At 60.7% G+C, this 90,427-nt stretch carries 79 protein-coding genes and 1 tRNA gene (1 of these 80 running past the window's edge); 14 read left to right on the top strand and 66 right to left on the bottom strand.

Features of this window, described 5'->3' with window-relative positions; genetic code table 11:
• From KJB29_RS08200 to KJB29_RS08125, 16 genes are all read right to left on the bottom strand, one after another.
• The coding region (locus KJB29_RS08200) for a beta strand repeat-containing protein (RefSeq protein ID WP_215734181.1) at positions 1 to 4,696 on the bottom strand (4,696 nt) is incomplete at its 3' end.
• A gap of 104 nt (positions 4,697 to 4,800) precedes the next feature.
• Positions 4,801 to 5,793: a peptidylprolyl isomerase gene (locus KJB29_RS08195; protein ID WP_215734180.1), complete on the bottom strand. Its 993-nt coding sequence runs from the start codon at positions 5,791 to 5,793 to the stop codon at positions 4,801 to 4,803.
• 21 nt (positions 5,794 to 5,814) lie between these two features.
• Complete coding sequence (locus KJB29_RS08190; protein WP_004513961.1) at positions 5,815 to 7,317, bottom strand: S8 family peptidase; 1,503 nt, start codon at positions 7,315 to 7,317, stop codon at positions 5,815 to 5,817.
• A gap of 92 nt (positions 7,318 to 7,409) precedes the next feature.
• A complete protein-coding gene (locus tag KJB29_RS08185; protein ID WP_004513960.1) occupies positions 7,410 to 8,879 on the bottom strand; it encodes a hypothetical protein in 1,470 nt (489 codons plus the stop codon).
• 845 nt (positions 8,880 to 9,724) lie between these two features.
• Positions 9,725 to 10,825 (bottom strand): rod shape-determining protein RodA, encoded by a 1,101-nt coding sequence (gene rodA, locus KJB29_RS08180; RefSeq protein ID WP_004513959.1) that lies wholly within the window; start codon positions 10,823 to 10,825, stop codon positions 9,725 to 9,727.
• Positions 10,822 to 12,753: a penicillin-binding protein 2 gene (gene mrdA / locus KJB29_RS08175; RefSeq protein ID WP_215734179.1), complete on the bottom strand. Its 1,932-nt coding sequence runs from the start codon at positions 12,751 to 12,753 to the stop codon at positions 10,822 to 10,824. The genes rodA and mrdA overlap by 4 nt, the downstream gene beginning before the upstream one ends.
• Positions 12,750 to 13,235, bottom strand: coding sequence for a rod shape-determining protein MreD (gene mreD / locus KJB29_RS08170; RefSeq protein WP_215734178.1), 486 nt, complete (start codon positions 13,233 to 13,235; stop codon positions 12,750 to 12,752). The genes mrdA and mreD overlap by 4 nt, the downstream gene beginning before the upstream one ends.
• Positions 13,232 to 14,053: a rod shape-determining protein MreC gene (mreC, locus tag KJB29_RS08165; RefSeq protein WP_215734177.1), complete on the bottom strand. Its 822-nt coding sequence runs from the start codon at positions 14,051 to 14,053 to the stop codon at positions 13,232 to 13,234. Before mreC ends, mreD begins: the two co-directional genes overlap by 4 nt.
• A gap of 106 nt (positions 14,054 to 14,159) precedes the next feature.
• Positions 14,160 to 14,648: a dTDP-4-dehydrorhamnose 3,5-epimerase family protein gene (locus KJB29_RS08160; RefSeq protein ID WP_215734176.1), complete on the bottom strand. Its 489-nt coding sequence runs from the start codon at positions 14,646 to 14,648 to the stop codon at positions 14,160 to 14,162.
• Positions 14,632 to 15,540 carry a glucose-1-phosphate thymidylyltransferase RfbA gene (gene rfbA / locus KJB29_RS08155; protein WP_215734175.1) on the bottom strand — a complete coding sequence of 303 codons (909 nt, stop codon included), beginning with the start codon at positions 15,538 to 15,540 and terminating at the stop codon, positions 14,632 to 14,634. The genes KJB29_RS08160 and rfbA overlap by 17 nt, the downstream gene beginning before the upstream one ends.
• A gap of 109 nt (positions 15,541 to 15,649) precedes the next feature.
• A complete protein-coding gene (gene gmhB, locus KJB29_RS08150; RefSeq protein ID WP_215734187.1) occupies positions 15,650 to 16,219 on the bottom strand; it encodes a D-glycero-beta-D-manno-heptose 1,7-bisphosphate 7-phosphatase in 570 nt (189 codons plus the stop codon).
• Positions 16,212 to 17,684: a D-glycero-beta-D-manno-heptose-7-phosphate kinase gene (rfaE1, locus tag KJB29_RS08145; protein ID WP_215734174.1), complete on the bottom strand. Its 1,473-nt coding sequence runs from the start codon at positions 17,682 to 17,684 to the stop codon at positions 16,212 to 16,214. Before rfaE1 ends, gmhB begins: the two co-directional genes overlap by 8 nt.
• Before the next feature lie 39 nt (positions 17,685 to 17,723).
• Entirely contained in the window at positions 17,724 to 18,671 is a 948-nt protein-coding gene (locus KJB29_RS08140; protein ID WP_215734173.1) for a GSU2086 family protein, read from the bottom strand.
• Positions 18,668 to 19,237, bottom strand: a complete 570-nt coding sequence (locus tag KJB29_RS08135) for a D-sedoheptulose 7-phosphate isomerase (protein WP_215734172.1) — start codon at positions 19,235 to 19,237, stop codon at positions 18,668 to 18,670. Before KJB29_RS08135 ends, KJB29_RS08140 begins: the two co-directional genes overlap by 4 nt.
• A gap of 70 nt (positions 19,238 to 19,307) precedes the next feature.
• On the bottom strand, positions 19,308 to 20,402 hold the full coding sequence (locus KJB29_RS08130; RefSeq protein WP_246560895.1) for a glycosyltransferase family 2 protein: 1,095 nt from the start codon (positions 20,400 to 20,402) through the stop codon (positions 19,308 to 19,310).
• A 146-nt stretch (positions 20,403 to 20,548) separates the two neighbouring features.
• Positions 20,549 to 21,592, bottom strand: a complete 1,044-nt coding sequence (locus KJB29_RS08125) for a rod shape-determining protein (RefSeq protein ID WP_004513948.1) — start codon at positions 21,590 to 21,592, stop codon at positions 20,549 to 20,551.
• 201 nt (positions 21,593 to 21,793) lie between these two features.
• On the opposite strand from KJB29_RS08125, the gene KJB29_RS08120 reads away from it, so the two are divergent.
• Positions 21,794 to 23,380: a peptidylprolyl isomerase gene (locus KJB29_RS08120; RefSeq protein WP_215734171.1), complete on the top strand. Its 1,587-nt coding sequence runs from the start codon at positions 21,794 to 21,796 to the stop codon at positions 23,378 to 23,380.
• A gap of 40 nt (positions 23,381 to 23,420) precedes the next feature.
• Positions 23,421 to 24,311 (top strand): phosphoribosylaminoimidazolesuccinocarboxamide synthase, encoded by an 891-nt coding sequence (locus tag KJB29_RS08115; RefSeq protein ID WP_215734170.1) that lies wholly within the window; start codon positions 23,421 to 23,423, stop codon positions 24,309 to 24,311.
• Between the two features lie 72 nt (positions 24,312 to 24,383).
• On the opposite strand, the gene KJB29_RS08110 is transcribed toward KJB29_RS08115, so the two are convergent.
• The 18 genes from KJB29_RS08110 to KJB29_RS08025 all read right to left on the bottom strand — a co-directional run bounded on the left by KJB29_RS08110 (position 24,384) and on the right by KJB29_RS08025 (position 45,276).
• Positions 24,384 to 24,725 (bottom strand): YajD family HNH nuclease, encoded by a 342-nt coding sequence (locus KJB29_RS08110; RefSeq protein WP_215734169.1) that lies wholly within the window; start codon positions 24,723 to 24,725, stop codon positions 24,384 to 24,386.
• 62 nt (positions 24,726 to 24,787) lie between these two features.
• Positions 24,788 to 25,243 (bottom strand): hypothetical protein, encoded by a 456-nt coding sequence (locus KJB29_RS08105; RefSeq protein ID WP_215734168.1) that lies wholly within the window; start codon positions 25,241 to 25,243, stop codon positions 24,788 to 24,790.
• Between the two features lie 274 nt (positions 25,244 to 25,517).
• Positions 25,518 to 26,525, bottom strand: coding sequence for a GSU2403 family nucleotidyltransferase fold protein (locus KJB29_RS08100; RefSeq protein WP_215734167.1), 1,008 nt, complete (start codon positions 26,523 to 26,525; stop codon positions 25,518 to 25,520).
• Positions 26,526 to 26,876: 351 nt separating this feature from the next.
• A complete protein-coding gene (locus KJB29_RS08095) occupies positions 26,877 to 28,607 on the bottom strand; it encodes a NapC/NirT family cytochrome c (RefSeq protein WP_215734166.1) in 1,731 nt (576 codons plus the stop codon).
• Between the two features lie 37 nt (positions 28,608 to 28,644).
• Complete coding sequence (locus tag KJB29_RS08090; protein WP_215734165.1) at positions 28,645 to 29,346, bottom strand: cytochrome C; 702 nt, start codon at positions 29,344 to 29,346, stop codon at positions 28,645 to 28,647.
• Between the two features lie 15 nt (positions 29,347 to 29,361).
• The gene (locus KJB29_RS08085; protein WP_215734164.1) at positions 29,362 to 30,573 is read right to left on the bottom strand and encodes a hypothetical protein; all 1,212 of its coding nucleotides are present in this window, start codon (positions 30,571 to 30,573) and stop codon (positions 29,362 to 29,364) included.
• Positions 30,574 to 31,143: 570 nt separating this feature from the next.
• A complete protein-coding gene (locus KJB29_RS08080) occupies positions 31,144 to 33,339 on the bottom strand; it encodes an OmcA/MtrC family decaheme c-type cytochrome (protein ID WP_215734163.1) in 2,196 nt (731 codons plus the stop codon).
• Positions 33,340 to 33,363: 24 nt separating this feature from the next.
• Complete coding sequence (locus tag KJB29_RS08075) at positions 33,364 to 34,143, bottom strand: cytochrome C (protein WP_343213549.1); 780 nt, start codon at positions 34,141 to 34,143, stop codon at positions 33,364 to 33,366.
• A 15-nt stretch (positions 34,144 to 34,158) separates the two neighbouring features.
• Complete coding sequence (locus KJB29_RS08070) at positions 34,159 to 35,376, bottom strand: hypothetical protein (RefSeq protein ID WP_215734162.1); 1,218 nt, start codon at positions 35,374 to 35,376, stop codon at positions 34,159 to 34,161.
• Between the two features lie 348 nt (positions 35,377 to 35,724).
• The gene (locus KJB29_RS08065) at positions 35,725 to 36,177 is read right to left on the bottom strand and encodes a surface-adhesin E family protein (protein WP_215734161.1); all 453 of its coding nucleotides are present in this window, start codon (positions 36,175 to 36,177) and stop codon (positions 35,725 to 35,727) included.
• 90 nt (positions 36,178 to 36,267) lie between these two features.
• The gene (locus KJB29_RS08060) at positions 36,268 to 37,431 is read right to left on the bottom strand and encodes an MFS transporter (protein WP_215734160.1); all 1,164 of its coding nucleotides are present in this window, start codon (positions 37,429 to 37,431) and stop codon (positions 36,268 to 36,270) included.
• 135 nt (positions 37,432 to 37,566) lie between these two features.
• Positions 37,567 to 39,042 (bottom strand): AAA family ATPase, encoded by a 1,476-nt coding sequence (locus KJB29_RS19535; RefSeq protein ID WP_215734159.1) that lies wholly within the window; start codon positions 39,040 to 39,042, stop codon positions 37,567 to 37,569.
• 171 nt (positions 39,043 to 39,213) lie between these two features.
• Positions 39,214 to 41,121, bottom strand: coding sequence for an arginine decarboxylase (speA, locus tag KJB29_RS08050; protein WP_215734158.1), 1,908 nt, complete (start codon positions 41,119 to 41,121; stop codon positions 39,214 to 39,216).
• A gap of 290 nt (positions 41,122 to 41,411) precedes the next feature.
• Positions 41,412 to 42,566 (bottom strand): carboxynorspermidine decarboxylase, encoded by a 1,155-nt coding sequence (gene nspC, locus KJB29_RS08045; protein ID WP_215734184.1) that lies wholly within the window; start codon positions 42,564 to 42,566, stop codon positions 41,412 to 41,414.
• Positions 42,563 to 42,910, bottom strand: a complete 348-nt coding sequence (locus tag KJB29_RS08040; protein ID WP_215734157.1) for a HepT-like ribonuclease domain-containing protein — start codon at positions 42,908 to 42,910, stop codon at positions 42,563 to 42,565. The genes nspC and KJB29_RS08040 overlap by 4 nt, the downstream gene beginning before the upstream one ends.
• Positions 42,907 to 43,203: a nucleotidyltransferase family protein gene (locus KJB29_RS08035; RefSeq protein ID WP_215734156.1), complete on the bottom strand. Its 297-nt coding sequence runs from the start codon at positions 43,201 to 43,203 to the stop codon at positions 42,907 to 42,909. The genes KJB29_RS08040 and KJB29_RS08035 overlap by 4 nt, the downstream gene beginning before the upstream one ends.
• Before the next feature lie 143 nt (positions 43,204 to 43,346).
• On the bottom strand, positions 43,347 to 44,540 hold the full coding sequence (locus tag KJB29_RS08030; protein WP_215734155.1) for a saccharopine dehydrogenase family protein: 1,194 nt from the start codon (positions 44,538 to 44,540) through the stop codon (positions 43,347 to 43,349).
• Positions 44,541 to 44,730: 190 nt separating this feature from the next.
• Positions 44,731 to 45,276, bottom strand: a complete 546-nt coding sequence (locus KJB29_RS08025; protein WP_004513931.1) for a helix-turn-helix domain-containing protein — start codon at positions 45,274 to 45,276, stop codon at positions 44,731 to 44,733.
• Positions 45,277 to 45,566: 290 nt separating this feature from the next.
• Between KJB29_RS08025 and proC the strand changes: the two genes are divergently transcribed.
• Positions 45,567 to 46,379: a pyrroline-5-carboxylate reductase gene (gene proC, locus KJB29_RS08020; RefSeq protein ID WP_215734154.1), complete on the top strand. Its 813-nt coding sequence runs from the start codon at positions 45,567 to 45,569 to the stop codon at positions 46,377 to 46,379.
• Between the two features lie 297 nt (positions 46,380 to 46,676).
• Here proC and KJB29_RS08015 read toward each other — a convergent pair whose 3' ends face one another.
• The 9 genes from KJB29_RS08015 to KJB29_RS07975 all read right to left on the bottom strand — a co-directional run bounded on the left by KJB29_RS08015 (position 46,677) and on the right by KJB29_RS07975 (position 55,571).
• Entirely contained in the window at positions 46,677 to 47,471 is a 795-nt protein-coding gene (locus KJB29_RS08015; RefSeq protein WP_215734153.1) for a polysaccharide deacetylase family protein, read from the bottom strand.
• 97 nt (positions 47,472 to 47,568) lie between these two features.
• Positions 47,569 to 48,264: a YggS family pyridoxal phosphate-dependent enzyme gene (locus KJB29_RS08010; protein WP_215734152.1), complete on the bottom strand. Its 696-nt coding sequence runs from the start codon at positions 48,262 to 48,264 to the stop codon at positions 47,569 to 47,571.
• Positions 48,265 to 48,270: 6 nt separating this feature from the next.
• Positions 48,271 to 48,849 (bottom strand): Maf family nucleotide pyrophosphatase, encoded by a 579-nt coding sequence (locus KJB29_RS08005; RefSeq protein ID WP_215734151.1) that lies wholly within the window; start codon positions 48,847 to 48,849, stop codon positions 48,271 to 48,273.
• Positions 48,833 to 49,126, bottom strand: a complete 294-nt coding sequence (locus KJB29_RS08000; protein WP_004513041.1) for a hypothetical protein — start codon at positions 49,124 to 49,126, stop codon at positions 48,833 to 48,835. Before KJB29_RS08000 ends, KJB29_RS08005 begins: the two co-directional genes overlap by 17 nt.
• Positions 49,127 to 49,190: 64 nt before the next feature.
• A complete protein-coding gene (gene trmFO / locus KJB29_RS07995; RefSeq protein WP_215734150.1) occupies positions 49,191 to 50,495 on the bottom strand; it encodes a methylenetetrahydrofolate--tRNA-(uracil(54)-C(5))-methyltransferase (FADH(2)-oxidizing) TrmFO in 1,305 nt (434 codons plus the stop codon).
• The gene (locus KJB29_RS07990) at positions 50,492 to 50,899 is read right to left on the bottom strand and encodes a hypothetical protein (RefSeq protein WP_004513039.1); all 408 of its coding nucleotides are present in this window, start codon (positions 50,897 to 50,899) and stop codon (positions 50,492 to 50,494) included. Before KJB29_RS07990 ends, trmFO begins: the two co-directional genes overlap by 4 nt.
• A 219-nt stretch (positions 50,900 to 51,118) precedes the next feature.
• Entirely contained in the window at positions 51,119 to 53,395 is a 2,277-nt protein-coding gene (gene topA, locus KJB29_RS07985; protein WP_215734149.1) for a type I DNA topoisomerase, read from the bottom strand.
• 46 nt (positions 53,396 to 53,441) lie between these two features.
• Positions 53,442 to 54,518 (bottom strand): DNA-processing protein DprA, encoded by a 1,077-nt coding sequence (gene dprA, locus KJB29_RS07980; protein WP_215734148.1) that lies wholly within the window; start codon positions 54,516 to 54,518, stop codon positions 53,442 to 53,444.
• 51 nt (positions 54,519 to 54,569) lie between these two features.
• Complete coding sequence (locus tag KJB29_RS07975) at positions 54,570 to 55,571, bottom strand: LysM peptidoglycan-binding domain-containing protein (protein WP_215734147.1); 1,002 nt, start codon at positions 55,569 to 55,571, stop codon at positions 54,570 to 54,572.
• Positions 55,572 to 55,784: 213 nt separating this feature from the next.
• On the opposite strand from KJB29_RS07975, the gene KJB29_RS07970 reads away from it, so the two are divergent.
• The 8 genes from KJB29_RS07970 (at position 55,785) to KJB29_RS07935 (ending at position 65,112) form a co-directional block, all read left to right on the top strand.
• Positions 55,785 to 56,996 (top strand): peptidase U32 family protein, encoded by a 1,212-nt coding sequence (locus KJB29_RS07970; RefSeq protein ID WP_215734146.1) that lies wholly within the window; start codon positions 55,785 to 55,787, stop codon positions 56,994 to 56,996.
• A 26-nt stretch (positions 56,997 to 57,022) separates the two neighbouring features.
• Positions 57,023 to 58,687 (top strand): phospholipid carrier-dependent glycosyltransferase, encoded by a 1,665-nt coding sequence (locus tag KJB29_RS07965; protein WP_215734145.1) that lies wholly within the window; start codon positions 57,023 to 57,025, stop codon positions 58,685 to 58,687.
• 299 nt (positions 58,688 to 58,986) lie between these two features.
• Positions 58,987 to 60,150, top strand: coding sequence for a DegT/DnrJ/EryC1/StrS family aminotransferase (locus KJB29_RS07960; protein WP_215734144.1), 1,164 nt, complete (start codon positions 58,987 to 58,989; stop codon positions 60,148 to 60,150).
• 3 nt (positions 60,151 to 60,153) lie between these two features.
• Positions 60,154 to 61,095: a glycosyltransferase gene (locus KJB29_RS07955; protein ID WP_215734143.1), complete on the top strand. Its 942-nt coding sequence runs from the start codon at positions 60,154 to 60,156 to the stop codon at positions 61,093 to 61,095.
• Complete coding sequence (locus tag KJB29_RS07950; RefSeq protein ID WP_215734142.1) at positions 61,092 to 62,009, top strand: formyltransferase; 918 nt, start codon at positions 61,092 to 61,094, stop codon at positions 62,007 to 62,009. The genes KJB29_RS07955 and KJB29_RS07950 overlap by 4 nt, the downstream gene beginning before the upstream one ends.
• Before the next feature lie 52 nt (positions 62,010 to 62,061).
• The gene (locus KJB29_RS07945) at positions 62,062 to 63,102 is read left to right on the top strand and encodes a bifunctional UDP-4-keto-pentose/UDP-xylose synthase (protein ID WP_215734141.1); all 1,041 of its coding nucleotides are present in this window, start codon (positions 62,062 to 62,064) and stop codon (positions 63,100 to 63,102) included.
• 138 nt (positions 63,103 to 63,240) lie between these two features.
• Positions 63,241 to 64,167 (top strand): 4-deoxy-4-formamido-L-arabinose-phosphoundecaprenol deformylase, encoded by a 927-nt coding sequence (locus KJB29_RS07940; protein WP_215734140.1) that lies wholly within the window; start codon positions 63,241 to 63,243, stop codon positions 64,165 to 64,167.
• A 120-nt stretch (positions 64,168 to 64,287) separates the two neighbouring features.
• Entirely contained in the window at positions 64,288 to 65,112 is an 825-nt protein-coding gene (locus KJB29_RS07935; RefSeq protein ID WP_215734139.1) for an RMD1 family protein, read from the top strand.
• Here KJB29_RS07935 and KJB29_RS07930 read toward each other — a convergent pair.
• The 4 genes from KJB29_RS07930 to KJB29_RS07915 form a co-directional block, all read right to left on the bottom strand.
• Positions 65,109 to 65,291: a hypothetical protein gene (locus KJB29_RS07930; RefSeq protein WP_215734138.1), complete on the bottom strand. Its 183-nt coding sequence runs from the start codon at positions 65,289 to 65,291 to the stop codon at positions 65,109 to 65,111. The two genes, KJB29_RS07935 and KJB29_RS07930, sit on opposite strands and share 4 nt — an antisense overlap.
• Positions 65,292 to 65,358: 67 nt before the next feature.
• Positions 65,359 to 66,900: a Ppx/GppA phosphatase family protein gene (locus KJB29_RS07925; protein ID WP_215734137.1), complete on the bottom strand. Its 1,542-nt coding sequence runs from the start codon at positions 66,898 to 66,900 to the stop codon at positions 65,359 to 65,361.
• Positions 66,897 to 67,787 carry a CHAD domain-containing protein gene (locus KJB29_RS07920; RefSeq protein ID WP_215734136.1) on the bottom strand — a complete coding sequence of 297 codons (891 nt, stop codon included), beginning with the start codon at positions 67,785 to 67,787 and terminating at the stop codon, positions 66,897 to 66,899. Before KJB29_RS07920 ends, KJB29_RS07925 begins: the two co-directional genes overlap by 4 nt.
• A 49-nt stretch (positions 67,788 to 67,836) precedes the next feature.
• A complete protein-coding gene (locus KJB29_RS07915) occupies positions 67,837 to 68,337 on the bottom strand; it encodes a SixA phosphatase family protein (protein WP_215734135.1) in 501 nt (166 codons plus the stop codon).
• Between the two features lie 228 nt (positions 68,338 to 68,565).
• On the opposite strand from KJB29_RS07915, the gene KJB29_RS07910 reads away from it, so the two are divergent.
• The 3 genes from KJB29_RS07910 (at position 68,566) to KJB29_RS07900 (ending at position 71,331) form a co-directional block, all read left to right on the top strand.
• The gene (locus KJB29_RS07910) at positions 68,566 to 68,889 is read left to right on the top strand and encodes a YcgN family cysteine cluster protein (protein WP_004513023.1); all 324 of its coding nucleotides are present in this window, start codon (positions 68,566 to 68,568) and stop codon (positions 68,887 to 68,889) included.
• A gap of 8 nt (positions 68,890 to 68,897) precedes the next feature.
• A complete protein-coding gene (locus KJB29_RS07905) occupies positions 68,898 to 70,088 on the top strand; it encodes a DUF6178 family protein (RefSeq protein WP_215734134.1) in 1,191 nt (396 codons plus the stop codon).
• 91 nt (positions 70,089 to 70,179) lie between these two features.
• A complete protein-coding gene (locus KJB29_RS07900; protein ID WP_246560879.1) occupies positions 70,180 to 71,331 on the top strand; it encodes a sensor histidine kinase in 1,152 nt (383 codons plus the stop codon).
• Here the strand turns inward: KJB29_RS07900 and mtaB are convergent.
• From mtaB to recJ, 19 genes are all read right to left on the bottom strand, one after another.
• On the bottom strand, positions 71,318 to 72,613 hold the full coding sequence (gene mtaB, locus KJB29_RS07895) for a tRNA (N(6)-L-threonylcarbamoyladenosine(37)-C(2))-methylthiotransferase MtaB (RefSeq protein ID WP_215734133.1): 1,296 nt from the start codon (positions 72,611 to 72,613) through the stop codon (positions 71,318 to 71,320). The two genes, KJB29_RS07900 and mtaB, sit on opposite strands and share 14 nt — an antisense overlap.
• A 25-nt stretch (positions 72,614 to 72,638) precedes the next feature.
• On the bottom strand, positions 72,639 to 73,745 hold the full coding sequence (gene mnmA / locus KJB29_RS07890) for a tRNA 2-thiouridine(34) synthase MnmA (protein WP_215734132.1): 1,107 nt from the start codon (positions 73,743 to 73,745) through the stop codon (positions 72,639 to 72,641).
• Positions 73,742 to 74,881 (bottom strand): cysteine desulfurase family protein, encoded by a 1,140-nt coding sequence (locus KJB29_RS07885; protein ID WP_215734182.1) that lies wholly within the window; start codon positions 74,879 to 74,881, stop codon positions 73,742 to 73,744. Before KJB29_RS07885 ends, mnmA begins: the two co-directional genes overlap by 4 nt.
• A 31-nt stretch (positions 74,882 to 74,912) precedes the next feature.
• The gene (locus KJB29_RS07880) at positions 74,913 to 75,341 is read right to left on the bottom strand and encodes an Rrf2 family transcriptional regulator (protein WP_004513017.1); all 429 of its coding nucleotides are present in this window, start codon (positions 75,339 to 75,341) and stop codon (positions 74,913 to 74,915) included.
• 237 nt (positions 75,342 to 75,578) lie between these two features.
• Positions 75,579 to 76,256: a serine O-acetyltransferase gene (cysE, locus tag KJB29_RS07875; RefSeq protein WP_215734131.1), complete on the bottom strand. Its 678-nt coding sequence runs from the start codon at positions 76,254 to 76,256 to the stop codon at positions 75,579 to 75,581.
• Between the two features lie 146 nt (positions 76,257 to 76,402).
• Positions 76,403 to 76,756 carry a hypothetical protein gene (locus tag KJB29_RS07870; RefSeq protein WP_215734130.1) on the bottom strand — a complete coding sequence of 118 codons (354 nt, stop codon included), beginning with the start codon at positions 76,754 to 76,756 and terminating at the stop codon, positions 76,403 to 76,405.
• Positions 76,757 to 76,819: 63 nt separating this feature from the next.
• Positions 76,820 to 76,907: transfer RNA gene (locus KJB29_RS07865), tRNA-Leu, on the bottom strand.
• A 9-nt stretch (positions 76,908 to 76,916) separates the two neighbouring features.
• Positions 76,917 to 77,204 carry an integration host factor subunit beta gene (locus KJB29_RS07860; RefSeq protein WP_004513014.1) on the bottom strand — a complete coding sequence of 96 codons (288 nt, stop codon included), beginning with the start codon at positions 77,202 to 77,204 and terminating at the stop codon, positions 76,917 to 76,919.
• A 125-nt stretch (positions 77,205 to 77,329) separates the two neighbouring features.
• Positions 77,330 to 79,090, bottom strand: a complete 1,761-nt coding sequence (locus KJB29_RS07855) for a 30S ribosomal protein S1 (protein WP_215734129.1) — start codon at positions 79,088 to 79,090, stop codon at positions 77,330 to 77,332.
• A gap of 68 nt (positions 79,091 to 79,158) precedes the next feature.
• Positions 79,159 to 80,007: a 4-hydroxy-3-methylbut-2-enyl diphosphate reductase gene (locus KJB29_RS07850; protein ID WP_004513012.1), complete on the bottom strand. Its 849-nt coding sequence runs from the start codon at positions 80,005 to 80,007 to the stop codon at positions 79,159 to 79,161.
• 39 nt (positions 80,008 to 80,046) lie between these two features.
• A complete protein-coding gene (cmk, locus tag KJB29_RS07845; protein ID WP_215734128.1) occupies positions 80,047 to 80,754 on the bottom strand; it encodes a (d)CMP kinase in 708 nt (235 codons plus the stop codon).
• Positions 80,751 to 82,040 carry a 3-phosphoshikimate 1-carboxyvinyltransferase gene (gene aroA / locus KJB29_RS07840; RefSeq protein WP_215734127.1) on the bottom strand — a complete coding sequence of 430 codons (1,290 nt, stop codon included), beginning with the start codon at positions 82,038 to 82,040 and terminating at the stop codon, positions 80,751 to 80,753. Before aroA ends, cmk begins: the two co-directional genes overlap by 4 nt.
• A 38-nt stretch (positions 82,041 to 82,078) precedes the next feature.
• A complete protein-coding gene (locus KJB29_RS07835) occupies positions 82,079 to 82,939 on the bottom strand; it encodes a prephenate dehydrogenase (RefSeq protein WP_215734126.1) in 861 nt (286 codons plus the stop codon).
• A 12-nt stretch (positions 82,940 to 82,951) separates the two neighbouring features.
• On the bottom strand, positions 82,952 to 84,019 hold the full coding sequence (gene pheA, locus KJB29_RS07830; RefSeq protein ID WP_215734125.1) for a prephenate dehydratase: 1,068 nt from the start codon (positions 84,017 to 84,019) through the stop codon (positions 82,952 to 82,954).
• Positions 84,020 to 84,124: 105 nt separating this feature from the next.
• On the bottom strand, positions 84,125 to 86,053 hold the full coding sequence (locus KJB29_RS07825) for a GspE/PulE family protein (RefSeq protein WP_215734124.1): 1,929 nt from the start codon (positions 86,051 to 86,053) through the stop codon (positions 84,125 to 84,127).
• Between the two features lie 18 nt (positions 86,054 to 86,071).
• Positions 86,072 to 87,661, bottom strand: coding sequence for a LysM peptidoglycan-binding domain-containing protein (locus KJB29_RS07820; protein WP_215734123.1), 1,590 nt, complete (start codon positions 87,659 to 87,661; stop codon positions 86,072 to 86,074).
• A gap of 142 nt (positions 87,662 to 87,803) precedes the next feature.
• Positions 87,804 to 89,285: a hypothetical protein gene (locus KJB29_RS07815; RefSeq protein ID WP_215734122.1), complete on the bottom strand. Its 1,482-nt coding sequence runs from the start codon at positions 89,283 to 89,285 to the stop codon at positions 87,804 to 87,806.
• A 116-nt stretch (positions 89,286 to 89,401) separates the two neighbouring features.
• Complete coding sequence (locus KJB29_RS07810; protein ID WP_215734121.1) at positions 89,402 to 90,301, bottom strand: cation diffusion facilitator family transporter; 900 nt, start codon at positions 90,299 to 90,301, stop codon at positions 89,402 to 89,404.
• Positions 90,295 to 90,427 carry the end of a single-stranded-DNA-specific exonuclease RecJ gene (recJ, locus tag KJB29_RS07805; protein ID WP_215734120.1) on the bottom strand. 1,604 nt of this gene lie beyond the right edge of the window, so the window shows 133 of its 1,737 coding nt (coding positions 1,605–1,737); the start codon falls outside the window, past its right edge; it ends in the stop codon at positions 90,295 to 90,297. Before recJ ends, KJB29_RS07810 begins: the two co-directional genes overlap by 7 nt.

The following is a 90,427-nucleotide window of genomic DNA, read 5'->3' as shown; positions in this document are numbered from 1 at the left end:
CGGTGTTCATGACCGTCCCGGCAGCCGGGGTGTAGCTGAAGCTGCCGGCAGTATTGGCTGTGGCGTTCAGTTGGGTGCTGCTGAGGGCGGTGCCGACGGGAACGGCAGTCGGCGTGGCCCAGGTGATGGTCGACGTCGCCTTGGCGATAACCAGGGTACCCGTGGCGCTACCGGTGTAGTTGGCGTCGTTGACGGTGGCGGTTACGCTGTAGCTTCCTGCCGCTGTCGGGCTGGTTACCGTGGTTTTACCGCTCTTATAGGTTAAGGATACTGCTACTCCGGCGGGGCTGGTTGTGGCGGTTGCGGCCTTGGTGGTGCCGTCGTAGGTGGCGCTGAGCCCTGAGAGAGTTATGGTGGCGCTGGCCTTGTTCACCGTCAGGCTGACGGTCTTGGTGGCCGTGGTGTACGTGGCGGTGTCGGTCGGCGTGAAGGTGACCAACAGGGTCTGGCTGCCGGCGTTAAGCACGGTGCCGGAGGCCGGGGTGTAGACGAAGGTACCCGCTACGTTGGCGGTAGCGTTCAGTTGGGTGGCGTCAAGGGCTGTGCCATAGGTGATCGCGGCAGGCGCTGCCCACGTGATGGTCGGTAACTGCTTGGCAACTACCGAGAGGCTCACGCTTGCCGTGGCGCTGGTGTAGTTCGTGCTGTCTGTCGGCGTAAAGGAGACGGACAGGGCCTGGGTCCCGACGGTGCTCATGACCGTCCCGGTGGCTGGGGTGTAGGTGAAAGTACCGGCAGTATTGGCTGTGGCGTTCAGTTGGGTGCTGCTGAGGGCAGTGCCGACGGGAACGGCGGTCGGCGTGGCCCAGGTGATGGTAGACGTCGCATTGGCAATAACCAGGGTACCCGTGGCACTGCCGGTGTAGTTGGCGTCGTTAACGGTGGCAACTACGGCGTAGGAACCGGCCGCGGTCGGTGCGGTGGTGCCGCCGGCGTAGGTAAAGGAGATGGTCAGCCCGTTCGGGTTGGTGGTAGCGGTAGCGGCCTTGGCGCTGCCGTCATAGGTGGCGGTGAGGTTGCCGAGGGTTACGGTGGCGCTGGCCTTATTGATGGTGAATGCCGTGGCGGAGGAGGAGGCGCCGTTGTAGTTGGCATCAGCCGCTACGGTGGCAGTTACGGTGTAGCTACCGGCATTGATCGGCTTGGTGGCGCTTGCGGGATAGGTGGTGGTTCCGGTCCCGGCGTAGCTATAGGTCACCGCGCCGGTCGAGCCGGTCACGGTGGCGGTGCCCGGACCCTGCGGGGTGCCGGTGTAGGTGAAGCTGGTGGCGCCGGTCACGGTTACGGTCGAAGCGCCTTTGCCGATGCCGATGTTCTGCTGTACCTGGGCTGCGGCGTTGTAGTTGGTGGTGCCCGCCTGGTTGGCGTCGATCACGCAGGTGCCGGCCCCGGTGAAGGTTACTACGCCGGAGGCGAGCGTGCAGCCGGTGCTGGCGGCATCAAGGGTGATGGCTGCGGCGAGCCCGGAGGTCGCGGTGGCTGCCGGGGTGTAGGTGCCACCTATCGCGGGACTCGCCGGAATGGTCGAGGTGAAGCTGACCGTCTGGCTGGCCTTGGCGATGGTGAGGGTACCCGTGGCGCCGCCGGTGTAGTTGGCGTCGTTAACGGTGGCAACTACGGCGTAGGAACCGGCTGCGGTCGGTGCGGTGGTGCCGCCGGCGTAGGTAAAGGAGATGGTCAGCCCGTTCGGGATGGTGGTAGCGGTAGCGGCCTTGGCAGTGCCGTCATAGGTGGCGGTAAGGTTGCCGAGGGTTACGGTGGCGCTGGCCTTGGTGATGGTGAATGCCGTGGCGGAGGAGGAGGCGCCGTTGTAGTTGGCATCAGCCGCTACGGTGGCGGTTACGGTGTAGCTACCGGCATTGGTCGGCTTGGTGGCGCTTGCGGGATAGGTGGTGGTTCCGGTCCCGGCGTAGCTGTAGGTCACCGCGCCGGTCGAGCCGGTCACGGTGGCAGTGCCCGGACCCTGCGGGGCGCCGGTGTAGGTGAAGCTGGTGGCGCCGGTCACGGTTACGGTCGAAGCGCCTTTGACGATGCCGATGCTCTGCTGTACCTGGGCTGCGGCGTTGTAGTTGGTGGTGCCTGCCTGGTTGGCGTCGATCACGCAGGTGCCAGCCCCGGTGAAGGTTACTACGCCGGAGGCGAGCGTGCAGCCGGTGCTGGCAGCATCAAGGGTGATGGCTACGGCGAGCCCGGAGGTCGCGGTGGCTGCCGGGGTGTAGGTGCCGCCTATCGCGGGACTCGCCGGAGTGGTCGAGGTGAAGCTGACCGTCTGGCTGGCCTTGTTCACCGTGAGGCTGACGGTCGCGGTAGCCGGGGTGTAGGTGGTCGTATCGGTCGGCGTGAAGGTGACCGACAGGGGCTGGGTGCCGGCGTTAAGTACAGTGCCGCCGGCCGGGGTGTAGGTGTAGGTGCCGGGGACACCGGCCGTGGCGTTCAGCTGCGCGGCGCTGAGCGCGGTCCCGTAGGTGATCGCCGCAGGCGCTGCCCACGTGATGGCCGGTACCTGTTTGGCAACTACCGAGAGGTTCACACTCGCTGAGGCGCCGTTGTAGTTTGTGGTGTCGGTAGGGGTGAAGGTGGCGGACAGCGTCTGGGCTCCAGCGGTGGTCAGTACCGTGCCAGAGACCGGGGTGTAGGCAAAGCTGCCGGCCGTGCTGGCCGTGGCGTTCAGTTGGGTCGAGGAAAGCGCCGTGCCGACGGGAACAGAGGCCGGCGTCGCCCACGTAATGGTCGGGGTGGCCTTGTTCACCGTGAGGGTGGTGGTCGCGGTGGCCGTGGTGTAGGTGGTCGTATCGGTTGGCGTGAAGGTGACCGACAGGGTCTGGCTCCCGGCGTTAAGGACGGCGCCGGAGGCCGGGGTGTAGACGTAGGTGCCGGGGACGTTGGCCGTGGCGTTCAATTGCGTCACGCCAAGCGCGGTCCCGTAGGTGATCGCGGCAGGCGCTGTCCACGTGATGACGGGGGTCTGCTTGGTTGTCGCGCTGACGGTTACCGTAAAGCTTTGTTGGGCGAAGAGATAGCCGTTATCCGTAACTTGAACGACAACATTCTGGGGGCCGACCTGCGTCGCATCCGGTGTCCAGGAAATAACACCAGTGGTCGGATTGATGGTCATCCCGCTGGGGGCAGTCTGCAATCCAAAGGTGAGCTTGTCACCCTGGCTAAGGTTCGGGTCGGTAGCGACCACGGTGTAAGGATAGGAAACCCCAACGTAAGCGCTCGTCACCGGAGAAGAGGTGATGGACGGCGCCCCGTTTACATAGGCAATGAAGAGCGTATAGCTCTGGGTCGCCCACAGTGACGGGACACCACTATCGCTCACCCGGACGGTTATCGTGTTATTGCCGGTCTGAGCCGATGTAGGAGTCCACGTGATGAGTCCACTTGTCGAATTGATCGTCATCCCGGTAGGGGCAACGTCAAGGGAGTAGCGTAGCGTGGTCCCCGGATCGGAATCGACGGCTGTCACCTGGTAACTGTATGCCTGGCCTTCAGTACCGTTCTTACTCGGGAAAGAAGTAATAGCGGGCGGATGATTACAGAGAGTCAGCTTGGCACTCACGCTCGTGGGGAATGTCTCGTCACTGACTATCTGGGACGTCATCGTGAAATCGGCGGCGGAGTTGACGGTATAGGTTCCCTGGACCGTCTGCTGCGCTGCACCGGCCGCCATCTGGAGAATCTTCCAATCGACGGAGCCGGTTGTCGCATTGTAGGCCCCGCCGTCGGTCGCTAACGAGAGAGAGATGTCGCGGGCCAGCTTCTCTCTGATGAGGGTGTTATCGGCAGGAGTGGCAAGGTTTCGTGTGTTGTCAAACGCATAGGTGTTCGTGAAGGTCTGACCATAGTTTACACAGGTGCTGGGCGTGGAGGCTTTTGAGAGATAGAGGGCCTTGGTCGGGTAAAAGTCGTCTGTAATCGTAAATGAAGTCGGTGTCTTGGGGTCTACGGTCAAGTCCCATTGGAAGGCGAACTGGGAGTCACCATTGGAGGGGAACGGTCCGGAAAAATTGTCGAGGTTGTATGGTGTGGCCCCGTTTGCCAGGGAGCCCAGGAACTGGGCGTTATCGATGCCGACGCGACTGGGAGGCACTGTTGCACGTTCAACAAAAGTCGCCCCGTTACCGACCGTGTCGGTGGTGTTAGTAAAACTGGACTGATACGCCTTGCCGTTGACAATTGAGGCATTCTCGAAATTATAGGCGCCAGTCTTGAGATCGTAATCCGAATAGCTGAAAAGATGGAGGTCAAGAGGAGCCGCCGTGAGGTTGGTAACGACCACCTTCTTGTTAAGCGTCGAGCGACCAGTGGTTCCGCCAATCAGCTCATAGGTAACGGCAATCGAGAACCTTCCGGCTTTTTCGGTAAACGTCAGGGTTACTGAGGAAGCGGTCTGGTTGCTGGCAGCAACAGTGAAAGGAGCAGTGGCATCAAGAGCGTCTCCACTCACGCTGACCTCGGGCGATGTCGTCCCGATCCTGTAGTAGAACGCCTGCTGACTTATCCGTTCAACGTTGTCTAATAGCCAGGAATAAACGCCGGGACTAGTTCCGGGCATTGCGGAGTCATTAATCGTTACCGTTGAATTCCCACTGGCAAGGTTCCAGTCAGCAGCATAGGCTGATGAGGTGAGCGCCGTTACCAGCAGGAGGCAGAGTGTCACGAATACCCATTTGATTTTTCGAGCAATGTCCATGACCGAGTACCTTCTTCCTTTCAATTCCTAATAAAAGCTTGAACAAGAATACGACTATAGACGACTGACTTTGTTTAGTGCCGTACTGCGTTCCGCACACCTTTTCAATCGAGCAGAACCTCGATGGTTGCTTTCTTCCGCAACTCCAGCGTGTGTGCATTCAAACGTTTTTCATCGTCGAAACCTTGCAGGTAGCGGGAAATGAACTCTCGAACTTCCGAGTACGGCCGTACCGTCACCGGCTTTTTATCCAAAACTTCCATAATGTGGAAACCAAATTTAGTCCTGACCGGTTCGCTCACCTCATTGAGCTTGAGTGAAAAGGCGACCTTATCGAACTCAGCGGGCATGGTTCCTCGCGAAACATAGCCCAGATCCCCACCGGACGAAGCGGTGGAACACGCCGATACCTCCTTGGCAACTGCGGCAAAGTCCTTATCCCTGACAACCCGACTACGGATTTCACCGGCCTTCTTTTCGGCCTTGGCAACAGCCTCAGCGGTGCTACCATCGGGCTCGATCAGAATATGTCTGACCTTGATCTGCTCCGGAACACTGAAGCTCTTCGGATTGTCGCAGTAGAACTTCTGGATCTCCTCATCGGGAACCGGAACGCCAATGACCTTCTTGCTCGTAAGATATTCGTCGTAGCGAATCCCGGCCCGAAGTTCAGCCACCAAGATGTCGAGGGTCTTCCCTCTGGCCTGGAGATTTTTGAGAAACGCCTCTTCGTCGGGAAACTTCCCTTTAACTTCCTGTAACCGCTTGCTCACCTTGGCGTCAAGGTCGGTAACTTGCTGCTGGTTGCTTGCCTGGCGAAGCAGTTCTGCATCAATGAGGGAATAGAGTGCTTTTTTCTTTTGGTAGTCGTTCATCTTTGCCGGATCACGCGCAAATCCGGAAGCTCTTCCCTTATTAGCCAATGCGGCAAGGTGCGACTGCAAAGCATCCTCGTAGATCGGAACCCCATTGACCCGGGCAACGACTTTCCCGGTTTTTTTTACATCATCCGCAGAGACTGATGTCTGAAGCAGATGAAGAGTGAACATCACTCCCAAAAGGAATAATCCAAATGTTAGCGAACGATTTAATCTCATTTTTCCTCTATGCGTCACCCGTTACCGGGCGAGTTTCGTGATGGTGATGTCAGCTGAGGAACCAATGTCACCGGACGGGGTAAAAACAAGCGTCGTTTGAGAGCCATCGAGAGTCACACTGGCATTCAGTTCCTCAAGAGGAGATGTGAAGCCGGTGGCAAAGACCCGCTCGAATTCCTTGCAGCTTCCAACGACAGACTTTACCGCCAGCCGCTCCAAGCCGTTATTCCTGACCTGCAACGAATAGCTCCCCTTGTCGAGGGTTATGGATTGTGTGCTGAGCTTCGGCATGCCTTTTTTCTTCTCGATATGTAACTTGTAGGTCTGGTCCGTAGACGCAGAAAGGTCAACCAACCCCCAGCCGAAGTACTTGTCACGCCCTGGATCCCCCAAATCCTTGGCGGTTGCGTCCAGCCTTGCCCGTACCTCGTCGGCACGACTGCCGTTACCGTTTGCGTCGGCAATGCCGCTGGAAAGAAGAACCGCAGCCGCTCCAGCAACATGGGGTGAGGCCTGGGAAGTGCCGCTCAGGAGTGCGTATCCACCACCGCTGACCGTGGATTTGATATAGGTGCCCGGCGCGGCCAGTTCCACTTTTGCACCATAACTGGATGCAGCGACAGTGTTAAAGACGGCACGCTGGTCATTCTGGTCAGTGGCCGCAACGGCAATGACGGAATCGAACGCCGCCGGAACGGAAATAGTTTCCCGGTTGTCGTTTCCTGTTGCCGCAACCAGAACGATGCCTGCCTGGTAGGCCCGGTCGCAGACATCCTTGAGAGGCTTGAAAATGTCGGGATAGATGGAATAGATGTCGCCGGAATACCCGATGCTGAGGTTGATCACATCCATCTTGTTGTCAATGGCCCACTCAATCCCGGCAACGACGGTATCCATGTCCCCCCCGGCGGTGGCACTGAAGACCTTTACCGCGTAGAGGGATGCTTCCGGCGCCACACCGACAACGCCGGTGCCGTTGTCCCGGGCCGCGATGATCCCCGCCACATGGGTTCCATGGCTCTGGGCATCGTCGTCAAAGGGATCTGCTGTATTGTTTACAAAATTGTATCCACCCCGATAGTTGTCCTTGAGGTCGGGATGGTTGTAGTCAATTCCGGAGTCAACAATGGCGACCTTGATTCCCGCCCCTTTATATCCACGGGAGGCGGCAACATTGGAGCCGATCCGCAGAACACCCCACGAATCCACATATTCGGGTGACGGGACACTGAGCGGCTCTGCCGGTCGAATCAGAGTAAATTTAATATTATCAACAACATAAGCAACCGAAGGGTCCTGCTTCAGACGCGCTATCTCTTCCTCGGGAAGTTCCGCGGAAATGGCACGGATGTGCTGGTGAGTCCGGTGGATTCGGCCTCTTGCGCCATACACCAGATTTTTTTCATGATCTTTTGGCGCGCGAGTGAATCCGACGATCACCTTCTTCGTGGCAGCAAACGAATCAAGTGGTAAGCAAAGCATCGCCCCCATAACAGCGACAAGAAGGGTGCGTAGTATGTTCATGGTGTACCTCTTAATCAATGGGAAGCAGCCGGTAAACAGGTAAAAAGTGGGATAGGGGAGAAACTCCCTCCCCTATCCCGGAACATCAAAAATTACCGCTTGGCCTTCTTGCCTGCGCCGGTAACGAGGGCGCTGGTAGGTCCGTAAAGGGTCTTCACGGTAACGGTGCTGCCTGCCTTGACGGCAGTGCTTGAACCGACAATCTTACCATTACCCCAGAACGAAACGGGGATCTGGCTGCCGTCCGCGGCGAAGAGGCCAAGGCCGGTGTTCACGTCGGTAGCAGGAGCATCACCGAAGCCGCTACCAGTGATGGTAACCGTGCCGCCGCTGACCGAAGCCGACTTGATGGTGAGGAGCGGAAGTACGGCAACGCGAGTCAGGTTGCTCTGCTTGTCGCCCTTGACCACGAGCAGGTCGTAGGTGCCGACCGGAAGAGCCGGGATGTTTACCTGAATCTCGCTCACGGTAATGGAGGTCGGCTGGACATTGACCGTGACCGAACCATTGGTAAGGGTAACGGATGAAGTGAAGTCTACGCCGTTGCTCTGGTTGGTGAAGCTGCCACCAGTGATGGTGAGTGCGTTAGACTGGTTGGCGATGAGGACCCTGGTGCTCAGGTCGGATACGAACGGTACAACCGCACCGGCCGGAGACGGATCGGTTGCATACTTCTTGAACGTACCGTGGCAGCCCCAGCAATCGAAGTCAGCGCCGATGTGGCCGTAACCGAGCGGCATGGCACCCGGGACGACGTTGGTTCCGAGCGTGGAGCCGTTAGGCCCGGCACCGGAGGGGTTCTCAATGTTGTGGAGCGACTTGATGCCATGGCAACGCTCGCAGGTCCGGATGTCAAGGAAGTTGACGTCGCCCGGCACACCGCCGTGGCACCAGGTGCAGTCACCGACCTGGATCGGCTGGCCGGTCGTGGAAGTCGGAGCACCGAGGCCGGTCCCGTGGTGGTTATCGGCGTTGCTCTTGATGTCCTTCGGTCCGACGGTGGGGGAGGCTACAGCAGCCTGGTGGCATGCCGCGCAACCGCCGTAGTTCTGCGGGGAGGTGGGGTTGTTGCCGCGCCACTTGGTTTCGGGAGTGACCGAAGATTTGGCGTAGGTCGGGATGGTATGGCCATCCAGCGGATTGTCAATGAAGCTGCCGTGGCAGAACTTGCAGTCCTGCTGCTGGGCTTGGGTTGTGATATGGTGCGGAGTCTTGGAGTGGCAGCGGAGGCAATCCCGGAAATCAGCAAAGGTGAATCCGCCCGCCCCGTCGGGGACCAGCTGGTGGCAGCCGGTAACCGGGTTGGCGGTCGGGTCGCCGTAGCAGCTCAGCTGCCGCGGCGGCAGTGTCAGGTTGTGGTGACGGGGAACCACGACCGTATCACTCACGTGACACGGGGCGGCCTGCAGACAGTCAGCACGGGTCAACGCCGAAAACGTCGTATCGTAGATGCCTCCATTCTGGTTAACCGGCGGCGGGGGTACCACAGCCCAGTTGACAGCGGCAAAACCAAGAATTGCCGTTACTGCGAGCCCAGCGCTCAACAAAATCTTCTTTTTCATCCCTTTCTGCTCCTTTCGCGTAATTAACTGCAGAGAATTTTCATTTACGACAACAGTTGAATCAAAAGACCTCCTGTCATCACCTCCTTCGCGTTAAGATTGTGAAAACCCTGCCTACACGATCAACCATCACATTTCATGAACCGGGAATGAAGTAGCGCCCTATCCTTCCAGCCAAAAAGCAAAAAACATCACTCAAATCTGCGAAGCATTCCCTGTTTTAGAATCGTTCATATTCTGCATCTGAATTGCTCGTCATATCCATCCTGAAGCACTAGATTTCGGAGGAAGTCATCCGAGCACTGAATAGCATGTCAATCCCTAAAAGTCCTCCCCACTGATTAACACTCACTAACCAAGTGAATTACTTTAACGTGCAGAAATGTTTTGTCAAGGCGGATTTTGTATACTGCATTCTATAGGCACCGCCACAATTATCAAATAAATTTTATTGCCCTTCAAGTTGGCATTTTGACACAGCAATGTGAGCCGCATTCGTAAGAGGGCAAAACTTCTTCATTTTTTCCACAACGCATTCATTGTCGTAACGCTCCCACCCACGCAACACTCGTTAAGCCACCGTCAAATAACCGGACATCCGGTGAAATAGCTTACCCCTTCGCCGGAGCACCACACGAAAGAACTGGAGGCTGCTCAAAAAAACCTTTGTAATCATGCGCTTTTCCTCTATCCAGCGGGCCCACTGGCAGTAGTCTTTTCAACAGACTACCAATTAAATTGCAACCTTCGGACCCAAACAGAAAACTGATCAAAGCGCCGTTCCCGACGGTCTCAGGAGATGCATTCATGCGAGGCTTGAGGGGCTGTCTACCGGGAGGAGAGTACTAGAACATGAACCTGCGCATGCTGATATTGAGCAGCACTCCCACACCAATCATGGAGGTGATCATTGAGGTGCCGCCATAGGAGAAAAGCGGGAGGGGAACGCCGACAACCGGGAATACCCCGATTACCATGCCGATATTGATGATGGTATGCCAGAAGAGCATGGCCGTCACCCCGACGGCCATAAGGCTGCCGAATCGGTCGTTACACCTGCCGGCAATGTGGAGTCCCCAGAAAATGAGGAACAGGTAGAGAAGCAGCAGCGTCAGACACCCGATGAACCCCCACTCCTCGCCGAAAACCGAGAATGCGAAATCGGTGTGCTGTTCGGGGAGGAAACGGAGCTGGGTCTGGGTCCCGTGGGTAAACCCCTTGCCGAATATCCCCCCTGAACCGACTGCAATCTTGCTTTGGATGATATGGTAGCCCGATCCGAGCGGATCGCGTTCCGGATTGAGGAAGTTGAGGATTCTGTTTTTCTGGTAATCACGTAGGTAATAGCGCCATCCCAGGTAAATCGCGGGGACGGTTGCCGCAAGGCAGGCGACGAGGGTTGCCAAGCGGACTCCTACATAGGCAATCATGGAACAGGCAATGAGAATTATGACAATGGCAGTGCCCAGGTCGGGCTGCTTCATGATGAGGATTGCCGGTCCCCCCACGAACAACAGGGGATAGACGAGATCCCGCACGGTTAACCCGTCGACGGCCGGGTACCGTGAAAGGAACCGTGCGAGGGTCATAATCATGACCACCTTCATCGGTTCGGATGGTTGGATGCTGAAAAATCCGAGGTGAAGCCAGCGAGTGGCCCCCATGGATGTCTTTCCCATCAGCAGGACGGCAACCAGCACAACGCAGAGTAACCCGTAAAACCAGTAGGTAACGTCCTCCAGCAGATGGTAGTCAACACTACAGGCAAGCACCACCAGGAACATGCCGGCAACGATCCAGTAGAACTGCTTGAGGTAATAGGGTGCCCCCACCAGGGTATAGGAAGCGGACGCACTGTAGATATTGACTATGCCCATGGCGCTGATGAGGAACACCAGCACCAGGAGAGTCCAGTCGAAATTGGTAAAAAGTCTGCGATCGATCATTGCTCTTGCTGTCCTTGCGACACACTGCCGCCTTGCTCGGATGCCGGTGGTTCCTGTCCTGCCTGCTCTCCCGTCTCGCTGGGAACATCTTTCCTGACGGGTTTCCTGATGGGTCCCTTTCCCTCGAAATAGGCCCGAAGGATGTTCCCCGCTATGGGAGCCGCTGCGGAGCCGCCGTGCTCGCCATGCTCAATCACCACGGCCACCGCCACTTCGGGTTTGTCGTAAGGGGCAAAGGCGACGAAGAGGGCATGGTCCCGGTATTGATAGGGGATCCCCCCTTTGTTGTCACGGAGCTTCACCACCTGCGACGTACCGGTCTTACCCGCGACCTGCACCTGGTAGAGCCGCGCCCTGGCACCGGTCCCCCCGGGATCGTTGACGACGGCGGAAAGCCCCTCCTTTACCAGTCTGAAACTCCTGGCACTGATTCGTGGCCTGGCAATGACCTCCGGCTTGAACTCCTGGAGAGCCCTGCCGTCCTGGTCGATGATGCGTTTGACAAGGTGAGGACGGTAGACAACACCGTCGGTGGCGACGGTAGCGATCATTGACGCAAGCTGGATAGGCGTCATGAGAACGTACCCCTGGCCGATTGCAGCGGGAAGCGTATCCCCCTGGAGCCATTTCTTCTTGTGGCGTTTCTCCTTCCACTCCGAGGTGGGGATAAGCCCACCCTTCTCGTTGTCCAGCCCGACCCCCATGGGGGAACCTATACCGAGCGCCCGGGCATAGGCTGCGATCTTGTTGATGCCGAGCCTTTCACCCAACTGGTAAAAATAGACATCGCACGACTCCTTGAGCGCGCGCCTCAGATTCACCGTGCCGTGACCTTTTCGCTCCCAGCAGCCGAACTTGCTCGCGCCGAGGGTGTAGGTGCCTCTACAGACGACCGAGGTTTTCTCGTCGATGAGCCCTTCCTCAAGTCCCGCAAGGGCGGTAATGATCTTGAAGGTGGAGCCGGGGGGATACTGCCCCTTGAGGGCCTTGTTCTCAAGGGGGTGGCGTTTGTCCTCCAGGTACTCTTTCCACTTCTCGGGGGGCATCCGGCCAGTAAAGAGGGCGGGATCGAAATCGGGATTACTGGCAAAGGCAAGAATATCCCCGGTGTTGACATCCATCACCACGGCCGCGCCCGCCTGCTCGCCGAAACTCTGCTCGGTCCTTTTCTGGAGTTCCGCGTCGATGGTCAGAACGAGGCTCGAACCGACCGTGGGGGGAGTCTCGGAGAGAGTCCGCAGAATTCGGCCCCGGGCATCCACCTCGATCTGCCGGCCGCCATCCTTGCCATGGAGAACCCGCTCCCAGCTGCGCTCAATGCCGCTCTTCCCGATGTAATCGCCCGAATTATAACCGGCATAGGCCTCGGACTTCAGCTCATCATCGGATACCTCGCCAAGATAACCAAGGAGGTGTGAAGCGAGCACTCCCGCCTCGTACTGGCGCACCGGCTTGATCTCGATCTCAAGCCCCGGAAGCCAGAGACGTTTCTCCTCCAAAAGCTCAAGCTGGTCCCGGGTAATCCCCGAAGCGAGGACGATAGGATGGTACCGGGCCCTGCCCTTGCCCTTTTCCCACTTCTCCAGAAGCTCGGCCCGGTCGATGTCGAGATATGCAGAGAGCTGGTCCAGGAGGGCATCCCTGTCCTTCACCTCCTGGGGGATAACGGCAACGCTGAACGAGGGGCGATTGCTGACGAGCACCGTGCCATTGCGATCAAAGATGGTTCCCCGGGACGCCGCCACGGGAACAAGGCGGAGCCGGTTGCTTTCGGACTTGTTCTGAAAATCCTCGGCCTTGACAATCTGGAGATACCAGAGCCGGGTCAGGAGCAGAAAGAAGAGTGCGGCCACGAAGCACGACAGAATGATTATCTGCCTTTGCTTCCGGGGATCATTGGGCTGCCGGATGTAGGCCTTCCCGTTCATCGGGCCTCCCCAATCCGCGCCAGGGGTGGAACGGTGAAGATAACGGAGGCGACCAGGGCATTGACAAGGGCTTGGGGGACGAGGCTTTCGAGGAGGGTTGCGTAAATCCCCTGGGCCGAGGAGAAGAGAAAGAGCAGAAGCAGGTTCAGGAGGCCATTGACGATGGTTGAGGAAAAGACCCCGAGGATCATGAGCGAGCGCCGGTCGGTAAAGAGGCGGTCAGCCACCATGGTGAGCCCCAGAAAAATGATCAGGTAGGAAAAACCGTTCAGTCCCAGATAGAGACCGCTGAAACTGTCATGGATGAGGCCGAGAATGTAGGCGAGCGCCCCCCAGGCGACACCCTCCCGAAGCCCCATGTAGACCACGAAAATAATCAGGAGGTTGGGCTTGAAGGGATCGGCAATATGCGCAGGAAAGAGGGTTACCTGCATGAGGAGCGCCGCGAAGACGAGGATGGCGTACCAGAGAATCTTGATCATGGCGCCTTCTGCAAGAGAACGAGAACTTCCTCAAGCCTTGCCATATTCACGGCTGGACGAACGCTTATGGTCTGGAAGATGCCGTATTCTCCCTTCCTCACCATGGTCACTTCGCCAATGACGAGCCCCTTGGGGAAGATCCCCCCGATGCCGGAGGTCACAACCATGTCGCCGACCTTCACATCTTCCTCCCGGAGGGAGAATTCGAGGGAACAGAGACCGCCCCCCTTCCCCTTGACCACACCCCTGGCCCGGGAACGCTGGACCACCGAGGCTATGCCGCTGGCAGTGTCGGTGAGGAGCAACACGCGGGAACTCCCCGCCGCCACCTTGATCACCTGGCCCACCACGCCGTTGGCGGCCACCACCGGCATCCCTTCCTGGAGGCCGTCCACCGCCCCCCGGTTGATGACCAGGGTCTTGAACCAGGGGGAGCTGTCTTCACCGATCACCATGGCGGCCACCGACGGCGCCCGCTGGATCGCCTTCAGGTCCAGGAGCTGCCTCAACCGCATGTTCTCGTGGATTGCCTCCCGGTCCTCGATCAGGCGGGAGTTGAGGGTCTTCACCGACTCGCGCAGTTGCTTGTTCTCTGCCCGGACGTCAACCAGGTCGATGTAGTCATTCCAGACGCCGGAAAAAAAACCGCTGACCCCGGCACCGACGTTGTGAACCGGCGCAAAGAGATCGATGACCATGCGTTCAAAGCCGCTTGCGTGCTCCCGATCCCGCAGGCTGAGGGAATAGAACGCAAGGGCCGCCAGCAGGGCCGCGCCGGTCAGAAGGTGAAACCGGTATTTCCTGATCAGTTCGAGCATGGAGCGATGTTCTGGCCTCGGGAACCGCAAACGGTCCGTTCGGCCGAAAGATTCGAGGGTAGATCGGCATATCGCCGATCAAGGGCAACGGCTGTGGCGTCCTGGATCAATCGAGCGTAAAGGGAGACCCCTCTACCTCTTCGTGCCGGATCTCGTCCACCGGCGATTTCTTCCCTTCGCCGGCATAGAGGCGGTTCGGCGCGTTGAAAACGATCCCGTTCTCACCGCCGATGTTCTTGTAGGCATGGACGACGCCGGGAGGGACAATCACGGCAAGGGGAGCATCGATGCCGGCGTAGATGGTCTGCCTGACCCCGAAGCTTGCAGATTCGGGCCGGGCATCCCAGAGATAGACCTTGAAGTTGGAGGGGCCGATGAAGCAGAACCAGTCGGTCTGGTCCACGTGCTCATGGGGCCCCCGGGCTACCCCCGGCTGGGTCATGGAGAGGTAGGCCATGGCCGGCATAATGGCCGGATCGGCCTCGTCGCTGCGGAACAGTTCGGCGAGCCATCCCCGTTCGTCGAGAAATTTCGACAAGGGGCGCACCACCACGTCGTGGATCTTCCCTTTCTTGAACTCAGGAAAGTTTTGCATCGTCATGCCCTCCGCACAGTTCGGTTTCGTTATGGACCCGCACCAGGTATTCCCGGTACGAGGAGTTGGGAGTGGCGGCAATCACCTCCGCCATCTTGCGGCAGTCGATGTACCCCATCCTCAGGGCTATCTCTTCGAGGCAAGCGATCTTGAGCCCCTGCCGGGCCTCCAGGGTGCCGATGAAGTGGGATGCCTCCAGGAGGCTCTGGTGGGTGCCGGTGTCAAGCCAGGCGATCCCCCGGCCGAGCCTTTCCACCATGAGTTCGCCCCGCCGCAGGTACTCCAGGTTCACGTCGGTGATTTCCAGCTCTCCCCGGGCGGAAGGGGCAAGATTGCGGGCGATCTCAGAAACCTTCCCGTCGTAGAGGTAGAGCCCTGGCACGGCGTAATTGCTCTTGGGGGCCGCAGGCTTTTCCTCGATGTCGATGGCCTTGCCGGAGCCGTCAAACTGCACCACCCCGTACCGTTCGGGGTCGTTCACGTAGTAGCCGAAGACAAGGGCGCCCCCGGCGAAATCGCGGATGGCCCGGTCGAGTCCCATCTTGCCGTAGAAGATGTTATCGCCGAGGATGAGGCAGACCGGATCGCCGGCGATGAACTCCTCCCCCACCAGAAATGCCTGGGCGATTCCCTTGGGTTCGGGCTGCACCTTGTAGGTGAGCCGGATCCCCCAGCGGGAGCCGTCGCCGAGGAGCGACTGGAAGCGGGGGGTGTCGTGGGGGGTGGAGATGATGAGGATGTCACTGATCCCCGCCATCATGAGGGTGGCCAGGGGATAGTAGATCATCGGCTTGTCGTAGACCGGCTGCAACTGCTTGCTGGCAACGAGAGTAAGGGGATAGAGGCGGCTGCCGGCGCCGCCGGCGAGGATGATACCCTTCTTGATGGCCATTACGAACTCCATACCGGGGATTGAATCAAAATGGTCCTTCTGACAAGCGGTTATAGCACAGCAGGGAAAAGAGCGTCAAACCGTAACTCCCCTCTTCTGGGGCTGTCCATCATCCTTGGGTTCTTGCCAGAATCACCCGGGCCGCGGCAAGGAGGTCGTCGCAGACCGTCACGTCAGAGGGGACCTGTCCAGCCTCCGAGGTACCGTAGCCGGTCCTGACCAGCAGGGGGCGACAGCCGGCGGCGATACCCGCTTCCACGTCGGCCGCCTTGTCGCCGACGATCCAGGAACGGGCAAGGTCTATGCCCAGGTCCTGCGCCGCGGCGAGGAGCATGCCGGGAAGGGGCTTACGGCAGGCGCATTCGGTGAGGTACGGGCCGATGCCGTGGCGGGGGTGGTGGGGACAGAGGTAGTAGGCGTCAATGGAGGCGCCGGCCCTTGCCAGCTCATTGTCCACGAAGCGGTGGAGACGATGGACCGCAGCCTCGTCGTAGTAGCCGCGGGCCACCCCCGACTGGTTGGTCACCACCACCACCAGAAATCCGGCCTCCTTCAATAGCCGGATCGCCTCAGGCGCCCCGGGGACGAACTCGAACTCCTCGGCCCGGTGGAGGTACTCTTTCTCCACGTTGATGGTGCCGTCCCGGTCGAGAAAGACGGCCGCGCATCCCTCACTCATCGCCATAGGCCCTCAGAATCTTATCGATGATGTTCGTGGTGGAGCGGCCATCCACGAAGGTCACGAGCTCGACCCTGCCGCCGTAGGACTCCACCACATCCTTCCCCACGACCCCTTCCGGCGTATAGTCTCCCCCCTTGACGAGGACCGCCGGCTTCAGGGTTTCGATGAGGCGCAGCGGGGTGTCCTCGTCGAAAATAACCACGTAGTCGATGCAGTCGAGGGCCGCCAGGATGTGGGCCCGCTCGGCCTCGTCGATGAGGGGACGCTTCTCCCCCTTGAGCCGGCGGACCGAGGCATCGCTGTTGAGCCCCAGCACCAGCACGTCGCCATAGCTTTTTGCCTTCTGGAGATACTTTACGTGCCCCACGTGGAGGAGGTCGAAGCAACCGTTGGTGAAGACGATCTTCTTCCCCCTCGCCTTTTCCGCTTCGATGATCCCGGCCAGGCCGTCCAGGTTCTTGATCTTGGCATCGCTGTCGGAGTGCTGAAACCCCATGGAGCCGATAACCTCGGCAGGCGACACCGTGGAGGTTCCCACCTTCCCCACCGCTATCCCCGCCGCCACATTGGCGAGCCCTGCCGCATCGGCGAATCCGGCCCCGCAGGCAAGGGCCAGCCCCAGTATTGCCAGCACCGTGTCGCCGGCGCCGGTCACGTCGAACACCTCCCGGGCGAAGGTGGGAATGTGGACCACGCCGCCGTCGCGCAGAAAGAGAGACATCCCCTCCTCGCTTCGGGTAATGACGAGGGCCGTGAGGTCGGCCGTTGCCAGAAGCCGCTCGCCGGCCCTGCAAAGGCTCGCCTCGTCGCGGATGGCGATCCCCGACGCTGCCTCGGCCTCCTTGCGGTTCGGGGTGAGGAGCGTGGCGCCCCGGTACTTGGTGTAATCGTTCCCCTTGGGATCCACCACCACCGGTATCTTCCGCTCCCGTGCAACGGCGATCACCGCGGCCAGAAGCGTCGGGGTGAGTACCCCCTTCAGGTAATCGGAGATGAGGATAACGTTGAACCGGCTTCCCTGCTCCCGGAGGAAACCAACGATCTTCTCCTCGTAACCGGCCCCGATGGGATCGCGGGACTCCCGGTCAATGCGGACGATCTGCTGGTTGGCCGCCACCACGCGGGTCTTGCGGCTCGTGGTCCGCTGCGGGTCCTCGAAGACCCCCGACACGTCGACCCCCTTGCCGGAGAAGGCATGGAGAAGGATCGTGCCGTTCTCGTCTCCCCCCACGACACTGGCGACGCTCACCCGGCACCCCAGGGCCACCAGGTTGTTGGCCACGTTGCCGGCGCCACCGATGCGGACCTCCTCCCGGGTCACGTCGAGCACCTGCACCGGGGCCTCGGGGGATATGCGCTCGGCCCTTCCCCAGAGGTACTCGTCAAGCATCAGGTCGCCGATGACAAGGGCGTTGATGTCCCGGGCATGGGCGAAGAGCGATTCGACGTTTTTGCGTTCCATGCGTCCTCTCTCCAAGGGCGCCCTCAGGGCGCCCCTCGTTCAGTTCAACCGGTCCAAGATCGCCGCGGCCAGAAGCGGAATCATGATCTCGTGGTGGCCGGTTACAGTGTAGCCGCGCCCCTTTCCCGACGTGGGACGCTTCACCACGTTCTGGAGGGGGCGGTAGTGCTGCTGCATGTCGAAGTTGGCGGTGGAGAAGTGATCCACGTGGTGCCCCAGGTTCTGGGCGATGGAGAGGGCCTTGAGAAAGACCTCGGGGAGCAGCACGGCGCTTCCCACGTTGAGGAAGACCCCGCCGTCGCCGAGATCGGCCACCACGGAGGTGAGAAGCCGGAAGTCCCGGAAGGTGGCCTCGCCAATGACCGCGCCGTCGGCGGCCGGATGCTGGTGGATGATGTCGGTGCCGAGGGCCACGTGGACCGTGACGGGTATATCCCGCTCCACGCAGGTGGCCAGGAGGCTCCACTCCCGGAAGGGGTTCCCGCTGTCGATGATGAAACGCCCCACCGACTCGCCGTATCCCATCCCCCGGGCGATTCCCTCCTTCAGTGCCCGGTTGATGTCACGGCCGGTCTCCTCGGCCATGCCGAAGGTGCCGCAGTGGAGAACCGCTCCCACGTCCTCACTGGTCTCGCCGATGAGGGAGAGTTCGTAATCATGAATGGAGCCGGCGCCGTTCAAGGCCACCGCCGTGATCGCCCCGGCCTCGATGAGCGTTTTCAGCACCGGCTGCAGGCCGCACTTGATTACGTGGGCACCCATGGCGAGGATGACCGGCTTCCCCTTGGCCCGGGCATCAGCCACGGCATCGGCCACCCCCATGAGGGACTCGGCCCCCAGCTGCCGCGGCAGCGCATCAATCAGGCCGGCAACGCTCATCCCAGCGGAAACCGGGCCGGCGAAGTCGTTCTTGATACTCACCTTGTTCTTCCGCTCGGCAAGGGGATAGGTGGACACCCCTGAAAGGTCCACGGGACGGTATTTCATGTGAACAACCCCTTTTCCACGAGATCGCAGACGATGTGGATGATGGTTATGTGCCCCTCCTGGATACGGGGGGTGTCGCCGCTCGGAACGGTGACGTCGAGATCGACGATATCCTTGATGGTCCCGCCGTCGCGCCCCAGGAGCCCCACGGTGATGCACCCCCGGTCGTTGGCGAGGGCCAGGGCATCGAACACGTTCCGGGAGGAACCGCTGGTGGAGAGCCCCACCACCACATCCCCCTCGTCGGCCAGGGCCTCCACCTGGCGGCGGAAAACGGCGTCGAAGCCGTAATCATTGCCGATGGCGGTCAGGATCGAGGTGTCGGTGGTGAGGGCCACGGCCGGCAACCCCCGGCGCTCCATCTTGAAGCGGCCGACGATCTCGGCGGCAAAGTGCTGGGCATCGGCGGCAGAGCCTCCGTTCCCCATGACGAGGAGCTTCTTCCCGCCTTTCAGGGCGGCAACGAGCATCCCGGCAAAGGCGGCGATTCGCGGCGTCAGCTCCCGTTCCACCGCCTCCATCACCTCCCGGTGGGACCGGAGCTGGGTCATGATTTCCTCATTCATTGCATCCTCCTGGAAATCTGTATGATCTTCAAATTTATCCGAATCGCCCGGAGGTGTCACCCGGTTTCACTCAAGGGGATTCAGGGCGGTACAGGGACTCGTGCCGGCGCCGGATTTCATCCGCAAGCCAGCTGAAGGACCTGGCCCCCTCCACCCCTGGAATGGAGAGGCCGTCGACGCCGGCGACCGTTACCGTATCGCCGCGGACGGAAGCAAGTTTCCCGATGATTTTGCGAATTTCACCGGTGGCGAAGAAGCGGGGAAGAGGCGCCAGGGCGATGTTGTTGTGAAGGGGGGCGTGGCCGGTTTCCATGAGGGACTTGTGGAGCCCCGGGTGGAGAATGAGGGTAAAGCACTGCCCCATGCGGGCTCCCCGGAGGATGACGTCGAGCTTCCCATGAACCGCTTCGGGCTCGGTATCCTTGGGGAAATAGATGCAAAAGGCATCCTCCCGTCCCCACCGGGCGCGGCACGTTTCGGCGCTTCGCCGGACGGTCTCCTCCCTCCGGGCAACGGAGCCGAGGGGAACCTCTTCGGCATAGGTCACCACGGCCCCATCGAGGGCTAAGGTCAGAAACCCGTTTCTGAAGGCACGGCGGGAATAGTCCCTGAGGCACCAGGGACCACCGTCGAGCTCTTCGTCGAAGCCCCCCTGGCGTTCCACGAGCTCTCTCCGAACCATGGAGGCGGCAAAGGACCCATGGGACACCTCGGTGACCGGCCCGGCAGGTGGCGCGGCTTTCGGCCTTCGCCCCTGTCCGTCCTCAAGCTCCAGGCGCGGCACGATGATACCCGCATCGGGGCGGGAATCGGCCAACTCCACCATCGGCTCCAGCCACCCCCTTGTCACCAGGGTTGTGTTCTGCATAACGACCGCATAGGGAGCTTCCACCTGGGCGAGACCGCGGTTCACTGCCCTGACGAAGCCCTGATTGGCGCTGGTCTTCAGGAAGAGCGCACGCTCCCCGAGAATCTCGGAGAACTCTTCCAGAAGCCGTTCGGTTTCCCGGTCGCTGCCGTTGTCAATGAGAATGAGGCGGGCGGAAGGGGTGGTCTCCATGAGGGTGACCAGGCAGTTGCGAGTTTCAACGGGCCGGTTCCAGATGGGAATGAGTATGTCGACAGTGAAGGGTGTCATGGGAATCGTCACGCCTGCGGGTAGCATGGTGAACTGCGGGTCGGAAAACGAGCAAACCGCATGGACGGCCTGTCGAGAGGGAAGTCAGTTCTTCCCGGCGACGCGTCATCCATGCGGCTTCTTATAACGGGCCTGTCCGCGGCGCTTCTCCCGCACGGCGGACAGGGGTCGAATCAGGACGAGACGGCAACCCGGCGAAGGAGGTTGAGTTCGTCGAGGACCTTGCCTGAACCGAGAACAACACAGGAGAGGGGATCTTCAGCGGTCACGACCGGCAATCCCGTCTCCTCGCGGAGCAGCGCATCCAGGTTGCGGAGCAGTGCCCCGCCGCCGGCCAGCACGATCCCCTTGTCAACGATGTCGGCGGCAAGCTCGGGCGGGGTCCGCTCGAGGCAGATCTTCACCGCATCCACGATGGCATTGACCGGTTCGGAGAGGGCGTCGCGGATCTCGTCGGAATTGATCTCCACCGTCTTCGGGATACCGGAAACCAGGTCGCGCCCCTTCACCTCCATGGGACGCACGTCGCCGATGGAGTAAGCCTCGCCGATCTCGATCTTGATGAGTTCAGCGGTCCGGTCGCCGATGAGGAGGTTGTACTTGCGCTTGATGTACTGGACGATCGCCTCGTCCATCTTGTCACCACCCACCCGGACGCTCTTCGTGTAAACAATGCCTGCCAGGGAGATGACCGCCACCTCGGTGGTGCCGCCGCCGATGTCGACAATCATGTTGCCGGAGGCCTCGGTGATCGGCAGCCCCGCCCCGATGGCAGCCGCCATGGGCTCCTCGATGAGGTAGACTTCCCGGGCGCCTGCGGACTCGGCAGACTCCTTGACGGCCCGCTTCTCCACCTGGGTGATCCCCGAAGGGACGCAGATGACGATCCGCGGCCGGACCAGGGTCTTGCGGTTGTGGACTTTGTGAATGAAGTAGCGGAGCATCTCCTCGGTGATGTCGAAGTCGGCGATGACTCCGTCCTTCATGGGGCGGATGGCAGTGATGCTTCCCGGTGTCCGGCCGAGCATCTTCTTGGCCTCCATGCCGACGGCAAGAACCTTCTGCTGGCCGCTGTTCGTCTTCTGCACGGCAACCACCGACGGCTCGCGAACCACAATACCCTTCCCCTTCAGGTAAACGAGGGTATTGGCTGTTCCGAGGTCAATTGCCAGATCGTTCGAGAAAAGACCGAAGAGGGCGTCGAATATTTTAAGCATGCGCTAATCCCTTTCATAGTGCGCGAAAGTGAGCTTTTTCGAAGCGTTGCATCGTAGCAGAAACCCCCTGGGCATGCAAGGGGGAAAAGCTTGACCGGGAGTATTCAATGTTGCTTTTGCAAGGCAGGTTATAGTACTATGCGAACCCGTTGTTTCAGGGGTTACGGCACCGATTTCCCTCACGCAAAGGAGTCCTCGCGAATGCTCGGCATCATGCGAAAGTACAAGCAGTCCATCGTCATCAAGGTGGTCTTCGGCCTCATCGTCCTCAGCTTCATCGGCACCATTTTTCTTGTCTGGGGCAAGGGTGACGGGGGACTCACCCCGTCAAGTTATGCCGTCAAGGTGGATCGCACCAAGATCAGTTACGAAGAATTCCAGCGAACCTACTACCGTCTGCGCGACATCTATACCCAGATTTACGGTCCGGCCCTCACTCCCGAGGTGGAGAAGCAGCTCAACCTGAAGAAACAGGCCCTGGACTCCCTCATCGATGCGGCACTGTTGCGGAAAGCCGCCAAAGACATGGGGGTAAAGGTATCCGAGGAAGAGGTGCAGAAGGCCATCGCCGCCATCCCCGCGTTCCAGAAAAACGGCGCCTTTGACTCCGCCCAGTACTTCGCCGTCCTCAAGGCGAACCGGCTCGCTCCCAAGGAGTTCGAGGCGGGCCAGAAGGACGAGCTCATGGTGAAAAAGGCCCAGGACCAGATCAAGGCGAAGGTCCAGGTCACCGACGATGCGGCGCGGCAGCTCTTCAAAAAAAGGAACGACCGGCTCAATCTCCAGTTCACCTCATTTTCGCCGGAAGAACTCAAGGGGGAGATCAAACTCTCCGACCAGGAACTCACCGACTTCCTCGCCAAGAACCAGAATGAGTTCAAGACGCCTGAGCAGATAAGCGTCTCCTACGTCCTGGCCGACCCGGCCAAGCTGGCAGGAAAGGTGGAGGTTACCGAGGCCGACATCCAGTCCTGGTACCAGAAGAACATCGACCGCTACCAGGGCAAGGGGGGCATCCTCCCCCTGGCCGAGGTCAAGGAGCAGGTCAAGGCCGACGCCCAGCGTTTCTATGCGGGTCAGAAGGCCTACGAGCTTGCCGCTGCCTCCCTGAACAAGCATAAGACCGCAGGGGATCTGGCCGCCGTGGCCCGGGAACTGGGAGGGGCCGTCAGCGAAACCCCGCTCTTTACCGCAAAAACTCCCGCACCGGCCCTGGCCGGCGAGAAAGAAGTGCTCACGCGGGCATTCCTCCTCAAGCAGAACGAGCTGGGCGGCCCGGTGGAGACCCCCAAGGGGATCTACATCCTGAAGCTCAAGGAGCGCAAACCCTCCGACGTGCCGCCACTGGCCCAGATTCGCGCGAAGGTCGAAGAAAGGGCCAAGGCCGTCAGGGCGGTGGAACTCGCCAAGAAGAAGGCCGAGGAGGTCCAGGTGAAGCTCGCCAAGGGAGACACGGCCGGCCTCAAGCTGCAGGAGACCGGAAGCTTTGCCTTTGACGCCAAGGGGAACGTTCCGGTGATCGGGACATCGCCCGAACTCATGGAAGCGGCCTTCACGCTGACCGACAAGGCCCCCGCCCCCCAGGCTCCCGTCAAGATCGGCAACCGCTGGGTCGCCTTCAGGCTCAAGGAGCGCATCGAACTGAACGCTGCCGCCTTCCCGGCCGAGAAGGAAAAAATCAAGCAGGAACTCCTCCCGAAAAAGCAGGAGGAGGAACTGCAGAAGTGGCTCAAGGAGCTGCGCGCGAAGGCGAAGATCGAGATCAACCCTGCCCTCAAGGATCAGTAGCGGGCACTATCACACGATTTACGAAAAAGGAGACTGAGCCATGGCAAACCTGGTCCTCAAAACCGACTTCCCCGATCTGAAGCTTGTGGCCCGCGGCAAGGTCCGCGACATCTATGACCTGGGCGAAGCATTGCTGATCGTTACCACCGACCGGATTTCCGCCTTCGACGTCATCATGAACGAGGGGATCCCGGACAAGGGGTACGTCCTCACCCAGATCTCCGCATTCTGGTTCCGCCAGATGGAGGACATCATCCCGAACCACATCATCTCAACCGAGGTGAAGGACTTCCCTGCTGAGTGCCAGAAGTACGCCGCCGACCTGGAAGGGCGCTCCATGCTGGTCAAGAAGGCGAAGCCCCTCCCGGCCGAGTGCATCGTGCGCGGCTACATCTCCGGGTCGGGGTGGAAGGACTACAAGGCCACCGGCGCCATCTGCGGCATCAAACTCCCGGCGGGGCTCGTGGAGTCCGACAAGCTGGAGGAGCCGATCTTCACCCCGTCCACCAAGGCCGAGCTCGGGACCCACGACGAGAACATCTCCTTCGACAAGATGGTCGAAATGATGGGAAAGGAACTGGCCGAAAAGGTGCGTGACGTCACCATCGCCATCTACAAGCGGGCTCGCGACATCGCCGACGCCAAGGGTATCATCATCGCCGACACCAAGTTCGAGTACGGCATGTACAACGGCGAGCTGATCATCATCGACGAGTGCATGACCCCCGACTCCTCGCGCTTCTGGCCCAAGGGCAGCTACAAGCCGGGCGGGGCGCAGCCCTCCTTCGACAAGCAGTTCCTGCGGGACTACCTGGAGACACTCGACTGGAACAAGACCGCTCCGGCCCCGCCGCTCCCCGCCGAGATCGTCAAGAAGACTGGCGAAAAATACATGGAGGCCCTGGTGCGGCTCACGGGGAAAGGGAAGTAATCGCCAACTCCGATTCAAACCGGTACGCTCCCGACACACGAAAGCCCCGACCTTTTCAGGCCGGGGCTTTTTTCATTTCCTCCGCGATTCGCCATCGTTCAGGTAATCCCCCAGCACCCCGCGGCTGTGCTCATCGTCATGGCACCAGACGCAGAGGTTCTCCCAGTTGCTCCCGTCGGGGGGATTATTGAGATGGTTCCCATCCCGGTGATGCACCGTAAGGAGATGAAGGTTTGAGAGATCGAACTCGCGGCCGCACTTGGCGCAGATCCAGCCGTGGATTTTCAACGACTGCTCCCGGTAGCTGCCGGAAGCGCTCTGCTCCCCCCTCATCCGCCGCACCATCTCGTCAAGTTCTGCCTGGCTCTTTTCGGCCGACTTTCCCGGCCGGCGGGGTCTAAACGTCTGTCCCATGGCTTTCACTTCCCGGCAAATGGGCCTTTTCAAAATGAAGAGGGACGATCCCCCTTTTTTCTCTATTTGTTGTGCCCCTTCCCTCTTCCCTTCCCTTTGCCGTAGTCATCCCTTTGCTCCCACGTGCTGCCCGGCCTTCCGGTCAGGGCGAAATCCCCCCTCTTGAGGGCGTGGAACTCAGCCGAACCGGGCTTGATACCGAGACTTCTGGCAATCACGCCCCATCCTTTTCCCCGATTGGACTGATAGGTCTGGAGCACCCTCTGGTATGGCTGATGGGTCATCTGCCCCAATTGGTAGATCATGAAGGCATCGGCCGGTTCCTTCACCGTGCCCAGGGTGGCACTCACCTGAACGCCGGGCACGCCGAACTGGGCGCTCAGCCTGCCAGCAAAGCCGCTCATGTCGGCACGGGCCTGCACGTTGAGGTTGCTGAGAAAGTAGTCGAGACCACCGGCAGCCAGGGCAGCAGTAGCAGAAAACGTCAGTGCGAGCAGAAAAATCGGAAATTTTTTCATCGTGGATCCTCCTTTGAGTTTGTACAGGAATGTTTTTCAAAGCGTTGAAACCAGCGTCTCCATCTAGCAGCACACCTTTCAGGCGTCAGCAAACCGCTCAACTCCGGACAAAACCTCTATTGTTCGGAGTACCTTACGGATGGCTTTGGGCTCCTGCGAAACCTATTATACTCCGGGCTCCTCATGACGTCTCGCAAGAGATTCGCTTGTTCTGAAGTAAAGCACGACTGGGGGCAAATACAATGGGAAAAGGGGTCGCTGCTCATGGCACCAGTCACAAGGTAATTCCCGCCTCCATGCAGGCTGACTCCACCTTCCTGACCCAACGGCTCCCCCGTTTCACCAGACTCTCCCAGGCCAGAGCCATGTCGCCGGGATGGTCCTCGCGCAGCAGGTCAACCAAAATACGAGCCTGGAGGAGATCTTTTCGTTTTTTATCGGCGGCCGACGGCCCACGCTCCTGGGAAAGAATCAGTTTATGGAACGCATAACGCGCGGGTTGCGGTACTTTGACCAGACAGGGATTCCCGGCAAGCATCACAGCATTGATCGGCTCCGCGATGAGATAGTCGAGATACTTGAGAGGAGTTGCGGCGGCATTCAGTCGACGGATGAACACCGGCGCGGTTTCTCCTCTGCGTGCGGGGGTAAGCAGATCGACGCGGAGCGTCTTCCCCCGAATGGCGTAGGACGTTGAAGGCTCCTTATGCGACAACCGCGGCACGGGGAAAAACCCCATCTGTAGTGATTGCAGTGCTGCCGGCACATCCGCCTGCACAGCCGGGACGGCAATGGCGACGGCGGAATCTCCGGCAATATCGATATCCTGCGTCGTTCGCGAGTCTCCGGCCCAGTTAACCCCGAGATGTACTCCAAGCACCTGGAACGCAATGGTTCCCACGAGCACGCCACCCACGTGGAACACGCCGCTGTCGGCCAACCGCTTGATGATCCTGGCCATGTCGGGCATGACCGGCACAGTGCCTCCCGCGACAATCTGAGTCGCCAGGCGCTGAAGCATGTTTTCATCAGCCCGGATGTCCAGTTCACCGGCTTTACGCTCTTCGACAAGGCGGCACACCTCATCGCTGTCGGGTCCGATGTATATCTGGGTGCGTCCGCTGGGAAGCGTAGTCTGGAAATACCAGTAAACGATACCCTTAACGGTTTTGGTCGTGAATTCACCGGGAAGGCTGGCAATGCTCCGCATTGCCTCGAATATCTCAAGACGTTCCCGAAGATCAGCATACAGAACCATCGTTTCGCCGCCGATTCGCTCCAATGTAGTCTCCAAAGGTTATACTCGTTTTGTATCAAAGTGAGTATAACTGACGAGATGAACAGGTCAAGGACTGAATCGAAATGAAACGCCCCACCTCCAGAGGAGAGACGGGGCATGGGAAACGACGAGAAAACTAAAAAAACTGGGGACGCTCCCAGGATGTCCTTACCTTTTACCCATGTTTCCCCGGTATTCGTGTGCAATTAAGTATGGTGTCCCGGGAATTCCCCGGAATTCCGTCCTCCGTGATGTATTTGTCCAGCCAAAGGCGAAATCAATCTTAGCATAAAAAAAATGCCCCCGCCTCATACGAAGCGGGGGCTCCACGCGTTAAGCTTCTAACGCCTGCGTTTAAGGACGTTCTAGTGGTGTGTTCCAAGCACCCGTTCCCCGGTCCCAGCCGATCAGGTAAACCATGCTTTCGGTGGTGCCGGGGGCCAAGGTAGTGAGGGTGCCATCGGTGTATGCCGCAGAACCTTTGCCGTAAAGCGTGCCGTTTTGGGCCATGGCCGTGGCGCCAGCAGACCAGTTCATCGCACCGTCATCAAGGAAGTCGATGGTGTCATAGATGAGCCGACGGGTATAGGTACGGGCATGGGCATAGGCAGCAGGCTCACGCTTCAGGAGGTTGATATTGAAGCATGCGCCGAGCAGCTTCTTCGCGTTGACAGTGCCGCCACGGGTCCAGTCCTTCAGGGCGGTCTTGCCGGTCGAATCCAGGGTCAGATCGAAGAAGTAGGGATAGGCCGTCGCGTTGTACCCAACACCGTACTTGTTTTTCAGAATGTTCACTGCCACATTCAGAGCATTTTCAAAGACTTCCGCCTGCGGGTCGATAAACACGGACTTGAAGTTGGCCGACGTAAGAGTCGTGGTGCCTTCCTTCGTGTGACACTTCACGCAAACGCGATCGAAGGTGGCCGCATTGATTCCCAGGCTGTGCCCGCCCTTCATATGACAGGTTACGCAAGGTCCGCCGCTCGTAAGATCCCTTGCAGCCACAGTCCTGTAGGTTGCCATTGCACTAGTTCCCAGAGTGCGGTGGGAGCTTCCAATGGCGCCACTATCATCGGTGGACGTCAATGATTTACCATAGGTGCTGCTGCCCAGCACCGCACTGGCGGAGGTGAAGCCGGTGAAGCCGGCCTTCACGTACATCATGCCGGCGGCAGCCATATAGTGGGAGTTGAAGTCGGAGAATTTGGTAGCTGTCAGATCTGCGGTTGTGGTTTCCACTGCGTTACCGCCGCTCAGACCCGCATGGCAGGGGATGCAGAGCTGGGTATCGCCGATGGTCGTCCCGCTCGGGAAGCTGGCCGAGGCACCCAGCGACGGGGAGTACGGTGTCGCAAACGCAGTAGTGGGAGCAATTCTGGTCCAGCTGTAATCATTATGGCATCCTTTGCAGCCAAGAGCCTCACGGCCGGTGGTGTATTTGCCGAAGATCGCCTTAATGTTGGCAGCGCTATAGGTGTAGTTATTCTGGAAATAGTCACGGGAACCGCCGGCGGTGTGGCAACGTGCACATCCTAAATCTACTTGGGAGGGTTGTCTCCACTTGTAATGCATCCACGGTTCCTTGGTGACGTCGCCATGGCCGGATGCCGCCCACTGCTGGTTAACGGCAAGAAGCGTGGTAGTGTCGTGGGGGTTGTGACATACCCGGCAGGAGTTGGCGTCATAGGGGGCCACGTAGGCAGCCTTGGTGGCATCGTAAGTGGCGCCGCCGACGAAGTGAGCGTTGTAAGTCCTCATGCTGGTGGCGGTGTGACAGTTGAGACAGACAACATCACCCGGGATATTGGCGAGCGCGCCACCTGACGGGTGACCGTTGGTTGTGTGGCAATCGGGGCAACTGGCGCCGTTCCGGGTATTGTGAGCAGAGGCTTTCCACTCCTCAGCGATAATGGCGCCGGTAACTGGTGATCTGTAATTAGTGTTGTCGTGACAGCTGATACACCCGGCCGACGCCTGATACGACGCGGTCTGCTGGTCGATGGCGCTTTCACGATTGCCGCTGCCGCATCCAGCAAGGGCAAGCAGTGCGGTGGCGCCCAGCAGAAGTGTGAATTGATTACGCAAATTCATGTTGCTTTCCTCCTTTTACGGTTTAGTGGTGTTAGAGGGTGTGGCACTTCCGGCAGGACCGGTCGCTGCGATCAATTATGTTGCCTCCCTTGAAGTTTCTGGGATGGGGGTTGATGCCGGAAGCCGGCTGACCGTTAATTATTTTATTCTTAGTTGCATGACAGGTAAGGCAGACGTCGCCATCGGGATGACAGGTCTGGCATGACTGGAGATTCCTGCGGGCCTCGGTGGCGTGCTCGCTGTTCCAGAACCAGGTCTGAGTGGTGCCGCTCCTCAGGTGCGACTTGATCCGTAGAGACCCCTTCGGGAACCGGCTGTGGCACTCGTTGCAGTAGGACGGTTCGTGGCAACGGTTGCAGCTCTGGGGATTATCCAGGGCCTTGATCGGGTGGATGCTGATGAAATCCGTCCGGTGGCTCTTGGGTACATAGTCACGCTGATAGTTGCGGGTCGACAGCTTGGCATCTATCCCGCCCCCTTTGTGGCAGTCGAGGCAGAACTGCTGGGTGTGGCACTGGTAGCAGTTGCTTCCCGCCTTGCCGGCAAGAACCCGGTGCCCACGGAGCCAGTCCGTGTCATGGTTCGGGGCAACCCCCTCTCCCTTGTGGCACGAATTGCAGTCGGCGATGGGGGTCGAAGCGTACTCCTTGTGCGACATCTTGTCAGCCAGCGCCATTTGAACTGAGAAGGTCGACGCCGCGAGGAGCAGTAGTGCGATTAACCATTTCTTCACGGATTCTCCCCCTTTCTAGAAATCGTAGTCAAAGACGAAGCGTCCTTGCGTGTCGTTCTCGTACTTGGCATTCACGTTGTTTTCCACGCGCAGCGAGGCGGTCATGCTCTTGGCCAGTTTGTACTTGCCGCCGAGCCAGTAGGTCCGGGCGATCTCATCGTTGTTCATGACATCGCGCTTGTAGACGTCATAGCCGAGGCCGCCGGCTACCTGAAGGCTCTTTGTTACATCATAGAATGCATCGACCAGAACGCCGTTGGTCTTGCCGTTGTAACCCTGATTGTTGTCAAACTCGACATTGATCAGCAGCGGCTCGAAGGGCCGCACGCCGGTCCCGAGATGATAGATGTGACCGCGCCCGCCTTCCCCGAACCACTGGGAGGTGTACCCGCCGTTGACGGATATCATGTCATTGAAGGTGTAGTCGGCGCGGAAAACCGCCTCCTGGTAGCGGTCAACGGCGAAAACCGAATAGATCGACGTGGTGTCGAAGGTCGGATAGCTCTGATACCACTCACCGGTGAAGACCAGGTTGCTGAGCGGATAGTACTTCACCCCTGCAAGCACTTCGTTGAATGTCTCCGAAACAAGGTCGAATCGCGTGTTGCCGTACAGCCGGACACTGTTGAACAGGTACTGCTTGAAGCTCGCCCCGAGGGTGTCGCGGGCGATGTCCCACTGGTCCCACTTCCGGAGCCAGCTCACCTCGAGATCGGTATTCTTGAACCCTTGCAGGTAGGCAGCGGCGCCAAAGGCGAGATCGCCGCCGTGACCGGACTCGTTGTCCAGGCCGAAGATGACGTTGCGGCCGCCGTACACGGACAATGCGACGGGACCGACATTTTTGAGATCGATCTGGCCGCCGTCGATAATGGCCGATCCCGCTGCCTGGTTGATAAACTGCCGTCCCAGCCGGATGTCGACCTTGTCGTACAGATCGCGATACTCGCCATAGAGGTAGTAGAGCCTGCTGTTGAATCCTTCGCCGTTGTTCAGGTCCTGAGTGATCCTACCGTAACCGTAGATCGAGGCCTTTCCCTCTTTGTCGAGGTTCGTGACCGACAGGCGCAGGTACTCACCAAGCTCAACCTGTTTCTTGTCGTTATAATAGTTGTTGAACCAGGAGAGTTGAGTCGAGCTTCTGCCGTGGATCTCGGCCGCAAGACCGCTCGATGCGCTGAGGACGCCGGCAAGCAGGAGCAGGCGGGTAAACCCTTTGATTCCCATTCAGTGGACCTCCTTTCTCTCAAAATCAGCAACGTCACAATTTGCGAACTCGGCCTCTCTCACCTCCTTCGTTCCGGTGTTCGCCCTCATGAATCAATTCAACGTGAATGAAACCGCCTTGCGTTGCAGGCGCTTACTTACCTGAGCAGGCAAAAAAATGAGCCGCTCGCCGGCACTCAATTTTTAATTAAGCAAAAACGACGCCACGTTCACACAGACAGAATGAGAATTTAAACGATTGTTCGGCAAGGAGAGGTTGCGCTCAAGAATGGTCAAAAAGGGACGGAGGGGAAACAACACTAAAACGATAATAATACTAAATGCCTGCCCACCACTTTGGCCAAAGTGAATAGGTCAGAAACGTTCGTCACTAGAACTTTATAGTTTTATTGCAATAACCCTATATCAAAGAAGTCAAATGTATAAATACATTATATTTTTTGACAGTGCCTGACAAAAATTGGTCTTCAACCCTGACAAGCCTGCGAGGGGAGATATGGGGCTTTGGCGGGCAAAAAAAACCCCGGATTGCTCCGGGGCTTTTTTTACTACTTCAGGTGGGCGTGGACACTACCGTACAGGAGTGTGGGCAAAGTCCGGCCCTACAAGCAGTCCGGTACGGTGGCACTGGACGCAGGTTTCGGCACCGCCGACAACCTTGTCCGCAATATGGGTTGCGGTGCCGGCGCCATCGTGGCACGACGTGCATGTCGCGGTGATCGGCCGAAGCTTGGTGTCGTCGCTGTTGTCGTTGGCGATCGCGCCGGTGGCGGTGGTGGTCCCGAGGGCGTTGGCCGGCAGCGGCAGGCCGAAGGTTCCGTCGAGGTGGCAGGCAGTGCAGATGCGCCGATCATTCGGATAGCGGACGTGCGAGAAGACGTTGGGCGTATTGCCGAAACCGTAGACGACGTACGGCTTGACACTGAGCTCTTCGCCGGTATGGATCGAGTGAATCATATCCTTGAGGTTGATAGTCCGCTCGGCAAGTCCGTCAAGGAACGGTCCGCCGACCCGTCTCCCTTTGTCGGTGGCGTTGGGGTTATGGCAGATGACGCACTCTTCGATGCTGTTCACCCGGTTGGCGCCATGGAGCGACAAGCGGCTGTGGCAGGCGTTGCACTTCTCAACCGAGACCACTTTCCGGCGCTGGAGGGACTGATCTGTTATCCGGGCACCGTTGGCAAGGTTGAAATACCATTGGACCGCAGTGCCGCCGACGTTATAGGTCCCCTTTGGAGTCGTGTAGGGGATACGCCCTTCAAGGCCGATCACCCCGACCCCCGCGGTGAGGGCCACCGGAATCGGGGTGGCAAAGGCGATGGTGTAGCTGCCGTCGCCGTTGGCCGTGGCGGCTGTCGTGGCCTGGCTGAGGGGTTGTCCGTAGTTGGCAAGGCCGTTGTTCAGATAGTCGAGCTGGGTGAAGTAGCCGAACTTGAGGCTGAAGCTCGACGGAGCTGCTGGAGAGATGGCGGTGCCGTCATCCTTGGTGATCTTGAAGGTAACCGTCGGCGCGTTTCCGGCAGTGGCGTTGGCAACGTTGATGATCTGGAAGTTGATGCCGGTATAGTAGGATGGGGCCTTCTCCAGGATAGTATGGGCCCCGACAACCGAGAGCGTGTACTGATCGGTCGGCGTGGAATCGATGTGACAGCCGGCACAGACTGCATCGGTGGCATTACCACCGGAGTGCGGTGCTGATGTGATGGTGACGGGGTTGGGGGCGGTGTCGCCCGAACGGGGATTGTTCACCGTGAGCGTGGCACTTCCGTCAAAGGTGGTGGTGTCGTGGCAGGTGGTGCAGTTGGCGATCTTCGGGGCACCCTTCCACTTGTCCACATCCTTGCCGAAGGTACGGCCAACCAAGTCAGTACCCTGCTTGTGGCACTTGGTGCATTCGATCGGCGTGCCGGTAATCCGGGAGTCCCCTGAGATGAACGGATAGCCGACCGTGGAGTAGCTGTTGAAGGAGTTGCCGAAGCCGATGATCGCATAGCCGACGCCCTTGGCCACGCTCGGGAGCTTTTCTCCCATGTGGATCTTGTGGATCAGCACCTTCATGTCGACGGAGTTGCCGGTCTGCGGATCGATTACCCCCGGATAGTGGCAGACGATGCAGAGGGCGATATCGCGCCGCCCGCCGCCGTGGAGGCCGAGGCTGCCGTGGCACTCGTTGCAGGCCGAGATGGAGACAACTTCCCGGGTGGCAGTCACGGCACCGCCGTCGGGCCTGAAGTTCAGGTAGGGATTGGTCGCCTGCTGGAACGACGTGCCGCTGACGGAGGTCACGGTCCGGGTAATCTGGGCGGCAACGGTGTGGGTCAGCGTCGAATCGAACGCCAGGTTCCCCAGGGTCTTGGTGGGGTCCTTGATGTCGGTCTTGAAGGTGTAGGTATAGATTCCCGGGCTCACGGTGGCGAAAGTCCCGCCGGAATCGTACCCCGGCTGCGTCGCCGTGGTGGTGGGGATGTAGTTTTTGTAGTAGCCGTCAGCACCGAGCTGCGCCATGGTGAAGCGGACGCTGTTGGTGGGCAGCGAGGTCGGATCGAGCGGATTCCCGTTTTCGTCAAAAAGGGTAAAGGTGACCACCGGCAGTGGGCCGCTGGTGTTCACGCTCTGGACACTTGACTGGATGTTTCCGGTGGCCGTTGCCTGGGCGGTACCCGCTCCGGCGCCTTCTTTCTTGCTGCTGCCGCAGCCGTACAGCATGGTGGCCGCGGTAAGGAGGCAGACGCCCAGCAGCAGTTTCCGTACTGAGTTACCGTACATACGCTACTCTCCTTTCACTGGGGGCTAAAAATGGTCATGGCACTTGACGCAGCTTCTGCCGTTGCTCTTGTCCCGGTAGTTCCCCTTGACCGAATCCCAATTGCGCGGATGGGGGCTCACCTTGAGACCAGTGCGGGCGCTGTGGCACTTCATGCAGACATCCCCTTCGTTGTGGCATGTCTGGCAGGCCTGAAGGTTGCGACGCGCCTCCACGGCATGGTCGGCCGACCATTTGTGGGTCGGGAGCATGCCGCCCGGATGGCAGCTTTGGCACTGGGTCGCCGAGAAGCCTTCGTGCTTGGGCCCGACGTTCGAGAGCTGAATGGCGCTGAATTGGCGGCGATGGGACTGGAACTGAAGGTCGTTCGACCGGAACCGCTCATGGCACTCGATGCAGAATTTCTGCTCGGAGTGGCAGCGGGTGCAGCTCTGGGGATTATCCATCGCCTTGATGGGGTGGATCTCTATGAAATCGCTGCGATGGCTCTTCGGCTTGTAGTCGCGCCGGAAGGTCTGGTTGGACGGTGAGGTGTCGATACCGCCACCGGTGTGGCAATCAAGGCAGAATGCCTGATCATGACAGTCGTTGCAGTTCCTCCCCGGCTTCTGCGCCACAAGGCGGTGTCCCCGCACCCAGTCTGAATCGTGGTTGGGGGCTACCCCTTCGCCCTTGTGGCAACTGCTGCACTCTGCAAGGGACGACGAGGCGTAATCCTTGTGGTTTTCCTTGCGTTCGGCTGTAGCCTGCCGTGAGTAAAGTGCCGCCATGGCCAGCAGCATAGTGAACATCAGCCATTTTCTCACAGGTATCCCCCCTTTCTAGAAATCGTAGTCCAGGACGAAGCGGCCGTTGACATCGCTTTCGTCCCGCGCGGTAATGGCGTCTTCCACTCGCAGGGACGCCTGCAGATTCCTGGCAAGCTTGTACTTGCACCCCAGCCAGTATTTCTGGGCGGTTTCACGGCTGCTCCCGTCAAGATAGAAGTCGCGTTTGTAGACGTCATAGGTGAGGCCGCCGCTGAGCTGGAGCCCCTTCGTGACGTCCCAGGCCACATCGAGTTGGCCACCATCGAGCTTGCCGCCATAGCCATTGCGCTTATCGTAGGCGAGTCCGATCTCCACGGAGCTGACCGGATGGAGCCTGCACCCCAACTCGTACACATTGGCAACACCATCGTCGCCATAGTCCTGACGGCTGTACCCGGCGTTGACGGCGATCATATTGTTGATCGTGTAGTCGACCCGGAAGACCCCCTCCTGGTAGCGGTTAACGGCGAAAACCGAGTAGATCGAGGTGGTATCGAAGGTGGGGTAGCTCTGATACCATTCACCGGTAAGGATGAGGTTGGCCATCGGGAAATACTTGACCCCTCCCAGCACTTCGTTGAAAACCTCTGCCGTCACATCGTACCGGGCGTTGCCGTAGAGCTTCAGGCGGTTGAAAAGGTATTGTTTGAACGAGGCGCCGAGGATGTCGCGGGAGACGTCGCCGTCATCCCACTTGCGGAACCAGCTCACGTCCAGGTCGGTATTCCTGAATCCGGAAAGGTACGCCGACAGCCCCATGGCGTAGTTTCCGCTGTGCCCCGCCTCGCCGTTGATTCCGAAAACGACGTCGCGGCCGCCGAATACGTTGAATCCGATGGGGCCGATGTTTCTCAGGTCGAACTGACCGCCGTCGACAAGGGCGGTCCCGGCGGAATTGTTCACGAACTGCCGGCCGAGCCTAAAGTCGACCTTGTCGAACAGCCCCCGGTAGTCGGCATAGAGATAGTAGAGCCTGCCGTTCAGTCCGTCGCCGTTGTTCAGATCCTGCGAACCGCGGCCGTAACCGTAAAGGGAGAACTTGCCGGCCTCGTCGAGCTTAGTGACGGCAAGCCGCAGATACTCCACCAGCTCCACCTGGCGCCCGGAGTAGTAATCGTTGAACCAGATCAGTTGCGTTGAGCTCCTGCCGTTGATCTGGGCCGCAAAACCGGTTGAAGCACTGACGACACCCGCAAGCAGGAGAATGTGGGTAAACCATTTGATTCCCATTCAGTGGACCTCCTTTCTCACAAAATCAGCAACATCACCTTGTGCGCCCCCCCGGGTCATCTCTCTCACCTCCTCTGTTCCGGGGTCCGCTCTCCGATTGTAGCCGGTACCTTGATGGGCAATACGATAAGACGCGCGCCGGCGCCCGGAACCCCTCGACAGGTAAAGGACAGCGGTTTGACAACAGAACGGTAATTGCAGCAGAGGGAGAAAAATCTTTAAGGAAGGTCAAATACAGCCTGGAAGGAACATGAATACGTCATAGAAACAGCAATTGAATACCTAACCTGTCTCCCACACATATCCGTCGCTCCGGACGAAGCGAACATTGAATAGCAACTGTAAACCTCAGTTGCAGACGGCATCCCGCAGAAGGCTCATCCGCGTGTCCGCTTCGATCTGCTCCCAGGGAGTCTTGCCGGCAAGGAGGTATTCCTTGATAGTCCTCCCCGTGCTGTCCCGGTGGACAACCTTCTCCAGCCGGCTCATGTCGCCGGAGCAGTTGATCGTGTAGTAGAAATTCGTGTCGGCCAGGTCCTCGAACCCCTTGGGATGACCGATGGTGTCAAGGGCGTCGGCCTTTCCCTCTGCGGTGTAGACCGCTTTGGTCCGGACGGCGACACGGTCTTCATCATCCTGGACGATGGAGGTGGTGTCGTAATAGTAGCGGGAGGTGGAGGGGTCCTCGTCGATGAGCACCCACTGGTCGTCGGCGGCATATGCCGGAGAACCTGTAGTTGCCACAGGGGCCATAATGGTCAGTGCTGCCGTCAGCGCCCATATTCCCAATGATCTGTTCATTGAAAATCCCTTCCGATTCCTCGAGCTTACCTGAAACAAACGTCATGAAGAATGATAAAGGCAAGCTTTGCGTTGTCAAGCCGCGCCCTTTCATTCGTTCCCGCGCCGAACCCGCACGAGGGAGAGGAGCAGCACGGCCGCAAGGGCCGCCAACGCCGCCCCGAAGCCGAAGGCAGCCTCCCTCCCCGCCTTTTCCCAGACGGCGCCGAACAGAAGGCTTGCCGGAAGCGCCCCCGCCCCCACGGCAAAGTTGTACCAGCCAAAGGCGCTCCCCCGCTCCCGGGGTGGGGCGATGTCGACCAGGAGCGCCTTCTCGGCACCTTCGGTCATGGCGTAAAAGAGCCCGTAGAAGGCGAAGAGAAGCCAGCAGGCCACCTCGGTTTCGGCCAGGGCGAATCCCCCGTAGGAAAGGGCATAGACCCCCCACCCCACGACGATCACGCCGCGGCGCCCGATCCGGTCCGACAGGGCGCCGAAGGGAGTGGACCCGGCCATTTTGACGAGATGGAAGAAGGCCCAGAGGAGGGGAATGCGGGCCGGAGCAACCCCCAGTTCGCCGGCCCGCAGGAGGAGGAAGGCGTCGGAGGAGTTCCCCAGGGTGAAGAGAAAAAGAATCAGGAGAAACCGCCGGAGATCGCCATGGGGGACGATGCGGAGAAAGGTGCCGTCGCCGGTGCGGACCCGTGCCGTCTCCCGCACCTTCCAGATGATGAGGACAACGGCCAGGAGCCCCGGAATGGCCGCGAGCCAGAAAACGGTCCGCAGGTCCTTCACGAACCAGGCGAGGAGAAGCGTGGCGATGAGGGGACCGACAAGGGCTCCGGCGTGGTCCATGGCCCGGTGAAAACCGAAGGCCTTGCCCCGGAAGGCGGGATCGGTGGAATCGGCAATGAGCGCGTCGCGGGGCGAGGTGCGTATCCCCTTCCCCACCCGGTCGGCGAAACGGATGGCGAGGATCGCCGATGGAGCCGTGGCGGCCGCCACCAGGGGACGGGCGAGGCTCGACAGGGCGTACCCGCCGAGCACCAGCCCCTTGCGGCTCCGGACCCGGTCGGAGAGGATCCCCGACCCCAGCTTCAGGAACGCCGCCGTCGACTCGGCCACCCCCTCGATGAGCCCGAGAAACGCCGGCCCCGCCCCGAGGACCGTCGTAATGAAGAGGGGGAGGAGCGGATAGATCATCTCGCTCGACACATCGGTGAGAAAGCTTACGAGCCCGAAAATCAGGACATTCCCGGAGACGCCTCTAAACATTCAAAACCTCGAAAAAGCCGGGACCGGGGATCGGGGACCAGGGACCGGGAAAGGCGAAAATGCAAAGACCGGCAAGATAGGGTTTTGCCGGTCCCTGGTCCCTGATCCCTGTCTTTTAGTCCCCGGTCCCGGCCTTTACGCCGGAACCGCCCGTTTGAAGGCCCAGGCTTCGATCTTCTTGATCTGCTCCGCCATGGTGACGGAGAGGGGAACCGTGCGGCTGATGGCGGCCATGAGGTCCTGCTGGGTCATGGGGCGTTTTGCGGTGAGGGCCTCGAAGGCGGCCGCCTGCACCGCCTGCTCGATCTCAGCCCCGGAGAACCCCTTGGTGGAGCCGGCCAGGAGCGGCACGTCGAAGGCGCTCAGGTCAACCTTCCGGCGCGTCAGGTGAATGCGGAAGATCTCCTCCCGCCCCTTCGTTTCGGGGAGCCCGATGTAGAAGATCTCGTCAAAGCGCCCCTTGCGGATGATCTCGGCCGGGAGCATCTCGATGGCGTTGGCGGTGGCGGCCACGAAGACCGGGGCCCGCTTCTCCTGCATCCAGGTGAGGAAGGAGCCGAGAATGCGGGAGGCCGGCCCCCCTTCCGCCTTGAACCCCTGGGTGGAGATCCCCGCCTCAATCTCGTCGATCCAGAGGACGCAGGGGGCCACCGCCTCGGCGGTCCTGAAGGCCTTGCGGAGACTCGATTCCGGCGTGCCGTAGCTCCCGTCGTAGACCGCAGCCATGTCGAGCCGGATGAGCGGCAGCCGCCACGTGGCCGCAATGGCCTTCACGAAGAGCGACTTCCCACACCCGGCAATCCCCATCATCAGCACCCCCTTGGGGAGGTTCGCCCCCGAGGAGATACCCTCCAGGCCGAAGGCCTGCTCCCGCCGGGCCATCCACTGTTTCAGGTTCTCCATCCCCCCCACCTGGTCGGGGGTGACGTCGTTCACCACGAACTCCATGATGCCGCCCGTGCGGATGATGGCCCGCTTGGTCTCGAAAATGGAGCGGACCAGCCCCTCGCCCCCCGCCTCCCCGGCGGCACGGGCTCCCCGCATTCCCCGCTCCACATCCAGAAGGTCGAGCCCCTGGGCCGCCACCACCAGATCGTCCAGAAGGCCGGGCCGCTCCTGGCACGCCTGGGCCAACTGGGGGTCCCGCGCCCTCGCCTGCTCGAAGAAGGCCTTGATCTCCTCCATGGCCGGCAGCCCCTGCTGGAGGATGACAAACTCCTCGCGAAGCGCCGCCGGAATCCCCTCCTGTTGGCCGAGGACCACGATTGCCTTCGCCTTGGCCCTCATGGCGAAATCCTTGAGCGCCCGGATGAGATAGGGGTTGTCCCCCCAGAACCAGGGAAGGTCCTTGAAGAGGAAGAGGAGCGGGCCCGGCTGGGCCAGGGCGAAACCGACGGCCGCCACCGGGTCGTCGATCCCCTCCACCACGGCGCCGTCGCGGCTGAAGCCCTCGGTGCAGGTCCAGACGTAGGGATAGCCGGCCCCCTTGAGCCGGGCCGCCGTCTGGGTGGCAATATGCTCGGTGCGCCGTTCGTTGTCGGTCACCACGTAGATCATGGTGGCCCCGGCTCCGATGAGGCGCACGAGACCTGTTACGGTGAGATTTTCCACAAGTCCCCCCCATGTGAATGCCAATACATCTCTAATTAGACAGTGTACCGTACAAATACCACTTTTGCCGCCACTGGGGACGAGTTTTCGGAAACAAAAAGCCCCTGACAATCCGAACCCGGAGCATCAGGGGCATCTTCCCTTCCCATAATCCGCTTGTTCACCGGGATATCATTCCCCCAGGTACGTATACCCCAGGAGGGTCCGGTCCAGCAGTTCCAGGAAGTGGCTGCTCTCCTCGATGGAGACCTTGCGCAGGGCCACATCCTTCTCCATGGTGTCGCGGACGTGTTTGAGGATCTCCGGCCCCTTGTACTGGACGTATTTCAGGCTCTCCCAGGTGGCGTCGCCGTTGATGACCGTGTCGATCTTATAGCCGGTCTTTTTGTTGAAGGTGACATGCACCGCATTGGTGTCGCCGAAGAGGTTGTGCATGTCCCCCAGGATCTCCTGGTAGGCGCCGATGAGGAAGAAGCCCACGAAGTAGTCCTCGTCCTTGCGAATCTTGTGGAGCGGCAGATACTTCGTCCGCCCGTTCTCGCCGACGAAGCTGGTAATCTCGCCGTCGGAGTCGCAGGTTATGTCGGCGATGGAAGCCATGACGTCGGGCTTCTGGTTGAGCCGCTGAATCGGCACGATGGGGAAGAGCTGGTCAATGGCCCAGGAGTCGGGAATCGACTGGAACAGCGAGAAATTGGCAAAGTAGGTCTGCCGCAGGCTCAGCTGGAAGTTCTGAAGCTCCTCGGGAATCGGTTTAATCTTCTCCACGATGCCGTTGATCTTGCGGAGAATCTTGGCGTGGAGCCACTCGGCCATGGCCCGTTCGGCAAGGGTCAGGTACCCCAGACTGAAAAGACTCACAGCCTCCTGGATGAGCTGAACCGTATCGTGGTAGTCCTCCCGCAGGGAGTAGCGGTCGATGCTCTTGTAGATATCCACCAGCTTCTTGACCGTAGGGGCCAGCTTCTCAGCGCCGTTGAGGGTTTCCTCAAAGTCCGGCATCAGGTTCTGGGTATTGGTGTTGAGGAGGTTCGTCACCAGCACCGAATAGTGGGCCGCCGTGGCCCGACCCGATTCGGAGATGATGTTGGGACATTCGACGCCGGCGTCTTCGCAGATGTTCTTGATCTGGTAGATGACGTCGTTGGCGTACTCCTCGATGGAGTAGTTGACGCTGGAGAAGTAACTGGACTTGGAGCCATCGTAGTCGACCCCGAGGCCGCCGCCGATGTCAACGTACTCGATGCCGACGCCGAGCTTGCGCATCTCGGCGTAGACCCGGGTCCCTTCGATGAGGGCGCTTTTGATCTTGTCAATCTTGGTGATCTGGCTCCCGATGTGGAAATGGATCAGTTTCACGCTATCAAGGAGTTCGTTCTGTTCGAGGAGGCCGATAGCAGCGATGATCTCAGACATCCGGAGGCCGAACTTGGCGTCCTCGCCACCGGAGGTGGCCCATTTGCCGGTCCCCTTGGAGGAGAGCTTCACCCGGATGCCGAGCTTGGGCTTGATGCCGGTCTTTTTGGAGAGGGCGATGATCTTCTCCAGCTCGAACATCTTCTCCACGACGATGGTGATGTCGTAGCCGATCTTGGTGGCGTAGAGGACCGTCTCGATGTACTCCTTGTCCTTGTAGCCGTTGCATATGATCGGGATGCCGTTCCCCGTAGCGAAGGAGATGCCGATCACCAGCTCCGGCTTGGAGCCCACCTCGATGCCGATGTTGTAGCGCTTGCCGAACTTGGCGATAGCCTCCACCACCTGCCGCTGCTGGTTCACCTTGATGGGGTAGAAAGTCTGGTACGTGGACGGGTAGTCGTTCTCGTCGATGGCGTACTTGAAGGCGCGGTTAATGGCGGCGATCCGCCCCTGGAGGACATCCATGAACCGAAGCAGGATCGGGGGCTTGATCTTGCGCTTGATGAGGTCGTCCACGAGCGCCCGCAGGTCGATGGAATGCTTCGACGTGGGAGATGGGTGGACGCAGACGTTCCCCTTCTTGTTGATGGAGAAGAGGTCGGCACCCCAGTTGGGGAGGTTGTAAATCTTTGCGGAGTCGTTGATCGACCAGCGTTCCATAGTGGTCTCCTGGCGGCGCCATATTTGCGCCCTTCCGCCGTCGGCTCGTCGTCAGGCTCCTCGACGTAGCGCTGCTACGCCTGCGGGCCTTCCTCCTCTCCGCCAACGGAATCATCGCAAATCTGACGCCGCTGTATGAATATGCAATTTTGTGTTCTAATTACCACCGGGGCGAGAGATTTCGGCCAGATCGGCGCACCCGCAGGAAGCCCGGCGGAGGCGTAGCAGCGCTACGCCGCACAACGAGGCTTACGAGGACGGCGTCGAGATGGTCGGAAGATATCGCCCCTTTAAGACAACCTACTCTTGAAATCCTCGTACCCGAAACGCCGCACCACCTTGAGTTCTCCAGTTTCCGGCTCAAAGGTACAGATGGCCGGATGCTGGATTCCGTTAAAGGTGGTGGTCTTCACCATGGTGTAGTGGGACATGTCCTCGAACACGAGCCGGTCCCCCGGCTTCAGGGGCTTGTCAAAGGACCAGTCACCGATGACGTCCCCGGCCAGGCACGACGGCCCGGCAAGCCGGTAGGTGTGGGCCTTCTCGCCGGGGTCGAAGCCGCCGGTAATGCCGGGGCGATAGGGCATCTCCAGCACGTCGGGCATGTGGCAGGTGGCGGAGACGTCGAGGATGGCGATGTCCATCTCGTTGCGCACCACGTCCAGCACCTCCCCCACGAGAATGCCGGTGCCGATGGCGATGGCCTCCCCCGGCTCCAGGTAGACCTCAACGCCGTACTTCCCCTTGAAGTATTTGACCAGCTCCACCAGGGCGTCGATGTCGTACCCCGCGCGGGTGATGTGATGCCCGCCGCCGAGGTTCAGCCACTTCATACCGTGGAGCAGCGGGCCAAATTTCTCCTCGAAGACCTTCGCGGTCCGCTCCAGGGGCTCGAAGAGCTGCTCGCAGAGGGTGTGGAAGTGGAGCCCCTCGACTCCGGCAAGCGACTTCCCCTCGAATTCAGCGCGGGGGATGCCAAGCCGCGACTTGGGCGCGCAAGGGTCGTAGATGGGGGTATGCCCCTCGGAATGCTCGGGGTTCACCCGCAACCCCACCGACACCCGCCCCCGTTCCTTCTCCCACAGGGGCCGGAACCGCTCCAGCTGGTTGAAGGAGTTGAATACCAGATGGTTGGAGACGGCAAGCAGCTCCACCACGTCGCTCTCCTTGAAGGCGGCGGCAAAGCTGTGGACCTCCCGTCCAAACTCCTCCCGACCCAGGCGGGCCTCCCACGGCGAGCTGGCACAGACCCCCTGTAGCGTCTCCCGGATGATGGGGAAGACACTCCACATGGCAAACGCCTTGAGCGCCATGAGGATCTTGGCGCCGCTGCGCCGCTGGACATCATCGAGGATAGCCAGATTGTGGCGCAGCCGCCCCAAATCCACCACGTAGGCGGGGGATGGGGCCAGCTTCAGGATTTTTTCGATGTCGATACCGGTCAGAACCCTCTCTCCTCTATGGTAATTCCAGCCAGACTATCAATGAGCAGCGGCACGTCGTCTGCGACGGAACGCCAGACGGTTGCCAGATCAACGCCAAAATACTGATGGATCAGCTTATCGCGAAAACCCGCAAGATCTTTCCACGGGATAGTTTCGTGGCACTCCCGGAAATCGGCCGACAGGTTCTTGGTGGCCTCACCGACCACTTCAAACTGCCGGATTACGGCATCCTGTACCATTCGAGTTGTCCGGAAGCGCTCGTAATCCATCCCCCGCGTGTATTCGACAATCTGCCGCAGGGCATCAAGTATATGTGCAAGATAGACAGCATCGTCGCGAATCATTGGTAAATCACCTTGAGTTCCCGTTTGATGCGATCTATGAGGTACGGGCTGATGGCTCCCTCGGTCAGCAGGTCAATCTTTACACCGACCAGTTCAGACAGTTCCCGTTCAAGACGAATCATGCCGAGGAGGCTTTTCGGGTCCGAAAACCAGACCATCAGGTCGAGGTCACTGTCCGGCCGCGCCTCTCCCCGAGCATAGGAACCGAAGACCCCAACCCGCTCGGCCCCATGCCGGGCCATGAAACTAATAATCGCATCATCAAATGGCGTAACGGGTTCACGCTCTGCCATGACTTCACCTCAACCCTTTCCCAAGAAACGTCAGATTTGCGATGATGACGGTGACGGCGACGAGGAAGGCCCGTAGGCGTAGCAGCGCTACGTCGAGGAGCCTCCGCAGGAATCGGCACCGTCAGGGCACAAATATGGCGTTTCTACAGCTCCGGCCACTCGCCTTCCACAACCACCTCCGGTAGCCCCATGGGTCCGAGAACTTCGAGGAAGGCCTCCGGATCGAACTGCTCCATGTTCCAGACCCCCGGAGCATGCCACTTGCCGGTGAGCATCATGATGGCACCCACAACCGCCGGAACGCCGGTAGTGTAGCTGATGGCCTGGGACTGGACCTCCCTGTAGCAGGCCTCGTGGTCACAGATATTGTAGATGTATACCTGCTTGCGCTTGCCGTCCTTGAGGCCCCGGGCGATGACGCCGATGCAGGTCTTCCCCTTGGTGAGGGGACCGAGGGAGCCGGGATCGGGAAGGAGAGCTTTCAGGAACTGGATCGGGACGATCTTCTGCCCCTGGAACTCCACCTCGTCGATGCGGGTCATCCCAACGTTCTGGAGCACTTCCAGGTGCTTCAGGTAGTTGTCGGAGAAGGTCATCCAGAACTGGGCCTTCTTGATGGTCGGGATATGCTTGACGATTGACTCCATCTCCTCGTGGTAGAGGCGGTAGATGTTCATGGGCCCGATGCCCTCGGGGAAGTCGAAGACCCGCTTGGTGGAAAGGGGCGGCGATTCCACGAACTGGCCGTTCTCCCAATGGCGGCAGGTGGCGGTCACCTCGCGGATATTGATCTCCGGGTTGAAGTTGGTGGCGAAGGGCTGGCCGTGGCTCCCGGCGTTGGCGTCAATGATGTCAAGCTCCTGCACCTCATCCAGGTACTTCTTGGCGGCGAGTGCCGTATAGACGTTGGTGACGCCGGGATCGAAGCCGGAACCCAGCAACGCCATGAGACCCGCTTCCTTGAAGCGGTCCTGGTAGGCCCACTGCCAGGAGTACTCGAACTTTGCGATGTCCAGGGGCTCGTAGTTGGCGGTGTCCAGGTAGTCCACGCCGGTTTCCAGGCAGGCATCCATGATGGTCAGGTCCTGGTACGGCAGCGCCACGTTGATGACGAGCTTCGGTTGCTCTTTCTTTATAAGCGCCACCAACTCGGGGACATTGTCGGCATCCACCTGGGCCGTGGCGATGCTGTTATTCAGCTGGGCGGCGATGGCGTCGCACTTGGACTTGGTGCGGGAGGCCAGGGTAATCTCGCTGAAGATATCCCTGCGCTGGGCGCACTTGTGGGCAACGACCTGGCCGACACCGCCGGCTCCGATTATCAGTACCTTGCTCATGTTTCCTCCTGATCGGCGCCATATTCGCGCGCTAACGACGTCTGCTCGTCGAGAGGCTCCTCGACGTAGCGCTGCTACGCCTGCGGGCCTCTCTCCTCTCATCCGCCGTTATCATCACGAATCTGACGCCGCTTGAACAAATATAGTAGGTAAAATCCGTGTAACGATTCTTGAGAACGCGATATTTTCGTTAATAATCAAAGGTAGGCGGGGTTACGACCCATAGTATTCGGGCCGACCCCTTGCCGATATTCTTCACCGTGTGCCGCTTGTCCGAGGTGAAGTAGAAGCACTCGTCCTTCTTCACCGTGTAGATCTTGTCATCCAACCGGAGCTGGATCTTCCCGAGGAGGACAAAACCGAATTCCTCCCCCTCGTGAAAATTCTGCTCGTCCATCTCCTCGCCCGGGGCAAGGGTCACCAGGGCCGGGTCCATCTCCCGGTTCTGGGCGCCGGGGACAAGAAGCTCCACCGTGACGGCCGCGTCGTCGGCCGAGGGCTGGACCCGGGCATCCTTGCCGTAGACCACGTCCTCGCCGATGGGATCGCTGAAGAACTCCTGCATGCTGACGCCGAAGACGTCGAGGATATCCTTCAGGGTGGCGATGGAGGGAGATGTGGCGTCGTTCTCCAACTGGGAGATGTATCCCTTGGTCAGGTCGGCCCGATTTGCCAGTTCCTCCTGGGTGAGGGAGTTGATCATCCTGAGCCGCTTCAACCGCTCGCCGATCTTCACGTTCTAGTCTCCTGGTCCAGAAACCCTAAACATTCTATCCAATTGCGCTGTTTAGCATTTCTAAACTTTCTGTAAAGCAGCTGGTTTAGCATTTCTAAACTTTTAGTTTAAACCCGTGCGCACAAGGGGTGGTATATAATACAACAAAAACAGAGTGTCAACGATTTTTTCGACTGTCACAAAATAAGTGTAAACCGGCACCATTGCTTCCTGCCGCAAGGATCACCGGCTTGACTTTTCCGGGCGTATGCCGTAGGAGGGACTATACTTTTTTTTGAGGAGGAACGGCGATGCTGAAGGGATGCAGAGTGGGGTTCATCGGCGGCGGCAACATGGCGGAGGCGATCATCAGGGGACTTCTGGCCGGCGGGGTAACGGCGGCGGAACTGGTGGTGGCGGAGCCCATGGCCGAGCGGCGGGAATTTCTGCGGGAGACCTACGGTATTGATGCCCGTGCCGACAACGGCGAGGTGGCCGCGATGACCGACGCCCTGATCGTTGCCGTGAAGCCCCAGGTATTTCGGGGCATGGCTGCGGCCCTCGGGGCAGCAGGCTTTGCCGGGAAGCTCGTCATCTCCATCATGGCGGGGATATCCATCAACGGCATCGAGGAGGTCTGCGGCGACTCTTCCCGGGTGATCCGGGTCATGCCGAACACGCCGGCCCTGGTGCTGGAGGGGGCATCGGCCCTCTCCCGGGGGAAGAACGCCACCGACGACGATTTGTTCTTCGCCCAGGGAATCTTCGAGCTGGTGGGAACCACCTGCGTCGTGGACGAGAAACTCATGGATGCCGTCACCGGCCTCTCGGGGAGCGGGCCGGCCTACGTGTTCATGTTCATCGAGGCCCTCTCCGATGCCGGCGTGAAGAACGGCCTCCCCCGCGACGTAGCAACCCGCCTTGCGGCCCAGACGGTCCTGGGCTCCGCGAGACTCCTTCTGGAGACCGGCGACCACCCCGGAGTCCTCAAGGAAAAGGTCACCTCCCCCGGCGGCACCACCATCGCCGGCGTAGCCGCCTTGGAACGGGGCTCCTTCCGGGGGACGGTCATGGCGGCCGTGGACGCGGCCACCGCCCGCTCTGCCGAGTTGGGGAAAAAATAACGACTTTTAACACAGAGGGCCACAGAGAAGAACCTTCAAGGAATAAGGACGTCTATCCGTACCGCCGATGAATCCTGTATTTGATCAGGGTATCGTTAGCAAGAATCCGGTTGTTACTCTGTGTCCTCTGTGCCCTCTGTGGCTGAAGCTTTTGAGTTCACCTTCTCGAAAAGCTCGATCTGCTCCGCCAGGGAGAGCTTCTTCCCTTTTTTGCACCCCCTGAGACAGAGCGAACAGCGGTCATCCCCGCACCACTGGCAGTACCGGCAGTCGGGACAAGGATGCTTCTTCGGGGGCTCAGTAGGCGGCACTTCGCTTGGCCCCACGCCCGGCCAGAAGCTGGGCAAAGGCCTTCCCCTGGTCGCCGTTGCTCACCAGAAACCGGGGGAGCTTCATCACGCTGTCGGCCTGGGTGACAGGATGCGGGTCAACGGTGAAGGTGGCCCGGTACCCCAGGGCACCAGCCCGGCGCAGCAGGTCGTCGTCGTAGATGCCGAAGGGCCAGGCGAGCATGTCCACCGTCACTCCCAGCTCCTTCTCGATCCTACCCCGCGATTTCCGCAGTTGAGTCTCCACCAGTTTGTCGAACTCCGCCGGTTTCAGCTTTTTCCGATCCTTCCTGAAATTGGGATGCCAGAAGGTGTGGGACTGGAAATCAAAAAGACCCGTCTTCTTCAGCTCCCGGAGCTGGTCCCAGGTCATGGCGTATTTGGCATTGGAAACGGCCGACGGGTAGATGAAGACCGTCACCGGCACGTGGTACTTTTTGGCCAGCGGCAGCATGTCGGTGTAGACCGACTTGTGGGCGTCATCCTCCACGATGACCACCGATTTCGGCGGAGGCGCCGGCCCATTCTTCAGGTAGAAATCCACCACCTGGCGCAGCGGGATCACCCGGTAGCCGTTATCCCTGAGGTACTTCAGGTGCTCCTCGAATACGGAGGTCTTGATGGTCATGCTGTCGGCAACCGTGGGGCCGAAGCGGTGGTAGAGGAGAATGGGGACGCTGAATTCACGGGGGGGCAGGCTTGCCGAGACGATGGCAGGGAAAAGCATGCCGAACAGAACGGCAAAGATGATGCGCACTTTCATGAAACTGAGAGACCTCCGGGGTTAATGGTTTAGAGTGGTTGCAGCAAGAAAGCTGCCGGAAGGATTGTTGCAACAGACAGAATTTCGGGAAGACGGTTTACCGGCGGTATTCCCGCTCGCCGAAAAGGGAGGTGCCGATGCGGACCAGCGTGGCCCCTTCCTCGACGGCGGCCTCGAAATCCCCCGACATCCCCATGGAGAGCTCATCCATGACGACGCCGGGGATGCCCGCGGCGGCGACGACGCCGGCAAGCCGTTTCAATTCGCGGAAGTAGGGACGCGCCCCCTCGGGATCGTCGAAGAAAGGAGGCATGGTCATGAGCCCCCGCACCCGCAGGTGGGGAAGGAGCGCCACCTCCCTGACAAGGGTCAGGAGTTCCCCGGCGGTGGTGCCCGATTTGGTCGCCTCGCCGGCGATGTTCACCTGGATGAGGACGTCACAGGTGGTGTCGAGTTTTGCCCACTGGCGCTCGATCTCCTGGGCCAGAGAGAGGCGGTCCACCGAGTGGATCATGGTCACGAGGCCGGCAATCTGCCGCACCTTGTTGCTCTGGAGGGCACCGATGAAATGCCATTCCACCGGCTCCCGCACTTCGCCGGCCTTGGCAGTGAACTCCTGCACGTAGTTCTCGCCAAAGAGCCGCTGCCCCGCCCGGGCCGCATCCTCCACCGCCTCGGCCGGCTTGGTCTTGGAGACCGCCACGAGGCGCACCGATTCCGGGTCGCGGCCGGCCCGACGAGCAGCCACGGCGATGCGTTCCTGGAGATGGATAAGGTTCGAGGCAATCGTCATGACGCTTTACAGAGCCCCCATGGTACGAAGATCCTCCACCACCTCACAGAGGGGGAGCCCCACCACGTTGGTGTAGGAGCCGTCGATCCGCTCCACCATACAGGCGGCTCCACCCTGAATGGCGTAGGCGCCGGCCTTGTCCATGGGGCAGCCGGTGGCCACGTAGGCGGTAATTTCCTCGTCCCGCAACGGCTTGAAAAAGACCTTGGTCACCACCGCCTTGCAGAGGATGCCGTCCCGCGCCTTGTCATAGATCGCATAGCCGGTGATGACCTCATGGGGGACTCCGGAGAGCTTTTTCAGCATTCGCACGGCATCGGCCCCGTCCGTGGGTTTTCCCATGATCTCGCCGTCGCAGACCACGATGGTGTCGGCGCCGATGAACCAGCGTCCCTCCGACCGGGCGGCGGTTGCCACGGCCTTGTCTTTTGCCAGGCGAACTGAGAAGTCGGCCGGGGCCTCGCCCGGAATGGGCTCCTCAGGGATATCGCTGGCAAAGACGTCGAACTCAATGCCTGCCGAAGCCAGAAGCTCCAGCCGCCGGGGCGATGCCGACGCGAGAACGATTCTACTGTTTTCCGGCATCGTCATGCTCCTTCGGCTGCTCTTCCTGGGCCTTCATCCGGGCCTCGTAGCGGCGCTGCGCCCCCTCCATCTCCTCCCAGTGCTTCTTCCAATCCTTCTTTCGCACAAAGGAGAGGACCACTGCCCCCACCAGAATCATCACCCCCCAGAAGATGCTCATGACCTGGGCTCTTGCTATGCCATAGCCAAGGGAAGCGATCCCCATGAGGATCAGAAGCGCCTCCATGGAGAGGATCCTGCCGATGAGGGATATTTCCTGTTTTTCCTTGTCGTCCATGGGTTCCTCGCAGGGGCGCTGCTTGCCGCGCCAGCATCGAAAATGGGCGCGGCAAGCAGCGCCCCTACACTGTTCCTATCCAACGGTCCAGCTCAGCCAGTGCCCGCTCCGCAAGCTTCCCCCGCCGCTCCTTCTTCTTCACCTTCCCCTCCAGGGGAGGGAAGAGCCCGTAGTTGACGTTCATGGGCTGGAAGTGCTTCACGTCAGCGTTGGTGATGTGGGTCACCAGGGCGCCGAGGGCAGTGGCCAGCGGCGGCACCACCGGCTCCTCTCCCCGGACGAGCCGGGCAGCGTTGACGCCGGCCAGGAAACCGCTCCCCGCCGACTCCACATATCCCTCGACCCCGGTGATCTGGCCGGCAAAGAGAATACGGGCGTCCCCCCTCAGCTGGAACGTGGGGGCCAGGAGGGCTGGCGCGTTGATGAAGGTGTTGCGGTGCATGGAGCCGAGCCGGACGAACTCGGCGTTCTCCAGGCCGGGAATCATCCGGAAGATCCGCCGCTGCTCCGGATAGGTGAGCTTGGTCTGGAAGCCCACCAGGTTGAACATGGTCCCTTCACGGTTCTCGGCCCTGAGCTGCACCACCGCGTGGGGCTCCTCCCCAGTGCAGGGATCCGCGAGCCCCACGGGCTTCAGGGGACCGAAGCGGAGCGTCTCACGACCCCGCTCGGCCATTTCTTCAACCGGCATGCACCCTTCGAAGTGTACCACTTTTTCAAAATCCCTGGCAGGCACTTTCTCGGCGGCAAGGATCGCGTCCACGAACCCCTCATACTCTTCCTGGTTCAAGGGACAGTTCAGGTAGTCGTCGCCGTCCCCCTTGCCGTAACGGGAGGCCCGGAACACCTTGGTCATATCGAGGGATTCGGCGGTCACGATAGGCGCGATGGCATCGTAGAAATAGAGGTTCGGTCCGGTGATCGCCCTGATTCTTTCGGCCAGCCCGTCGCTCGTGAGGGGGCCCGTAGCCACAATCACGATATCCTTGGAAGGAATATCCGCCACCTCTCCCCGCATGAGGTCGATAAGGGGATGGTTCTCTATCCTCTCGGTTACAAAGGCGGAAAAGAGCTCCCGGTCCACCGCCAAAGCTCCGCCGGCAGGCACGCGAGTGGCGTCGGCCGCCGCCATGATGAGGGAGCCGGCCCGCCTCAGCTCCTCCTTGAGGAGCCCCACGGCATTCTCCAGGGACTCCCCCCGGAGCGAGTTGGAGCAGACGAGTTCCGCGAGCCCCGCCAGGTGGTGTGCCGGCGAAAAGGCATGGGGCTTCATCTCGTGGAGCGTGACCCGCACCCCGTGCTCCGCCGCCTGCCAGGCAGCCTCGCATCCGGCGAGCCCTCCGCCGATGATGGTAATAGCATCCGTCACTGGGCGTTCCCCTCCTCGTCGGGTATTTCGTAGCGCTGCAGCGGGTGCCCCGCCACGAGCCGCGCCTTGGCCCGCTCCTCGTCCCAGATGGTGAGGTACCCTTTCCAGCCCCGGTCCAGGAGTGCCTGAATGTGCCGCACCACCTCCGGCGTTGGCGGCTCGTGGAAGGCGTTGTAGCCCGAGAACCCGCCGGGAGGGATCAGGCGGTAGGCGCCATGGCCCCGCTTGACGCTCCGCTTGGTAAGGGTGGCCGTACCGGAGCCCCACGAGTGTTCCTCATACTTGGTCCAGCCGCAGATGGGGCACATGACCCGGCGGGCCCCCTGCTCGCCCCAGCACTCGGTATCGATCCGCGCGTAGGCGAAGCGGCACTGTTCGCAGGCTTCGTGCATGTCGTTAGGCATCATTGATTCCTTCATCGTGAAAAAACATCCGAAACACAGAGCAACTGAGCAACAGAGCAAGAAATTCTTTTTGCCTTAACTTGTGAGAACCTCTCTGCAATAGCTGTTAAAGGTTTTGCGGGTTTTCTCAGTTGCTCAGTTGCTCTGTGTTATTCAAACTGAAACTGCCGCTTCATGCTAAAAAGGCGGGGATCGCTCCCCGCCCGGTCAGTCTCTCGGCTACTTCTTCCCTTCGGTCCGGTAGTCGCACCCCTCTTTCGGGCACTTGAGGAACTCCCCTTCCCGCTTGTAGACCTTTTTCACCAGGAGCGGGAAGCCGCATTTGGGGCACGGCCCCGGTTGGGGGGGATCCCAGAGGGCGAACTTGCACTGGGGATAGCGGTTACAGGAGTAGAACATCTTGCCGTAGCGGGATTTCTTCTCGGTCAGCTCCCCTTCCTTGCACTCGGGACAGGTGTGGCCGGTCCCCTTGGGCTTCACCAGGGGCTGGATGTTCTTGCAGGCTGGATAGGCGGAGCAGGCCAGGTACTTGCCGAAGCGGCCGTCTTTGATGAGCATGGGGCTGCCGCACTTTTCGCACTTCTCCTCGGAGAATACCGGCTCGGCCGGTTCCTGCTGCTCACCCTGGCTTATGTTGCGCGTATAGGTGCACCCTTCCTGGTAGCCGGAGCAGGCAATGAATTTACCACGCTTGCCCAGCTTCACCACCAAGGGCTTGCCGCAGTCGGGGCAGAGTTCGTCGGTGGCCTCGGTGGTGAGGTCCGCCTTGCTCACCTCCCCCTCCTTCTGTTTCAGGAGGGAACTGAAGGGACCCCAGAACTCGTGAAGGAGGGGCTTCCACTGCTTCTCACCCCGGGAGACCCGGTCCAGCTCCTCTTCGAGATTGGCGGTGAAGTTGTAGTCCACGTACTGGGTGAAGTGATTGGTGAGAAGATCGTTCACCACCATCCCCACATCCTCGGGGACGAAGCGCTTACTGTCGAGGCGGGCGTATTTCCGCTCCAGGAGCGTGTTCATGATGGAGGCGTAGGTGGAGGGACGGCCGATGCCGTACTCCTCGAGGGTCTTCACGAGGCTCGCCTCGGTGTACCGTGGTGGGGGCTGGGTGAAATGCTGCTCCGGAACGAGCTTCTGGAGCTTCAGGAGTTCCCCTTCCGTGAGGGGGGGCAGAGTCCCTTCCTTCTCCTCGGTCTGGTCGTCGACTCCCTCGATGTAGAGCTTCATGAAACCGGGAAAACGAATTACCGTACCGGCGGCCCGGAAACGATATCCCTCGCCGGCGCCGATATCGACGGAGGTCTGATCCAGGAGCGCCTCGGCCATCTGGCAGGCCACGGTCCGCTTCCAGATGAGATCGTAAAGTTTGAACTGGTCGGAGGAGAGGTATTTCTTCAACTCGGCGGGAGTACGGGCTATGGAAGTCGGGCGAACCGCCTCGTGGGCCTCCTGGGCGTTCTTCGCCTTGTTCTTGTAGAAGCGGGGCTTGGCTAGGGCATACTCCTTCCCGTAGAGGGAGGTAATGACCTCGCGGGCCTCCTGGAGGGCCTGGTTAGACAGCACCACGCTGTCGGTACGCATGTAGGTGATGAGACCGACAAGCCCCTCGTCCCCCACGGCGACCCCTTCGTAGAGCTTCTGGGCGGTGGACATGGTCTTCTTGGCCGAGAAGCCGAGCTTTCTTGCCGCCTCCTGCTGGAGGGTGGAGGTGGTGAACGGCGGTGCCGGGGTCCGTTTGCGCTCGCTCTTCGTCACCTTGTCGACGGTGTAGGCACCGCTCTCCAGGGCCTTCACGAGCCGGTCGGCCGCCGTGCCGTCGGGGATATCGAACTTGCCGAGCTTCTTCCCCTCGGCCTCCACCAGGTTGGCGGAGAACTTCTGCCCCTTCCCCGTGGACAGTTCAGCGCCAATGGTCCAGTACTCCTGCTCCTGGAACGCCTTGATCTCTTTCTCCCGCTCGCAGATGAGCCGCAGGGCCACGGACTGGACCCGTCCGGCGGAGAGGCCGTAGCGGATCTTCTTCCAGAGGAAGGGGGAGAGGTTGAAACCGACCAGGTAGTCGAGGATGGAGCGGGCCTGCTGGGCATCCACCAGTTCCAGGGAGATGTCCCGGGGGTTTTCCACGGCGTGGACGATGGCGTCCTTGGTGATCTCGTGGAAGACGACCCGCTTCACCGGCACGGCGTTTTTCTTTTTGTCCATGCCGAGGGCCGCCAGGAGATGCCAGGAGATCGCCTCCCCTTCGCGGTCGGGGTCAGTGGCCAGGAGCAGGATGTCGCTCTCCTTCAGCTCCTTCTTGATGGCGTCGATGTGCCGCTTGCTCTCGGGGAGAACGGCATATTTGGGTTCGAAATCGTTGGCTACATCCACAGAACCCTGTTTGCTGGGGAGGGCGCGCACGTGGCCATAGGAAGCCATGACCCGAAAGTCCTTGCCGAGAAATTTCTCGATGGTCTTGGCCTTGGCCGGAGATTCGACTATGACGAGGTGTTGTGGCATAAAAAAATTCCAATAAAAGTAAGTAACGCCTGGCATGCCAGGCGGGTCAGTTTGTGCAAAAATACTTGCCGGGAAGCTGAGTTACGGTCCCCTTGAGTTCCAGGCGCAACAACATAGCCGAAAGCTCCCCCACTGTCAACGCGCTTTTGGCAATGATCTCGTCGATATGGAGCGGCTCAGGGGCCAGGAGCTCAAAGACTGCCGCCTCGGCCGGCGGGAGGTCGGGTGCCGGCGCCGGCACTCCCCTGCGGGCCACCCTTCCCCCGGGGAGTTCCTCCAGGATATCCTCCACGCTCTCCACGAGTTTAGCCCCCTCGCGGATGAGGCGGTTGGCCCCGCGGCTCCCGTCACTGGTGATGTTGCCGGGAATGGCGTAGACGTCGCGCCCTTGGTCAAGGGCGATACGGGCTGTGACCAGGGAGCCGCTCCGCTCCGCCGCTTCCACCACGAGGACCCCGTGGGAGATGCCGCTGATGATCCGGTTGCGGCGGGGGAAGTTCTCGGCCAGGGGGGCGGTCCCCAGGGGGAACTCGGACACTACCCCCCCCTGTTCGGCCATCTCCCGGAAGAGCTGCCGGTTCTCGGCCGGATAGACCACGTCCACGCCACACCCGAGCACCCCGACGGTTGTCCCGTTCCCTTTCAGGGCTCCCCGGTGGGCCGCGGTGTCGACCCCGCGAGCCAGGCCGGAAATCACGGCAACACCGTTCCGGGCAAGCTCCTCGGCCATGCGCTCGGTCACCGTCCTGCCATAGGCCGAGGCCCGGCGGGAGCCCACCACCGCCACGGCGGTGCCGATACCGGCGAGGCTTCCCCGCACATAGAGGAAGGGGGGCGGGTCGGTGATCTCCCGCAAGAGCGGCGGATACTCGTCATCGAGGATGGTCACGATGCGGCACTCCGCACGCCTGACCGCCGCACACTCCCGGTCGGCGAAGGGATGCGGGTCATGGCTTCGGAGGGAGGCCACCACCGCCGGACTCACCCCCTTGACGGAACGGAGATCGACAGCGGACGCTCCGAAGGCCGCCTCGGGGGAGCCGAAGCGCTCCAGGAGCCGCCGGAAGAGGACGTTCCCCACAAGGGGAACGGATTTGAGGGCAAACCAGTGATAATGATCCATGGGCAAGAACGAGAAGCGGGGACCGGCCGGACCGGCCCCCGCGAGGAAGGGTTATCTGTCTGTCCTGGCCTCTACCCGGTCCCCCCGGTAGATGGTGTCGATGCTTTTCACCACGAGCCCCGTGGAGGTATTCTCCCCCGACTGCACCACCACGAGGGCACCGACCACCTCGGGGGGGAGCTTCTCAACGGAGATGTCCGCATACTGCTGGTCGGGGACCACGTCACGCAGGATATAGAGGAAGTATCCCGGCTCTATCCCCTGCTTTTTCCCCAAGTCGATAAAGGCGATGTCTCCCTCGCCGATGGCGGTGTTGCCACTCTGGGTCTCGACGATGTAGCCGGAGAGGTCATGGTCGGCAGCCTTGAGGGAAATCTGCCGGCGCTTGTCCCGATAGGGAAGGAGGATGGAGCCGGGACCGATCTCCCGGTAGGATTTGGTAATGATGGCCTTGGAAACCTTCTCCTCCACCTCCGTGAGTTGCAGCGTGCCGAGGGGGATCACTTTCTCGCCGAGAATCACGTTGGAGACGGGATGGCTCACGGCGTCGAGCTTCTTGTAGATGGAAAACCGGTCACCCTCTTTGGCCCCGTGGGCAGAGCCGATATCGGTGTAGACAATGTCGTCCTCACCCACGATCTGACGGTTCTGGCTGGTGGTAATGATGCGGCCGGCGGGGTTGAGCCCCTTTTCCATCAGGAACCCTTCGCTGCCGCTTACCAGGAAGCTCCGCTCGGCAACCGGCTCCTCGGAGGGGCGCTGGACAGCGGGGGTGCCGGGGGAGACAGGGCGGGGTTCGATCTCGATCCGGTCCGGGTAGACACGGACCCGCTGGCCGGGATAGATGAAGTGGGGATTGCCGATGGCGGGGTTCCTGGCCCAGAGATTAGGCCAGTAGTAGGGATCCTTGAGGAAGCGGTCCGAGAGCCCCCAGAGGGTGTCCCCCTTCTGGATGACGTAGATTGTCGGCTCTTCGGACGCGGCCAAAACGGTGCCGACGGTGAGAAGCGCTCCGGCGAGGAGCATGCAGCCGATGGAGAACACTCTTTTCATGGTCGCCTCCCGTGCAGACGCGAACTAAATTCGTTCGGATACTAAAGTTCAGGTTACGTTTTTTGTCAAGGACAAACAGGCCGCAGGGGTTTCATTCAACCGACGGATATGCTAGGATTTCCGCGGTCGAAAGCACCATCTGGTTTCCGGGATGTTCCCGCGCCACTGGTTGAACCCCACTAATAAAGCATGCATCATGCCAAGAGGCCTTCCATGAAGATTCCCGAACTCCTCGCGCCGGCCGGCAACCTGGAAAAGCTGAAAGTGGCCATCCACTACGGCGCCGACGCCGTCTACCTGGGAGGGGAGAAGTTCGGGCTCCGCAGCCTCGCCGACAACTTCACCCTGGCCCACATGGCCGAGGGGGTTACCTATGCCCACGACCGGGGGGTAAAGGTCTACCTGACGGTCAACGCCTTTCCCGACAACGGCGAACTGGAGGACCTGGACCGCTACCTGGAGGGGGTGGCTACGGTCCCCTTCAACGCCTACATCGCCGCCGACCCGGGGGTGATCGCCGCCATCCGCCACATATCGCCAGATCGTCCCATCCACCTTTCCACCCAGGCCAACACCACCAACTGGCGCAGCGTCCTCTTCTGGCAGGAGCAGGGGATCGCCCGGGTGAACCTGGCCCGGGAAATGTCCCTGAATGCGATCCGCGAGACCCGGGAGCGGGTCACGGCCGAGCTGGAAGTCTTCGTCCACGGCGCCCTCTGCGTCTCCTACTCGGGTCGTTGCCTCCTCTCCAGCGTCATGACCGGCCGCAACGCCAACAAGGGGGAGTGCGCCCACCCCTGCCGCTGGAGCTACGCCCTGGTGGAAGAGACCCGACCGGGCGAGTACTTCCCCGTAGTGGAGGACGAGCGGGGGACATTCATCTTCAACTCCAAGGATCTCTGCCTCATCCGCCATATCCCTGAGCTGGTGGGGGCCGGCGCCGATTCCCTCAAACTGGAGGGGCGCATGAAGGGGATACACTACGTGGCCTCGGTGGTGCGGGTCTACCGGGAAGCCCTCGACAGCTACGCCGCCGATCCCCGTGCCTGGCACGTGAAGCCCGAGTGGCTCGAAGAGCTTTCCAAGATCAGCCACCGGGGGTACACCACCGGCTTCTTCCTGGGGAAGCCGGCGGATGTGGACCTGGAGTTCGACTCCCGCTACCGGCGCAGCCACGAATTCGTCGGGGTGGTGGAAGAGGCGCACCCCGACGGCACCGTTACCGTTGAGGTCCGCAACCGGATCATGGCAGACACCACGGTGGAGGTAATCGGCCGGCGGATGCGCTCCACCCTCCACCGACTCGACGCCTTCACCGATATGGATGGCAACAGCCTCTCCGAAGCCCATCCGAACCAGCGGATCCGACTCAGACTCCCCGTGGCCGCGGAACGCTACGACCTCATCCGGCGGGAAAAGCCCTAACCCCTCATCCAGAGAAAGACAACGTCATGAAAACCGACTTCACCGCCTCATCCCGTCAGGAGCAGAGCCCGTTCAAGGATCTCATCATCCTCGCCGTGGTCTTCGGCTTCGCCTTCTTCCAACGGCTTGGCCGGCTGCCGCTTCTTGATCCCGACGAGGGGCGCTACGCCGAGATCCCGCGGGAAATGATCGAACGGGGAGACTTCATTACCCCCTTCCTGAACTACGTGAAGTACTTCGAGAAACCGCCGCTCCACTACTGGTTGGATGTCATTTCGTTCAAGATTTTCGGCTTCAGCGAGTTCGCGGCCAGGGCTCCGGGGGCGCTCATGGGGCTCTGCGGCGTTCTCTTCACCTATCACGTGGGACGGACCCTCTTTGGCCGACGCGCAGGTCTCCTGGCGGCAACCATCCTCGGCACATCCCTCGGCTTCGTCGTCATCGGACGATACAACGTCATCGACATGACCCTCACTTTCTGGATGAGCGCCACCCTCGGCTGTTTCCTCCTGGCAGCGCGTGAAGGGGAGCGACATGCCGGACTCTACTACTATCTCTTCTACGTGGCGGCTGCCCTCACCGTGCTCGCCAAGGGGCTCATCGGCCTCGTCCTCCCCGGCGGCGTGATCGTGCTCTTCATCCTCCTCACGGGGCGCTGGAGTCTTCTTCGCGAGATGCGTCTTCCCACGGGCACCCTCCTCTTCCTTCTCGTCGCGGCCCCCTGGTTCATCCTCGTCTCGCTCCACAACCCGGAATTCCCGCGGTTTTTCTTCATCCACGAACACTTCGAACGCTTTCTCACCAAGGTTCACGGCCGCTACGAACCCCCCTGGTTCTTCATTCCGGTCCTGGCCGGGTTCATGCTTCCCTGGTCCTTCTACCTTCCGTCCGCCGTTCGGGGCATGTGGCAGGAGCGACACACCCCCACGGGCGAGGCGCGTCTCTACCTCCTCCTCTGGGGAGCGGTCATCTTCACCTTTTTCTCCCTGTCGAGCTCCAAACTGATCCCGTACATCCTCCCGGTCTTCCCGGCGGTGGCGCTGCTCGTTGGCGAGTTCTTATCGCGCGTGGCCGACCGTCGCGCTACCTTTCCCACCCTGCCGACGGCCATCGCGGCAACGGTGCTGACGATCGGCGGAGCCGGCGGCATCCTTTTCCCCCACCTGGCCCGGAACCCGAAGCTGTCGGTGCTGGCCGGCGCCGTGATCGGCTCCTGCCTCCTTGCCCAGGGGATAGCCGCCTTCGTGGGCCTGCGCCGCAAGAAGGCCGCCGTGCTCCTGGCCTCCTTCGGCCTTTTCTCGTACCTTCTGGGTATCGCCGGCCCGCCGTTCATCCTCGCACGCACCGCCGAACGGAAGTCATTCCGGGAACTGGGGCAACTGGTGAAGGAAAAGGCTGGACCGGATACCGCCGTTGCCAGCTTCCAGCTCTACCAGCAAGGATTTTCCTACTATGCGGGACGACGGATCATCATTGTGGGAGAGCGTGGAGAGCTCGATTTCGGGAGCCGCCAGGGGAACCAGAGCCAGTGGTTCCTGGACGAGCAGGGCTTTGCGCGCCTCTGGGACTCGGGCCGGCCGGTCATCACTCTCATCAAGGAGGATGCCCTTCCTGCCCTGGAAAAACTCGCCACGACCCCGCCGCGGGAGTTGGGCAGGAAAGGGAAGGTTCTTCTCATCGCAAACCACTAATTCACCTTTGTCACCTTTCCACCACTGGTTCCCGGAAGGGGCGGAGCTCTCGCGGAGAAGCGATCCCTGCAGAAAACCACCTTCGGCATTGGCGGAGGGAAAGCCTCGGGAATTCCTGTTCCCGTGCCGCGAAGACCGACTGGTGACGCTGGATCGTTTCGGAGCGGGGGCTCCGTCCCTTCCGACACCATGCGTCGACACAACATATAACAGAGAAGACTAACTGATATGACGTAAACGGTATGGCACTTCGCGCGGATTTGTGCCATGATGAAGCGTTTTTCCGGAAGGAGGCACCCGTGCGCAGCGAATTTCTCCCCTTTTCCAAACCAACCATAGACGACGACGAGATCAATGAGGTCGTCGCATCCCTGAAATCCGGGTGGATCACCACCGGCCCCAAGGTGAAGCGCTTCGAAGAGGCGTTCAAGGCTTACGTCGGTGCACCCTACGCCGTCCCCCTGAGTTCCGCCACCGCCGGGCTCCACCTGACGCTCCTCGCCCTGAAGCTGGACGAAGGGGACGAGATCATCACCACCCCCATGACCTTTGCCTCCACGGTGAGCATGATCGTCCTCTGCGGGGCGAAGCCGGTTCTCGTCGATATCGAGCCGGGAACCCTCAATATCAACGCGGCAAAGATCCGCGAAAAGATCACCCCGCGCACGAAGGCGATCATCCCGGTCCACTTTGCCGGCCAGTCGTGTGACATGGACCCCATCTTCGCCCTGGCGAAAGAGTTCGGCCTCACCGTCATCGAAGACGCGGCCCACGCCGCCGGCACCGAATACAAGGGAAAGAGGATCGGCTCCCTCGACAGCATCTCCATCTTTTCCTTCCACCCCAACAAGAACATCACCACCGGCGAAGGGGGGATGGTCTGCACCCCCGATGAGGCCCTGGCCGAAGAGGTTTCGCTCCTGAAGTTCCACGGCATGAGCCGCGAGGCGTGGAAGCGGTTCGCCGCCAGCGGCACCCCCAACTACGACATCCTCCTTCCCGGCTACAAGTACAACATGATGGACATCCAGGCAGCCATCGGCATCCACCAGCTCCCGAAGCTGGACGGGTTCATCGAGAAGCGCCGGGAGATCGCCGAATTCTACAACGCCGCCTTTGCCGGCGTAGACGAACTGGCAACCCCGGCCCTCGCTCCCTACGTTCAGCGCCATGCCTGGCACCTCTACACGCCGCTGGTCCGGGTGGAAAAGCTCACCATCGACCGGGACACCTTCATGGCCGAGCTGAAGAATCTCAACATCGGCACCGGCCTCCACTACAAGGCGATCCACCACCATGCCTGGTACCGGGAAAACATGCCGGTCCCCGCGGGGTCTCTTCCCAACGCCGACTACGCCTCTGACCGCATCCTCTCCCTCCCTCTCTTCCCAACCATGACCATGGATGACGCCCGGGACGTGGTGGAGGCCGTAAACACCGTTATCGCAAGGAGCAGAAAGTAGCCCATGGCCGCACCATACATCTCCATCATCGTCCCGGTCTACAACGAGGAGCCGAACCTCCAGAAACTCCTGGCCCGGCTCTACCCGGTCATGACCGCCCTAGGGAAGCCCTTCGAAATCATCTTCACCGATGACGGCTCCCGGGACCGCTCCTTGGAGATCCTCCGGGAGATGGCCCAGAGCCACCCCGAAGTGAAGGTGATCGAGTTCAACGGCAACTTCGGCCAGCACATGGCGATCATGGCCGCCTTCGAGATGAGCACGGGCGAGATCGTCGTCACCCTCGACGCCGACCTCCAGAACCCACCGGAGGAGATTCCCAAGCTCGTGGCCGAGATGGAGAAGGGGCACGACGTGGTGGGAAGCGTCCGCCAAAAGCGCCAGGACACCTTCTTCCGCCGGGCTGCGTCGCGGGTCGTCAACATCACCACCAACAAGATGACCGGGATGCAGATGAGCGACTACGGCTGCATGCTTCGGGCCTACAACCGCACCGTCATCGACAACCTGAACCGCTGCCAGGAGATGACTACCTTCATCCCTGCCCTGGCCCAGACCTTCGCCTCGAACCCCTCGGAGGTGCCGGTCTCCCACGCGGAACGGGCCGAGGGGGAGAGCAAGTACTCCCTCTACCGCCTCATCCGCCTCAACTTCGACCTCATGACCGGCTTTTCGGTGGTGCCACTCCAGCTCTTTGCGCTCCTCGGCATTCTCACCTCGGCCGCGTCGGTCCTCTTCGCCCTCTTCCTCCTCGTGCGCCGCTTTCTGATCGGCTCCGAGGTGGAAGGGGTCTTCACCCTCTTCGCCATCCTCTTCTTCTTCGTCGGCATCGTCATCTTCGGCATCGGCCTCGTGGGGGAATACGTGGGGAGGATCTACCAGGAAGTGCGGCGCCGACCGAGGTATGTGGTGCGGAGGACCTATGGTTTTGAGGAACAGTTATGAGTAAGAAGGTTATCGTCTGCGCCTACCACAACGTCGGCTACCGCTGCCTGGAGGAACTGCTGAGGCAGGGTGCCGACGTGCGGCTGGTCTTCACCCACGAGGATTCTCCCACGGAGGAGATCTGGTTCCAGTCGGTGCGGGAACTGGCGGAGCGCCACGGCATCCCATACCTGACCACCGACATCAACGAACCGGCCAACGTGGCGAAGGTGCGGGAGATCGCCCCCGACCTCCTCTTCTCCTTCTACTACCGGAACATGATCACGCCGGAGGTGCTGGAGATACCCCGCCTCGGCGCCCTGAACCTCCACGGCTCCTACCTTCCCAAGTACCGGGGGAGGGTGCCGGTGAACTGGGCGGTGATCAACGGCGAGACCGAGACCGGCGCCACGCTCCACCACATGGTGGCGAAGCCCGACGCCGGCGACATCGTGGACCGGGAGAAGGTCGCCATCGCCTTCACCGACACCTCCTTCGACGTCTTCACCAAGGTGACCGAGGCGGCGGTGACGGTCATTGCCCGTTCGTATCCCTTGCTGGCGTCGGGAACCGCTTCCCGCATCCCCATGAACCTTGCGGAGGGGAGCTACTTCGGCGGCCGCAAGCCGGCCGACGGCCTCATCGACTGGGCAAGAAGCGCCGTGCAGATCTACAACCTGATCCGAGGGGTCACCCACCCCTACCCTGGCGCCTTCACGTATCTGGACGGGAAGAAGATCCTCGTCTGGAGCGCCCGGCCGCTTCCGGGAAGCGCTGAGCCGGGGGTAGTGGTTACGGAGAATCCCCTGGTCGTCGGAACCGGCGAGGGGCTCCTGGAGATCACCTCGTTGCAGCCCGAAGGGGAGCATGAGGTTGCGGCCGGAAGTTTTGCCGCCATCGTCCACCCCGCAGGGAAAAGGTTCGCAAGCCCATAGCATCACCGTCGGCAGGATCGCCGCCGGTCACATTTTACCCACTGGAGATACCATGAAAATCCTCATCCTCGGCGTCAACGGCTTCATCGGCAACGCCCTCACCAAGCGCATCCTCGACACCACCGACTGGGAGGTGTACGGCCTCGACATGAGCGACAACAAGCTCGAGCACTCCATCGGCCACCCCCGCTTCCACTTCCTGGAGGGGGACATCACCATCAACAAGGAGTGGATCGAGTACAACATCAAGAAGTGCGACGTGGTCCTTCCCCTGGTGGCCATCGCCACGCCGGTCACCTACGTGAAGGACCCTCTCCGGGTATTCGAGCTCGACTTCGAGGAGAACTTGAAGATCATCCGCCAGTGCGTGAAGTACAAAAAGCGGGTCATCTTCCCCTCCACCTCCGAGGTCTACGGCATGAGCCCCGACCGGGAGTTCGACGAGGAGAACTCGCCGCTCATGCTCGGTCCCATCAACAAGCAGCGCTGGATTTACTCCTGCGCCAAGCAGATGCTCGACCGGGTGATCTATGCCTACGGCGAGCAGGAGGGACTGCGCTACACCCTGTTCCGCCCCTTCAACTGGATCGGCCCGAAGCTTGACTCCATCTCCACCGCAAAAGAGGGAAGCTCCCGGGTCCTGACCCAGTTCCTCTACAACATCCTGGCCGGCGAGCCGATCCAGCTCGTGGACGGCGGCAACCAGCGCCGCTCCTTCACCTTCGTGGAGGACGGCATCGACTGCCTCATGCGGATCATCGAGAACAAAGACGGCTGCGCCGACGGTGGCATCTTCAACATCGGCAACCCGGGGAACGACCTGTCGGTCAAAGAGTTGGCGGAGAAACTGATCGCCCTGGTGAAGGAGTATCCCGCCTACCGTGCCCGGGCCGAGGCATGCAAGATCATCGAGGTTTCCTCCGGCCAGTTCTACGGCAAGGGGTATCAGGACATGCTGACCCGCGTCCCCTCCGTGAAGAACGCCAAGGCGCGGCTCGGCTGGGAGCCGAAGACCGTCATCGACGACGCACTGCGGAAGACCCTCGACTTTTATCTGGTCGAGGAAAAAGAAAAAATCGAGCACCTGCTGTGAAAATGCCGCTTTTCCGCAATCTCGGCGTTGTTGTTCGGAATCACCTTGTGCGGCGTAGCCCTGCTACGCCTCCGCGGGATCTCTCCTCCGCCTTGACCTTGCGAAATATCGACATTTTCCTGATCGGTTCATGACCTGATGCCCACCATAGCCCTCAAAATAGACGTCGACACCTACGTCGGCACCCGCGACGGGGTACCGCGGCTCCTGGAGATCTTCGACCGCTTCGGGATCAAGGGGACGTTCTACTTCTCCATGGGGCCCGACAACAGCGGCAAGGCGATCCGCCGCATCTTCACCCGCAAGGGGTTCCTCCGGAAGATGCTTCGGACCAAAGCGCCGTCGGTCTATGGGCTGCGGACCCTCATGTACGGCGTGCTCCTGCCGCCGCCGATCATTGCGGACAAGGTTCCCCACGTCCTGCGGGAGACCGAGGCCCGGGGGCACGAGGTCGGCATCCACTGCTGGGACCACGTCAAGTGGCACGACCTCCTTCCCTGGATCCCGCGAAACATGATCGCCCTGGAGCTGGGGCGGGCCTTCGCCCTTTTCGAGGAGATCCTCAACAGGAGGGCCAAGACCACGGCGGCACCGGGATGGACCGTCACTGCCGACTCCCTGGAGATCCAGGATGCCCTCTACCTCACTTACTGCAGCGACAGCCGGGGGATCCACCCCTTCTACCCCGTGATGAACGACCGGCGTTTCCACACCCTCCAGATTCCGACCACATTCCCTACCATGGACGAGCTCCTGGGGGAGAACGGCATCACGGCGGAAACCGTGAACGACCACTACCTCTCCCTGGTACAACCGGGGCTCAACGTCCACACCATCCATGCCGAACTGGAGGGGGGGGTGCTGTCCCCCGTCTTTATCGACCTTCTGGAACGGCTCCAGGCGAAGGGGTGTCGTTTTATCACCCTTGCCGAAGCGGCCGAAGAGGCCCATCGGGAAGAAATCCCCTGCTGCAAGCTGGCGATGGGAGAGCTTCCCGGCCGGGCAGGCGAGGTGGCGATCCAGGGGAAAATGGCACGAGAGCCGAGACGGAAGAGTCGGGATTGACATACAACCGCGATGGAGAAGAAAGGCGTACCGGATAGTGCGCCTTTTTTCATTTCTCCAGGAGAGGTCAGGGTTTGCGTCTACGTATCCCGTCGGGTAAGCTTTTCGCAGGAGGATGCGATGATCGATTTCGCCGCCTATGCCCTTTCGGGAGAACTGGACCTGAACCGCCTGGCCGGAGGCCTCGGCTTTCCCCGGCGCTATCGCTGGGAAGAGCCCATGGTGCTCGACCTGGCGAGCCTCAAACCCCTGACGGGGGATCCGGGAGAAACCAAGAGGGTCTATCTCTACTACTTTGGCGGGGTGGTGTTCGTGAACTGCACGGAGGAGGAGATCGGTTCCTTCTTCTGGAACATGGGGCACCATGCCGAGGCATTCAAGGAGTACCCGGCCATCCGGTACCGGGACGAGTATTCCCTGAAGCGGGGGGAGGGGGAACGGGTGGAGGTCACCAACAACGTGGCGACCATGCCGGGGTACGACCCTGCCTACGTGGACACCATCTGTTTCGTCATCGCCAAGTCGGTGGCCCTGGAACGGATCGAGGAGCGGGTGGACCAAGTTCTCGACGAGATGGAAACCATCATCGCCCTTCTCGACCGGGGGAAGCTGGGAATCTCGGACCGGCGCTTAGCGAAGCTGGCGGCCAACGTCCTCACCTACAAGTACCAGTCCATCTCCCACATCATGGTCCTGGAGAAGCCGGAACTCACTTGGGAGAACCCCGTGGCGGACCGGCTCTACCTGACCATGGCCAACATCTTCGAACTGAACCAGCGCTACAACGAGATCAAGCACAAGGGTGAGACGCTGCTGGACATCACCGGCGTCTTCACGAGCCTCGCCCATGCCCGCCGCGCCTCGCGGCTGGAATGGATCATCATCATTCTCATCTTCATCGAGATCGTGATCTACATCTTCGAGCTGATGCGCAAGACAGGCTAAAATCCGCCGCACAGGGCGAAATGTTTCGTCTCTCCCTCCTGCGCAGCCGGATCGAAGTGTTTGTGGCAGGCCCCGCAGGTTACGGTGCCGACAGCAAACTTTTGCTGGAGAGTAAGGTTGCGGGTATCACACCAGTCGCAGTACCAGGCGTAATAGTCACCGAGCAGTTTGATGTTCATGTTGGACCTCCTATCAAGAGTTTTCCCCATCATAGCCGGTCCATATTGCGGCGCCGTTACGATCGCCTTAACTCTGGGTGTGCTCTGCAACCAGAAGAAGCCGCTTTTTGAAGGCCTCCTCGAAGAGATCCCCCTTGATCTTTCCGCCGAAGAGCTCCACCGAAATATCCTCGCTGCTGGCGATGGTGACGATGACCGTGCCGTCAGAAACGGAGCAGGTGACGCCGGAAACGACGCCGCTGCGGCGCCGGTCGAGGCCGTCGGCCAGTCGGAGGATGCCCCCAAGCCTGCTCACCACCTGCCGGTCGGGCTCCGCGAGCCGCACGTAGGCGTCGTGCTTCTTCTTGGGAAGGGCCTTGCGGTGGTAGCGGGCCGCGTTGGCGATGATCTCCCGCTCCCGGGGGGTGAAGCCGAAGAGGTCGGCGTGGCGGATGAGATGGTAGGAATGCTTGTGGTGGCTGGAGTAGTTGATGAAGTACCCCACGTCGTGGAGGATGGCGGCCGCCTCCAGCATCCGGCGCGCCCCGTCCCCCATCCTGAATGCCGGCTCCAAGGCGTCGAAGAGCTGCAGGGACAGCTTCGTCACATGGAGGGCGTGCTCCTCGTCCATGTGGCAGGAGCGGCCGAACTCAAGCACCGTGTCGCGCCAGGTGCGGGGTTCCTGAACGCCGTGGATGAGACCGTGGGTCCGGAGCGCCTTGACGATGAGCCCCTCCCGGATCCCCCGCTCGTTGACCCGCAGGACGTTGGCGTCGAAAAAGCGCATCAGCTCGTCCACCACCGTGACTCCGGCCACGATGATGTCGGCCCGGTCCGGGTTGAGGCCCGGCACCTCGCGCCGCTCCTTCATGGTCTTGCGCGACAGCATGGCGAGGAGGTGCACCACCTCGGAACGGAGCACCTCGTAGCGGTGGACCGAGCCGTACCCCTCCCCCCGCATGGCCATGACCATGGCGGCGATTGCCGTAATGGTGCCGCCGGAGCCCACGAGACACTGGAACTGGGCCCGCTCGCCGGCAAAAACCTCCTTGAGGCTTGAACGGACGTGCTTGCGGAGCTTCTCCTGGCCGGACGGACGGACGGAATCGCCCGCCATGAACTTCTCGGTGAGGAAGACCGCCCCCAGCTCCAGGGAATAGATCTCCTCGATGTGGGAGCCCAGCGCCGTCACCACCTCCAGGCTCCCGCCGCCGATGTCGACCATGGCGTGGCGGGCCCCCTCCATGTCGAAGTGGTTCCGCACCGAGAGGGCCGCCAGCTCCGCCTCCTCCTCGCCGCTGATGACCGTCACCGCAATCCCCACCTCCTCGGCGATGGCGGCGATGAACGCCTCGCCGTTGGCGGCCTTTCGCACCGCGCTCGTGGCCACCGCCTCGATAGCCTTCACGCCGTAGCCGTCCACGATCTTCTTCATCCGCGTGAGAGCCGTCACAGCTCGCTCCCAGGCGGCCTGCAAGATGGAACCGCTCACGGCCAGCCCCTCCCCCAGGCGCACCGTGGCCTTCTCGTCGTCCAGGACGCGGAAGGAGCCGGTCTTCGTCACCTCCACCACGATGCAGCGGATGGAGTTGGTCCCGATATCGATGGCTGCAAGCCGGTTCTTCTTCACAGCGCTCTCCTCACCTCTTCCCTGATCAGCTCGAAGGAATGCTCCCCGAGCAGTTCCGCAAAGTGGGCAAAGGACTTCCCCCGCCGCTTCGCAATGGCATTCAGGATGACACATTCAACTTCCGGAGGCAACCCCCCATGCCGCACCATGTCGGCGAAGACATCCAGGTCGTGCATGATCCCCAGGCAGTCCTGGTAGGACTTGATCGTGGCATGGATATCCCCGTACCCCTTCGCAGCCATGAGGAACGAGAGAATCTCGATGCGGTAACGATAGTGCTTGACGGCGATCCGTAGTGCGTGTTGGGCCGCCGCTGCTCCTGCGTCACGCGCTGCAGGCACCAGGGGAAGAAGGTCGGCGAGGCTTCCATCCAGGGCCGCGGCGGCAAAAGAGCCGATGCGGGTGAAGGAATCGACGGCGACATGGGGTTGCGGAAAAACGGCCGGCCGTGCCATGGCCCGGACAAAGGCGGAGTTGGTCTTCCCCGCGCCGAAACTCTCAAGCCCCTTCGCGAGCCGCCGATGCTCGACGTTCCTCAGGGCTTCCTGACGGTCCATGAGGACGCCGAGACCCTCCCTGCACGGCTCCGGAAGCGCCGCGGACAGTTCCCGGAAAAAGGAAACCGCCTCGTCGGCATTGCGGAGGGGGCCCAGGAGCCTCGTCACCTTCCGCACCCGCCGGACGACCCGGGCGAGCCCGTCCGGGTAGAGGGGAGAGAAGAGAACACATCCCTCCCGAAGCCGGCGGGAGGAGACCCGCAGATCGTGAATATCCTCTGGATCCAGGGTCTTCAGGGCCCTGCGCCACCGGCCGAAGAAATCATCGGTCCGGGCCGCCAGAAGCGCCGGTGCTGCGACCCAGAGAGGTGTTTCGTCCGTGATCGTCATGGGGCTTCCCCTTCCCTGCGCCTGTCAAATCTTCGAATTTCACCGCACCTTAACCGGGTGCGGGAAGTTCATGGAACTTCTTGCCCCGCTGAATCATCCACAGGAACCGGGCAGGCGTTCCGCTCTCCGCCAAATCCAGCCTCAGGGCCACAATCGCCCCTTTTTTGAGGGGAAGCGCGCCATCGCGCCCCAACAACCGACCGAAAACCTCGCCCAGGTCGGGCTCGTGCCCTACCACCGCCAGGCTCCGGGGCGATCCGCAGACACCTGCCAGGCGGAAGAGCCCCTCTGAGCTGAACCCCGGCGCCAGCTCCTGCGCTACGGTGACTTCGCCGGAAAAGCCGAGAACCTCGGCGAGGATATCGGCCGTCTGCACGGCCCGCACTAGGGGACTCGTAACGATTACTTCGGGAGCGGCCACCTTCTTTGCCAGACGTCGAGCGTTTGCCCGGAACCCGTCACGCCCGGCGGCGGTAAGCCAGCGGTCCTCCTCCCGGACCGCCTCGCCCCGCTCGACGGCCTCCCCATGGCGGATCAGATAGAGTTTCACGTTTCCTCTCCTTTCCCGGAGAAGGCCCTGCGGGGACTCCCCCGGCATCCAGCCGCTCTGCTCCCTTCGCTGGTTAAGTAAATCAGAGCCCGGGGAGTTTTCAATGGCCGCTTGCCCCCCTGTTGCGGATCCGAGGGTATTTTACACCGTTGTAACACGGCCCCTGCCAGTGCCGTCAGCCGGCATCATCCGTTGACAGGTTGACGACCCTTCCGGTATCCTCACCCCATGAAACAGCCCGACAACCACGACGCCGCCTGGGAATCCCTCTGCCGACAATGCGGCCTCTGCTGCTTCGAGAAGATCGAGGACGACTCCGGCACCATCTTTTTCACCCAGACCCCATGCCGCTACCTGGATGTGGCCACCCGCCAGTGCGTCATCTACGAACGCCGCTTCGAGATAAATCCCGAATGCGTCAAGCTGACCGAAGAACTGGTCCGGGAGCTCCCCTGGCTCCATGACGACTGCGCCTATCGCCGGGCGCTGGGGATAAAGCGCACGCGGACAACGATGAATGGGCGGCCGAAACGGTCCAAAACAAAGGAGTGATCCGATACATGGGAAATAATGACACGATAGCCACCCTGCGGGAACTGCCGGCAAAGCAGCGGATGGACCTCATCCTTGCCGATCCGGAGGCGAAGTCCCTTGCCCGGTCCCTCCCCGAACAGGAACTCTACTGGCTCATAAAGGAAATCGGCGAGACGGATGCCATGGGGCTCTGGGAACTGGCGTCACCCGAACAGCGAACCTTCATCCTCGACATGGAGCTTTGGGACAAGTGGAACTTCACCGCAGACAAGTCCTACGAATGGCTCGGCCATCTTCTTGAGGCGGGGGAGGAGGTTGTTGCGGAGCAGCTTCCCCACCTGGACCTGGAGCTTCTCCTCCTCATGCTCGAAAAGGAGATCAGCGTGGGGGGCGGAATTGGCGAGCTCCTGCCGGACGAGGAACGGACCGCCGACTGGGACCACACCTTCGACAACCTCTATTTCATCACGTTCAAAAATGACAAGCACGCCCGGGCCGTCGGCAGTTTCCTCGACATCGTCTATCGCACCAACCACGAGCTCTACCTGGGAATCATGGAAGGGGTGAAGAGTGAAGTCGAGGACGAGCTGGAGGAACTCGCTTTCCGCTTCCGCTCGGGGCGGCTCGCCGACCTGGGGTTCCCCGAACCGGAGGAGGCCCAGTCCCTCTATGCCCGCATCGATCCGGCGTCCTTCGTCCTCGAGGGAGGAAAGGAACTCTTCCCGGCGGCGGTCCACCGCCACCTTCCCGCCCGCCCCGGCGCCGCCGAATCGCTCCTCGGACGGCTCCTGGCACGGCCCGGCGCCGAGGAGATCAACCAGGAACTCTCATACCTGGTGAACAGCGCCCTGGTGGTCGACGGCACCGCCCTCCACGACCGGGAGGCCATGCTGGCGATTTTCGAGCGGGTCCACGGGTACCTGAACATAGCCCTGGAATTCCTGGCCCGCAACGATGAGGAAAAGGCCGCCGCCATCCTGGCCGGCGAACGCCTCAAGCGCCTCTTCCGGCTGGGTTTCAGCATCGTCATGGATCTGGCGAAACAGGCCCGCGACCTCACCAGTGACGATTACGCCACCGGCAAGGCACTGCGTGCCCTCACTGCCACGCCCCCCCGCTACTACCGGGCCTTCGACCCCGATGGCGTTGATGGATTCCGGGAATTCCGGGAGATGGCGGACGTGGAACGGGTCAGGGAGTTCCTGGACCGTGTCTGAATCACTGCTGGCTAACCGGGAATTCTCCAGTCTGCCATGACCAAACCGCCACTGGGCAGAAACTGGTAAACAGAGAATAGGGAGGCACTGTTTGACGGGAGAGACGCTTCGCATCCTCCACCTGGAGGACGATTCGATGGATGCGGAACTGGTGCGGGCGAAGCTTGCTTCAGAGGAAATTCCGTGCACCATAACGGTTGCAACTGATGGGAAGCAGTTCGCACGCGTCCTGGAGGAGAGCGCAGACTGCTTCGACCTCATACTGGCGGACATGAGCATCCCCGGCTACGATGGGGTCGCAGCCCTGAAACTGGCTCTGGAACGGTGCCCGGACACCCCATTCATCGTCATTTCCGGAACAGTGGGCGAGGAACGGGCCGTGGAAATCCTCCGCAAGGGGGCGACGGACTTCATTCTGAAAGATAACATGGGGCGCCTTGGGTCGGCGATACGGCGCGCCCTCAAGGAAGCGGAGGAACATCGCAACCGCCAGCGGGCCGAGGAGGCCCTGCGCCGCCTTAACGCGGAACTGGAGCAACGGGTCCAGGAGCGAACCGCCCAGCTGGAAGCGACCAACCAGGAACTGCAGGCCTTCAACTTCTCAGTCTCCCACGACCTCCGGGCACCCCTTACCATCATCGACGGTTTCAGCAAGGCGATCCTGGAGGATTTCGGCGCCGATCTTCCCTCCGAGGCGCTGGACTATCTCCAGCGGATCCAGAAAGCGGGCCAGCGGATGACCAGGCTCATCGATGCACTCATGAATCTGTCGAGACTTGGCCGAGAGCCTATTACCCCGGAACAGACCGACCTCTCCGCCATCGCCGGCACCATCGAGCAGGAACTCCGCTACATCCACCCGGACCGCACCGGGGTCACCATCCAGATCACCGACGGCATCACCGTCCGCGGTGACCGGCGGCTCCTGCGGTCGGTCATGGAAAATCTCTTGAGCAATGCCTGGAAATATACGGCAAGGCGGGAACAGGCCGAGATCGAATTCGGCGTCATGAAACAGGGAGAGAAACCGATTTACTTTGTCCGGGACAACGGCGCCGGCTTCGATATGCGCTACGCAGGGCGGCTTTTCACCCCTTTCCAGCGTATGCACCGGTCCGAGGAATTCGAAGGGAACGGCATCGGGCTCGCCACGGTCCAGCGGATCGTTCACCGCCACGGGGGAAGAATCTGGGCCGAAGCAGAAGACGGCAAGGGTGCAACCTTCTTCTTTACCCTCGGATGATTCCCCCCACCCCCTCCGGCGTCACCTCCGTGACCATGACCGTCGCCTCGGCGTTCATCTCCCCTGGGTAGCCGGGCACCCGGACCGGCAGATAGTTGCGCGACAGCCCCACAGCCTCGCCGTCACGGCCCCGGTTCTGCATCAGGACCGCCAGCTCACGCCCCACGAACCGCTCACAGAAAGAGCGCCGCTTACGCTCGCCAACCTCCCTCAGAATCTCAGCCCGGCCGCGAATTACCTTCCCATCTACCTGTCCCTCCATCCGGGCAGCCGCCGTCCCCTCCCGCCGGGAATAGGGGAAGACGTGGAGGGAGGCCACCGGCAGTTCCTCAATGAGACGGACGGTGTTCTGGAACTCCTCGTCGGTCTCTCCCGGAAAGCCGGCAATGACGTCGCAGCCGATGAAGATGTCGGGGACCGCCGCCACGAGCCGTTCCACCCGCTCCCGGAAGAACGCCGCCGTATAGCGCCGCCCCATCCGTTCGAGCACCCGGTCATCGCCGCTCTGGAGCGGGATGTGGAGGTGGGGGCAGACCGTCTCCGACCGGGTCAGGAAATCAACGAGATCGTCGGTCAGTTCATTGGGCTCCACCGACCCGACCCGGAGCCGCGGCACCGCTTTCTCCGCCTCGGCGGCCACTAGAAGCTCCAAAAGGCTCGCCGGCGGTTCCAGGTCAAGGCCATAGGCCCCCAGGTGGATGCCGGTGAGCACCACCTCCCGGAACCCCTGGTCGGCAAAGTTCCTGATCCCTGCGAGGGCTTCGCTGAAGGGGACGCTCCGGCTCCGCCCCCGGGCATAGGGGACGATGCAGTAGGAGCAGAAGGCATCACACCCGTTCTGGACCTGGAGGAAGGCCCGGGTGTGCTCGGCAAAGCTTTCGAGCCGAAGCCCCTCCGCAGCCCGCTCCCGGGAGATGTCCGACACCACGACCTTCTCCGTCGGAGCAGCCTCCCGCAGGAGATCGACGATGCTCCTCTTCTCGCTGTTCCCCACCACGAGGGAAACGCCGGGGAGATCCTTGACCGCGTCGGGGTCCACCTGGGCGTAGCAGCCGGTCACCACCACCCGGGCCGCAGGATTGCGGCGCAGGGCGCGGCGGATCAGACGCCGCGACTCGGCATCGGTCTTCGCCGTCACCGTGCAGGTGTTGATCACGTAAATGTCGGCATCCTCGTCAAAGGGGACCATCCGGAACCCTTCCTTACCGAGGCTCTCGGTCATGGCCGCCGACTCGAACTGGTTAATCTTGCAACCAAGGGTTGAAATCGCCACTTTTTGCATCAATCTACTCTTCCGTTTCCCGTCTCTATCCTTCGTTCATCGCCGCATCGATCCAACCGCCACCGAGGACCTCGTCGCCATTGTAGAAGACCACCGCCTGCCCCGGCGTGACCGACTTTTCCGGCTCCCGGAACCGGACCTGCGCCCGGCTGTCGGCGAGAACCGTCACCGTGCAGGGCACGGGATGGTGCCGGTAGCGGATCTTGCACGCTGCCTCCAGGGTCTCCGTTGCCGGGGCAATGACCCACGTCACATCCGTGGCCACGAGCCCCGGGGCCAGGAGTTCCTCCTTCGACCCGACAATCACCTGCCGCCGCTCCGCATCGACCCCCACCACGTAGAGGGGATGGGGATGAGCAATGCCAAGTCCCCGGCGCTGCCCCACGGTGTAGCGGTAGGTCCCTTCGTGGTGCCCCAGTACGGTGCCGGCCCGGTCGACGATCTCCCCGGCCAGCTGTCCCGCGCCCCGCTCATCCTCCAGAAACCGGACGTAATCGTTGTCCGGGACAAAGCAGATCTCCTGGCTCTCCCCCTTCTCGGCCACCCGCAGGCCGAACCGGGCCGCCAGTTGCCTGACCTCGGGCTTGGTCATCCCCCCCAGAGGAAAGATGACCCGGGCGAGCTGCTCCTGGGTGAGGGTGAAGAGGAAGTAGCTCTGGTCCTTGCCGGGATCATCCCCCCGCAGGAGGTGAAACAGGCCGTCCCCGTCCCGCTCGATCCGGGCGTAGTGGCCAGTGGCCAGGAGGTCGGCTCCCAGCTCCCGGGCCTTCCGGAGCAGGAGCTCAAACTTCACCCGCTGGTTGCACCGCACGCAGGGATTCGGGGTCCGCCCCCGGAAGTACTCGTCCACAAAGTCGTCGATGACCAGCCGCTGGAACTCCTCCTCGAAATTCACCACGTAGAAGGGGATCCCGATCTGCTCCGCCACCCGGCGGGCGTCGTGGATGTCGTCCAGGGAGCAGCAGGTGTCGAACTTCTCCCCCTCAGGGGCGCTGAATTTGGAGTAATCCCAGACCTGCATGGAGATGCCGATGACCTCGTGTCCTTCCTCCTTCAGGAGCGCCGCCGTCACCGACGAATCGACCCCGCCGCTCATGGCGACGACAATCCGTTTTCTCGCTTTTTCCGTCATGATTCTCCCCGCAACCGGGCAACGATGGCCGGCAGCGCCGCCAGCACCCGGTCTATATCCTCGTCGGTGTTTCCCTTCCCCAGCGAGAACCGCACCGAACCCTTGGCCTCCTCGGGGGTGCGTCCCATGGCGGCCAGGACCGGCGAGAGCTTGAGGGTCCCGGAACTGCACGCGGAGCCCGACGACGCGGCTATCCCCTCCAGGTCCAGTGCCATGAGGAGCGAATCGGCCTCCACGCCGGGAATCGTGATATTGGTGGTGGTGGGGAGCCGCTGCTCCCGGTGGCCATTCACGCGGGCGCCGGAAACCCGTGACAGTATCCCCTCTTCCAGCCGGTCGCGCAACCCCCTAAGCCGCCCCATCTCGTCATTCAAGGTTTCACGGGCGATGGCGCACGCCCTGCCAAAGGCCACGATGCCGGCCACGTTCTCGGTCCCTCCGCGGCGGTTGCGCTCCTGGGAGCCGCCATGGATCAGCGGGTGGCACTTCACCCCGCGCCGCACCACCAAGGCTCCTATCCCCTTCGGGGCATAGAGCTTGTGGCCCGAAAGGGCCAGAAACGAGATGCCGTCATCACGGACCGAGAGCGGAATCCTGCCCGCCGCCTGGACCCCGTCGCTGTGGAAATAGACACGGCGGCGCGTGGCGATCTCACCGATCTCCCCCACCGGAAAGAGGACGCCGGTTTCGTTGTTGGCGGCCATGGCCGAGATGAGGATGGTCCGGTCGGTGATGGCCGCCTCCAGCCGCTCCAGGTCCAGAAGGCCGTCCCGGTCTACCGGAACGCGAGTTACCTCGAAGCCGAGACTCTCCAGGTAGAGGCAGGGGTTTGCCACTCCCGGGTGCTCCACCTGGGTGGTGACGATGTGGTTGCCGCGCCCCCCGAGGGCCGCAGCGACCCCCTTGATGGCCATGTTGTCGGCCTCGGTTCCCGACGAGGTGAACACCACCTCACCCGGCTCGCATCCCACGAGCGCCGACACCTGTTCCCGGGCCTCCTCCACCGCACCCTTCACGGCCCGGCCGGCCCAGTGGATGCTGGACGGGTTGCCGAACTTCCCCTGCAGAAACGGCAACAACGCCTCCACCACTTCAGGGTGGACCGGCGTTGTCGCATTGTGGTCCAGATAGATCATCATGCAGTCTCAAATGCGGGCAATACCGCCCTCACTCCTCGCCTCCGCGCCCCCGCGCCTCGATTACCAGGTCCTCCAGGGTAATGGAATCGAGAAAAGTCCTGATCCGCTCGCCGAGCATCTCCCAGACATTGTGGGTGGTGCAGGCGGCCGTCCGGGTGCAACGTCCCTTCCCCTTGTCCATGCACGAAACCGGCGTCAGGGGCTCCTCAACCGTGGCCACGATCTCCCCCACCCGGATTGCCGAACTCTCACGGGCCAGGAGGTATCCTCCCCCGGGTCCCCGCACACTCTCCACGATGGCACCGCGGCGCAGCCGGTTGAAGAGCTGCTCCAGATAGTTGAGGGGAATATCCTCCCGCAGGGCAATATCCTTGAGCGAGACCGGTCTCCCCTCCGAGTGGAGGGAAAGATCCACCATGGCCCGAACCGCATACTGTGCCCGTGTCGAAAGCCGCATAAATCAGCCTCTTCTCCTTCTACGTTGTCACCTTTCCCACCACTGGTTCCCGGAAGGGGCGGAGCTCTCGCGGAGAAGCGATCCCCGCAAGAAACCACCTCCGGTATCAGCGAAGGGAAAGCCTCTGGAATAGCTGTTCACATGCCACGAAGACCGGCTAGTGACGCTGGATCGGTTCGGAGCGAGAGCTCCGCTCCTTTCCGACGCCATCCGCCGACACAAGGTGACACAGTAGAACTACTTCCCTGACTCCACCCGACGCCTGAGCGCGGCATGTTCGTCCGCAAGATCGGCATACTTGCGCTCCAGTTCCCGCAGTTGATCGAAGAGGCACGAAATGGCTTTCGCTTCCGGGTCGGGAAGCTTCCCGTGCTCGAAGTCTGCCTTCTTGGCCGGCTCATCGGCAGCCATGACCACCCGTCCCGGAATGCCGACTACCGTCGCGTTCGCCGGCACCTCCTTCACCACCACCGAGTTGGAGCCGATCTTCGCCCCCACCCCAACCGTAAAGGGGCCGAGCACCTTGGCGCCGGAGCCGATGACTGCATTGTTATCCACCGTGGGATGGCGCTTCTTCTTCTCCAGGCTCACGCCACCAAGGGTGACCCCGTGGTAGATGGTGACATCGTCGCCGATCTCGGCCGTCTCGCCGATCACCACCCCCATGCCGTGGTCGATGAAGAGCCGCCGCCCGATGGTGGCGCCGGGATGGATCTCGATGCCGGTAAAGAAGCGACCAATGTGCGAGAGAAAGCGGCCGAGGAAAAAGAACTCGCGCAGCCAGAACCAGTGGGCAAACCGATGGAACCAGATGGCGTGCAGGCCAGGGTAGCAGAAAAAGACCTCAACGCTGCTGCGGGCGGCGGGGTCCCGTTCTTTGACCGATTGGATATCCTCATGCAGGCGTGCGAACATTGGCGATCCTTCCCGGGGACAGCGTCCCCTCAACGGGAGTGGAAACAGAACGAGTGCCGGCCTTCTCTGGCGGACACTCGTCTCACTGAATAGCTGTACATATGTCAGGTATCATACCTTACAAAATCTGTCAACTATAGTTTCCCTCACTCAAGGTTCCACTCTCCCCGTTCCCAGCGCTCAAGGGCCATGCTTGCCCGAAAACCCAAGAGCCCCTCTTCAGCGGAAAGCCTGCGAAGCACGGTAATGGCACGCTCGGGGCAGTAGCGGAGCGAGTAGACTGCCGCCATCCCCGCCACAGCCTTTCGGTCGCTGTCCACAAGGGCAAGGAGACCCTCTCTCCCCGCTTCCCCTGTCAGCACTATTTCGCGATAAAGCCCCTGGAGCACAAACGCGTGCCGGTTGACCTTCTCCTCGTCCATGGCTTCCATGGCAGCGGCATGGGCCTCGGCCGCGGCGGCGAAACGGTGCAGAAGTCTTGTCAATATTTCATCGTTCATCCAGTCCATCCCAAAAGAAAGGGGCTCAGCCACTGAAAGCAAAGCCCCTTCACGCCCATCCATTGGTGCCCGAAGCCGGGGTCGAACCGGCACAACACTAAGTGTCGAGGGATTTTAAGTCCCTTGTGTCTACCAATTCCACCATTCGGGCTAAGAAAATCTACTCTTCCTTGGTGTTGACCCGCTCGCGAAGCTCCTTGCCGGTCTTGAAGAACGGCGTTTTCTTGGCGGGGATCTTCACAACATCACCACTCTTGGGATTTCTCGCTTCGCGGGCGCCGCGCTCGCGGACGGTAAAACTGCCGAAGCCGCGAATCTCCACCTTTTCGCCCCTCTTGAGCGCATCGCTGATGCTGTCGAAGACAAGGTTCACTATCATCTCCGAATCCTTGCGGGTAAGCCACGTATTCTTCTCTGCCAACTGTTCTACCAGTTCACTTTTCGTCATTCATGCACTCCTTGCTGCAAGGTTCCGTGAGCCGGGCCAGCGGCCCGCCCCCCTCCTGCGGAAGTTCCGCCGGGATTGCCTACCCGGTCGGCTCATGCTCATTCACGTTAACAGCACCAGCACGGTTAGTCGTTTCCGTCACCGTTTTTCCGGAGCCCCACCTTGAGAAGCTCGCCGAGGTTGGACGTGGCCTCACCCTGGGCCTGCATGTACGACTCGATCTCTGCTTTTTCAGCCGCCATCTGGAGAGATTTGATGGAAAGCGCAATTTTCTTTTCCGACTCGTCGACGCTGAGCACCACCGCGTCAAGTTCGTCGCCGACATTGGTGAACTCCTTGGGAGATGCCACCTTTTCCCGTGAAAGTTCGGACACGTGAATGAGCCCTTCGATCCCTTCCTCGATCTCCAGGAAGACACCGAAGTCGGTGACCGACGTGACCTTGCCGTGAACGCGGGTACCGGGACGATACTTGACCGGAATCTCGCTCCAGGGATCGAGCAAAAGCTGCTTGATGCCGAGGGAGAGGCGCTCGTTCTCGGGGTCGATGTTCAGCACGACAGCCTGGACCGTCTGCCCCTTGGTGAACACTTCACCCGGGTGCTTGATCCGTTTTGTCCACGAGATGTCCGAGACATGGACAAGACCGTCGATCCCCTCTTCGATGCCGATGAAAACACCGAAGTCGGTGATGCTCTTGATCTGCCCCTCAAGCTTGGTGCCCACGGGGTACTTCTCCTCAAGCTGCGTCCAGGGGTTCACCTGCACCTGCTTAAGGCCGAGGGAGATACGGCGATTGCCCATATCGACACCGAGGACCACCGTTTCCACCTCGTCGCCCACGGTAAGGATTTCCGAGGGATGACGCAGCCTGCGGGTCCAGGACATTTCAGAGACATGGACAAGCCCCTCTACCCCGTCCTCCAGGGCGATAAATGCCCCGTAATCGGTCAGGCTCACAACCTTCCCCTTTACCCGGTCGCCCTGGTTGTACTTCTGCTCTACGGAGACCCAGGGGTCAGGGGTAACCTGCTTGAGGCCAAGGGAGATTTTCCCTTTTTCCTGGTCGTACTTGAGCACCTTGACATTCAGCTTGTCGCCCGGCTTGAGAATCTCGGAAGGATGCCCAAGGCGGCCCCACGACATATCGGTCACGTGGAGGAGGCCGTCAACACCGCCGATGTCCACAAAGGCGCCATAATCGGTAATATTTTTGACCACCCCTTCACGGACCTGCCCTTCGGCAAGGGTGGCGAGGGTCTCTTTGCGCGAAGACTCCCGTTCCTCCTCCATGAGTACCCTGCGGGAGAGAACGATATTGCCCCGCTTTTTGTTGAGCTTGAGGACCTTGAACCGGTCGGTGGTGCCGATGTATTTGTCGAGGTTGCCCCCGGGCCGGAGATCGACCTGGGAGGCGGGAAGGAAAGCCTGAACGCCGATATCGACGGTAAGCCCACCCTTTACCTTACCGGTAATCTTGCCTTCGATGATGCCACCTTCGCCGCCGGCTTCATCGATAACATCCCAGACGGCCAGACGCTCGGCCTTGCGCCGCGAGAGAACCGCATACCCCTTTTGGTTCTCCTTCCGCTCGAAGAGCGCCTTCACTTCGTCGCCGACCTTGACGGTCAGATTGCCGTCTTCGTCAAGGAATTCGTCTATGGCAATGCACCCCTCGGACTTGTAGCCGATGTCGACAAGCACAAATTCATTGCTGATGTGAACAACCTTGCCGGTGACGACCTCTCCCACGCGGTGCTGCTTGATGCTCTCCTGGAAAAGCTCGGCGAACTCCCCCGACCCCCCGTGTTCCCCATCCTCCTCCACATCGACGAATCGCTTGATCGTCATGGCGTTGCGGTTCTTCATGTCCTTGTCTTCACTCATTAAAGCTGGCCTCCCTGAATCGTTTGTGGATTAGGATATGCAAACGTAACACATATCTATTTGAAAATTCAACTAGTTTTAGCACTATCAATCTCTCTGATCCGCTCGATCACCTCATCGATGAGCCACTTGGGAGTTGACGCTCCGGCGGTCACCCCCACCTTGGCTACCCCCTCGAACCAGGCAGGGTTGATCTCCTGGGCCGTCTCAATCTGATGGGTCCGGGGCTGGAGTTCAGCGCAGACCTCGGCGAGGCGTTTGGTATTGGCGCTGTTGTAGCCACCGATAACGATCATGCAGTCAACCGTGCGGGCCAAAGCCGTCGCCTCCTGCTGGCGCACGGCCGTCGCATCACAGATGGTGTTGAAGATGCGAATTTCTGCCCCCTTGCGAAGACATTCGAGGACCACATGCTTCAGATTATCGAAAGATTGAGTGGTCTGGGCGACTATGCCGATCTTCTTCATCTTCGGCAACCGTGCCGCTTCCTCCTCGGACCCGACCACGCAAACCTTCCCCTTGGCGTAGGAAACGATCCCCTGGACCTCGGGATGATCGGCATCCCCCACAACAACCACTTCGTAACCGGCCTCGGAGAGATTCTGAACATTCTCTTGGGCCTTCTTGACAAAGGGACAGGTGGCATCGACGACTTCAAGTTCCTTCCGGACCGCCTCTTCCAACTCCTCCGAAGTCACGCCGTGGGAACGGACTATGATGGTCCCGTCGGTGATTTCGCCGAGCCCTTTGAGAACCTTAACACCCATCTCCTCAAGCCGGTGCACCACCTGAGGCGAGTGGATTATGGGACCGAGGGAGTAGGTTTTTCCCTCTTTTTCGGCCGCCTCGAAGGCCATCTGGGTGGCCCGTTTAACGCCGAAGCAAAAGCCGGCCCGCTTGGCCAGAATTATTTCCATATGATTGAGACTCCAGAGTGTTCCTATTTCGTTACTTTTTTAGGGGACGCAGACGCTGCGGGCCTGCTCCTTTTCCCGGACCATCCCCTCCATGATGGCGATCACCTGATCTATGGAAAGGCCGGTCGAATCGACGTCTATGGCGTCATCGGCTCGCCTGAGGGGAGCATGCTCGCGCCCCGAATCCTGTTTATCCCTCAGGGCGACGGCCGAAACCGTGTCTTCCAAGGTGACATTCACGCCCTTGCCCGTCAACTCGAGCCAGCGGCGTCGTCCGCGCTCCTCCACCGACGCAGAGAGGAAGAATTTGACATCAGCATTGGGGAAAACCACGGTTCCGATGTCCCGCCCCTCCAGGATCACGCCCCCTTCATTCCCCATACGGCGCTGGAGCGTCAGAAGAAAATCACGGACGACCTTGCGGGCCGAGATGGCCGATGTCAGGGAACTGATTTCCGGCGTCCTGATGGCTTCGGTCACATCCTCGCCGTTGACGATGACGCGGCAGCAGCCGTTGTTGCGAAAAAAATCGATATTTATCCCACGGCACAACCGCTCAAGGGACTCGTCGTCGGCACCGTCCAGGCCTGCCCGTTTCGCAACGAGAGCCACTGCCCGGAACATGGCGCCGGTGTCGATGTGGACATAGCCGAGGCGGTCGGCCAGGCGCTTGGTGATGGTGCTCTTCCCTGCGCCGGAGGGTCCGTCAATGGCTATGATGAGTCCCCGTCTTCCCACGCCGCTCACCGGGCCGCAACCTTTTCGAGCAGCGGGAAGAACGTGGGGAACGACGTGCCGATACACTCGGTGTCGGTAACGGTAATATCGCCCCCTGCCGTGAGGCCCGCGATGAGCATCGACATGGCGATCCGGTGATCGCCGAAGCTCTCCACGGTGCCTGCGGCAATCTGCTCCGCCCCCTCGATATCCATGCCGTCTTCGCTTTCGGTGACCGTCACACCTACCGCCCGCAGGTTGGTGGCCATGGCGGCAATCCGGTCGGTCTCCTTGACACGGAGTTCCCGGGCCTCCCTGACGACAGTGCGCCCTTCGGCCACGGCGGCGGCGACACAGACGACGGGGAATTCATCGATGGCCCGGGGGACCACCTCGCCGGCAATTTCAATCCCCTTGAGGCGAGACGAGCGTACCAGTATATCGGCAACCGGCTCTCCGGAAACCTCCCGCTGGTCGAGCAACTCCAGGGAGCCTCCCATGGCGGTCAGGATGTCGATGATGCCGGTGCGTGTCGGGTTCACCCCGACCCCGCGGATGAGAAGCTCGGAGCCGGGGACGATGAGGGCCGCCACCATGAAGAAGGCGGCAGACGAGATGTCTCCGGGGACTACAATGTCCCGCCCTTCCAACTCCCTGCCGCCGCGGACGACTACTCCGGCGGGGCCGTTCTCGATGTCGGCACCGAAGTGGCGGAACATCCGCTCCGAGTGATCCCGGGAAAGGTGCGGCTCGGTGACCCGCGTCTCACCCTCTGCATAGAGCCCGGCCAGCATGAGCGCCGACTTCACCTGGGCGCTCGCAACGGACGACGTGTAGGAGATCCCTTTCAGGTCCCGTCCGACAATGGCAAGGGGCGCCTTTTCCCCTCCTTCACGACCATGAATGCAGGCACCCATCCGTGAGAGGGGCTCCACCACCCGCCGCATGGGACGGCGCCGCAGGTATTGGTCGCCGGACAGCACCGAGTAGAACCGTTGGGGAGCCAGAAGGCCGGTCAGAAGCCGCATGGAAGTCCCGGAATTGCCGCAGTCAAGGACGTCCGTCGGTTCCGCGAGGCCACGAAGCCCCTCTCCGGCGATGCGAAGCGTCTCGCCGTCGTCGTCTATGACAACGCCCATGGCCCGGAAGGCGTTCAGGGTGGCAATATTGTCCTCGCCCCGGAGAAAGCCGCGCACCATGGTTTCCCCGCGGGCAATGGAACCGAGCATGATGGAACGGTGGGATATGGACTTGTCGCCGGGAACGGTGATCTCGCCACGGATCCCCTTGGCCGGCCGAACGGTATAGCTCTGCACGATTAACCACCTTGGCTGAGATTTAGGAACTGCCTTCCCTACAGAATAGCGTCTCTGCTTTCCTTCGATTCCCGGAAGAAGCGTTCGAGTCCAGGGGCGTCGGCCGCTGCCACCAACTCCCGGAGTCTCGCAAAGTATGCGGCAAAATGGTCCATCATTTCGATGACCGCTTCCCGATTCATGAGGGCGATGTCCCGCCACATGGCCGGGTCCGACGAGGCGATCCGGGTGAAGTCGCGGAACCCGCCGGCGGAGTAGCGAAGGATACTCTCCTCGAAGCGGTCGTACCCTTCAACCGCATTCACCAGAGCATAGGCAACCATGTGGGGGAGATGGGAAATGGCCGCAAGCACCCGGTCGTGCTTCTCCGTATCCATGATGACCACTTCGGAACCGGCGACCTCCCACATCCGCACCACCTTGGCAAGGGCATCCTGGCTGGTACGGGAGGTAGGGGTCACGATGCAGCGCCTTCCCACATAGAGGGAGGAAAACGACGCTTCCACACCCGAGTGCTCGGTGCCGGCGATGGGGTGCCCGCCGACGAAATGAATCCCGTTCGGCATGAGGGGTTCGCAGGCGGAAACAATCTCTTCCTTCACGCTCCCCCCGTCGGTCACCACGCAACCGGGAGCCAGATGGGGGGCAATCTCAGCCGTTATGGAAGGAATGGAGCAGACCGGCGTGGCCAGGAAAACGACGTCAGCACCCTCGACGCCGGCTACGGAATCCAGGAAGTACCGATCGATAACCCCAAGTTCCACCGCCTTGCGCAGGTTTGCTTCGCCGCGCCCGATTCCGACAATCTCCCCCACCGCCCCCTTCTCCCGCAGGATGCGGGCCAGGGAGCCGCCGATAAGGCCAACGCCGATGATGGCTAATCTATGGATGAAGGGCATTGTATCCAACGGCTATTTCGCCCGGGGGTATGATCCGAGGATCTTGACAAACTGGCAGTAGTTCTCCAGTTCCTGGACCGCGTCGGACACCACCGGATCTGAGATGTGGCCGGCCAGATCGAGGAAAAATATGTACTCCCAGGCCTTTTTCTTGAGGGGGCGCGACTCGATCTTGGACAGGTTGACCCCCCGTTTGGCAAAGGGCTCCAGCATCCGGTGGAGGATTCCCGGCTCGTCCTTGACCGAAAACATGAGGGAGGTCTTGTCGTCGCCGCACCGATCTGCCATTTTCCGCCCCACAACCAGGAAGCGGGTGAAGTTGTTCACCTGGTCCTCAATCCTGTGGCGCACCACTTTCAGATCATACAGCGCCGCAGCAAACTCGCTGGCAATGGCGGCGGCGGTATAGTCCTCCCCGACGATCTGGGCCGCCAGGGCCGTGGAGGCCACATCCACCACCGGCACGCCCGACAGATTCTCGTCGAGCCAGTTGCGGCACTGGGCAATGGCCTGGGGGTGGGAGTAGACCTTCTTCACATCCTCCAAGCGGCCGGTGCGGGAGAGGAGATCATGGGAAACCTCCAGGAGTATCTCCGCGTTGATTTTGAGATCGCTCTCCATGAACATGTCGAGGGTGTGGGAAACCATCCCCTCGGTGGAGTTTTCCACCGGAACCACGCCGTAGAGGGAACGCCCCTTGCTGACCTCCTCGAAAACGGCAGGGATAGACTTCTGGGGGACGAGTTCCGCCGACAGGCCGAAATGCTGCAGGGAAGCAAGATGAGTGAACGTCGCCTTGGGACCGAGGAAGGCAACCTTCATGGGGGATTCGAGGGCAAGGGAAGCAGAAATGATCTCCCGGAAGACGCTCCGGATCGCCTCGTTCGGGAAGGGTCCAGAATTCCCGGCCGCAAGCCGCTCATAGATTTCCCGTTCACGGCTCGGGACGTGGAAGTCGCGGTTCTCTCCCGCTTTGACCTTGCCGACCTCTATGGCCAGCCGGGAGCGGCTGTTAAGAAGATCCAGGATCTGATCATCAATGGCGTCGATATCACGACGCAGCTCTTGGAGCGTTTTCATGGTGCGTATGGGACCATCCGGTGGGGAGTTAGCGGACATGCCGTGGAGGGGGTAATGTATAGGAAAGATGGCAAAAATGCAAATCTTTTCTGGTTTACACAAACATCATTTCAGACAGACCTTGCGGACCTCGTGGATGTCGGTGAGGCCCTGTAAGACCTTGAGTATGCCGTCCTGACGAAGGGTCGTCATCCCTTCGTCCATGGCCAGGCGGCGGATAAGTTCGGTTTCAGACCGCTTTTTTATCAGACTTTTCAGACCATCCGTACATTCGAGCACCTCATGGATACCGAGGCGGCCGCGGTAGCCGGTCTGGCCACAGGAAGGGCACCCCACTGCCCGGGCAAGGACGAGTTCGTTTCCCACGAGGCCGGTGGCGGCGAACTGCTCCTCGCCGTACTCCGCGATGATCTCTGCAAGCTCCTGCCTGTCAGGGCGGTAGACTTCGCGGCACTCCTCGCAGAGACGCCGGGCCAGGCGCTGGGCAACGATACAGATGAGCGAATCGGAAAAGCTGAACGGATCGAGTCCGATCTCCAAAAGGCGCGTCACGGTTTCGGGGGCCGAGTTGGTATGGAGTGTGGAAAGGACCAGGTGTCCGGTCAGGGAAGCCTCCACGGCGATGGAAGCGGTTTCCTCGTCCCGCATTTCCCCCACCATGATGACATCGGGGTCGAGCCGCAGGAACGAACGGAGCGCCGCCGGGAAGGTGAGGCCAATCCGGGGGTTGACCTGCACCTGCCGCAGTCCCTTCTGAGTGATCTCCACCGGGTCCTCGGCGGTCCAGATCTTCACCTCGGGACTGTTTATCCGGGAAATCGCCGCGTGGAGCGTGGTGGTCTTGCCGCTCCCCGTGGGGCCCACCACGAGAACCAGACCGTAGGGCTTGCTTACGGCCTCGCTGAAGATGCGCATGTTCCGTTCGGTCAGACCCAGCTTATCAAAGGAAAAGGTCTCACCGGTATTGACGAGCCGGATCACCACATCCTCCAACCCGCCGGCGGTGGGCATGGTGGCGATGCGAAGCTCCATGTCGAGGGGACCGAACTTCTTGAAATTGATCTTTCCGTCCTGGGGCTTGCGTTTTTCGGCAATGTCGAGCTCGGCCATGATCTTGAGGCGGGAGGGGATCGCGTACTTGTAGCGGTAGGGTATGCGCTGGTAGACCTTGCACCGACCGTCCACCCGCATCCGGACAACAATATCGTTTTTGCCATGGTACGGCTCGATATGAATGTCGGAGGCACGGCTCTGATGCGCGTCGAAGATGATCTTGTTGACGAGCTTCACAATAATGCTGTCACGCTCGGATACCTTCTTGACCTCGTCCTCGATGTCGGGTTCATCGTCGGCATTGGCGCCCAGGATTTCCGAGATGCTTCCCGGACCGATCTCAAGGTCAGCCTCATCGAAGGTGGCAGCAGAACTGGCAGCGGTCCGGTAGAGGCGCTGTTGGGCCTTGAGGATTTCACTCTCCACGGCGATAACGGGAATGATCCGCGAACGGATGCTCTGCTCGAGATCCTTCAGCTCCTGGAGTTTTATCGGATAGGCCATGGCAAGGGTCAGGGTATTGCCGATCTTGGAGATGGGGACAATCCGCTGTTTCTGGGCATAGGAGGGGTTGATGTAGCGGGCAAGCTCCGCTTCGATCTCAAGGGTATTGATGTGCACGAAAGACAGATCGTACTGGACTGCCACCGCCTTGGCGAGGGGTTCCTCCTCCACAACGCGAAGCTTGCGCAGAGCCCTGGCGAGGGGGATGCCGTCCCGCTTGGCGACCTCGCGGGCCTGGCCAAGACGTTCCTGGTCGATGAGCCGCTCACGCACGAGGATATCGCCAAGCTTCTGGCGCTTGCCGGTCTGTTCAAGAATGTAGGAGAGATCGCTTTCGGTAAGGAAGCCGAGCTTGCAGAGGAGCTGCCCCACGGGCTGATCGGGGAAGACCTTCTGAAGTTCCAGGGCCTCCCGCAGCTGATCTTCGGTAATCAGCCGGTTTTCAACAAGTATCTCTCCGACCTTTTTTACGGACATGGCAGCAGGAAACCCTCTTTAATGGGAAATGACCGAGTAGCCGCTGTAATCGAGGAGATCCCTGAAGAGCGGATCGAGCTCGACGTTGGTGAGGAAGACCGACTCTCCCCCTGCCCCCTGGGCACGCATGCGGACCCCCGACATCTGGATGCCGTAGGGCGCGTCCCGGTACTGGAGGAGATCGTGCTGGGCGAAGACACCGGGAAGCCGGAGCCTGGCCAGGAGTTTTTCGGAAACCTTCCGGAAGTCGTCCTTCGGGTCAAGGACAACGACCCGATACCCCCGGGTCTCAAGGAGCCTCGTCAGGGTATAGGAAACCGGATCTCCATCAAAGTAGCTCACGACATAGCGGTCGCGCCCGTCCTCGAAGTAGCGGTCGACCCGCACTTCGAGCCTGAGCCCGCCGTCGGACATACCGTAGAGCTCTACGCTGCGGTCAGCCTCGTAGCGCACGTCGAGTGCCCGCAGGAGACCATCGACGATCCCCCGGGTATCGTGGGCAGTGATCTGGTGAAGGGTCCGCCCGCCACGGGGCAATGCCTGGTCACCGGCGGGAAAGGGCTCCAGAACCTGAAACCCCTCGCGGCGAAGGAACTGGACCAAAACCGGCGGCATGCCGCGCCGGTACTCCTCGACGCTCATCAGCACCACATCGTGATTCAGGACGCTTTCCGGGGTCTTTTCGATCTTGAAATCGGCGTTGACCGTCAGCTTGGGATCGGCGCCAAACGAGAGGGCGACATTGTCCGCCACCGAATAGAAGCGGGCGCCTTCCAGAAGCGACGCCATAAAGCGCTTGCGGTTGCGGGGGCTCTCGGAAACGATGCGCACCGACGGGTCCTTCTCCTCAATGAGGGATCTCACGAGAGGAGGAATCTTCCCCCCGGCATCCACAAGCACCCTTCCCCCATCTGCCGCGGGGAACGAGGGGAATGATTCCGGGTCGAGGGACAGGGAAAAGCTCTTGTCCTCGATGGAAATCGGCCGAGAGGATACCGGCCGGGAAGGGACAAGGTCGCCCCAGACTTGACGAACCGCGTCGAGATTGGCTGGTTCCTGCTCGGGCGCGAGATTCATCATCCGCATGGTGTGACTCGCGGACTTCCCGTCACTGCCGGCTGAGGCTGCGGCAAGAGACCCCGGCCTTTTCCCTCCAGCACCGTCAGTCCTTGCAGGCGCCCCGCGGACAATCTTCGACTCCTTCCGCTCAGCCACATCGGCATGTTCGCGCCGATGCGTCAGCGGGATGCGCAGGGACTGCCCCGCATGGAGTCTCCTGATGTCCGTAATTCCGTTAAGACGCTTCACCTCGGGCACGAGGGCTTCGGCCTCGGCATTGGAAAGACCGTACTCCTTCATGAGGATTTTGAAAATGTGGTCCCCCGGCTTAACGGTATAGGTATAGTGAGACGCCCCGGTCGCAGACCGTGCCGCTTTTCGAACCGGCCGTTCCTCCCGTTCCCTGGCAGGTGATTCAGCGGTCTTGTCGAGGAAACGCGGATCGAGCTCAAAGCGCGGGTCAATGGCGCGCACCTGCGTCGGCAGAGCGCCGAAGGCCAGCATCGCGAGTGCGATGGCAACAGCTTGTCGAGGGGGGGTAGCTATCATTGCATCTCCCGTTTTCAAGTACTTGTCCAAAATTATTATAGGAAGAACGGAAAAAGGCTTCCCCGTGTATCGCCGCAAAAATGCAGCTGTAAAGCTCAGGCCGCAAAAACAAGGCAGGCATTGATTCCCGGGGCACCATGCCTTAGTTGAGGGTTACAACAACCCCCCGGACGCCCCCCCCTTTGCGGTAGATGACGACCTCGCCCTTTCCGTCAACCTTCCCTACCTGACGCAGGTACCCCCCCTTTTTTGTTTGGGACGATACAGCGCCGAGGCGTTCACTCCCCGTCAATTCCCTGACAACGGCAACGACAAGGGTTTCGGGGACAGCCGTGCCACGGAGGGCAATGACCTGCACCGCCTTCAGGCGGCCATTCTCACGGAAAAGACGGTACTCTGTTCCCTTGCCGAGATATCGCTCCCAACCGGGATGGACCTTACCAAAACCCTCATCCTTCCCCGATGCGGGGATAAAAGAAGGAAGCGCCGCGGGGGCAGTCTTCAGGGGGATCGCCTTTGCGGGAGGAGCCGGCGCAGGCGAAGTCCGGGTCGGGGCCGTTTGCATGGCTTCCGGTTTCGGGGAAGATTTGTTCTTGTTCCCTTCTCCCTTCAGCAGTAAAGCCCCGCCCACCATCGCGCCAAGGAGGAGCACCACAATGGCGACAGCCCATACGGTGAGACGCTGTCCTGTTGCCCCTTCGAGTTCCCGGTCCGGCGGAGGAATGGTTACCCACGCCGCTTTTGCCTCTTTAGTCATCTCTGCGCTGAAGTCGGCCATGGAGGCGGCGGTTCTCTCACGGGAAGATTCGACCGCTTGAAGCGGAGAAGGTTGACGTAAAGGGGCTGGTTTCGGCTCCGCTTCGCGCTGTGGAGTCAGTGACGGAGAAGGGGTGGCCGGGGTCGAGGGAATCTGTTCCGAAAAGGTAGACTGGGTGGTGGCGGACTCTTCGATAATCGACGGCATCACGTTCCGAAGTTCGGACCCTGGCGAAGGCATCCCAGGGCCGGTTGTTGCCGCTCCCCTGCCGACCAGAACCTGCGAGATATCCGGCAAAGAATCGCTTTCATCCCTCCCCTCAACTTCGGAGTGCGCCTGCTGACAGGGTGGCTGAACGGCATGGGGAACGGCATCCCCGGGCGCCTCCCAATCAAAGGGCTCAACCTCTCCAGGAGAAGGTGCAGGGTGGTCTGACACATTAGGGGCAGCGGCGACGTTTCCAGCATGACGGGTCGGCACGTCATTCGTTTCAATGCGGAGATCGGGGGCAATCTCCATCAGCCGAAGCTTAAACTGATCAGCAAGCTCCGCCTGCGGCAGAGAGAAATCGACTGCATCATCGAACCATTTTTTCACTCCCTGCGTCGGCAGGGGTGCTGTATGTATGAGCACAATGCGGGGTGCATCACCACGGAGGAGGGTTTTTATGTGGCGTGCAACGGTCTCACCGGAGATTCCCGAGATGTCACCCTGGATAAAGACTGCAGAGGGCCTGTTGTCAAATACCTCCTTGAGCCCCTGATCGAAATCGGTAGCGAGCCTCATTCTGGCCTTGAGCTGGGACTGCACCCGGGCAATGAGGTCAGGAACCCGAGTATCGTCGGAGATGAAAAGTATCGTTATCATCGTATTCCCTGAGTGTCCGTCACTGGCATGAGTCAGATAGCGACATTGACAACTACGGCATGTAAATTAAGTTGTCATCAATATCCATAATAGCATGACAATGTCAATTGCAACCGTTACAGCCTGATCAGATCCTCATGTTCTTCGTCATGGGGATTAATGTGGATCATCACGTCTCCCACATTGGGGAATTGCTCGAAAATAAGCCGCTTAACCGTTGTGGCGATGTCATGGGAGCGCTTGACGGTCATCTCTGGGTCCATATCGAGTTTGAGATCAATAATGATGTACTGGCCCGATCTCCTCCCCCGGATTTCATGGACATGCTCCACCCCGTCAACCGCTTCGGCCACTTCGGAGATCGATTGGATAAGATCACCGGAGGGGAGGCCATCCATGAGGTCATGGATGGCTCCCATGCATGTTTCATAGCCGATGTGAAAAATGAAGAACGCCGTGAGTCCGGCGGCCAGGGGATCCATGACGCCGGCCCCCAGGTAGGCGCCGAAGACGCCAACGAGGGTGGCGATGGACGTCACAGCATCCTTGCGATGATCCTTGGCAACCGCCGCCAGTGCGGGGCTCTCGAGATGCTTTCCGGTCGATACCGTGTAGCGGTACAACCATTCCTTGACCGCAATGGTGACAAGAGCCGCGAGCACCGCAATCAGATCAGGGGTCTGATAGGTGCGGTCCATAATGGTGTGGACGGCCTTAACAAGAATCCCTATGCCCGTTAAAAAGATGACCAGCGAAACAAGGACTGCCGCGATGCTCTCCGCTTTGCCGTGCCCGTAGGGATGTTTCGGGTCGAATGGTTGACGTCCGACCTTAAGCGCAATCATCGTGGAGAGAATCGCAATGAAATCACAGGCGCTCTCCAGGCCATCGGCAAACACCGCTTCCGATTTCCCGAAATAGCCGGCCAGGAGTTTCATGATCATGAGCCCTGCGTTGGCCCAGAATCCGACTGCGATAATACGGTCAGCTTTATTGAAACGCTCTTCCCTCAGCATGGCTCAAGCACCTGACCGGACTCCCTGATGTCCTTGAGGCTCAGTTGCAGGGTTTTGCGGCCGTTCCACTCGTTCCAGCCGAGCGTAAAAACGATATCCACGAGATCTGGCAAGCTGTCCTCCTTC

Origin of the sequence: Geobacter grbiciae (assembly GCF_018531165.1) — a bacterium.
Taxonomy (GTDB): domain Bacteria; phylum Desulfobacterota; class Desulfuromonadia; order Geobacterales; family Geobacteraceae; genus Geobacter; species Geobacter metallireducens.
This window is presented reverse-complemented; position numbering and strand designations above follow the sequence as displayed.

What these genes read in the sequence shown, in the direction of transcription:
- KJB29_RS08120 (WP_215734171.1), top strand. Translation starts at nt 21,794, where the DNA reads ATGCTCGGCATCATGCGAAAGTACAAGCAGTCCATCGTCATCAAGGTG.
- KJB29_RS07955 (WP_215734143.1), top strand. Translation starts at nt 60,154, where the DNA reads ATGGCCGCACCATACATCTCCATCATCGTCCCGGTCTACAACGAGGAG.
- KJB29_RS07970 (WP_215734146.1), top strand. Translation starts at nt 55,785, where the DNA reads ATGAAGATTCCCGAACTCCTCGCGCCGGCCGGCAACCTGGAAAAGCTG.
- KJB29_RS07910 (WP_004513023.1), top strand. Translation starts at nt 68,566, where the DNA reads ATGAAACAGCCCGACAACCACGACGCCGCCTGGGAATCCCTCTGCCGA.
- KJB29_RS07920 (WP_215734136.1), bottom strand. Translation starts at nt 67,787, where the DNA reads ATGACGATCACGGACGAAACACCTCTCTGGGTCGCAGCACCGGCGCTT.
- KJB29_RS07870 (WP_215734130.1), bottom strand. Translation starts at nt 76,756, where the DNA reads ATGAACGATGAAATATTGACAAGACTTCTGCACCGTTTCGCCGCCGCG.
- KJB29_RS08110 (WP_215734169.1), bottom strand. Translation starts at nt 24,725, where the DNA reads ATGGGACAGACGTTTAGACCCCGCCGGCCGGGAAAGTCGGCCGAAAAG.
- mreC (WP_215734177.1), bottom strand. Translation starts at nt 14,053, where the DNA reads ATGCTCGAACTGATCAGGAAATACCGGTTTCACCTTCTGACCGGCGCG.
- KJB29_RS07935 (WP_215734139.1), top strand. Translation starts at nt 64,288, where the DNA reads ATGATCGATTTCGCCGCCTATGCCCTTTCGGGAGAACTGGACCTGAAC.
- cysE (WP_215734131.1), bottom strand. Translation starts at nt 76,256, where the DNA reads ATGTTCGCACGCCTGCATGAGGATATCCAATCGGTCAAAGAACGGGAC.
- KJB29_RS07850 (WP_004513012.1), bottom strand. Translation starts at nt 80,007, where the DNA reads ATGGAAATAATTCTGGCCAAGCGGGCCGGCTTTTGCTTCGGCGTTAAA.
- mreD (WP_215734178.1), bottom strand. Translation starts at nt 13,235, where the DNA reads ATGATCAAGATTCTCTGGTACGCCATCCTCGTCTTCGCGGCGCTCCTC.
- proC (WP_215734154.1), top strand. Translation starts at nt 45,567, where the DNA reads ATGCTGAAGGGATGCAGAGTGGGGTTCATCGGCGGCGGCAACATGGCG.
- speA (WP_215734158.1), bottom strand. Translation starts at nt 41,121, where the DNA reads ATGGAACGCTGGTCGATCAACGACTCCGCAAAGATTTACAACCTCCCC.
- KJB29_RS08085 (WP_215734164.1), bottom strand. Translation starts at nt 30,573, where the DNA reads ATGGGAATCAAAGGGTTTACCCGCCTGCTCCTGCTTGCCGGCGTCCTC.
- KJB29_RS07975 (WP_215734147.1), bottom strand. Translation starts at nt 55,571, where the DNA reads ATGAAAAGAGTGTTCTCCATCGGCTGCATGCTCCTCGCCGGAGCGCTT.
- KJB29_RS08080 (WP_215734163.1), bottom strand. Translation starts at nt 33,339, where the DNA reads ATGTACGGTAACTCAGTACGGAAACTGCTGCTGGGCGTCTGCCTCCTT.
- KJB29_RS07860 (WP_004513014.1), bottom strand. Translation starts at nt 77,204, where the DNA reads ATGACGAAAAGTGAACTGGTAGAACAGTTGGCAGAGAAGAATACGTGG.
- KJB29_RS08000 (WP_004513041.1), bottom strand. Translation starts at nt 49,126, where the DNA reads ATGGACGACAAGGAAAAACAGGAAATATCCCTCATCGGCAGGATCCTC.
- KJB29_RS08125 (WP_004513948.1), bottom strand. Translation starts at nt 21,592, where the DNA reads ATGCTTAAAATATTCGACGCCCTCTTCGGTCTTTTCTCGAACGATCTG.
- mnmA (WP_215734132.1), bottom strand. Translation starts at nt 73,745, where the DNA reads ATGACGGAAAAAGCGAGAAAACGGATTGTCGTCGCCATGAGCGGCGGG.
- KJB29_RS07835 (WP_215734126.1), bottom strand. Translation starts at nt 82,939, where the DNA reads ATGCCCTTCATCCATAGATTAGCCATCATCGGCGTTGGCCTTATCGGC.
- KJB29_RS08010 (WP_215734152.1), bottom strand. Translation starts at nt 48,264, where the DNA reads ATGACGATTGCCTCGAACCTTATCCATCTCCAGGAACGCATCGCCGTG.
- KJB29_RS08160 (WP_215734176.1), bottom strand. Translation starts at nt 14,648, where the DNA reads ATGCAAAACTTTCCTGAGTTCAAGAAAGGGAAGATCCACGACGTGGTG.
- KJB29_RS07965 (WP_215734145.1), top strand. Translation starts at nt 57,023, where the DNA reads ATGAAAACCGACTTCACCGCCTCATCCCGTCAGGAGCAGAGCCCGTTC.
- KJB29_RS08115 (WP_215734170.1), top strand. Translation starts at nt 23,421, where the DNA reads ATGGCAAACCTGGTCCTCAAAACCGACTTCCCCGATCTGAAGCTTGTG.
- rodA (WP_004513959.1), bottom strand. Translation starts at nt 10,825, where the DNA reads ATGATCGATCGCAGACTTTTTACCAATTTCGACTGGACTCTCCTGGTG.
- KJB29_RS08140 (WP_215734173.1), bottom strand. Translation starts at nt 18,671, where the DNA reads ATGAAATACCGTCCCGTGGACCTTTCAGGGGTGTCCACCTATCCCCTT.
- gmhB (WP_215734187.1), bottom strand. Translation starts at nt 16,219, where the DNA reads ATGAGTGAGGGATGCGCGGCCGTCTTTCTCGACCGGGACGGCACCATC.
- KJB29_RS07885 (WP_215734182.1), bottom strand. Translation starts at nt 74,881, where the DNA reads ATGATCTATCTGGACCACAATGCGACAACGCCGGTCCACCCTGAAGTG.
- KJB29_RS08035 (WP_215734156.1), bottom strand. Translation starts at nt 43,203, where the DNA reads ATGGCAGAGCGTGAACCCGTTACGCCATTTGATGATGCGATTATTAGT.
- rfaE1 (WP_215734174.1), bottom strand. Translation starts at nt 17,684, where the DNA reads ATGGAACGCAAAAACGTCGAATCGCTCTTCGCCCATGCCCGGGACATC.
- KJB29_RS08195 (WP_215734180.1), bottom strand. Translation starts at nt 5,793, where the DNA reads ATGAGATTAAATCGTTCGCTAACATTTGGATTATTCCTTTTGGGAGTG.
- KJB29_RS07815 (WP_215734122.1), bottom strand. Translation starts at nt 89,285, where the DNA reads ATGATAACGATACTTTTCATCTCCGACGATACTCGGGTTCCTGACCTC.
- mtaB (WP_215734133.1), bottom strand. Translation starts at nt 72,613, where the DNA reads ATGCAAAAAGTGGCGATTTCAACCCTTGGTTGCAAGATTAACCAGTTC.
- topA (WP_215734149.1), bottom strand. Translation starts at nt 53,395, where the DNA reads ATGCCACAACACCTCGTCATAGTCGAATCTCCGGCCAAGGCCAAGACC.
- KJB29_RS08005 (WP_215734151.1), bottom strand. Translation starts at nt 48,849, where the DNA reads ATGCCGGAAAACAGTAGAATCGTTCTCGCGTCGGCATCGCCCCGGCGG.
- KJB29_RS07950 (WP_215734142.1), top strand. Translation starts at nt 61,092, where the DNA reads ATGAGTAAGAAGGTTATCGTCTGCGCCTACCACAACGTCGGCTACCGC.
- KJB29_RS08105 (WP_215734168.1), bottom strand. Translation starts at nt 25,243, where the DNA reads ATGAAAAAATTTCCGATTTTTCTGCTCGCACTGACGTTTTCTGCTACT.
- KJB29_RS08185 (WP_004513960.1), bottom strand. Translation starts at nt 8,879, where the DNA reads ATGAAAAAGAAGATTTTGTTGAGCGCTGGGCTCGCAGTAACGGCAATT.
- KJB29_RS07810 (WP_215734121.1), bottom strand. Translation starts at nt 90,301, where the DNA reads ATGCTGAGGGAAGAGCGTTTCAATAAAGCTGACCGTATTATCGCAGTC.
- KJB29_RS08135 (WP_215734172.1), bottom strand. Translation starts at nt 19,237, where the DNA reads ATGAATGAGGAAATCATGACCCAGCTCCGGTCCCACCGGGAGGTGATG.
- KJB29_RS07825 (WP_215734124.1), bottom strand. Translation starts at nt 86,053, where the DNA reads ATGTCCGTAAAAAAGGTCGGAGAGATACTTGTTGAAAACCGGCTGATT.
- KJB29_RS08015 (WP_215734153.1), bottom strand. Translation starts at nt 47,471, where the DNA reads ATGAAAGTGCGCATCATCTTTGCCGTTCTGTTCGGCATGCTTTTCCCT.
- mrdA (WP_215734179.1), bottom strand. Translation starts at nt 12,753, where the DNA reads ATGAACGGGAAGGCCTACATCCGGCAGCCCAATGATCCCCGGAAGCAA.
- KJB29_RS08060 (WP_215734160.1), bottom strand. Translation starts at nt 37,431, where the DNA reads ATGTTTAGAGGCGTCTCCGGGAATGTCCTGATTTTCGGGCTCGTAAGC.
- KJB29_RS07945 (WP_215734141.1), top strand. Translation starts at nt 62,062, where the DNA reads ATGAAAATCCTCATCCTCGGCGTCAACGGCTTCATCGGCAACGCCCTC.
- KJB29_RS08130 (WP_246560895.1), bottom strand. Translation starts at nt 20,402, where the DNA reads ATGCTACCCGCAGGCGTGACGATTCCCATGACACCCTTCACTGTCGAC.
- KJB29_RS08070 (WP_215734162.1), bottom strand. Translation starts at nt 35,376, where the DNA reads ATGGGAATCAAATGGTTTACCCACATTCTCCTGCTTGCGGGTGTCGTC.
- dprA (WP_215734148.1), bottom strand. Translation starts at nt 54,518, where the DNA reads ATGGATCATTATCACTGGTTTGCCCTCAAATCCGTTCCCCTTGTGGGG.
- KJB29_RS08065 (WP_215734161.1), bottom strand. Translation starts at nt 36,177, where the DNA reads ATGAACAGATCATTGGGAATATGGGCGCTGACGGCAGCACTGACCATT.
- pheA (WP_215734125.1), bottom strand. Translation starts at nt 84,019, where the DNA reads ATGAAAACGCTCCAAGAGCTGCGTCGTGATATCGACGCCATTGATGAT.
- KJB29_RS07905 (WP_215734134.1), top strand. Translation starts at nt 68,898, where the DNA reads ATGGGAAATAATGACACGATAGCCACCCTGCGGGAACTGCCGGCAAAG.
- rfbA (WP_215734175.1), bottom strand. Translation starts at nt 15,540, where the DNA reads ATGGCCATCAAGAAGGGTATCATCCTCGCCGGCGGCGCCGGCAGCCGC.
- KJB29_RS07940 (WP_215734140.1), top strand. Translation starts at nt 63,241, where the DNA reads ATGCCCACCATAGCCCTCAAAATAGACGTCGACACCTACGTCGGCACC.
- KJB29_RS08030 (WP_215734155.1), bottom strand. Translation starts at nt 44,540, where the DNA reads ATGAGCAAGGTACTGATAATCGGAGCCGGCGGTGTCGGCCAGGTCGTT.
- KJB29_RS08040 (WP_215734157.1), bottom strand. Translation starts at nt 42,910, where the DNA reads ATGATTCGCGACGATGCTGTCTATCTTGCACATATACTTGATGCCCTG.
- KJB29_RS07990 (WP_004513039.1), bottom strand. Translation starts at nt 50,899, where the DNA reads ATGCCTAACGACATGCACGAAGCCTGCGAACAGTGCCGCTTCGCCTAC.
- KJB29_RS07855 (WP_215734129.1), bottom strand. Translation starts at nt 79,090, where the DNA reads ATGAGTGAAGACAAGGACATGAAGAACCGCAACGCCATGACGATCAAG.
- KJB29_RS08190 (WP_004513961.1), bottom strand. Translation starts at nt 7,317, where the DNA reads ATGAACATACTACGCACCCTTCTTGTCGCTGTTATGGGGGCGATGCTT.
- KJB29_RS07930 (WP_215734138.1), bottom strand. Translation starts at nt 65,291, where the DNA reads ATGAACATCAAACTGCTCGGTGACTATTACGCCTGGTACTGCGACTGG.
- KJB29_RS07880 (WP_004513017.1), bottom strand. Translation starts at nt 75,341, where the DNA reads ATGCGGCTTTCGACACGGGCACAGTATGCGGTTCGGGCCATGGTGGAT.
- KJB29_RS07820 (WP_215734123.1), bottom strand. Translation starts at nt 87,661, where the DNA reads ATGATAGCTACCCCCCCTCGACAAGCTGTTGCCATCGCACTCGCGATG.